The 115,343-nt window shown below is 51.9% G+C and carries 87 protein-coding genes and 1 tRNA gene (2 of these 88 cut by a window edge); 49 read left to right on the top strand and 39 right to left on the bottom strand.

The window, feature by feature from the left end; all coding sequences use genetic code 11:
* On the top strand, nt 1-722 hold the 3' portion of the coding sequence (locus PSCS_RS15345; protein WP_068813221.1) for a sugar-binding protein. Its footprint begins 1,498 nt before the window's first position; the window shows 722 of its 2,220 coding nt (coding positions 1,499-2,220); its start codon lies off the left edge, out of view; it ends in the stop codon at nt 720-722.
* A 48-nt stretch (nt 723-770) separates the two neighbouring features.
* Here PSCS_RS15345 and PSCS_RS15340 read toward each other — a convergent pair whose 3' ends face one another.
* Nucleotides 771-1,352 carry an NnrU family protein gene (locus PSCS_RS15340; protein ID WP_068813219.1) on the bottom strand — a complete coding sequence of 194 codons (582 nt, stop codon included), beginning with the start codon at nt 1,350-1,352 and terminating at the stop codon, nt 771-773.
* 258 nt (nt 1,353-1,610) lie between these two features.
* On the opposite strand from PSCS_RS15340, the gene PSCS_RS15335 reads away from it, so the two are divergent.
* The 4 genes from PSCS_RS15335 (at nt 1,611) to PSCS_RS15320 (ending at nt 6,504) form a co-directional block, all read left to right on the top strand.
* Complete coding sequence (locus tag PSCS_RS15335; RefSeq protein WP_082866780.1) at nt 1,611-1,904, top strand: OadG family protein; 294 nt, start codon at nt 1,611-1,613, stop codon at nt 1,902-1,904.
* 106 nt (nt 1,905-2,010) lie between these two features.
* Nucleotides 2,011-3,849, top strand: a complete 1,839-nt coding sequence (gene oadA / locus PSCS_RS15330) for a sodium-extruding oxaloacetate decarboxylase subunit alpha (RefSeq protein WP_068813215.1) — start codon at nt 2,011-2,013, stop codon at nt 3,847-3,849.
* Between the two features lie 6 nt (nt 3,850-3,855).
* Nucleotides 3,856-4,989 (top strand): sodium ion-translocating decarboxylase subunit beta, encoded by a 1,134-nt coding sequence (locus tag PSCS_RS15325; RefSeq protein ID WP_068813213.1) that lies wholly within the window; start codon nt 3,856-3,858, stop codon nt 4,987-4,989.
* A gap of 138 nt (nt 4,990-5,127) precedes the next feature.
* Nucleotides 5,128-6,504, top strand: a complete 1,377-nt coding sequence (locus PSCS_RS15320; protein WP_068813211.1) for a PhoH family protein — start codon at nt 5,128-5,130, stop codon at nt 6,502-6,504.
* 12 nt (nt 6,505-6,516) lie between these two features.
* On the opposite strand, the gene cysE is transcribed toward PSCS_RS15320, so the two are convergent.
* Nucleotides 6,517-7,296, bottom strand: coding sequence for a serine O-acetyltransferase (gene cysE / locus PSCS_RS15315; RefSeq protein ID WP_068813210.1), 780 nt, complete (start codon nt 7,294-7,296; stop codon nt 6,517-6,519).
* Nucleotides 7,297-7,334: 38 nt separating this feature from the next.
* The gene (locus PSCS_RS15310) at nt 7,335-8,084 is read right to left on the bottom strand and encodes an ExeA family protein (RefSeq protein ID WP_068813208.1); all 750 of its coding nucleotides are present in this window, start codon (nt 8,082-8,084) and stop codon (nt 7,335-7,337) included.
* Between the two features lie 166 nt (nt 8,085-8,250).
* Here PSCS_RS15310 and PSCS_RS15305 point away from each other — a divergent pair, with 166 nt between their 5' ends.
* Nucleotides 8,251-9,990, top strand: a complete 1,740-nt coding sequence (locus tag PSCS_RS15305; RefSeq protein ID WP_068813206.1) for a methyl-accepting chemotaxis protein — start codon at nt 8,251-8,253, stop codon at nt 9,988-9,990.
* 47 nt (nt 9,991-10,037) lie between these two features.
* Here PSCS_RS15305 and PSCS_RS15300 read toward each other — a convergent pair whose 3' ends face one another.
* Nucleotides 10,038-11,945: an ArnT family glycosyltransferase gene (locus tag PSCS_RS15300; protein WP_068813204.1), complete on the bottom strand. Its 1,908-nt coding sequence runs from the start codon at nt 11,943-11,945 to the stop codon at nt 10,038-10,040.
* 132 nt (nt 11,946-12,077) lie between these two features.
* Between PSCS_RS15300 and PSCS_RS15295 the strand changes: the two genes are divergently transcribed.
* Nucleotides 12,078-13,034, top strand: coding sequence for a Ppx/GppA family phosphatase (locus PSCS_RS15295; protein ID WP_068813202.1), 957 nt, complete (start codon nt 12,078-12,080; stop codon nt 13,032-13,034).
* Here PSCS_RS15295 and ppk1 read toward each other — a convergent pair.
* Nucleotides 12,994-15,189, bottom strand: a complete 2,196-nt coding sequence (gene ppk1, locus PSCS_RS15290; RefSeq protein ID WP_229694625.1) for a polyphosphate kinase 1 — start codon at nt 15,187-15,189, stop codon at nt 12,994-12,996. The genes PSCS_RS15295 and ppk1 overlap by 41 nt on opposite strands.
* Nucleotides 15,190-15,360: 171 nt before the next feature.
* Here ppk1 and phoU point away from each other — a divergent pair, with 171 nt between their 5' ends.
* A complete protein-coding gene (gene phoU / locus PSCS_RS15285; RefSeq protein WP_106387134.1) occupies nt 15,361-16,101 on the top strand; it encodes a phosphate signaling complex protein PhoU in 741 nt (246 codons plus the stop codon).
* Nucleotides 16,102-16,128: 27 nt separating this feature from the next.
* Here phoU and phoR read toward each other — a convergent pair whose 3' ends face one another.
* Together phoR and phoB are read right to left on the bottom strand one after the other, a co-directional pair.
* On the bottom strand, nt 16,129-17,454 hold the full coding sequence (gene phoR / locus PSCS_RS15280) for a phosphate regulon sensor histidine kinase PhoR (protein ID WP_068813198.1): 1,326 nt from the start codon (nt 17,452-17,454) through the stop codon (nt 16,129-16,131).
* 81 nt (nt 17,455-17,535) lie between these two features.
* The gene (phoB, locus tag PSCS_RS15275) at nt 17,536-18,249 is read right to left on the bottom strand and encodes a phosphate regulon transcriptional regulator PhoB (protein WP_068813313.1); all 714 of its coding nucleotides are present in this window, start codon (nt 18,247-18,249) and stop codon (nt 17,536-17,538) included.
* A gap of 316 nt (nt 18,250-18,565) precedes the next feature.
* Here phoB and PSCS_RS15270 point away from each other — a divergent pair, with 316 nt between their 5' ends.
* From PSCS_RS15270 to PSCS_RS15255, 3 genes are all read left to right on the top strand, one after another.
* Nucleotides 18,566-19,612 (top strand): OmpA family protein, encoded by a 1,047-nt coding sequence (locus PSCS_RS15270; protein WP_068813196.1) that lies wholly within the window; start codon nt 18,566-18,568, stop codon nt 19,610-19,612.
* Nucleotides 19,613-19,685: 73 nt separating this feature from the next.
* Entirely contained in the window at nt 19,686-20,237 is a 552-nt protein-coding gene (locus tag PSCS_RS15715; RefSeq protein WP_082866779.1) for a chorismate--pyruvate lyase family protein, read from the top strand.
* Nucleotides 20,238-20,271: 34 nt separating this feature from the next.
* Nucleotides 20,272-21,498, top strand: coding sequence for a CaiB/BaiF CoA transferase family protein (locus tag PSCS_RS15255; RefSeq protein ID WP_068813190.1), 1,227 nt, complete (start codon nt 20,272-20,274; stop codon nt 21,496-21,498).
* Between the two features lie 43 nt (nt 21,499-21,541).
* On the opposite strand, the gene PSCS_RS15250 is transcribed toward PSCS_RS15255, so the two are convergent.
* Nucleotides 21,542-23,014: a hypothetical protein gene (locus tag PSCS_RS15250; RefSeq protein ID WP_068813188.1), complete on the bottom strand. Its 1,473-nt coding sequence runs from the start codon at nt 23,012-23,014 to the stop codon at nt 21,542-21,544.
* 440 nt (nt 23,015-23,454) lie between these two features.
* Here PSCS_RS15250 and PSCS_RS15245 point away from each other — a divergent pair, with 440 nt between their 5' ends.
* From PSCS_RS15245 to PSCS_RS15225, 5 genes are all read left to right on the top strand, one after another.
* The gene (locus PSCS_RS15245; RefSeq protein WP_106387133.1) at nt 23,455-24,672 is read left to right on the top strand and encodes an aspartate aminotransferase family protein; all 1,218 of its coding nucleotides are present in this window, start codon (nt 23,455-23,457) and stop codon (nt 24,670-24,672) included.
* Between the two features lie 59 nt (nt 24,673-24,731).
* Nucleotides 24,732-25,784 (top strand): NADP-dependent oxidoreductase, encoded by a 1,053-nt coding sequence (locus PSCS_RS15240; RefSeq protein ID WP_229694624.1) that lies wholly within the window; start codon nt 24,732-24,734, stop codon nt 25,782-25,784.
* Complete coding sequence (locus tag PSCS_RS15235; RefSeq protein WP_068813187.1) at nt 25,777-26,625, top strand: SDR family oxidoreductase; 849 nt, start codon at nt 25,777-25,779, stop codon at nt 26,623-26,625. Before PSCS_RS15240 ends, PSCS_RS15235 begins: the two co-directional genes overlap by 8 nt.
* A 124-nt stretch (nt 26,626-26,749) precedes the next feature.
* The gene (locus PSCS_RS15230; RefSeq protein ID WP_068813185.1) at nt 26,750-27,514 is read left to right on the top strand and encodes an SDR family NAD(P)-dependent oxidoreductase; all 765 of its coding nucleotides are present in this window, start codon (nt 26,750-26,752) and stop codon (nt 27,512-27,514) included.
* 41 nt (nt 27,515-27,555) lie between these two features.
* Nucleotides 27,556-28,770, top strand: coding sequence for an acyl-CoA dehydrogenase family protein (locus PSCS_RS15225; RefSeq protein WP_068813184.1), 1,215 nt, complete (start codon nt 27,556-27,558; stop codon nt 28,768-28,770).
* Nucleotides 28,771-28,788: 18 nt separating this feature from the next.
* Here PSCS_RS15225 and PSCS_RS15220 read toward each other — a convergent pair whose 3' ends face one another.
* Nucleotides 28,789-29,871 (bottom strand): winged helix-turn-helix domain-containing protein, encoded by a 1,083-nt coding sequence (locus tag PSCS_RS15220; RefSeq protein WP_068813182.1) that lies wholly within the window; start codon nt 29,869-29,871, stop codon nt 28,789-28,791.
* Nucleotides 29,872-30,134: 263 nt separating this feature from the next.
* Here PSCS_RS15220 and PSCS_RS15215 point away from each other — a divergent pair, with 263 nt between their 5' ends.
* The 3 genes from PSCS_RS15215 (at nt 30,135) to nfsA (ending at nt 33,669) form a co-directional block, all read left to right on the top strand.
* Nucleotides 30,135-31,511 carry a Do family serine endopeptidase gene (locus PSCS_RS15215; protein WP_068813180.1) on the top strand — a complete coding sequence of 459 codons (1,377 nt, stop codon included), beginning with the start codon at nt 30,135-30,137 and terminating at the stop codon, nt 31,509-31,511.
* 218 nt (nt 31,512-31,729) lie between these two features.
* Entirely contained in the window at nt 31,730-32,929 is a 1,200-nt protein-coding gene (locus PSCS_RS15210) for a serine hydrolase domain-containing protein (protein ID WP_157885737.1), read from the top strand.
* Nucleotides 32,926-33,669, top strand: a complete 744-nt coding sequence (gene nfsA, locus PSCS_RS15205; RefSeq protein WP_068813176.1) for an oxygen-insensitive NADPH nitroreductase — start codon at nt 32,926-32,928, stop codon at nt 33,667-33,669. The genes PSCS_RS15210 and nfsA overlap by 4 nt, the downstream gene beginning before the upstream one ends.
* Here the strand turns inward: nfsA and PSCS_RS15200 are convergent.
* Nucleotides 33,662-34,846: a CaiB/BaiF CoA transferase family protein gene (locus PSCS_RS15200; RefSeq protein ID WP_068813174.1), complete on the bottom strand. Its 1,185-nt coding sequence runs from the start codon at nt 34,844-34,846 to the stop codon at nt 33,662-33,664. The two genes, nfsA and PSCS_RS15200, sit on opposite strands and share 8 nt — an antisense overlap.
* A 128-nt stretch (nt 34,847-34,974) precedes the next feature.
* On the opposite strand from PSCS_RS15200, the gene PSCS_RS15195 reads away from it, so the two are divergent.
* Entirely contained in the window at nt 34,975-35,712 is a 738-nt protein-coding gene (locus tag PSCS_RS15195; protein WP_068813172.1) for a class I SAM-dependent methyltransferase, read from the top strand.
* Between the two features lie 85 nt (nt 35,713-35,797).
* Here PSCS_RS15195 and PSCS_RS15190 read toward each other — a convergent pair whose 3' ends face one another.
* Nucleotides 35,798-37,960 carry a TonB-dependent receptor plug domain-containing protein gene (locus PSCS_RS15190; protein WP_068813171.1) on the bottom strand — a complete coding sequence of 721 codons (2,163 nt, stop codon included), beginning with the start codon at nt 37,958-37,960 and terminating at the stop codon, nt 35,798-35,800.
* Between the two features lie 212 nt (nt 37,961-38,172).
* Here PSCS_RS15190 and PSCS_RS15185 point away from each other — a divergent pair, with 212 nt between their 5' ends.
* From PSCS_RS15185 to PSCS_RS15175, 3 genes are all read left to right on the top strand, one after another.
* Nucleotides 38,173-39,093 (top strand): TIGR01777 family oxidoreductase, encoded by a 921-nt coding sequence (locus PSCS_RS15185; protein WP_068813169.1) that lies wholly within the window; start codon nt 38,173-38,175, stop codon nt 39,091-39,093.
* A gap of 149 nt (nt 39,094-39,242) precedes the next feature.
* Entirely contained in the window at nt 39,243-40,907 is a 1,665-nt protein-coding gene (locus tag PSCS_RS15180; RefSeq protein WP_068813167.1) for an electron transfer flavoprotein-ubiquinone oxidoreductase, read from the top strand.
* Between the two features lie 297 nt (nt 40,908-41,204).
* A complete protein-coding gene (locus PSCS_RS15175; RefSeq protein ID WP_068813166.1) occupies nt 41,205-42,326 on the top strand; it encodes a tetratricopeptide repeat protein in 1,122 nt (373 codons plus the stop codon).
* A 41-nt stretch (nt 42,327-42,367) separates the two neighbouring features.
* Here PSCS_RS15175 and PSCS_RS15170 read toward each other — a convergent pair whose 3' ends face one another.
* Nucleotides 42,368-44,227, bottom strand: a complete 1,860-nt coding sequence (locus tag PSCS_RS15170) for an acyl-CoA synthetase (protein ID WP_068813164.1) — start codon at nt 44,225-44,227, stop codon at nt 42,368-42,370.
* Between the two features lie 134 nt (nt 44,228-44,361).
* Nucleotides 44,362-45,336, bottom strand: coding sequence for a polyprenyl synthetase family protein (locus PSCS_RS15165; protein ID WP_068813162.1), 975 nt, complete (start codon nt 45,334-45,336; stop codon nt 44,362-44,364).
* Between the two features lie 341 nt (nt 45,337-45,677).
* Here PSCS_RS15165 and rplU point away from each other — a divergent pair, with 341 nt between their 5' ends.
* The 4 genes from rplU to proB all read left to right on the top strand — a co-directional run bounded on the left by rplU (nt 45,678) and on the right by proB (nt 48,819).
* A complete protein-coding gene (gene rplU, locus PSCS_RS15160; protein WP_068813160.1) occupies nt 45,678-45,989 on the top strand; it encodes a 50S ribosomal protein L21 in 312 nt (103 codons plus the stop codon).
* 19 nt (nt 45,990-46,008) lie between these two features.
* Nucleotides 46,009-46,266 carry a 50S ribosomal protein L27 gene (gene rpmA / locus PSCS_RS15155; RefSeq protein WP_068813158.1) on the top strand — a complete coding sequence of 86 codons (258 nt, stop codon included), beginning with the start codon at nt 46,009-46,011 and terminating at the stop codon, nt 46,264-46,266.
* Nucleotides 46,267-46,469: 203 nt separating this feature from the next.
* Nucleotides 46,470-47,660, top strand: a complete 1,191-nt coding sequence (cgtA, locus tag PSCS_RS15150; RefSeq protein WP_068813156.1) for an Obg family GTPase CgtA — start codon at nt 46,470-46,472, stop codon at nt 47,658-47,660.
* Between the two features lie 31 nt (nt 47,661-47,691).
* Nucleotides 47,692-48,819, top strand: a complete 1,128-nt coding sequence (gene proB, locus PSCS_RS15145) for a glutamate 5-kinase (RefSeq protein ID WP_106387140.1) — start codon at nt 47,692-47,694, stop codon at nt 48,817-48,819.
* Nucleotides 48,820-49,244: 425 nt separating this feature from the next.
* On the opposite strand, the gene rpsT is transcribed toward proB, so the two are convergent.
* A complete protein-coding gene (rpsT, locus tag PSCS_RS15140) occupies nt 49,245-49,511 on the bottom strand; it encodes a 30S ribosomal protein S20 (RefSeq protein ID WP_068813153.1) in 267 nt (88 codons plus the stop codon).
* Nucleotides 49,512-49,742: 231 nt separating this feature from the next.
* On the opposite strand from rpsT, the gene PSCS_RS15135 reads away from it, so the two are divergent.
* Nucleotides 49,743-50,213 (top strand): Dps family protein, encoded by a 471-nt coding sequence (locus PSCS_RS15135; RefSeq protein ID WP_068813307.1) that lies wholly within the window; start codon nt 49,743-49,745, stop codon nt 50,211-50,213.
* Between the two features lie 27 nt (nt 50,214-50,240).
* Here the strand turns inward: PSCS_RS15135 and PSCS_RS15130 are convergent, their stop codons facing one another.
* Nucleotides 50,241-51,512, bottom strand: coding sequence for an NRAMP family divalent metal transporter (locus PSCS_RS15130; protein ID WP_229694622.1), 1,272 nt, complete (start codon nt 51,510-51,512; stop codon nt 50,241-50,243).
* 188 nt (nt 51,513-51,700) lie between these two features.
* Between PSCS_RS15130 and murJ the strand changes: the two genes are divergently transcribed.
* Complete coding sequence (murJ, locus tag PSCS_RS15125; protein ID WP_068813303.1) at nt 51,701-53,233, top strand: murein biosynthesis integral membrane protein MurJ; 1,533 nt, start codon at nt 51,701-51,703, stop codon at nt 53,231-53,233.
* Nucleotides 53,230-54,321 carry a 3-deoxy-7-phosphoheptulonate synthase gene (locus PSCS_RS15120; protein WP_068813151.1) on the top strand — a complete coding sequence of 364 codons (1,092 nt, stop codon included), beginning with the start codon at nt 53,230-53,232 and terminating at the stop codon, nt 54,319-54,321. Before murJ ends, PSCS_RS15120 begins: the two co-directional genes overlap by 4 nt.
* 184 nt (nt 54,322-54,505) lie before the next feature.
* Here PSCS_RS15120 and PSCS_RS15115 read toward each other — a convergent pair whose 3' ends face one another.
* The 5 genes from PSCS_RS15115 to PSCS_RS15095 form a co-directional block, all read right to left on the bottom strand.
* On the bottom strand, nt 54,506-55,711 hold the full coding sequence (locus PSCS_RS15115; RefSeq protein ID WP_068813149.1) for an amino acid aminotransferase: 1,206 nt from the start codon (nt 55,709-55,711) through the stop codon (nt 54,506-54,508).
* 50 nt (nt 55,712-55,761) lie between these two features.
* Nucleotides 55,762-56,646: a bifunctional methylenetetrahydrofolate dehydrogenase/methenyltetrahydrofolate cyclohydrolase FolD gene (gene folD, locus PSCS_RS15110; RefSeq protein ID WP_068813300.1), complete on the bottom strand. Its 885-nt coding sequence runs from the start codon at nt 56,644-56,646 to the stop codon at nt 55,762-55,764.
* A gap of 113 nt (nt 56,647-56,759) precedes the next feature.
* Complete coding sequence (locus PSCS_RS15105) at nt 56,760-57,179, bottom strand: VOC family protein (RefSeq protein ID WP_068813147.1); 420 nt, start codon at nt 57,177-57,179, stop codon at nt 56,760-56,762.
* On the bottom strand, nt 57,176-57,592 hold the full coding sequence (locus tag PSCS_RS15100) for a hypothetical protein (protein ID WP_068813145.1): 417 nt from the start codon (nt 57,590-57,592) through the stop codon (nt 57,176-57,178). The genes PSCS_RS15105 and PSCS_RS15100 overlap by 4 nt, the downstream gene beginning before the upstream one ends.
* 146 nt (nt 57,593-57,738) lie before the next feature.
* Nucleotides 57,739-58,773 (bottom strand): hypothetical protein, encoded by a 1,035-nt coding sequence (locus tag PSCS_RS15095; RefSeq protein ID WP_068813143.1) that lies wholly within the window; start codon nt 58,771-58,773, stop codon nt 57,739-57,741.
* Between the two features lie 187 nt (nt 58,774-58,960).
* Between PSCS_RS15095 and purU the strand changes: the two genes are divergently transcribed.
* The 5 genes from purU (at nt 58,961) to pstB (ending at nt 66,162) form a co-directional block, all read left to right on the top strand.
* Nucleotides 58,961-59,830 carry a formyltetrahydrofolate deformylase gene (gene purU / locus PSCS_RS15090; RefSeq protein WP_068813141.1) on the top strand — a complete coding sequence of 290 codons (870 nt, stop codon included), beginning with the start codon at nt 58,961-58,963 and terminating at the stop codon, nt 59,828-59,830.
* A gap of 144 nt (nt 59,831-59,974) precedes the next feature.
* The gene (locus PSCS_RS15085; RefSeq protein ID WP_068813139.1) at nt 59,975-60,952 is read left to right on the top strand and encodes a PstS family phosphate ABC transporter substrate-binding protein; all 978 of its coding nucleotides are present in this window, start codon (nt 59,975-59,977) and stop codon (nt 60,950-60,952) included.
* 217 nt (nt 60,953-61,169) lie between these two features.
* Complete coding sequence (locus PSCS_RS15080; RefSeq protein ID WP_068813138.1) at nt 61,170-63,482, top strand: ABC transporter permease subunit; 2,313 nt, start codon at nt 61,170-61,172, stop codon at nt 63,480-63,482.
* A 39-nt stretch (nt 63,483-63,521) separates the two neighbouring features.
* On the top strand, nt 63,522-65,192 hold the full coding sequence (gene pstA / locus PSCS_RS15075; RefSeq protein ID WP_068813136.1) for a phosphate ABC transporter permease PstA: 1,671 nt from the start codon (nt 63,522-63,524) through the stop codon (nt 65,190-65,192).
* A 133-nt stretch (nt 65,193-65,325) separates the two neighbouring features.
* Nucleotides 65,326-66,162, top strand: coding sequence for a phosphate ABC transporter ATP-binding protein PstB (gene pstB / locus PSCS_RS15070; protein WP_068813298.1), 837 nt, complete (start codon nt 65,326-65,328; stop codon nt 66,160-66,162).
* 5 nt (nt 66,163-66,167) lie between these two features.
* Here pstB and PSCS_RS15065 read toward each other — a convergent pair whose 3' ends face one another.
* The 4 genes from PSCS_RS15065 to PSCS_RS15050 all read right to left on the bottom strand — a co-directional run bounded on the left by PSCS_RS15065 (nt 66,168) and on the right by PSCS_RS15050 (nt 75,261).
* On the bottom strand, nt 66,168-66,872 hold the full coding sequence (locus tag PSCS_RS15065; protein WP_068813134.1) for a hypothetical protein: 705 nt from the start codon (nt 66,870-66,872) through the stop codon (nt 66,168-66,170).
* A 135-nt stretch (nt 66,873-67,007) separates the two neighbouring features.
* Complete coding sequence (dacB, locus tag PSCS_RS15060) at nt 67,008-68,540, bottom strand: D-alanyl-D-alanine carboxypeptidase/D-alanyl-D-alanine endopeptidase (RefSeq protein WP_082866775.1); 1,533 nt, start codon at nt 68,538-68,540, stop codon at nt 67,008-67,010.
* 50 nt (nt 68,541-68,590) lie between these two features.
* Nucleotides 68,591-74,155 carry an excinuclease ABC subunit UvrA gene (gene uvrA / locus PSCS_RS15055; protein ID WP_068813132.1) on the bottom strand — a complete coding sequence of 1,855 codons (5,565 nt, stop codon included), beginning with the start codon at nt 74,153-74,155 and terminating at the stop codon, nt 68,591-68,593.
* Between the two features lie 215 nt (nt 74,156-74,370).
* Nucleotides 74,371-75,261, bottom strand: a complete 891-nt coding sequence (locus PSCS_RS15050; RefSeq protein ID WP_068813129.1) for a radical SAM protein — start codon at nt 75,259-75,261, stop codon at nt 74,371-74,373.
* A 74-nt stretch (nt 75,262-75,335) separates the two neighbouring features.
* Between PSCS_RS15050 and PSCS_RS15045 the strand changes: the two genes are divergently transcribed.
* From PSCS_RS15045 to PSCS_RS15035, 3 genes are all read left to right on the top strand, one after another.
* Entirely contained in the window at nt 75,336-76,049 is a 714-nt protein-coding gene (locus PSCS_RS15045; RefSeq protein WP_068813127.1) for a sulfite exporter TauE/SafE family protein, read from the top strand.
* A gap of 114 nt (nt 76,050-76,163) precedes the next feature.
* Complete coding sequence (locus PSCS_RS15040; protein ID WP_068813125.1) at nt 76,164-76,541, top strand: hypothetical protein; 378 nt, start codon at nt 76,164-76,166, stop codon at nt 76,539-76,541.
* 156 nt (nt 76,542-76,697) lie between these two features.
* Complete coding sequence (locus PSCS_RS15035) at nt 76,698-77,453, top strand: TetR/AcrR family transcriptional regulator (RefSeq protein WP_082866774.1); 756 nt, start codon at nt 76,698-76,700, stop codon at nt 77,451-77,453.
* Between the two features lie 18 nt (nt 77,454-77,471).
* Here the strand turns inward: PSCS_RS15035 and PSCS_RS15030 are convergent, their stop codons facing one another.
* The 4 genes from PSCS_RS15030 to PSCS_RS15015 are packed head-to-tail and all read right to left on the bottom strand — an operon-like array spanning nt 77,472 to nt 80,835.
* Entirely contained in the window at nt 77,472-78,083 is a 612-nt protein-coding gene (locus PSCS_RS15030) for a lysophospholipid acyltransferase family protein (protein WP_068813123.1), read from the bottom strand.
* Between the two features lies 1 nt (nt 78,084).
* On the bottom strand, nt 78,085-78,642 hold the full coding sequence (locus PSCS_RS15025) for a nitroreductase family protein (protein WP_229694621.1): 558 nt from the start codon (nt 78,640-78,642) through the stop codon (nt 78,085-78,087).
* A 9-nt stretch (nt 78,643-78,651) separates the two neighbouring features.
* On the bottom strand, nt 78,652-80,022 hold the full coding sequence (locus tag PSCS_RS15020; protein ID WP_068813119.1) for an MATE family efflux transporter: 1,371 nt from the start codon (nt 80,020-80,022) through the stop codon (nt 78,652-78,654).
* Nucleotides 80,023-80,049: 27 nt separating this feature from the next.
* Nucleotides 80,050-80,835 (bottom strand): inositol monophosphatase family protein, encoded by a 786-nt coding sequence (locus PSCS_RS15015; RefSeq protein WP_068813117.1) that lies wholly within the window; start codon nt 80,833-80,835, stop codon nt 80,050-80,052.
* 149 nt (nt 80,836-80,984) lie between these two features.
* On the opposite strand from PSCS_RS15015, the gene PSCS_RS15010 reads away from it, so the two are divergent.
* The gene (locus PSCS_RS15010; protein ID WP_068813115.1) at nt 80,985-81,866 is read left to right on the top strand and encodes an RNA methyltransferase; all 882 of its coding nucleotides are present in this window, start codon (nt 80,985-80,987) and stop codon (nt 81,864-81,866) included.
* Between the two features lie 27 nt (nt 81,867-81,893).
* Nucleotides 81,894-84,224, top strand: coding sequence for a Tex family protein (locus PSCS_RS15005; protein ID WP_229694620.1), 2,331 nt, complete (start codon nt 81,894-81,896; stop codon nt 84,222-84,224).
* A 156-nt stretch (nt 84,225-84,380) separates the two neighbouring features.
* On the opposite strand, the gene PSCS_RS15000 is transcribed toward PSCS_RS15005, so the two are convergent.
* Together PSCS_RS15000 and PSCS_RS14995 are read right to left on the bottom strand one after the other, a co-directional pair.
* Nucleotides 84,381-86,669 carry a YgiQ family radical SAM protein gene (locus PSCS_RS15000; RefSeq protein WP_068813111.1) on the bottom strand — a complete coding sequence of 763 codons (2,289 nt, stop codon included), beginning with the start codon at nt 86,667-86,669 and terminating at the stop codon, nt 84,381-84,383.
* Between the two features lie 92 nt (nt 86,670-86,761).
* Entirely contained in the window at nt 86,762-87,463 is a 702-nt protein-coding gene (locus PSCS_RS14995; protein ID WP_068813110.1) for a hypothetical protein, read from the bottom strand.
* Nucleotides 87,464-87,578: 115 nt separating this feature from the next.
* Between PSCS_RS14995 and PSCS_RS14990 the strand changes: the two genes are divergently transcribed.
* The 3 genes from PSCS_RS14990 (at nt 87,579) to PSCS_RS14975 (ending at nt 96,777) form a co-directional block, all read left to right on the top strand.
* On the top strand, nt 87,579-91,034 hold the full coding sequence (locus tag PSCS_RS14990) for a TonB-dependent receptor domain-containing protein (RefSeq protein ID WP_068813108.1): 3,456 nt from the start codon (nt 87,579-87,581) through the stop codon (nt 91,032-91,034).
* Nucleotides 91,035-91,368: 334 nt separating this feature from the next.
* On the top strand, nt 91,369-94,821 hold the full coding sequence (locus tag PSCS_RS14980; RefSeq protein ID WP_068893819.1) for a TonB-dependent receptor domain-containing protein: 3,453 nt from the start codon (nt 91,369-91,371) through the stop codon (nt 94,819-94,821).
* A gap of 171 nt (nt 94,822-94,992) precedes the next feature.
* Nucleotides 94,993-96,777: a bifunctional diguanylate cyclase/phosphodiesterase gene (locus PSCS_RS14975; protein WP_068813102.1), complete on the top strand. Its 1,785-nt coding sequence runs from the start codon at nt 94,993-94,995 to the stop codon at nt 96,775-96,777.
* Here the strand turns inward: PSCS_RS14975 and PSCS_RS14970 are convergent.
* Together PSCS_RS14970 and PSCS_RS14965 are read right to left on the bottom strand one after the other, a co-directional pair.
* Nucleotides 96,762-97,997, bottom strand: coding sequence for an MFS transporter (locus PSCS_RS14970; protein ID WP_157885736.1), 1,236 nt, complete (start codon nt 97,995-97,997; stop codon nt 96,762-96,764). The two genes, PSCS_RS14975 and PSCS_RS14970, sit on opposite strands and share 16 nt — an antisense overlap.
* 160 nt (nt 97,998-98,157) lie before the next feature.
* Nucleotides 98,158-98,358 carry a hypothetical protein gene (locus tag PSCS_RS14965; RefSeq protein ID WP_068813098.1) on the bottom strand — a complete coding sequence of 67 codons (201 nt, stop codon included), beginning with the start codon at nt 98,356-98,358 and terminating at the stop codon, nt 98,158-98,160.
* A gap of 228 nt (nt 98,359-98,586) precedes the next feature.
* Between PSCS_RS14965 and PSCS_RS14960 the strand changes: the two genes are divergently transcribed.
* The 3 genes from PSCS_RS14960 (at nt 98,587) to PSCS_RS14950 (ending at nt 103,937) form a co-directional block, all read left to right on the top strand.
* On the top strand, nt 98,587-99,507 hold the full coding sequence (locus PSCS_RS14960; RefSeq protein ID WP_068813096.1) for a recombination-associated protein RdgC: 921 nt from the start codon (nt 98,587-98,589) through the stop codon (nt 99,505-99,507).
* A 99-nt stretch (nt 99,508-99,606) separates the two neighbouring features.
* Nucleotides 99,607-100,797, top strand: coding sequence for an efflux RND transporter periplasmic adaptor subunit (locus PSCS_RS14955; RefSeq protein WP_068813094.1), 1,191 nt, complete (start codon nt 99,607-99,609; stop codon nt 100,795-100,797).
* The gene (locus PSCS_RS14950; protein ID WP_082866771.1) at nt 100,794-103,937 is read left to right on the top strand and encodes an efflux RND transporter permease subunit; all 3,144 of its coding nucleotides are present in this window, start codon (nt 100,794-100,796) and stop codon (nt 103,935-103,937) included. The genes PSCS_RS14955 and PSCS_RS14950 overlap by 4 nt, the downstream gene beginning before the upstream one ends.
* A gap of 37 nt (nt 103,938-103,974) precedes the next feature.
* Here the strand turns inward: PSCS_RS14950 and PSCS_RS14945 are convergent, their stop codons facing one another.
* The gene (locus PSCS_RS14945; RefSeq protein WP_068813092.1) at nt 103,975-104,481 is read right to left on the bottom strand and encodes a hypothetical protein; all 507 of its coding nucleotides are present in this window, start codon (nt 104,479-104,481) and stop codon (nt 103,975-103,977) included.
* Between the two features lie 169 nt (nt 104,482-104,650).
* Between PSCS_RS14945 and PSCS_RS14940 the strand changes: the two genes are divergently transcribed.
* Nucleotides 104,651-106,804: a TonB-dependent receptor domain-containing protein gene (locus tag PSCS_RS14940; RefSeq protein ID WP_068813090.1), complete on the top strand. Its 2,154-nt coding sequence runs from the start codon at nt 104,651-104,653 to the stop codon at nt 106,802-106,804.
* 96 nt (nt 106,805-106,900) lie between these two features.
* Here PSCS_RS14940 and PSCS_RS15945 read toward each other — a convergent pair whose 3' ends face one another.
* The gene (locus PSCS_RS15945) at nt 106,901-107,068 is read right to left on the bottom strand and encodes a hypothetical protein (RefSeq protein WP_157885735.1); all 168 of its coding nucleotides are present in this window, start codon (nt 107,066-107,068) and stop codon (nt 106,901-106,903) included.
* A 540-nt stretch (nt 107,069-107,608) separates the two neighbouring features.
* Here PSCS_RS15945 and PSCS_RS14935 point away from each other — a divergent pair.
* Entirely contained in the window at nt 107,609-108,757 is a 1,149-nt protein-coding gene (locus PSCS_RS14935; protein ID WP_317621820.1) for an alpha/beta hydrolase, read from the top strand.
* Nucleotides 108,758-108,905: 148 nt separating this feature from the next.
* Here PSCS_RS14935 and PSCS_RS14930 read toward each other — a convergent pair.
* The 4 genes from PSCS_RS14930 to PSCS_RS14915 form a co-directional block, all read right to left on the bottom strand.
* Nucleotides 108,906-108,982, bottom strand: a tRNA-Arg gene (locus tag PSCS_RS14930).
* Between the two features lie 98 nt (nt 108,983-109,080).
* Entirely contained in the window at nt 109,081-110,103 is a 1,023-nt protein-coding gene (locus PSCS_RS14925) for an HD domain-containing phosphohydrolase (protein ID WP_068813088.1), read from the bottom strand.
* Nucleotides 110,104-110,123: 20 nt separating this feature from the next.
* Nucleotides 110,124-113,069 carry an MHYT domain-containing protein gene (locus PSCS_RS14920; RefSeq protein WP_068813085.1) on the bottom strand — a complete coding sequence of 982 codons (2,946 nt, stop codon included), beginning with the start codon at nt 113,067-113,069 and terminating at the stop codon, nt 110,124-110,126.
* 136 nt (nt 113,070-113,205) lie between these two features.
* Nucleotides 113,206-113,439 (bottom strand): hypothetical protein, encoded by a 234-nt coding sequence (locus PSCS_RS14915; RefSeq protein WP_068813083.1) that lies wholly within the window; start codon nt 113,437-113,439, stop codon nt 113,206-113,208.
* 294 nt (nt 113,440-113,733) lie between these two features.
* On the opposite strand from PSCS_RS14915, the gene PSCS_RS16365 reads away from it, so the two are divergent.
* Nucleotides 113,734-115,074 carry a TIGR04283 family arsenosugar biosynthesis glycosyltransferase gene (locus PSCS_RS16365; RefSeq protein WP_068813081.1) on the top strand — a complete coding sequence of 447 codons (1,341 nt, stop codon included), beginning with the start codon at nt 113,734-113,736 and terminating at the stop codon, nt 115,072-115,074.
* Nucleotides 115,075-115,085: 11 nt separating this feature from the next.
* Here PSCS_RS16365 and PSCS_RS14905 read toward each other — a convergent pair whose 3' ends face one another.
* Nucleotides 115,086-115,343: the end of a flagellar brake protein gene (locus PSCS_RS14905; RefSeq protein WP_068813079.1), read on the bottom strand. It continues 492 nt past the right edge of the window; 258 of the gene's 750 nt are visible here — the last part of the coding sequence; its start codon lies beyond the right edge, outside the window — the gene reads right to left on this strand; its stop codon occupies nt 115,086-115,088.

The following is a 115,343-nucleotide window of genomic DNA, read 5'->3' as shown; positions in this document are numbered from 1 at the left end:
GTAACGTCAGGGATACCACTGCCGATGTAGGTTATACCCACTTTTTCGATGACTCTTTTTTACAAAGTGCGTTTTTCGGTATTGATGGTCAGCGTGTTGATGAGATAGATGGTGGTTTGCAAAGCGAGGTCTTTGCTTTCCGTCTGCTGGAGCTGGAAACAACTACCCGAGATAGCGTTTCGCTGAGCTACAGAAAAAACCGAGAAGTGGTAAGAAGCTCGTTTACCTTATACCGCTCACCCAGCCGTCAAGTCGCTGTGACGCCGGGTGACTACAAGTTCGACGAGCAGGAGGTTGAGCTGCGTACAGGTGGTCAGCGACCGATTTCAGGTAGCTTCAGCTACTTGCGGGGTGATTTTTATGGTGGTGACCGACAAAATGTCGGGGCCTCCATTAGCTGGAACCAGTCGCGTTATTTTGTGATGTCAATTGATTATGACTGGAACGACATTTCTCTGCCGCAAGGCGATTTTATTACCCGTCTGAGCAGTGTTTCCACGCAAGTGGCGTTCTCCTCAACACTCTACTGGGTCAGCCTGGTTCAATATGACAACTTGTCTGAAGAGATTGGCATCAATACCCGTCTGCAGTGGATCCCTAAAGCGGGCCAGGAAGCGTTTATCGTACTTAATCATAATATGCAGGATATCGATAAAGATAACCGCTTTGAATCAGCATCATCCGATATCGCCGTCAAACTGCGCTATACCTTCCGGTTCTAGTCCGGGGCAGGACATTTGTCCACGGTATAGCGCGTGCAGTGACGATGATTACATAGGCATGGGGTTGACGCCAATCAACAGGGCGTGCAGGTAGAAGGCAAAAACGGCCCAGCCTACGATGCCGACTAGTACAGTGGTGATGTTGCCACCCATTGTGCCTTGAGGGTACTGTGTGCCTGCTTTGCGGTCCTGTTTGCGACGAACAGCGAATCCGGCAATCGCCCAGGCCAGGAAAGTGCCAAATAGCAGGATGTCAGCCAGCATGCCATTGGCCAGCAGATGAGCCAGGGCCCAGGTTTTGATCGCCAGGTACATGGGATGTCCCATTTTGGCTTTCATGTGATTGTTGGGCACATAGGCTGCTGCCAGCAGAATAAAGGCAGGCAATGTCAGCAACAGAGCCAGGTGAGACAAACCGCTCGGTGGTACCCAGACCATCACAGGCGATTGTCGGCTGGCACCATAGCCCAAGATGATCAGTACCAGGCCGACCAGGGCAAATAGCGAATAGATAGCCCGCCAGGTCAGCGCTCCGCTGCGTGCAACAACGGCTGATTTTATGGATGGAGCAAAAATCAGTGTGGAGTGAATCCCCAGGAAAAGTACCAGGCCGAAAATGAGCTGCAACATATGTGAAAGTCCCCAGAAAGTGTTGGTGATAAAAAATCAATAGTGATTATTTTTTAGGCATCATACCGATAAACTGAGGTGCAGAGTAGCCAAATTACAGGATTTGTGGCGGGTAATGCCTGTTTTAACGCACCTTTCATGCTGTCTTCATTCTGTCTGGCCGGAGAGTCGCTTTGTAGCGTCACTACACAGAAATTAGCGGAATACCGGCGAATTTAGTATGATTGCTCCTTCGACAATAGCTTAGGCTTATTTTGTATGTCAGATTTACTTTGGGAAGGATTGAATCTCGCCCTGTTCGGAATGGGGTTTGTATTTATCTTTCTCATTGTTCTGGTGTTCCTGACAGGGGCAATGTCGTCGCTGGTTCGCCAATTCTCTCCGCTGACAGTGGGAGTGGATGGCAGCAATCAAACGTCAAACCGGCAATCAGACCGGAAGGCTGCGAATAAGAAACGACAAGGATCAGACAGTCAGTTAGGCACCGATGAAAACAACGAAGTTGTAGCGGCAGTGACCGCTGCAGTCCGGTTGCACCACTCCAAACGCTAGCAGCACTCGAAAAGCTGAGAATTGAGAGAGTCAGTACTTCTCACGAAAGCATCGGGTGGGCTGTGTTGTGCCGGCATCCAGAGGAAATTGAAAAGGGTTAGGTTCCATGAGCAATGCTAAAAAACCATTGGCGATTACAGACGTCATCTTGCGTGATGCGCACCAGTCGTTGCTGGCTACGCGGATGCGGCTTGATGATATGTTGCCAATCGCCGAAAAGCTCGATCAGGTAGGATTCTGGGCAGTTGAGTCCTGGGGCGGGGCGACGTTTGATGCCTGTATCCGTTACCTGGGCGAAGACCCATGGGAGCGAATCAGAAAATTGAAAGAGGCGATGCCCAATACGCCTCAGCAAATGCTGTTTCGTGGTCAGAATATTCTCGGATATCGTCACTATGCTGATGATATCGTTGATCGTTTCGTAGAACGTGCCGCCGTTAACGGTGTAGACGTCTTCCGTGTGTTTGATGCCATGAATGATGTGCGCAACCTGGAAACAGCGATCAGGTCAGTAAAGAAACATGAAAAGCACGCCCAGGGCACGATGTCTTATACCGTCAGTCCTGTACACACGCTCGATAGCTGGCTGAATATGGCCAAGCAGATCGAAGAGATGGGGGCAGATTCGCTGTGTATTAAGGATATGGCCGGATTGCTAGCGCCATATACCGCATACGAATTGATCAGCAACCTGAAGAAAACCATTTCTATTCCTGTTCACATGCAGTGTCATGCCACAACCGGTCTTTCTACGGCGACTTACATCAAAGCAGTGGAAGCAGGCATCGATAACCTTGATACAGCGATTTCTTCCATGAGTCTGACTTATGGCCACACGCCGACAGAAACCATGGTGGCCATGCTTGAGGGAACGGAACGCGATACTGGCCTGAACATTGTCCTGCTTGAGGAAATAGCGTCTTACTTCCGCGAAATTCGCATGAAGTACGCTAAATTTGAAGGCTCGCTGAAAGGCATCGATTCTCGAATCCTGGTAGCTCAGGTTCCTGGCGGTATGTTAACCAACCTCGAGAATCAGCTGCGTGAGCAAAAAGCGACGGATCGTATGGACGAAGTGCTGGAAGAGATTCCGCGTGTTCGTGAAGATCTGGGCTTCATTCCCCTGGTGACCCCGACTTCTCAGATTGTGGGTACGCAATCTGTGTTGAATGTGCTCAGTGGTGAGCGATACAAAACGATTACCAAGGAAACAGAAGGTGTCTTGAAAGGTGAATACGGTGCGACACCGGCTAAGGTCAACCAGGAACTGCAAGAACGCGTGCTTGCTGGTGGTAAACCGATTACTTGTCGCCCCGCTGAATTGCTGGAACCGGAGTTCGATTCCATCAAGGAAGATCTGCTGGCACTGTCTAAAGAGAAAGACTTCGAGATCAAAAATGAAATCGATGATACTTTGTCTTACGCCTTGTTCCCGCACACAGCACTGAAGTTCTTTATGAACCGCGATAATCCGGATGCATTTGAGCCTGTGCCGGAAATCGAAAAAGAAAGTGATAAAGAGACTAAGGCAGCCGAAAGCAACCAGAACAAGCAAGGCGGTGTTTATACGGTAGAAGTCGACAGCCGAACATATCTGGTGCGTGTCAGCGAAGGCGGCGATGTCAGCCAGTTTGAGGCTGTCAAGCAACAAGCAGCCGCATCAGGACAGGGACAGCCTGCTCAGGCAGCCCCCCAGCCAGCTCAGGCCACTGAGCCAGCACCTGCCGCCGGTGGTCAAGCAATTGCCGCTCCTTTGTCTGGTATCGTTCACAAAGTGTTTGTAAAACCCGGTGAGTCGGTGTCAGAAGGTGATGTATTATTAGTCGTAGAAGCCATGAAGATGGAAACCGAAATCAAAAGTGATCGTGAAGGCACTGTGCAGTCTGTACATGTCAGCGATGGCGACGCGGTTGAGTCTGGAGATGCGCTGGTTACCTTGGGTTAACTGGGGATGTCGCAACTGAACGAACTGTGGCAAGCCACAGGTATATATCAGATCCACCTGGATCAGTTCATTATGATACTGGTGGGTCTGGTATTGCTTTACCTGGCCATTGTTAAAAAGTTCGAACCGTTGCTGTTATTACCTATTGGCTTTGGCGGTATTCTTGCCAATATTCCCGGTGTAGACATCGCTGTTGGTGATGGTGTGCTGGCGCAGTTCTACGATATGGGGCTGAGTACCGGTGTTTTCCCACTGCTGATCTTTTTGGGCGTTGGTGCACTTACGGATTTCGGCCCTTTGCTGGCCAACCCCAAAACGCTGTTACTTGGTGCTGCTGCCCAGTTTGGCATTTTTGCCACTGTGCTCGGCGCGGTGGTGCTGAGTGATTTCGGTATTCTGGATTTCAGTCTGCAACAAGCTGCTGCTATCGGGATCATTGGCGGAGCTGATGGGCCGACTGCAATATATGTTGCCGGTATCCTGGCTCCTGAGCTATTAGGGCCTATCGCCGTTTCGGCATACTCCTACATGGCGCTGGTGCCTCTGATCCAGCCCCCGATCATGCGTGCTCTGACCACAGAGCAGGAGCGCAAGATCGAGATGAAGCAGCTGCGCCCTGTTTCACAGCGCGAGAAAATTCTTTTCCCCCTGACACTGTTGCTGCTGGTCGCATTGGTTATACCCAGTGCGGCGCCATTACTTGGCATGTTTTGCCTAGGTAACTTGATGAAAGAGTCCGGTGTGGTCGATCGTCTCACTAAAACGGCCCAGAACACCCTGATTAATATCGTGACTATCCTGCTTGGGCTTTCAGTCGGCTCCAAGCTGGTCGCTGATCAATTTCTGATCCTGAGCACACTGGGTATTCTGGCGCTAGGTATCGTTGCCTTTGCGATTGGCACCGCTTCAGGTGTCCTGATGGCCAAGCTGATGAACCGGCTGAGTGCCAGTAAAATCAATCCACTGATTGGTGCTGCTGGTGTGTCCGCCGTTCCCATGGCTGCCAGGGTTGCCAATAAAGTAGGCACAGAAGCCAACCCACATAACTTCCTGCTGATGCATGCTATGGGGCCCAACGTGGCTGGTGTGATTGGTTCCGCTGTGGCTGCCGGGGTATTGATTCAGCTCGTCGGTAGCTAGCTGTCCTTAGCATTTCATGTGCATCATTTTCCTGTGACATTTTTGTAATTGTCTCAATTCAAGCTTCCTGTCACACTAGCGTCAAGACAACAATTTAGTGTCAGAATTGTTTCAGGGACTTGAGCGAGAGGTTTCAGCGTGGCGATACGATCGATTTTTTATGTACTCGATACTAATGTACTGATACACGATCCCGCCGCAATCTGGAACTTTGACGAACATCATGTTGTTCTCCCCATGACGGTTCTTGAGGAACTGGATAGCCTGAAGAGTGGCAGGGGCTCCGTGGCGGCTGACAGCCGCCAGGCGATTCGCGAAATAGACCGGATTCTCGGTAAGGCTGCACCACTGGATGTTGAAAAAGGCGTTGCCATCGAGCGCATCGCAGATGGTGAAAAAAGCGGTCACTTGTCAGTGTTGATGAGTGATGCCAGCCAAACCCCGGAAATATTGCCCCCGCACCTGAACGACAACAAAATTCTTAACGCCGTTGTCGGACTAAGTCAGAAGCACCCTAAGCGCAAAGTGGTATTGGTCACCAAAGACATCAACATGCGCTTAAAGGCAAGGGCCTGCGGCATTGATGCTCAGGATTATCACACCGACCAGTTGCTGGATGATATTGGCCAGCTTAATAAAGGCTATGTTCACTTTCCCGGCAGTTTTTGGGAGCATCAGGTTGATGTTGAAACTGAGCAGACGCACCAGGGGGAGACTTTCCACCGAATTCCAAGGGAATCACTAAAACAGGAACTGTTTCCGAATCAGTTTTTACATGATGATGCTGATTTTATTGGCCGGGTCACACAGATTGAGCCAGACCATTATGTGATCAAGCATCTGGATCGTAACAAGTTACTCAATCGCGAGGCCTGGGGGCTGGTGCCAAGAGACCTGTATCAGGCCATGGCATTGGACCTGGTTCTTGATCCCGATGTTCACCTGGTCAACCTGACCGGTTCAGCCGGGTCAGGCAAGACTATTCTGGCGCTGGCGGCAGCGATCGAAATGACGTTGTCATCCAAAATATATCGTCGGATTATTGCCACCAGAAGCACACAGGGCCTGGATGAAGATATCGGGTTCCTGCCAGGCACCGAAGCGGAAAAAATGGAACCCTGGCTCGGTGCGATTACTGATAACCTGGAAGCCCTGCACTGGGACGATGAGAACAGTGCCAGCAGCATTGATTATGTGCTGTCTAAAGTACCGCTGCAGTTTAAATCGCTGAATTACATCCGTGGCCGGAGTTTTCAACACAGTCTGATTCTGATTGACGAGTCACAGAACCTGACGCCGCACCAGATCAAAACCATTGTGACCCGGGCAGGCACCGGCTCAAAAGTTATTTGTCTAGGTAATCTGGCGCAAATCGACACCCCTTATCTGACGCCTGTCAGTTCTGGGTTGACCTACCTGACAGAACGTTTTAAACAGTTCGCTTATGGCGGAAACCTGCAGCTCCAGGGCGTGCCGAGATCCGCATTGGCCGCGTACGCCGAGGAGCACCTGTAAGCGCAACGGCAGTTATTCGCTCTCTACTAACTGGTTCATGGTGTGGGAAGGGTTGTCGCTACAAGGTTGTCCCACTTTATGAGCCGGTACACCTACCACCGTCGTGTTGGGTGGAACGTCTTTCAATACCACGCTGTTGGCGCCGATTTTGGCACTTCTGCCGACAACAATATTGCCCAGTACTTTGGCGCCTGCTGCAATCAGTACACCCGAATGAATTTTTGGGTGCCGATCACCTTCTTCGTTGCCGGTTCCGCCCAATGTGACGGACTGCATGATGGAGACATCGTCATCAATGACAGTGGTTTCGCCAATGACAATACCGGTGGCATGATCAAACATGATTCCCTTGCCCATCACGCAGGCCGGATGGATATCCACGCCAAACACCTCTGAGTTGCGGCTTTGCAGATATTGCGCTAAATCCCGGCGTCCCTGTTTCCATAGATAGTGTGCCAGCCGATGAACCTGGATGGATTGAAAACCTTTCAGGTACAGGATGACGGGCAGATACTCACGGGTTGCCGCATCACGGGTCACCACTGCCTGAATGTCATAAGCGGCGAACTGTACTATTTCCGGTTCGCGTTCAAAGGCTTTTTCAAACAGTTCTCGTAATGTCACAGCCGACATCACGTGATTTTCAATCTTATGCGCCAACAGATAGCTTAGAGATGCACATAAACTCTGGTGGCTTAGCACGCATGCAAACACATGACTGGCGAGTAAGGGCTCCCGGGTGATGAGGTCCTGAGCCTCTTTGCGGAGTGTTTCCCATATAAAATCTGGCATAGTTAACTAACCCTGCTGTCCGTTTGAGCGTGGCGTCACTATACCAGTTTTTCTGCCACAAGACGTGCAAACACGGCATGACTGGCCGCATTTTTCAGATGCCGTGAGGTGAGCTGGTGGCTTTGTTCCTGGGCCGCAAGCAGTAATGCTTTGCGCATTAATGAATTGATTTTTCTTGGAACACCCTGACTCAGGTTATGTAAATGTAAGTGACAGCTATCCGGTAAAGCCCGGGGCAAATCGCCGCCCGCCTGGACGATGCGGTGATGGGCATAATGCTGCGTCGCAGACGCATCCAGTGATTTCAGGGTTACAAAGCGATGTTGGATGCTCTGTATCTGTTCACTAATGGGGCCGGACAGCAAATAGCGCAGCTCCGTTTGCCCAAACAGCAGCACAGACAGTTGCGAGTGGCTACTTGCGATGGCAGCAATGATCGCCCGCAATGTCATGATTGGCAGTGCCTGTGCTTCATCAATAATCAATACCTGCTGTCTTTTCTTCGGCTCCCTGGCGGGCAGAATGTCATCCAGAGCCAACTTGGGGTAGGGCATACAGACAACCTGATAGCGGGAGCGGTGGCTACGGAGACTGTTGAGCAGTTTTCTGCACAACATGGTCTTTCCCAGACCCGGCTCCCCAACAATGACCTGAAGTTGAGTGCCGTCTTGCAGATGATGAACAACCTGCTGAAACAGGTTATGACCGCCAGTCTGTGGCCAGAAAAAAGACTGGTCTGGTGTGTCCTGGAAAGGAGGGGATGTAAACCCGAAATGCTCAAGATACATGTGAAATACCTACGAATACAGCCTCCAGACTAATTCCCTACTGTCATAATTTCAAGACAAAGCACTAATGTTTCCGTCCTTTCCGCCGTTACTATGGATACGATAATTACAAGTTGCTTAACAGCAACGTAGCCATCCAGCGATAAGGCATAAGACGGGTAGAAACATGTTTAGTAAATTTTCGATACGCGCACGCATAGGCTTTATAGTTGCCATTAGTGTTCTGTCAATCATTGGGTTGAGTGTTTCGCTACTTTGGCAGGCCAGGGGACAGTTCATCGAGGAGCTTCGACAGAGCAGTGTCAGCCAGGTAGAGATGGTTCATGATGCCCTTTCGGGTTTGTATGAACAGGTACAAAGCGGTGAGATGACTGATAGCGAAGCAAAGCGACTAGGACGTTACCTGATCAACAACACAGTGGTCAGTGAGCGAAACTATTTACTGCTTTATCATCGATTGGGCCAGATTCTGGCGCACCCGTTCCGCGGAGTTGATAGCGCGCTGGATACTGATCAGCAGGTGCGTGCCTCGCTGGCTTCGACTGTGACCATGACGGAAGCGGAGCGCCTGGAGCAAAGCGGTTATCGTGAGCCTGCTCCGACCATGACCGAGATTATTGAGCGATATACCGGAAGCAGCTATACCGGTTTCGCTGAATATGCCTATCACCCGGAGCAGGAGTTTGGCTATCGGTTGCTGACTTATACCGATGACCCGCTGGCACACCCGGAGTCAGAGAATAAAACTATCTACGCCAAGCAGTTTGAGCCTTGGGGCTGGGTAATTATTCATGGATTGTATGAAGAAGATATCAATGCACAGTTCAATAGCTGGGCCGGGCGTTCTGCCGCTATCGTCGCTGTCATTTTGCTGGTGCTGGCTGTTCTTGCCTATTCATTATCCCGCTCCATCACACAACCATTGATGCGGGCTCGGGCTTACATGCATGACATCGCACAGGGTTCTGGAGATTTAAGTCAGCGCCTGCAGGACGACGGTGAAGATGAAATTTCCCAGATGGGGCAGAGCTTCAACACCTTCGTGTCTAAACTGTCAGATATCATCAGGCAGGTCCTGCAGACCAATGCTGATGTCACCGAAAAGTCGACACACTTTTCTTCGATGATTGAAAGAACGGCTGGCCGGTCTTCATCGCAGCTGGAAGAAACAGAGCTGTTGGCGTCGTCGACCACAGAACTGTCTTCTTCGCTGGCGGATGTGGCTCATGGTGCACAAACCAGTGTCGATGCAGCCAGTGAAGCCAACTCAGCCACAGAAAAAGCGACCGATGCGGTTTCCAAAACACGCATCTCGGTTGAACAACTTTCAGGTTCGATGACGGATATTCAGGTGAAAGTGCACGACATGCGCGATCACAATGAAAAAGTGCACTCTGTGCTGGAAGTGATTCAGGGTATCGCGGAACAGACCAACCTGTTGGCACTGAATGCGGCGATTGAAGCGGCGCGAGCCGGTGAACAGGGTCGTGGTTTTGCGGTTGTGGCGGACGAAGTTCGCAGCCTGGCTCAGAAAACACAGGCTTCAACCCATGAGATCAATACCATAATCCAGAACCTGCAGGACAATACCGCCCAGATCGTCACGGCGATGGATGGTGGCGTGTCACTCTCCAAAGAATGTGTTGGTACCGCTAATTCTGCTAATGAGCTGCTCGAATCGGTTCTGGGTTCCGTCGCTCTGATTACAGAGCGTAGCCGCGATATCGCCAGCGCCGTTAGTCAACAGTCCGAAGTGACAGATGGTATTGCCAAGAGCAGTGTGAAAATTGCTGGTGACGGCCGCTTGAACACGGATGACTACCTGGAGTGTCAGCAGTATCAGCGAGAGATCAATGAAATGCTGCGCTCACTTGATGAAATGATGTCCCAATTCAAGCTGGGATAAATACATCGGGGCCATCGAACAGGGGTGGCCCCGATGACTTTCCGCGTTCAGTTCCTAATTGTGATTCGACGAATACTGGTGAGTTCCTGCTCACCAGTTGGACGTTCAACAATAATCGATAACTCGTAAGTACCATTGCTATAAACGCTGGTATCCAGAGGTATGCTAAAACCCAGTAGTGGCGCCTCCGGGTCTGACTGGCCGTTCATGGCCGTAACAACATCCTCCCGCTCAATATTACGAGTGCCTTCAGCAGCCGTGCGGCGATTTAACTGCACCAGTAGGCGTTCCACCCCAAGTTCAGGTGCGACTGCCCAGCCGGAAATCGGGTAGGTTCCTGACAACGTTGCCCCCTCATCGACATTGTCCAGCCAGACCAGCGCCGGCAATGGACAAAGGCTGTCAGTATTATTTCCCCCTATCTGATTTGCACGATAAAACGTGAAACGTTTGTCGCCCTGGTAAAGCCAGAGTGAATCCAGATAATTGATGTCAGCAAATAGCTTGCATGCCTCTTGCATGACGGCAGTTTTTTCGTTGATATCGAGTGTACTGTCTTCGGTGATAAAGACAGCGTTCTGATCTGTCAGTCCGGCCAGGGCGCTCAGATCACGCTCCCAGATTCGGTACTGCGTATCCCGTCCGTCGCGGATGGTTTTATCCTGGTCAGTTGTATATACCGTGCTCTCTGGTTGCCGGAACCCGATCTGGGCTGCGGTGTAGTAATTGTCAGTCACGAGTAATGTGTCATCATCAATAACACCGCGGGTTTTCATTTGCTCAATTTTATCGCTCAGTGGCAGCCATCCGGCCATCTTGTTGGAAAGCACATCGGTGCCAACAATCGATTGCAGACTGGCATTAAAGCCCTGGGAGCCCAGGCCAATTAAAAGTAGTGCAGTGCCGATCAGGCCGGTAAAGGGTATTGATGCAGTGGTCTTGCTGGCAATTGACAGCGAATAACGCTTCGTCAGTTCAGTATAGAGCCATCTCATCGCTGATGGCATATAGACAAGAATTGGCAGGTAACCCGATAGCGGCCAGTGGACAGTTGTTCGTGTGGTATCACTCCAGGGGGCAAGCGTCATAAACAGCAGAATGTGACCTGCTGCGAAGGCGAGCATCAGTCCGGCGCGAGTATCACCTTGTCTGGCCTGTAGATACATCCAGAACATCGTTAGCCAGGCCATGATGAACATCAGTGGTGTTACCACAGCCGCCTGCATCAGTGGTTGTATTAATCCGTCTGTCTGGAATGCCCAGGGGTGTCTTTCATTCAGGTGATAACCAACGCCGCTCAGATCATTGCTGAGGTTGAAAACAATGGTGGGAATAAGACCAGTGACAGCTATCGTTGCGGCCAGCCAGAATACGGGGCGTCGCCAGTAATGCCATTGGCTTTTGGTGAGTGTCATGTAGACAAAGGCCGATGCCGGGTAAACAATAAAACGGTAGTGCGTACACATGCCCAGGGCGACCATAATACCGCTGAGCAGCCAGTATCGATTACTGTTGAGGCGTGTGGCTCTTTCGAGGAAACCAACAAACAGCAGACCGCAAACAATCATTGGCACATCCGGTACAGCGAGTAATCCCATCAGCGCCACCATAGGGACGCAGAAAGAAAGCAGCGCCGATTCGATGGCGCGCGGTCCGGTTAAGGGGCGGGCCAGCCAATATACCAGGAGGGGTAACAGGCTGCCGAGGCATAAAAAGAGACTACGTACTGCCAATGGATGGTTGCCAAACAGGTCATTGCCAATACCTGCCAGCATTGCTGTCATGAAAGGCAGATCGCTATAAGCGATAGCCGGGAAGCGGGAGGCCTGCCAGTAGAATATCTCGTCACTATACAGTTCCAGACGCCAGCCCAGAAAAAGTTTTGTGATCAATACGGCAAATGCGACTAAACACAGTGCCTGAAGCTGGAACTGGCGAGAATATGGGTTTTGCATGCTGATCCTGGCACAAATGGCGACATTATAAGCAGCTTGATCGGGGAGTTAAATGTTGCTGTCAAACAAAGGGGGTGGTGAAGACATGTCATCCATGCTTTAATTCATTGAAATGTACCAGAATAGAATGACATGTTCGCCTGTATTGACTTAGGATCTAACAGTTTTCACCTCTTGATAGCCCGCCAGATAAATGGCAAACATGAAATCGTTGAACGTTTCAGTGAGAAGGTGCAGCTTGGCGCCGGTTTGATGAGCAACGGTTTGATTCAGCCTGATGCGTTTGAGCGAGGCCTGGCCTGTTTAAAAGATTTTGCTGCTGCGATGGAGGCCCACCCAGTAAAGCATATCTGGGCTGTTGGCACTAATGCGTTACGCGTTGCTAAAAATTCTGCTGATTTTTTAGCGGCAGCTGCTGAGCTGGGGATTGATATTGATGTGGTCAGCGGTGAAGAAGAGGCCGCTCTGGTTTATACCGGTGTCAGTAGTGCGCTCCCTGTTTTGTCCGAAAGCCAGTTAGTGGTTGATATCGGTGGTGGCAGTACCGAGGTCGTGATTGGGCGAGGCATGCAGCGTGATGCTGTATTCAGTTTGCCAATCGGTTGTGTCAGTTGGCGGGATAAATGGTTTGCCGATGTTGCTCACGATGCGCACAGTGTAACAGCACAACTTTCTGCTGCCAGCGAAGATGCCAGACAGGTGTTTGGTCAGGCTGCAGAGCAACTGAGTGGCAAGCGCTGGCTAAGTGTCAGAGCTTCATCCGGTACCGCGAAAATGTTAAGCCAGATTTGTACCGCCCGGGAATCTGGTAATTCATCAGCAGAAGGTGTTAGTCTCGATACGCTGCAATCTTTGCAGGGAGACGTGGTACGTACCGCAATAGATCCTGAATATGAATTACCCGGTCTCAAGCCGTCTCGTCGTGAATTGGTTTTGCCCGGGTGGTCAGTACTGCTGGGCTTCATGCAGGCATTTCATGTTGAAACATTGGCATTCAGCCCGGCAGCCCTTCGTGAGGGGATGTTGTACTACATGCGTGAAGGTAGCCTCAGGAACGAGGCACCGTTGCATGTGTTGAAAGCGAGTTAAGCAGGATCATCTGCACACCTTCCTGGTTCGTATCACTGCCATCCAGTGCCTGGGTTTTAAAATACTGCCCGTCAGGCTGAAGCTCCCAGCTTTGCACTGTATCCTGTAAATGTAATTCCATTTCGGCAAGGATTCGCTGGCTCCACTTTTTCTTCAGTATCGGGAACGCCACCTCTATGCGGCTGTCCAGGTTGCGTTCCATCCAATCTGCACTAGAGCAATAAAGCTGGTTTTCAGCATTCTCAAAGTAATAGACACGAGAGTGCTCCAGGAAACGGCCAATGGTTGAAACAACACGAATGTTGTCAGATACGCCGGGCACACCCGGTTTCAGGCAACAGATGCCACGTACAATCAGATCGATTTTCACGCCGGACTGTGAGGCACAGTACAGCTCACGAATCACTGCCTGATGCGTCAGTGAGTTCACCTTGGCCACAATACGGGCTGACTTGCCGGCCAGTGCAGCTTCTTTCTCTTGCTGGATTAACTGGATGATGCCTTTTCGCAAGCGGAAAGGAGCATGCATGATCAGTTCTGGAGAGATTTTTTTACCCATCCCGGTAATTTGCTGAAAAACTTTATGCACGTCTGAGCAAAGCACGTCATCGCAGGTCAATAACCCGTAATCTGTGTAAACCAGTGAGTTTTTGCGGTGATAGTTGCCAGTGCCCAGGTGAGCGTACCGTTTAAGCTGGCCTTGCTCGCGGCGGACAATCAGCAACATTTTAGCGTGGGTTTTGTAACCCATAACACCATAGACAACCACGGCGCCGGCTTCCTGCAGAATGCTGGCAAACTGGATGTTTTCTTCTTCATCAAACCTGGCTCGAAGCTCAATGACAACTGTCACCTCTTTACCTTTTCGAGCAGCTTCGGACAATGCCTCTACAAGTTCTGATGATTCATTGGTCCGGTAGAGTGTTTGCTTGATGGAGATGACTCCCGGATCACGGGCGGCCTGTTTTACCCAGTCAATGACGGGCAGAAACGACTGGTAAGGGTGAAGTAACAGCTGGTCTTCTTTTTTGACAGCCGTGAATATGCAATTGCCTTCTTCAAGTGCCGAAGGCAGACCGGGTGAGAATGGTGGGAACTGCAAGTCAGGCCGATGGATCATCCCTTGCAATGCCATCAGGCGCTGCAGGTTCACCGGTCCGTCAAGACGAAACAATTCGGCCTCCGACAGGTTGAATCGTTGCAGCAGAAAGTTGGTCAACTGTTCAGGACAACCAGCACCGACTTCCAGTTTTACGGCCGCACCATAACGTCGCAAGTGCAGTTCACCCTGAAGTGCGCTGGCAACATCCTCCACTTCTACATTGGTCATTTCCAGATCAGAGTTTCGCGTCACCCGAAACTGGTGGCACTCTTTGACTTGCATGCCCGGGAAAAATTCTTCCACGTGTGCATGAATAACGGAAGAGAGAAAGACGAAGTTGTCGCCGTCAGGCATGATATGCGCAGGCACTTTGATAAGCCGTGGTAGAGCTCTTGGTGCTGGTACGATGGCCAGTCCGCTTTCCCGGCCAAATGCATCCTTGCCTTCGAGAGACAGGATGAAGTTGAGACTTTTGTTAACCAGGCGAGGGAAGGGGTGAGCCGGATCCAGGCCCAGTGGGCTGATCACTGGCAAGACTTCATTATGAAAATAAGTTTGTGCCCAGTTGCGTAGCTTCTCGTTCCACTCATGGCGGTGAAGAAAAGCAATATTCTGTTCTGCCAGCGCAGGCAGTAACTCTTCATTCAGGATGCGATACTGCTCCTGCAATGCAATATGTGTCTGCTCGTGTAGTTCCGCCAGCACTTCGTGAGGGTATTTACCATCAGGCCCAGGGCGCTGTCTGCCGCCTTCAAGCTGTTTCTTCAATCCTGATACGCGAATTTCGTAAAATTCATCCAGATTTGAGCTGAAAATCAGCAAAAATGTCAGCCGCTCCATTATCGGATGCTGGGGGTTTCTGGCCTGGTCGAGCACCCGCAAATTGAACTGGAAGTAGCTCAGCTCACGATTCAGATAATAGTCGCTGCTATCCAAATCGATATTCTCGTCAATGGCCGGGCAACCGTCATATGGTGCTTCCATCTCGGGTTCGACGGTTTGCTCTTTTTCATTCTTGGCGACTTTCAGCTGAGTAACGCGGTTATTGCTCATTAGTGACTTACCTGATGGTTAGTGACACGTTATTCTATCTTAGCTGAATATTGATTACCTACACATTGGTATGACAGTTAGATGACGATTATTGTGCAATTGTGGCAGTTTTGTCATAAAAATGTCATGTGTTAGGAGTATGATGTTATTACCATAGCAAGGAACTCTATTATGAAGACAGATGCCGGCGTACACAGCCATCATATTTCTCAGCAATTCAACATTGAACTTGAGGAAATCAAAGGCAGCATGCTGGAGATGGGCGGTCTGGTTGAGAAGCAGCTAGCCGACGCCCTGTCAGCACTGATTAATGCAGACAGTGAGCTGGGGCGAACAGTTCGCGAGCACGATGATGCCGTCAATGACATGGAACTGACCATTGATGATGCATGTAGCCGGGTTATTGCGCGCCGACAGCCAGCGGCAAGTGATCTGCGTCTGGTAATGGGTATCATCAAGGCCATTAATGACCTGGAACGCATCGGTGATGAAGCCGCCAAGATTGCTAAACTGGCGGTGGCACTGGCAGATGAAGGAGACTCTTCGAAGGGCTATTTTGAAGTTCGCCATATTGGTGAGCGGGTAAGACATATGGTAAATATGGCACTCGACGCTTTTGCGCGTTACGACGCGGAAGCAGCACTGACTGTTGCTAAAGAAGACGTCAACGTTGATATGGAATACAGCAGTGCCATGCGGGAAATGATCACCTACATGATTGAAGATCCACGCAGTATTTCCAGAGTCATGAATATTATCTGGGCGTTGCGATCATTGGAGCGAGCGGGTGATCACGCCAAAAATATCGCTGAACATGTTGTCTATATGGTGATGGGAACAGATGTGCGTCACGCCGGCTTGTCTAGCATGGAAAAGCAGGTCAAATCGGAACTGGGCAGCAACAATTCCTGATAGCGGGATGCCGGGCGAGGTCTGGCTCTAGGACTCTGCCTGCTGTTGTGTTTCGCGTAACTCAACACGTTCTTTGGGGAAGCGGCAGGTAAACTCGCTGCCTTTGCCAATCTGACTTCGGATTTCCAGTTTGCCTTCGTGTCTCGCCAGCACATGCTTGACGATCGCCAGACCCAGTCCGGTGCCGCCGGTGTCAGTCGAACGGCTCTCATCGACCCGGTAAAAACGCTCGGTTAAACGGGGCAAATGCTGGGCACCAATACCTGGGCCATTATCTGAAATACAGACTTGCAGGCTTTGTCCCAGCGTTGCTGTCAGTTTGATTTCACCCTCTGCTTGCGTGTATTTCGCGGCATTCAGTACCAGGTTTGACATTGCGCTATAGAGTTCGCTGATATTGCCGCGAATATAAATTTCCGGATCACAGGTTAAAGTAAAACTCTGCCGCTTTTCATGGAAAACCTGCTCGGCATCCTGCTTGATATCACTTAAAAGTGAATGCAACTGCACAGTGGTCTGTTGTCGCGATGCTGCCCGGGTTTCAAGCTGAGACAGCGTCAACAGGTCGCGAATAATGTTTTCCATTCGCTGTGATTGCTGTGCCATCTGTTCGATAGGGCGGGACCAACGTTGTGGCAGGTTGCCCCGGTCGTCCATCATTGTCTCAAGGTAACCTGTGATCACTGTGATCGGGGTGCGCAGTTCGTGCGAGACGTTGCCCACAAAATCTTTTCGCATCATCTCCAGGCGGTGCAGTTGCGAAATATCGCGTATCAGCATCAGACGCTCGCCTGCGCCGAAGTTGGTTATCTGAAATTCCAGAATCAAATCAGGATCAACGGGAGAAGTCAGCTTCAGAGGCGTCTCATAATGACTGCGATTGAAATACTCAATAAAAACCGGTTCTCTGACCAGGTTGGTAATTGCCTGTTTGCGGTCTTTGGGGTATTGCAGCCCTAGCAGTCGTTCAGCAGCCGGGTTCCACCATTCCAGCCCTGATTTGGCATTGAGCATGACAATGGCAACTTCCAGGGCTGTGGTGGACTCCTGTGCTTTTTCGATGATGCTGCGAAAGTGCAGTTGTGCTTCTCGTTCGCGACGCTGCAGCAAATAGATGCCGTCAAAAACATAGCCCCAGATGCCCCGTCCCTCAGGTGGGGGGACAGGCGTCCCAAGGTCGTTCTCTTTTAACCAGTTATAGAGGCGCCTGAGCTGGCGCAGGTGGTACAACAGGTACGTCAGCGTGCCGCCTAGCATGACTAGTGCCGGATAGCCTATCAGCCAGCCCAGAAACAATAGTCCGGTAAATAAAAGCGCTAACCGCTTTAGCGCGGAGTACCAGTCTGAGAACAAGTGACAAACCTGCGTGAAGTGATTGGATTGCAATGCAGACTATAAACAATTGCGCCTGCATAACAAACCCATGGTCGTGAATTAATCAGATCGAGTCGAGAAGCGGTAACCAGCACCGCGAACAGTCTGGACCAGCCCGGCATAATTGATGCTGTCAGCTGAAGCTGCTGTCAGTGCCTTGCGTAACCGTCCAATGTGAACATCGACCGTTCTTTCTTCGAGATAAACATTCGCACCCCAGACCTGGTCCTGGATATGGTCGCGCGAAAAAACTTTCTCAGGGTGGGTCATGAAAAAGTGCAGCAATCGATATTCAGTCGGACCGATATCAACGGCTTTGCTGTCGACCGATACACGGTGGCTGGCAGGGTCTAGCTCAAGATCAAATACGCGAATCGGTTTATCCCGGTGATTGCCCGTACTTCTGCGCAACACCGCCTTGATTCTCGCGATTAACTCGCGGGGCGAGAACGGTTTTGTGATGTAGTCATCAACCCCTACATCAAGTCCCTGGACTTTGTTGTCTTCGCTGGTTTTGGCAGTTAGCATGATAATCGGGATTTCAGCGGTCAACTCCTCTCTTTTGAGGCGTCGGGCCAGGTCGATACCGCTTCCGCCGGGCAGCATCCAGTCAAGTAATACCAGGTCTGGGCGGTTATCCACGATGTTGACATGCGCATCTAGTGCCGTTTCTGCCATCGTGCTTTTGAAACCGGCGGTATCCAGGGCGATGTTGATCATGTCGCGAATGGCCGCTTCATCATCAACAATTAGGACGGTTGGTTCTTGGCTCATTTCATACATCCCGTTGAAATCTGACCGCTGTATTAAAACAATGTAATATTACACTTTTGTGACTTGGCCGTATTAAAAAGTGTTTAAACTATGGAAAAACCAAGATTAATCTATAAATAATAGGTTTTATCTGACAGAATTTTATGAAAGGGGGAATAGCTGCGTTATACTAGCCGTTATGATTCCATGACCAGCTGAGTTTTTGGTAAATTCAGCTGGTCAGCAAGAAAGTAAAACCCACAAGTTTGGAATTATGTCGATCACTGGCTGATCCCCAGTTATCGAAAACCCCGCTGGTCACAGCAAGGAGAGAGTAATGGATAAGAAGTTTTTAAAAGTCGTCGGTGTTTCTGCTGCTTTATGTGCTTCTAGTATGTTGAGCACATCAGTACTGGCAGACGAAGGACGCCTGTATGTGGCGCCTGGATTTCAATGGATGGATTTCGATAGCGACCGAATGACAGATGATGACCTGGGTTACAACCTGGGCGTGGGTTTCGGTCTGACTGACAAGATTTCCCTTGAAGCGGTCTATACAAGAATTGATTTTGACAACCACCCAGCCATTAGTGTCGACCGTCTGGACTCCGCCCGACTGGATGTCTTGTATGCTCTGGACAACAGTGTTGGTTCATTCTCGCCTTTCCTGGTGTCCGGCCTTGGCCACAGTGACGTGGAAGATGAGCACGACACCACACTGAACGTGGGTGCCGGTCTGAAATACCGTTTCAACGATCGTGTTGAGTGGCGCTCTTCTGCTCGCACTTTCTACGGTTTTGATGACAAAACCTATGATTTCGGCATTGATACAGGCCTGGTATTCCACCTGGGCGAATCACGCGCGCAAACGCGTGTAGAACCAAGCCCAATGCCAGAGCCAGCACCAGAGCCTGCTGATTCGGATCAGGATGGTGTACCAGACAGCCGTGACGCTTGTCCTAACACACCTCGCAATTATGCCGTTGATGCACGTGGCTGCCCGATCATCGAAGAAGAGGTTGCCCGTATCACTTTGGATGTTGAATTCGAATTCGATCGTTCAGAAGTGCGTTCTCAGTACTTCCAGGAAATCCGCCAGGTTGCAGACTTCCTGAGTGAACATGATGACGTGGTTGCCGTACTGGAAGGTCACACTGACAGCACTGGTGATGAAGCCTATAACCAGGAACTGTCAGAGCGTCGTGCTAACGCGGTTCGTCAGGTGCTGATTGAGCGCTTTGACGTGAATGCGGCACGAATCACGGCTCGTGGTTATGGCGAGAGCCGTCCAATCGCCAGCAACGATACTCGTGAAGGTCGTGCTGAGAACCGTCGTGTAGAAAGTGCAATGTCTGTGACAGTTCAGCGCCCACGTATGCGCTAAGCTGACAGGCAGTACAGCAGTATCAAAGCTCTCGTGTGCCATCAGGCGCGCGAGAGCTTTTTTGGATTGATATGTGAATGATATAAACACGTTAACCCGTCTGGCTCGCGCCGATGCACCTACCCTGTGGCGACCTTGCCACCAACTGTCGGTCCGCCCGGACGCATTTTGGCGAGAGTGGTTACTTGACTCTGGCTCGTTAACTGAACGACTCGACCGCCTCTCTGCAGGCACTTTCCGTGTAAATGTGATTGATGAAGGCTGGTGTTTTGCCGGTATGCGCCAGATGCGGGTCTTTTCCCAGGACAAGGTCACGCAACTGATGTGGAGTCGTCGCGTTCAGCTTTGTCTCTATGGTCAACCCTGGGTAGCTGCCCATTCGCTTATTCCATATAGCAGTCTGGTGGGCGCAGGCAGGCAATTAGTGTGTCTCAAGACTAAGCCGCTGGGGCGTTTCCTTTTCCATCAATCCGGTTTGCAGCGTGGTGAAATGGAGGTGACACGACTAAACGACGAAATCTGGGGTCGGCGTTCTTTGTTTTATCTTGCGAAAAAGCCCATACTGGTTGCCGAATTTTTCTGGCCCGCTATGCCGGCTGCGCTGGCGCAACTGACTAGCCAGTGATCGTTTAGGGATACCATTTACCTCAGGAGGCAGTGTGACCAAAAGCCAACCTTTTGATAAGCAGAATAAGCCGGTTGCTTACACCCTGTCAGGGCTGAAAATTGTAGATTTAACACGTGTTTTGGGTGGGCCTTATGGTACCCAGATTCTTGGTGATCACGGCGCAGATATCATCAAAATAGAGCCACCCCAGGGAGATGAGGTCAGAGACTGGGGGCCGCCATTCCATGAAGAAGATGCCGCGTATTTTATTGGCGTAAACCGTAACAAACGCGCGATGGCTCTGGACCTGACGCAATCGCGTGGCCGGGAAATTTTACTGAATTTACTGTCCGATGCCGATGTGCTGATCGAGAACTATAAGCCAGGTACCATGGAAAAATGGGGCATTGGCTATGAGCAGGTACTGGCGCAACGTTTCCCCAAACTGATTCATTGCCGTATTAGTGGTTTTGGCAGTGACGGCCCTTTAGGAGGTTCTCCAGGCTATGATGCTATCGTACAGGCGATGGCTGGCTGGTTTAGCGTCAATGGCGAAGAAGGAGGGGCGCCGACAAGGCTGGGAGTGGCCATGGTGGATATGGGGACCGGGCTTTATGCGGCGCTGGCAGTGATGATGGCGCTGTATGAGCGCGAAAAATCTGGCCAGGGCCAGTATATAGATATGACGCTTTTCGATTGCGCCGTATCGTTGATGCACCCCCATGTTGTTAACTATGGGCTGTCTGGGAAGGTTCCTGTCCCAACAGGCAACGCCCATCCAAACATTTGTCCCTATGAAACATTTAGGACTCGCACCATCGATATTTTTATCGGCGCCGGAAATAACCGGGCATTTGCACGTTTGTGCACAGAAATTGATGCACAATTTTTGCTGGAAGATCCCCGGTTTGTCAGTAATGCTGAACGTGTCAAACATCGTGAGGCGCTCAAGGTAGAGTTGGAGAGTTGCCTGATCAGGCTTGACGGTGCGCAGCTTGCAGAAAAACTGTTGGCGGCTGGTCTGCCCGCGGGGCCAATCTATAATACCGCGGAGGTGACTGCGCACCCGCATACCAAGCACCGTCAGATGTTTGTTGAGAAAGACTGGTACAAAATGACTGGTATTCCCATCAAGTTTTCCCGAACGCCAGGTGAGGTGCGTACCCTGCCTCCGAGGTTCAGTGAGCACAGCCTTGAGCTACTGCAGGAACAGGGAATGGATGAGACGCAAATCAGATCTCTGGTGGAGTCCGGGGTAGTGCCGCTGACTAGGCGGTGATGTTTATTCAGCGCTGTAGCCTGGTTGCTGAAAGGAAGGCTTTCTAGCGATCAATGCTGTAGATAGTGATTTCTACATGATCCAGCCGCAAAGGCTCACCATCCCTTAACGCTGGTCGGAACTGTAAGGATTCCAGTGCTTCATGACCACGAATCCTGGCTGAAACGGTATCGGGCTCACTGCTGATTGCATCCAGGCGGCGGGCCTGGCCATTCAGCCCCAATGTGAATTTTAATCTTGCGCGGGTGCCAGCGGCGGTACCCATCAGTTCTGATGTCGGCAAATCACGAAAACTGAGACTGGGAATGCCATCATGTTTTAATGCCATGGTTGGTAATTCGACCACACCGTTTTCTTCGATGGTGCAGTCTTCCTGGTTCTCTGGCAATGCAAACAGGAATGCTGGCAATGGCAGTCGGGAAGGGCAGGCAAAATAGCTATTCAGATAATCATCTTCAAAACCGGCCTGTCTAAAGAGATTCCAGGCTTCCCGATAATACCTGCCAGCACTACCGATGTTGCTGGAGCCACGATCCGGGCCCGCGCGAGTACCAAGCCGTAATTCATATTGATCTCTCAGCAATAAGGAATCGCCCTGATATAACTTGATCATGGCTGCTGTTTCGATCGTTTCCGGGGAGGCGTCTTCGGGTAAATTGTCCGGATCGATACGTAATTCTTTGCCAATACTCTCAATCAGTTCAAAGTGCTTGCTCATGGTGCTGCGATGAACCCGGTCGATGGCGGTAGTGCTGCGTGCACCGTAAACTCTTTCAATATCATATGCCGTGGTCATCGACTGGATACGGGATGAGCGAATCGTAGCAGTGAGCCCACCTTCCTGGTGTTCAATCAAAGCCCGGCTGGTATCACCCGTGGCTGCGATTCCCAGTGCGATATATAGTTCAGCAAGTGCTTCATCATAGATCAGTGGCGTGATCTGCTCTGCCGTCGCACCACCTTGCTGGGCCAGTAACAGGGCCTCTTCTTCCAGTGCCTGGAGTTCAAGCAGGTATTGGGGTTCCAGGCTGCTAGGGCCGCGAATCAACAATAGACGCAACCAGTCACGGGTGGTTTTGATTTGGGCTATGCGGGTGTCGATTCCCGCAAAGTCGGTGCGTTGAAATAACCAGTTCAGGTGCTTCAGCCGATCAAACAATGCCTCCCAGTCGCTTTGCGCAGCGGCCAGCTCCAGTTGCTGGAGCAGGGCTGGTATCAGGTCGTCAGTATAAAGCCCGTCATTAACTTTGGTGATATGTATTTGTTCATCAATAACGGCAGCGGCTTCAGCATAAGTGCCGGTTGCCAGCAGTGCTTCAGCCAGTGCAGAGAGTTCGTTGACCAGTGTTTCGCTGTAGGCGCCTTCTTCAGCGCGCGTTGCAGACACAGCGTCGCGCAGCACGTCCAGCTCTGCTGCCGGATTTGAGGCAGTTTGCTCTGCACAATAAACGGTGCTGCTGCACAAAAACAGTGCGACAGATGCGCTGTAAATACTTATTTTTCTTAATGAAGCCATAGGTTGTCCCCCCAAGGAGAACCGTTACCAATGAATCAATAAACTTTATTTTCAGTATACCTTTTTTAGATGCTTTCGCCAGAGTCTGTCGGTACTAATCGGCAAGCAACTTAGCCCATGATCAGAGTAGGTTAGTGCCGACGGGCTTTTGTGCTCATTGAAAATGCTGGTTGACAGGCTGTCCGTATTCACATAAATTCGCGCATCTTCTTTAATTAATTGTGTTCCAGTTTTAATGCCTGATTCGTTGAGTGTATATCGTACTTTGATTGCTTACCGTGCCGCAGCCAGTTTGTCTGCACGCGCGGCGGCAGCGCGTGCGCGTATTACCAGGCAGCGGTATGCAATTGGTGACAGGTACCTGAACTAGCAAATGTAGCTGATTCATAATCCTTAATCACTTCTAAAACCTCCGCGGCCCCGGCTTCGGAGGTTTTTTTATGTCTGAAAAAACCGGAGATACAAAAATGCATGTCATGGAAACAGAAAATAACCTTGGTCTGATGTTATGCCAAAAATTGCCTTTGGTCATAGAGCGAGGCGAGGGTGCCTGGGTGTGGGACGATCAGGGGAATACCTATCTCGATTTTACATCCGGGTGGGGAGTCACCTGTCTTGGACACTCACATCCGGCGATGATTCAGGCACTGCATGAGCAGGCGGGGAAAATCATGCAAAACCCTAATTCAGGGTTTACTTATTCGCCCGCCCGGGCCGCTCTGCTGCAATCTTTGCAACAGGTCTTGCCGGCAGGCCTGGATCGAACATTCTTTGCCAGCAGTGGTGCTGAAGCTAACGATGCGGCAGTGAAGCTGGCAAGAAAAGTGACCGGGCGGGTTAATGTTGTGGCTATCAAAGACAGTTTTCATGGTCGTACCCTGGCCGCACTGTCTATGTCCGGTGATACCAACAGTGCGTCGCGGTTTCTGCCATACCTGTCAGGACACTCATTTGTGGAAAGAGAGGATTTCAGTGGCTTGCAAAACGCTATTACCAGCGACGTGGCAGCAGTCATCGTTGAGCCTGTCCAGGGGGAAGGTGGCGTGCGTGCGCTATCACCGGAATTTTTCCAGGAGATTCGTCGCCTCTGTGACCAGAATGGTGCACTGCTTGTTGTGGACGAGGTGCAAACAGGGTTCTGTCGTACCGGTCATTTTTTTGCCATTGACGATTATAAAGTTAGACCTGACATATTGACGATGGGGAAAGGGATTGCCGGCGGACTGCCATTTGCTGCATTCTCTGTGACCCAGGCTATTGCTCAACAGGTGGGGGTGGGAGATCACGGTGGGACGTATTGTGGAAATCCCTTAAGTTGTGCTGTGGCAAAAGCTGTGCTGGATACTCTGCTCGAACAGAAGCTGAGCGAACATGCCGCAATGATGGGTGAGCAGGCGCTGAATGATCTTGAACAGTTGGCTGAAAAGTACCCGCAAAGCATTGCCTGTGCAAGAGGTAAAGGGTTGATGCTGGCGCTGCAGTTACGAACTGATGATCAAGATTTGGTATGGGCGCTGACAGCAGCCTGTCAGAGGAACGGGTTGCTGGTGATCCCGACACGAGGTGGTGTGTTACGCCTGCTGCCGCCGCTGACGATTTCGTTGGTTCAATGGCGTGATGGGATGTCCAGGCTGGAGGCTGCATTGTCTGGCTTGTGAGCCCGGTAGTGCTGGGCTAGTATGTCAGCGTTAATGATGATAAATGAAATGAACCATTTATGGATTCAGGGGGAATGATGTCAGGTACTCAGCAGACGATGAACCAGAAGGTTGTGATGGTGAAGCGCCCTCAGGGTGAGCCGGATGATAGCTGCTTTCAGTTTGTGGAAGAAATGCTACCGGTATTGGAAGAGGGCCAGATCATGGTAAAAGTGATCTGGTTGTCTCTGGATCCGTATATGCGAGGGCGAATGAATGACGTGAAGTCCTATACTGCACCCATGCAGATAGGTGACGTCATGGTCGGTGAAACAGCTGGTGTTGTGGTTGAATCCCGGTCTCAGCATTATCAAAAAGGTGACTGTGTCACGGTGCATAAAGGTTGGCAGCGTTACATTATCGTTGATGATGACGAGCCTCGAGTCATGAAGGTCGACTTGGCAAATGGCACCCTTTCTGCCCATCTTGGGGTTGTTGGTATGCCTGGCCGGACAGCTTACTTCGGGCTGACAGAAGTCGGTAAACCAAAGCCCGGTGAAACTTTAGTGGTTGCCGCGGCATCGGGTGCAGTGGGCTCAGTGGTGGGTCAATTGGCACAAGTCATGGGCTTGAAAGCTATCGGTATTGCCGGCGGTGCAGAAAAGTGCCGTTATGTGAAAGAGACTCTCGGGTTTGATGATTGCCTGGATTACAAAGAGGGCGATCTGGCAGAAAAATTACGGGTAGCGTGTCCAGATGGTATTGATATCTATTTTGAGAATGTGGGTGGTGATGTTACGCGTGCGGTTGCGCCGTTGCTAAACCCCGGTGCACGAGTACCAATCTGTGGATACATCTCCAATTACAATGCCACAGATATCTCTCAGGTGCAGACTCCTTTCGATATCCTGAAAACCGCTAAGCATGTACCGGAACATCGTTTTTTTGTGGTAACGGAGTGGCAGAATCAATGGCAGGAAGCCACTGAGAAGCTAGGTCAGTGGGTTAATAGTGGCAAAATAAAATATCGTGAATCCATTGGTGAGGGCCTGGAGAATGCGCCCGAGCTGTTCCGGGGGCTGTTAAAAGGGAAAAATTTCGGCAAGCAACTGGTGAAAGTGGCTGATGAGTAAGGCGCACCAGGACACAGACCTGTCTGCTTCTGAGCTATTTCGTGTGCAGGGTAAATATGCCCTGGTAACCGGTGGCAGTAGTGGGCTGGGGCTGCAAATGGCCAAGACATTATTGCAGGCCGGAGTGACAGTCATTATTGCCTCGCGCAAACAGGTGCGTTGCGATGAGTCCCTGCAGTATTTAAAGCAATACGGCAACTGTCAGGCGTTTGCAGCCGATGTGACCAGTGCAGAAGACCGGGGTCGGTTGGTTGAGTTCGTTAACCAGGTCACAGGGGCAGCTGGTCTTGGGGTGCTGGTCAATAATGCCGGTGCTAATTGGGGCGCCGACATAGCCTCATACCCGGATGATGCTTTCGAAAAAGTCATGTCGACTAATGTCAATGCCGTCTTTGCGCTGTCTCGTGACCTGCTTCCCGCACTGGAGCGAGCTGCCTCGGCGGAGGCGCCTGCGCGCATTGTCAATATTGGTTCCATGGATGGATTACAGGTTCCCATCGTCCAGCGGGTACCGACCTTTGCGTACTCTGCCAGCAAAGCTGCCATTCACCACCTGACCCGCGCCCTGGCGGTCGATCTGGGCGCGCGGCATATAACGGTCAATGCTGTTGCCCCGGGTTTTTTCCCTTCGCGCATGACAGATTATGTGATCGGTGAATATGGTGATGATATCGCTGCCGAGAGTTTGCTGGGCAGAGTGGGAGAGCCCCAGGAGATCGCTGGTGTTCTTCTGTATCTGGTTTCCCGCGCGGGTGCCTATACCACGGGTGCTGTTATACCAGTTGATGGGGGTACCCATGTCAGCAAAGGGCCTCGCAACTGGTCAGTGGCGAAAGATTAAAGACTAAAGGATAACTTTCCGGTAACCTTTGTCATTGTTATAATAGATGGTGCAAATATTCATCAAAATTATATCAATAATAATGCCATGGGCAGGAAGTGGCAAAATCTGACGAGAGGTGTACATGGGCTTATTCGATTTAACGGGGAAAGTTGCCCTGATAACGGGGTCAACCAAAGGGATTGGCAAGGCAATTGCCAAGCAGATGGCGGCATCAGGCGCCAGTGTTGTGGTCTCCAGTCGTAACCAGGATGCCTGTGATGAAGTGGCTGCCGAGATTCAGGCGGCTGGTGGCAATGCTTTCGCCAAAGCCTGCAATATCAATTACAAAGAACAGCTTCAGGCACTAGTGGATAACACTATCTCGCATTTCGGCCGTATTGATATTCTCGTGGTGAATGCGGCGCTGAACCCTTTTTACGGAAAATCGCAGGACATTCCTGATGAGGCATTCGATAAAATCATGTCCTCCAACATTGGCAGTGCTCATCGCTTATGTCAGATGGTACTGCCGGGAATGGCAGAAAATGGTGGCGGCGCAGCCATTATTGTCTCTTCTATCGCGGGTCTGAAAGGTAGTGATGTGTTGGGGGCTTACGGCATTTCCAAGGCCGCAGACATGCAAATTGCCAGAAACCTGGCCGTTGAATGGGGCCCCAGCAATATCCGGGTAAATTGCATCGCGCCAGGGTTGATTCGCACAGACTTTGCCAGGGCACTTTGGGAGAACCCGGAAACTTATAAACAAACCGTCTCCAAATATCCCTTACGCCGTATTGGTGAGCCTGATGAGATTGCTGGTGCAGCTATCTATCTGGCCTCTGACGCAGGGAGCTTTACAACCGGGCAGACCATCGTTGTTGACGGTGGTGGCACCATTACTGGTTAAGCTGCATTTTGTGGCTGAATAATAGATTAAGAGGGATTGCTATGAATCTGGGACTTTCTGAAGAAATGCAGCAGGTTCGCGAGAAAATTCGCGAATTCGTTGATGTTGAAGTAGCTGCAGTTGAGGCTGAATATCAAGCTGAAGTCAGTGTCGGTGACCGCTGGTCACACACACCACGTCAGGCTGAAATTTTGGAAGGCTTGAAAAACAAGGCCCGCTCCATGGGTATGTGGAATTATTTTCTGCCCAAAAGTCAGGGTGGTGCGGGTATCAGTAACCTCGAATATGCGCACCTGGCAGAAATTATGGGACGAAGCCGACTGGCTTCGGAGTCTTTTAACTGTAGCGCGCCAGACACCGGTAATATGGAAGTACTGGAACGATACGGTTCCGAGGAGCAAAAGAAGCAATGGCTGGAACCGTTGCTTGCCGGTGAGATTCGTTCTGCTTTTGCCATGACAGAGCCGGCAGTGGCCTCATCGGATGCGACCAATATTTGCACTTCTGCCGTGCTGGATGGTGACGAGTGGGTCATTAACGGTGAAAAGTTCTACATTTCCGGTGCAGGTGATTCACGCTGCAAGATCATGATCGTGATGGTTATTACTGACCCTGATGCGCCGAAGCACAACCGCCAGTCGCAAATCCTGGTACCGATGGATACAGACGGTGTGGAAGTACTTCGCCCCATGTGTGTGTTTGGACACGATGATGCACCGCATGGTCACATGCACATCAAGTTTACGAATGTGCGTGTCCCTAAGGAGAATATGATTTTGGGGCGTGGGCGAGGTTTTGAGATTTCTCAGGGCCGACTCGGCCCGGGTCGTATCCACCACTGCATGCGTTCAATTGGAGCTGCAGAGCGGGCACTGGAACTGATGTGCCAGCGAGCCGTTTCCCGAGAAGCTTTCGGTAAGCGCATGGCAGAACTGGGTGGTAACTACGATGTGATTGCTGACAGTCGTATTGAAATAGAAATGTGCCGCCTGCTGGTGTTCCGCGCTGCTTATCTGATGGATACCATCGGCAATAAGGCAGCGAGGGATGCAATTTCCCAGATCAAGGTAGCGGTGCCAAATATGGCTTTGAGGGTGATCGACCGTGCGATCCAGATGCATGGTGCGGCAGGTGTCTCTCAGGACTTCCCCCTGGCTGCGCTGTGGACGTCTCAGCGAACATTACGCCTTGCAGATGGCCCGGATGAAGTTCATCGCCGTGTTGTCGCCAGAAAGGAACTGGCCAAGTACGACTAATCCCGTGCCTGAAACAGCTCAGGTAAGGTTGCCTGAGCTGTTTCGGTTCGCTGCCGGGCTGTCTTCTTTACGGTACAGCTCATGCAGAGCCAGTGACTGAATATCCAGCAACATCAGGCGACGATAGGCGTGGCCTGGTCTGTTGCTGCCTGCTGTAGCGGTTCCTTCCAGCGTGAACAAAACGCCATCACCTAAGGGGGACCACTGCAACTGCATGATTCTTTCGTCCGTCGTGAAGGCCGTCCATGGCTTGGCATCGGTATAGGTCGGGCGCAACATCAGGCGACTGGCATTGTTGCTGTGTTCAACATAGGCCAGCAAATTTCCTTCAGGCGCCAGTACGGCGGCATTGGCTGGCGCTTCTTCCGAGACTAGCGCGCTGTCAAAATCTTCGGCTACATCGCCATGCCAATGAAAAGTATTGGTTGCTGTCAGAGCAGTCTGTTCCGCCAAGGCATTTCTGGCTGGCATCACGGGTTGTCCAACAATCATATCCTGGGCCGGTATCGACTGCTGAAAGTCGCTCTCCTGACTTAGGGTTTGCGGCTGGGTCTCCAGCATGCGTCCTGGCAGTTGCATGACAGCTGCAATTACCACTAGCAGGGATGCAGCCATGGCAGGCAGCCAGCGCTGCCAGTTTGCCACCTGAGTCATACTGGTGGTATCTGCTACGTTTGCTGGCTGTGCCTGGGCTTGAGTCCGGGCGCTGGTGTCAACACTGGCTGGGGATTCTGTGTCTGGTTGATCTGTCACCACCGCTACCTCAGCCATCAGCCGATAGCCGCGTTTGGGTACGGTTTGAATCAATTTCTTACCGGTGACGTCATCTGTGTGCAGTGCCTTTCGAAGATCAGAAATGGCACGTGTCAATGAGTTCTCATTAACGATCACGCGAGGCCAGACTGATTCGATCAGTGTATTTCTGTCGATCACCCGGCGCGGTGAGCTCGCCAAAGCGCAAAGCAGTCGCATTAACCGTGGCTCCAGTGGGCGGATGGCACCATTGATAATATGCTGTGCCTGGTTGTCACTGGGATCCACCAGCCAGTTATCCACTTTAAATGGCGTTGTCATTGTTGTGGTTCCGTTGTCTTCGCTCATGTATTCACTATCAGGTAAGACCTGTTTTGATAGAAAAATATTCACATATTGCTGTTTTAGACGTTCCTGATATGAATATTGTTCCTCATATTTATGAATTCAAGGCTTATATATAGCGGATTCGCTCCGATAAATCAGTGAAATTGCTTGAGATTGTAGCAATTTCACATTTTCTGGATATTTTTTTCATACCTCTTTCAGGTTTAACGGCCATGAGGGGCGTAAATTTGCCTCCAACGTTTGATGATCAGGAGGTTAAACCTATGTTAATGACTCGTTTACGGAAATTCGCGGGCATTGCTGCTGTAGGTGCATTATGTCTTGCCTCTGCAGGCAGTTATCTGGTTCATGCCGAAGAGCGTGATACGTCTGGACGCTTTTCAGGCAATGGTCATGCTCAATCTCTGGCACCCATGCTTGAAACCGTCACCCCGGCTGTCGTCAATATTGGTGTCGTGCGTTCTCAACGAATGCCAGAGGTGTTCCAGTTTTTTGGTGAATCCGGGGAGCCTCCGGTGCGCCGTTCCCGAGGAGCGGGTTCTGGCGTGGTCGTCGATGCCGAGCAGGGATACATCATCAGCAATCATCACGTAGTCGCGGATGCAGATACGATTACTGTTGGCCTCCAGGATGGTCGTGTTTTCGAAGCCGAACTGATAGGCAGCGATGAGCGAACCGATATTGCCTTGTTGCAAATCGAGGCGGATCGATTGCGCGATCTGCCTTTTGCGGATGCTGGTAATTTGCGTGTAGGCGATTATGTCGTTGCTATTGGCAACCCGTTTGGTATTGGTCAAACGGTAACCCAGGGCATCATCAGTGCACTGGGGCGTGCCGGTATCAATAATGAGAACTACGAAGATTTTATCCAGACCGATGCGGCGATCAACGTGGGTAATTCCGGGGGAGCCCTGGTCGATTTCAACGGGCGCCTGGTTGGTATCAACACAGCTATCATTTCCGGTTCTGGTACCAATTCAGGCGTCGGGTTTGCGGTGCCGGTTGATATGGTCGCAGCCGTGATGGAGCACCTGGAGCGCGACGGTGAGGTCCGCCGTGGACAGCTTGGGGTCATTATCCGGGATCATACCCCGATTCTGGAGGAAGGTCTTGGGCTGGGCTCTGGCGAAGGCGCTCTGATTACCCAGGTAGCTCCAGGTTCTGCCGCTGACCGTGCCGGATTGCAGGTTTCCGATCTCGTCATCGGTATTGAGGGAGAAACTGTCACCAGCAGCCGGGATCTGCGCAATGCGATTGGTCTGGCCGGTGTGGGGCGTGACCTGACGCTGACCATCTTGCGCGACGGTCGTGAAATGGAAGTAGAGGCGACAATTCTGGGGGATGAACCTTCTCGCAGTGTTGCTGACGGCGATGACAACCAGAATGACCGTAACCTCCAGGATCCACGTTTCTTCGGTGCTGTTCTTGAGGAAACATCGAACGGCATCATGGTAGGCAACCTGGACAACCGGAGCCGGGCAGCGGCGGCAGGTTTGCGTCCCGGTGACCGTATCCTGGCTATCAACCGTCAGTCGGTGGAATCGCTGAGTGATGTCAATGAAATACTGAATCAGGACCCTGGTGTCATTGCCTTGAATGTGCAACGCGATGATCAGCAGATGCTACTGATTCTTCCCTGACAGTTTCCCGCAGATGGCGGGGGTAGTTGGGCAGCTACCTCCGCCAGATTCAGGCTCTCTGCCCTTTCTTTTTGCCGGCCTTGTCCTCCTGGGTCGGCTTTTTTTTGCTTTACGGTTAAGGACTTCACGGTGTAAAGCACTTGCAATCTGATCCTGGAATGGTATTTTCGCCAGCTATTGTTGTTGAGTGTTCATTACGTTGTCGGGTTTCTCCTGTCTTGAGTAGAATTTGTTCATACTGTTATTTTGTTGCGGCTTTTTTGCTTGCCTTCCCCAGTGTTGCACAGGAAGGTGCCGTGAATACGCCTCCGGAAGTCTGGCCTTCACCTGACGTCCGTGGGACTCCCTCCAAAGTGGATTATCAGGCGTTAGAGTCTTTTGTTGACTGGCTGGCTGATGAGGCATCAGAGGCCGACTTGCCCGGCGTAGCAATGTCAATTGTTTCCTCTCAATCGGTCGAGCATCTGGAAACCTGGGGGCGACGACGGGAAGGGGAAAGCGGTGACATTGATGTGGATACTGTTTTTCGCATTGCTTCGGTGTCTAAAACGTTTGCCGGCACTGTTGCGGCACTGATGGTTCAACATGGCATTGTTGAGTGGGATGAACCTTTATTGCCATTATTGCCAGGTTTACGCCTGGGCACGGAGGCGGTCAGTGAAGGTGTCACCCTGCGTCATGTTGCCAGCCACTCAACCGGATTAATGCCCCATGCCTATTCCAATTTGCTGGATGCTGGCATTCTGTATCCGGATATCAGAAACCGCCTGCATGAGGTGCCAACGGTTTGTGCGCCAGGTGATTGCTATGGATACCAGAATGTTGTTTTTTCATTGATCGCAGATGTGGTCGAAACCCATTTGCAAACGCGCTACAGTGATTTCGTCCGGGAAAACATCTTTCTGCCATTGGGTATGAGAACAGCTTCTATGAGCATTGAAGCGTACGAGGCTCAAGAGAATGCCAGTTCACCGCACCGTTATGCGCGTGGTAGCTGGCATCCTAGTACGATCAATGAAGCCTATTTTTCAGTGGGGCCAGCATCAGGCGTTAACGCCAGTATTCGTGACATGAGCCGCTGGGCGCAGGCCAATCTGGGCGCTTTTCCTGATGTGCTTCAACCAGCATTACTGGCGTCTGTTCATAAACCTGTTGTTGCTACTCCTTATGGTGGATACTTTAATCGCTGGCCCGGGGTTGAGCGTGCCTGGTATGCCGCGGGCTGGCGCGTCTACGACTACAACGGCATTCGAGTTGTGCATCATGGCGGTGGTGTACGAGGGTTTCGAACCGAAATGGTACTGGTGCCGGCACTGGATATAGCCATGGTGGTTTTGTTCAACGCACAGACACCGCTGGCTAATGATGTCGTTCCGAAATTTCTAGATACAGTTTTGAATCAACTGGAGTTACCATGATTAGCACGGAAACACTGGCATTGCTTCGTTCACATCGCAGTATTCGCAAGTTTAAGGACAAAGCCCTGCCTGCAGGCCTGCTGGAAGAAATTCTGGTAGCTGGTCAATGTGCGGCGACGTCCAGTTTTCTCCAGGGTGCGACCATCATTCGTGTTACGGATAAGGCCAAACGCCAGCAACTGGCAGAAGCCGCTGGTAATCAGCCTTACGTGTCCTCTGCAGCGGAGTTTATGGTGTTCTGCGCTGACCTGAATCGAGCTGGACAATGTTGTGAACAGTATGAAAAGCCATTTTCCGGCGAGTTCACCGAGCAGTTTATTATTGCCACTGTTGATACGGCTTTGCTGGCACAGAATGTGGTGGTTGCAGCGGAAGCTTCCGGGTTGGGGATTTGTTACATCGGCGGTATTCGCAATAACCCCAGGCAGGTGGCTGATTTGCTGGATTTGCCTAAAGGCGTTTACCCGGTATTTGGTTTGTGTCTTGGGTTCCCTGACCAGGATCCGGAATGTAAACCACGCTTGCCATTGCCCGTGATTGTCAAAGAAAACAGCTACAACACGGATGGCGATCGTGAAGCCATTGCAGCCTACGATAATGAAATTCAGGAGTATTACCGAACCCGCACGGGTGGCGGGCACGGTATTAGCTGGAGCGAACAGGTATCGACCCTGCTCAGTGAGAAATCACGACCTCATATGCGTGACTTCCTGAAAGAACAGGGCTTCACCTTTAAATAACCCGCTTGTTGCGCAACTCCTTAATACTGGCATCATCATAGCCCAGTTCCTGCATTATGATGTCAGTGTGTTCACCCAGGGTAGGTGCACGGTGGCGGACTGAGGGTGGCGTCTTGGACAGGGAGAAGGGTGTGTCCATCACCGGAGCTGCTTTCGTAGCACCGGGATATTCCAGTTGTTTGAACATACCTCGTGCCGCGACATGTGGGTCGTCTACGACTTCCTGGGGCGATAGTACCGGGCCGGCCGGGATGCGTGCCTCTTCCATTGCAGCCAGCACTTCGGCTGAGGTTCTTTCAGCACACCATGTGGCCAGTCGGGCGCTGATGACTTCACCATTATTGCCGCGGCTGATGTCATCTTTAAAGCGTGGATCTTCAAGCCACTCCGGCTCATTCATCAGGTTGGCCCAGCGTTCAAACAGCGGCCCGCCGACTGACTGAATCAGGACCCAGCCATCTTTGGTGCGGAAGGTGTCTGCCGGACCAGAGGTCTGGGAACGGTTCAGTGTGGCTTGCCGGTTGGCGGCGATCATCGCCTGTTCAATCAGGGTGCCATTCATCATGGTGACACCGGTGTTAAATAAAGAAGCCTCTACCACTTGTCCCTGGCCGCTGCTCTGACGTTCAAACAAGGCCGCCATGGTGCCAACAGCAGACAGGCTGGCGGTGCCAAAGTCGATGAACGGCGCATAAGATTTGACGGGCTGCTCAGCCGTGCCCGACATATACATCGCGCCAGACATCGCCTGGCCCAGACCGTCAAAACCGACGCGGTTACTGTAAGGGCCTCCCGTGCCAAAAGCGGAGATCATAGTCAGGATGATATCCGGTTTGACCGCCTTGAGACTGTCGTAATCCAGGCCCATGGCTTTCAGGGTGTCAGGTGGCAGGTTGGCGACAACGACATCCGCGCCCGCGACCAGCTTTTTGACAATTTCCCGGCCTTCCGGCTTCATGGGGTTCAGGGTCATGCCGCGTTTATTGCGACCAACCTGCATGAACAGAGCACCGTCGCCCTGTTCCGAGACTGGTGAGAGGAAACGGTCCTCGCTGCCACTGACTTTTTCGATGCGAATCACTTCGGCGCCCAGGTCAGCCAGCAGGCTGGCGCAAAAAGGGCCAGCGATATAGCGTCCAAAATCCAGGACACGGATGCCTTCCAGTACTTGTTTCATTGCTCAGGATTCTCCTCTCCAGGTTCTTTGCTCCCCAAGCGCTGGATTCTAGCACAGTCAATCTGGCTGTCATGGCGGTACACGATGCATTACAATCCAGAGCACATAACACGAAAAGAGGATGCTTTATGAAGACCTTTGGGAAATTACAGCAGTCCGGACTCTGGGCATTGGGACTGGCCGCCTGGTTATTCAGTTCTGCAGGTTTGGCGGCTGAGCATCCGGGGTATATACATGATGCGGATGCCAGCCGGGATGGTATTGGCAAATTCTATATGGGACGGGAGATCTCGCAGGTCATGGGGCATCAGGGCGCAGGCTGGCTGGAGCGACCGCAACGACAAAGCGAGGAACGCCCGGACCTGGTAGTCATGAATATGGATCTGCAACCCGGAGACGTGGTGGCCGACATTGGTGCCGGCACCGGATATTTTAGTTTTCCGATTGCGCAACTGATTGGTGATGGGCGTGTGCTGGCGGTTGATATCCAGCAGGAAATGCTGGATCTGATGGAGACCCGCAAGGCGCAAACGGATGTGAATAATGTTGAGCCGATACTGGGTCAGATAGATGATCCGAATTTGCCTGCCAATACTGTGGATAAGGCGTTAATCGTTGATGCCTACCACGAATTTTCTCACCCGTATGAGATGGCGAAAGGTATTTTTGATGGCCTGAAACCGGGCGGAAAGCTTTATCTGCTGGAATATCGTGGCGAGGATGACTCAGTACCCATTAAACCACTGCACAAAATGACCCAGGAGCAGGCGATTAAAGAAATGCGTGCAGTCGGCTTTGAGTGGGATAAAACGCTTGATACACTGCCCTGGCAGCATATGTTTGTGTTCACCAAGCCGTTGGAGTAATTGCTGAAGCTGACACAGAACCGGACATAAAAAAGCCCCGAAAGCGTTGGGGCTTTTTTATGTCCGAAGGTAAAATCCTGGTGACTTAGAATGTTGTTCTGACTTTAAGCGCCAGCTTTTGACCACCACCCCAGCAGAAATTTTCGATCTCGGAAATATCACCTGAAGAGACATGGCCGTTATAACGCTGACGATAGCGGCAGCTGTCGTCGTCCAGGGTGTTGTTCGACTCCAGACGGAAGGTCACATCATCAAACAGCACCGTTGACACAAACATGGTCAGGCTGGTCGGGTTGCGATCCCAGTCGATGTAGGAAACTTCGATTTCTTTCTCTCCGCCATTGAATGGTTTCTGATAATCGAAGCCATAGTTGAGGTTCCAGTCAGTAATGTCATGACGGAAACCCAACGAGAAACGACCTCGGCCGTTAATACGCTCGGTGCTGCCGAGGAAGGGGTTGGTCACCGCCGAGTCAAACAGGTACAGGCTTGAGGAAATCAAGGCGTCTGGAGCACCAATGGCGCCCAGGCGTGTGCTGCCATCCAGGTACACACCCCAGCGTTCCGCATCACCGATATTACCGGATGCTGACAAGGGGGACTCGGGTTCAACTGTGGCATCAATCAAACCGATCTGGTCAGTCAGGTCACGGAAGAAGAAGCGCGAGCTGACCACACCGGCATCTTCCGGCAGTCTGTATTCCAGCGTCAACTCGTAACGTGTTTCTTTGGTCGGTACCAGCTCCGGATTACCGGCATCGGTATCACGGTCAGGGTCTGAAGTGTTGGCTGATGCGGAAAAGTTATCGAAGCTCAACTGCTGAATCTGACGCTGAATAGTTGCGCGCAGTTGCAGATCACTGGTGATGTTGAAGCGGTAATCGATAGACGGTTTCCAGAAACTGAATTCCCGGGCCATGGTAACTTCACCGGATTGTGTAATCTCTGATGTCTCGTACTCCAGGCTGCTTTCCAGCGTCATGCGGTCGTTGAGCGTCCAGTTGTGGACGGCAAAACCCTCATAACGCATTTCCTCAACGGTAGTGCCCTGGTTGGAAGCCGAGAATGCTGGTCGCAATCCACCGTATTCGGCAGAGGGCGCTTCATCACCCGTATTTTTACCAAGCAACAGCTTGGTATCGAGAATCGTTTGTGCCCGTTCAAGGCCTAGCTGCATGTCCTGGTAATCGCTGAGTGACCAGTTGTAGTTGCCCTGGACAATGCGCTCGCGCGTGCGTTCATCTGAGTCGATGAACATCACTTTTTCTTCAGACGCCATGTTTGCAGGCGAATCGTTATTGAAGCGATCAAAAATCCGGTCGTCTGTCTGATCGTTCACAACGAACAGCATCAGGGCACGAGAGCCATTTGCAAAACTGTATTCGTAGTCACCGCCAACTTCCCAGTTGTTTTGCTCGTACTCGTTGGTCTCGCGCTCCTGGCGATCCATGGTGGCTGGCATATCAGGCTGATAAAAGTGGCGCTCAAGGTCGACTGGATGATCAGACATGCCGTACAGAGCATTGACCTGCATACGGTGCTGGTCATATCGATAACCGACTGTCGTACTGGCCTGATAATTCATGCGATCACGAGTGTAAAACTGCTCCATGGTCTGGGTCGGATTCAATGCACCGTCCGTGCTGTATTCTGTACCTTCCTGGTAAGAATACTTTGGATCAGCCAGCAGATTGAACATCATGCTCAGGCCGCCACTTTGACGACTGTGTGAGATGGAAGCGCCTGGTTGCAGGGTGCCATCCTGGCGATGCAGGTCACTGCTGACTTCCACCGATGTGCTGGCGCGAGTGCCGGTGTTCTGCAGCACAATATTAACGACCTGTCCTGAACCGCGTACAGCAAGCTCACCAGATGTGCCTCGAATGATCTCAATGCGCTCGACTTCGCGGGCAGCAATTCTGCTAAGCTGATCCCTGGGGGAGTTGTCCTTTCCCGCGAGGCGCTGACCATTAATGAGCAGGTCGCCGCCACTGCCGAGGCCACGACCGCCGGAATTGCCGCTGATGCTGACACCAGGTATGCGGTCAATCATGTCATTGACGGAGACGGGGTTGTAATCAGTAAAGTAAGAGGCTTCGTATACAATAGTGGAGTCTTCACCTTCCGCGTCTTCTGGCTGGGCAGAGACGAGCGTGCTGGCGGATGTGCTTGCAAACAGGGCCAGGCACAGGGCACTGATGCGAAATCCGCCTTGTAGGGAGGGCGAGATAAACTCTTTACTGGACATGGTTTCTCCGGTTAACCCCAGGCAAAAGTCGAGCGGAAGCTCTTTTGTGAAGAACCTTGCTACTGATGGCTGGGTGGGGTTGGTCTAAGATTTTTACTAAGTATATCAAAAATCTGCATCCGACTATTGTTACAATTTGTGAGAATCTAGAGACAGCGTGCCATTTTTAACGTAGAAATCTGACAATAGCATGTCATTAGAGGGCCAAAAAATTGCATATTCTGATTACAGGTGGCACAGGGTTTATCGGTAGTGCTTTGGTTCGTCTGTTTTTGAACCAGGGACACCGGCTAACCTTGTATGTACGTGATTATGCGGCAGCCAGGCTCAAGCTGGGACCAGAGCCGGATCTGGTCAGACACCTGGATGAAATATCCAACACCGCTCGTATTGACGCGATTATCAACCTGGCTGGAGAGGGGATCGCTAATGAGCGCTGGACGCGTCAACGCAAACAGGTTCTGCTGGAGAGCCGGATTCAGCCGACACGTGACCTGGTGCAACTGGTTGCGCGCCTGGAACACCGGCCCGCCGTATGGCTCAACAGCTCTGCTATTGGCTACTATGGCACTCAGTTACCTGGTGCAGAGTCCCCACTGACGGAGGCTGACAGCGGGCAGCCAGAGTATACTCATGACCTCTGTCGCCGCTGGGAAGCTGAAGCCAGAAAAGCGGAGGTTCACGGTATCCGCGTATGCCTGGTCCGCACCGGTATTGTGCTGGGTAATGGCGGGATGCTGGCGCAATTATTACCGATGTACAGGATGTGGCTGGGAGGTCGGATTGGTAGTGGTCGACAAATGATGTCCTGGATCCAGCTTCAGGATCTGCTGGCCGTGTTTCAACATCTGCTGAATTCACCGTCAAGTCAGGGTGTCTATAATGCCGTTGCACCTGAGCCGGTTACTCAGGCAACCTTCTCAGCGACACTGGCATCGCTGCTGCGTCGCCCCGCGCTGATGAATCTCAGAGCCTCCTGGGTGAGAGCCATGTTTGGCGAAATGGGTGACCGCCTGCTGCTGCAGGGTCAGCATGTCAAACCAGCACGACTACAGGCAGAGTCTTTTGTTTATAATTATCCGGACGTTCGTTCGGCATTGCAGGTATCGCTTTGCGATTTCGGGCTGAATTGAGGATAATAGCCAGCTTAGGAAGGCCTGTTTTACAGAGTTTGCACAAGGAATGGATAACAGCACACGATTAGACGACTCGTGCTGAAATTCAGGCAAAGTAAGCCGGGAATGCATTCCTGGCCTGATACCGTTTGGGGGAACACTGCTTTATGCAAAGAGAATCAATGGAAGTCGATGTCGTTATCGTGGGCGCCGGTCCTGCGGGGTTGTCGACAGCATGTCGCCTGCTGCAACTGGCCCGGGAGGCTGAGAAAGAGCTTTCTGTTTGTGTCCTGGAAAAAGGTGCTGAGGTCGGTGCGCACATTTTGTCAGGTGCTGTTTTGGAGACAACGGCTCTGGATGAACTGTTTCCTGACTGGAAAGAGAAAGGTGCGCCGGTAAAAACCGCTGTTGAAAGCGATGATGTTTACTACCTTCCTGGCCCGGAAAAGGCGATTCGTTTCCCTGACTTGCTGGTGCCGAAACCGATGCGCAATCATGGCAACTACATTATCTCCCTTGGTAATCTGTGTGGCTGGCTGGCAGAACAGGCTACTGAACTGGGAGCAGAAATATTCCCTGGTTTTGCAGCGGCAGAGGTGCTTTACCATGAGAATGGCAGCGTTAAGGGCGTCGCCACAGGTGACATGGGGGTTAACGCCAAAGGTGAGAAAAAAGACGCCTTCGAACCCGGTTTTGAATTCCATGCCAAGTACACCATTCTGGCCGAGGGGTGCCGTGGACACCTGGGCAAAGAGATCATTGAACGCTTTGAACTGGACAAAGACAGCGATCCGCAGCATTACGGGATTGGCCTGAAAGAAGTCTGGGAAGTTCCTGATGAGCTGCATAAAGAAGGGCTGGTCGTACACACGGCAGGTTATCCGACCACAGGTGACAGTTATGCTGGCTCCAGTGGTGGTTTTCTTTATCACGCTGAAAACAACCAGATTTCCCTGGGACTGATTGTTGATCTGGGTTATACCAACCCTTACCTCAGCCCTTATGATGAGTTCCAGAAGTTTAAACAGCACCCTGTTATCAAACAGTATATCAAGGGCGGTAAACGCATCAGTTATGGCGCCAGAGCGCTCAACAAGGGCGGGCTGAACTCCTTGCCAAAAATGAGCTTCCCGGGCGGCTTGCTGATTGGATGTGATGCGGGCACGTTGAATGCGGCCAAGATAAAAGGTAACCACACGGCGATGAGGTCGGGCATGCTGGCTGCCGAAGCCATGATGACCAAACTGACTCAGGACGACGTGGAAAGTGGTCAGGATCTGACAGTTTATGGTGAGATGATTCGCAAATCAGGTCTGTATACTGAATTACACAAAACACGTAATTTCAGTGCCGGTTTCCATAAGTTCGGATTCTGGGGAGGCAGTAGCCTGACTTTTATTGAACATAATATTTTCGGCGGTCACTTCCCGTTGACCTTCCATGATAAAACGCCGGATCACGCACAACTGAAGCCGGCCAGTCAGGCGCGCAAAATTGACTATCCGAAACCGGATGGTGAAATTACATTTGATAAGTTGTCTTCCGTGTTTCTGTCTAACACCAATCATGAAGAAGACCAGCCTTGTCACCTGCAATTGAAGGACGCCAGCATACCGATTGAGCATAATCTGCCAATCTATGATGAGCCGGCACAGCGTTATTGCCCGGCTGGTGTATACGAAGTGCTGGATGAAGGGGAAGACGGTAAACGCTTCCAGATCAATGCGCAAAACTGTGTGCATTGTAAAACCTGCGACATTAAAGACCCGGCTCAAAATATCCGCTGGGTTGTTCCTGAAGGTGCTGGTGGTCCGAATTACCCCGGTATGTGATGTTACTACTCCAGGCTGCAGTCCATAACGGGGCTGCAGCCATATCTCTTTCCTGGTCTGTTCCCGGATCAATACCTGCCTGCGTGTCATTAATCGCTTTTCACTTTAACGTTCAAAATTTCTGTTAAACCTGCAATGTTTTTTGGAACGCTACGGTCTGAGTTATAGTACAGTAGTGGGAAAAGAGGGCTTTCTGGGGGCAGTGCCTGCTTCAGGGGGAGAGCGATATTGCTAGTGCGTCACCGGCTACAATTTCTAATAATCATATTGCTGACAGGAGCGCTGAGTGCCTGTCGTTTGATCTCTATTAATACCGGGTTTCGCCCTGATCCGGAGATCGAAAATCAGTTGCTGCCAAGAAGTAGATCCGAAGTGCTGGCAGCTGAATTGCTAGAAATGACACCAGAGATGGTCGCTTACCTGGAAAAGCACGTTCCCTCCGATCTGGATGGATGGGAGCTGGTTGTGCAATTGCAGTCACTGCTTTTTTCCGAGGAATATCTTGGTATCGTTTATGATGATGCTGCGAATTTTTCAGCTGCTGAAGTTTTTGCCGGACGACGGGCCAACTGCCTTTCCCTGGTTAATCTTTATATTGCACTGGCCCGACACCTGGGGTTGGAAGTTAATTACCAGACAGCCAAAGTTCGCCCTACCTGGAATCGGCGCGGTGAGTTGTTAGTCGTCAGTGAGCATATCAACGCCCTGGGCAGGTTAAGTCCGAATAGCCAATATGTGGTCGATTTTACACCGGAGGTGCAACTTCAGCAGGCCTCTGCCAAAACGATTAGTGACCAGGAAGCAGAGGCACTTTATTTCAATAACCTGGCTGTCGAGCACCTGATTGAAGGTGATGTGGTTAAGGCGCGGGACACTGTTCAGCATGCACTGTATCTGGATCCTGAGCTGGATATTGCCTGGAACAATCTTGGTAGCATCCTGGGGCGGTTAGACCAGGTTGACCTGGCTGAATACAGCTACCAGAAAGCTTTTTGGCTAAACCGTAACAATGCCAGTGCAATCAGCAATCTTGCCCGGCTGTATGATGGTAAAGGTGAGGAACAGTTGGCATTAAGGTATGCCGGGGCTGTCGAGGCCTATAAGCGTCGCAATCCGTATTACCATTATATGCTGGGTAACTCAGCGTTTGAGGATGGTGAGTTTGCTGATGCGCAACGACATTTTGAACGAGCCATTCGTCGTAATGACCTGGAGCCTGACTTTTATCTGGCGCTAGGATTGACGCACCAGGAAATGGGGGATGAAGAACGCGGTGAGGAGCTGCTATTGATGGGACAGGCTTTGCGTACGCTCGGAGATCAGCGTTACCGTTCCAGCCAGAGTCGCCTTAGGCGGATCGATAACCGTTCCATCCTGCGTTCGACGAGTGCTGGTATCCGGGTCGAATTTAATGACTGAGCGAGAGTCTGATAACCGGTCGTGGGAAAAGCCGGCCTGTACTATCTAAAATCAATCTGGCCAGGGTAACCTTCCAGGGCTGATTCTGCCAGACCCTGTTGCTCAGGATCATTGAGCGTAACGCTGATTGTCATGCCTTTCTTGCTGTCCAGCTTGGCTATAACGCCTGCCACTATATCTTTTGTCAGTAACGCTTCCTGAACCACTTGCTGTGTGATCTGCTGGCGCAGGGCAGGTCGGAAAATTTTGCCGACCGCTGTAGTGGGGATTTCGTCTACAAAGATGATGCGTTTGGGGACGGCGGCGCGTTCCTGGATTTCCTGCTGCGCATACTGCAGGAGTTCGTCGGCAGTGGCTTCGGTGCCGGGAGTTAACTTGACAAAAGCCATGGGTAATTCGCCAGCGTATGGGTCTGGCATTCCGATGGCGACACAGCTCATCACCGACGGGTGCCGATTCAGGGGCTCTTCGATGGTTTCCGGGTCAATATTGTGGCCGCCACGTATAATCAGGTCCTTGGCTCTGCCCGTCAGGTAAAGGTAACCATCTTCCTCAAGGTAGCCCAGATCACCCGTGTTAAACCAGTCGCCTTCAATCCAAGCGCCATTGTTATCTGATGCTTCACGATACCCGGCAAAAACCTGTGGTCCTTTGACCAGTACGACGCCAGTTTGCTCGGGTGCGCACTCATGTGTCACCCGGTCACCATCAAGATGAGCAATCCTTATTTGAGAATACGGAAGTCTCAGGCCGGAGCTGCCAGGGGGCTGGTTATCCGGTGCACGGCTGATCAGTGATGTTGTCTCTGTCATCCCGTAGCCATTAGTTACGGCGACACCCAGTTCGTCAGAGACGCGTTTGGCCAGGCTTTGCGAAAGTGGTGCAGCGCCAGAACTCAGTCGCTGCAATGGGCTGATATCTTCATCACCCACAGGGATCTGTGTTAATGCGCTCAATACCGTCGGCACCAGCGAAACAGTGTTTACCTTAAAGCGAGCGACATGGTGCCAGAAGTTTTTAATGGCCTCGGGGTTGCGAAATCCGCTGGGTGTCAACAGCACTACGCGATTGCCGGCAGAAAACGCACCGATGCCAAGAATGATAACGCCAAATATGTGGAATAGTGGTAATCCACAAAGCACAGTTTGACGACCAAGGTGCTGATTGATTGATGCAGCCAGTTGGCCGAGAAATGCCATGTTGCCATGGGTCAGCTGCGCAATCTTAGGACGACCGGTTGTACCGCCGGTATGGAAAAACGCAGCCAGGGTGTCAGGCTTGATCTGTCTGTTTCTTATCAGTTGCTTTGAAGGTTGGCGGGAGACAGCGAGATTATAATCCAGTACCTTGACGGTATCAGGCAATTGAGTGATTGCGTCAGGATCAGTTAAACCTGGCACATGCACCATAAGTACCGTGTGAATTCTGGGCAGCATTGGCAGTACCGCCAGCATTTTTTGCCATAGGTTACTGTGTTTGGACGGTGCCAGGCAGGCAATGATACGTGCGTTGGCGGCAGTCATGATTTCGGCCAGGTGTTCACTTTCCAGTAAGGGGTTGACCGGATTGGCAATCGCGGCACACTGTGCTCCTAAGATGAGCGGGTGCGACTGAGGCAGTGTCGGCAGAATGATAGAGACGGCTTCGTTTTCTGCAAGCTCCAGAGACGCCAGCAGATTGGCTGTTTGTCGGGTTTTGTTGGCGAGTTCATTGAAGCTGATTGTTACCGGGGTTTCATTGCGCTGACCGGTTAACAGAAATTCAAGTGCAGGATCGTCGCCAAAGCGTGTGGCGTTGTTCTCGACGACTTCCAGTGTGTTTTGCAGCGGAAATCGTTCAGCCTGCGGAAGTTGTTCAAAGTTCTTGATATCGTCCAGTGTATCAAGCAGTGCTTGTTTCATCCCTTGCCTCATTGGTCTGTTATTGTTATCGCAGGGCTTGGATTTGCCTGTGATTGAGGTTGCTAGACTGTGTTTAACACAGCCAGGGTATAAAAACTATAGCTTGTCGACGAGTGCTGGGTTGATAACGTTGCTTAGCTGATTCTCGCCACAGCCAGTTCACACATATCATACAGGGCCTGGCGATAGGTTGAGTCAGCCAGGGTGCTGAGTTGCCGTCGGGCAGCTTCCGCTTCAGCATGTGCGCGCTGCCGTGTGTAAGCGAGTGCACCGCTGTCTTTGATGATCCTGATCACTTCTTGCAGATGTTCAGAACCGCCTTTGCTGACACATTGCCGAATCAGTTCTGCTTCTTCCTCGTTGCAGTTTGCCATGGCATGAATGAGGGGGAGGGTGGGCTTGCCTTCAGCCAGGTCATCACCCACATTCTTGCCGAGTGCTTCGGCATCGCCGTCATAATCCAGTGCGTCGTCCACCAGTTGAAATGCCATGCCCAGATGAAGACCGGCCAGGCGCAACGCCTCTCGCTGTTCCTGGGGGCAACCGGCAACAATGGCGCCGCATTCAGAGGCCGCGGCAAACAGTACGGCCGTTTTATCTTCAATGACGCGCTGGTATTCGGCTTCAGTGATATCAGTGCGGTGTTTGTTCAGCAACTGCAGGACTTCACCTTCTGCGATGGTGTTGGTGGTATCGGCAATTACTTTCATGATTTCCATGCTATTCAGCCCTACCAGCACCTGAAAGGCTCGTGAATACATGAAATCGCCCACCAGGACGCTTGAGGGGTTGTTCCACTGTTCGTTTGCTGTAGGGCGGCCACGGCGCATGGCTGACATGTCCACGACATCATCGTGAAGCAGGGTTGCTGTATGAATAAATTCGATCACAGCCGCCAGTTTGATGGCGTTTGTCGGCGTGGATGAATCAGGGAAACAGGCGCGGGCGCTCAGTAGCACCAGCAACGGGCGCATGCGTTTGCCGCCGGCATTGATGATGTAGTGCCCAATGTTCTCAACCAACTCGACATTGGAATGTAACTGTTCGACGATGAAGTCATTGACAGATGAAAACTCTTCGGCGACAACGTCTCTTATATTACTGGGCATTCCCTGATTATTCCGGTGCTGAAGTGACAGTGACTTAAGTAGATGGTAACTTGCTTTGCTTAAGCGCTGGCAATGCTATGAAGCCAGCCCATGGCTGTCAAGATGTTTTCCCCGAAGACAGCCCCAAAAAAGCCCCCGGCGACCTTTCTCGTCATGATTGGGCAAAATGCAGTGGAGAGTTCATATTTCAGTGTATAATGAAGGGCTTTGCAGCAATAAAAAATAAATGTAGTTAAATACTTGCTTGCGCGGGCTGGTTTTCGTAGAATACGCCCCCTCGAAAGCATCCGGCAGCGGGCATCGCCCGGCCATGCATTCCCAAGATTCTGGAGTTTCACATTATGTACGCGGTTATTGAAAGTGGTGGCAAACAGCACCGAGTCGTTGAAGGTGAAGTGCTCAAGTTGGAAAAAATCGAAGTTCCGACTGGCGAGCAGATCAACTTTGATAAAGTGCTGATGGTCGGAGAAGGCGAATCAGTTAAGATCGGCGCACCTTATGTTGAAGGCGGTTCAGTTACAGCTGAAGTTGTCTCACAAGGTCGTGCTCCGAAGGTCACTATCATCAAGTTCAACCGTCGTAAGCACTTTCGCAAGCGTCAAGGCCACCGTCAGTGGTTCACTGAAGTACGCATCACAGGTATCAAGGGCTAAGTCGCCTCAGGAGTAAATCATGGCACATAAAAAGGCAGGTGGTAGCACCAGTAACGGCCGCGATTCGATATCCAAACGTCTGGGTGTCAAGAAATATGGCGGCGAACAGGTTCTGGCTGGCAACATTATCGTTCGTCAGCGCGGCACGCGATTCCATGCTGGCAAAAATGTCGGTATTGGCAAGGATCACACTTTGTTTGCAACAGCGGAAGGCAAAGTGCAGTTCGAGATCAAAGGCCCGAAAAATCGCAAGTTTGTCAGCATTGTAACAGCCTGACATACGGGGCGGTGCTGTTACCGCCTACAGATTGAAGTGACAATGCGTCACCCCAAAAAGCCCTGTCACTAGACGGGGCTTTTTACATTGTGAACACCAAAATTTAGCGGGCAAGATGCAATAGGTGCACGAGCAGGGCGAAGGTGACCTTTTACACCATCTAAACGCATTCACATACCAACAGCAAAAGCGCGGAGAACCCAGTGAAATTTGTCGACGAAGCCGAAATTACCGTTGAAGCCGGAAAAGGTGGTAATGGCTGCATGAGTTTCCGGCGCGAGAAATATATCCCCAAAGGCGGGCCCGACGGGGGCGATGGTGGAGATGGCGGTAGCATCTACCTCCTGGGTGATGATGCGCTCAACACATTGATCGATTTTCGCTACCAGAGACATTACAAGGCGCAGTCTGGTCAGGGAGGCATGGGCAAGAACCGAACCGGTCGTGCCGGAGAGGACCTCGTAATCCGGGTTCCTGTCGGCACTAGTGTGATTGACCGGGATACCGAGGAAGTGCTCGCCGATATCTCGGCCATCGGGCAACAGGTGCTGATTGCCAAGGGCGGTTTTCACGGGCTGGGCAATACCCGTTTCAAGTCCAGCACTAACCGGGCGCCCACCAAGACGACCAAAGGCACTGAGGGTGATCTCAGGCGTTTGCAGTTACAGTTGAAACTGTTGGCGGATGTGGGGCTGCTGGGCATGCCTAATGCTGGCAAATCGACTCTGCTGCGTGCCGTTTCCGCAGCCCGTCCGAAAGTGGCTAACTATCCGTTTACGACACTGGTGCCCAGTCTTGGCGTGGTAAGCCTCGGCTTGGAGCGCAGTTTTGTCATGGCTGATATACCCGGGGTGATCGAGGGAGCGTCAGTTGGCGCCGGACTGGGTTTCCAGTTCCTCAAGCATTTGTCCAGAACGCGATTGTTGCTGCACCTGGTGGATGCGGCTCCTTTGGACGATAGTGATCCGGCTGAGCAAATCCAGGCGATTGCCGATGAGCTGGCCGGATTCAGTCAGACGTTATACAGCAAGCCGCGGTGGCTGGTTCTCAATAAAGCTGATATGACTACGGAAACCGACCTGGCTGATTTGATGGCGAAATTGCGCCAGACCTTTGGTGAGGATGTGCCGATATACTGTATATCAGCTATCAGTGGTGAGGGTTGTGATCAGCTTTGTCAGGATATTATGGTCTCTGTTGAGCAGCATTGGCAGCGTCTCAAAGATGATGAAGCATATCGTGAAGCGGAAGCGGAGCGAGACCGATTAATGACCCAGGAGATTCGTGCCAGCATTGCAGCGGCCAAAGCACAGCGTAAGGCGGCTCGCCAGGAGGCAGAAGAGAGTGACTGGGATGACGATGAAGATGAGGCAGAGTGGGAATACGCGGAATAAGTCGTAAACCGCTGGCTTATTGAGACAGGAACTGAGTGAGGCAACTGTGGCAGGTATAAAAGGGCGCTGGCTGATCAAAATAGGCAGTTCATTGATTACCAATGACGGTAGCGGGCTGGATCGGCCGGCAATCGAACAGTGGGTTGCCCAACTGGTCGCGCTTCGCAAGATGGGGATTGAGGTAATCCTGGTGTCCTCCGGCGCTGTCGCTGAAGGTGTTGCCAGGCTTGGCATGAAATCACGACCCCGGGAAGTCCACCTCCAGCAGGCAGCCGCTGCTGTCGGGCAGATGGGGCTGGTGCAAACCTATGAAACCGCATTTCAGGTTTATGGCGTTCATACGGCTCAAGTTCTGTTGACGCATGATGATCTGGCTAATCGCCGTCGTTACCTCAATGCACGCAGTACCTTGTCCGGCCTGGTTGAGATGGGTGTGGTACCCGTTATCAATGAAAATGACACTGTGGCTACAGCAGAACTCTGCTTTGGCGACAACGACACCCTGGGTGCTATGGTGGCCAACCTGCTGGGGGCAGATACCCTGGTGATTCTTACTGACCAGAAAGGCCTGCACGAAAGTGATCCCCGACAGAACCCGGATGCGCCGCTGATTAAGGAAGCCAGGGCCAATGACCGGGCTTTGCTGAAAATGGCGGGTGGCAGTGGCAAGCTGGGTCGCGGTGGTATGGCGACCAAGATTACTGCCGCCCGGCTGGCTGCCCGCTCGGGTGCCAGAACCATCATCGCCAGCGGACGCGAAGCAGATGTGCTGGTGCGATTAGCGAAAGGCGAAATGGTTGGTACCCGCCTGGTACCGGAGCGACAGCCTGTGGCTGCGCGCAAGCAGTGGTTGGCGGGCCAGTTGAAAGTCAAAGGGACGCTAACCCTTGATGCAGGCGCTGAAAAGGTGCTCAGAGAGTCGGGGCGGAGCCTGCTGCCCGTTGGTGTGACAGCTGTTTCGGGTAACTTTGATCGTGGTGAAGTGGTTTCCTGTATCAACGCTGAGGGCACTGAAATTGCTCGTGGACTGGTGAACTACAACGCCAAGGAAGCACAAAAACTGTTGCGGCAGCCCAGTCGCCAGATTGAGTCCTTGCTAGGATATGCCGGTGACGTGGAAATGATCCACCGGGATAACCTGGTTATACTTGAGCATTAACCTTAACCTGGGGGCTTCGGACACTCCGCCCGCTTTCTCGGGTTGCGGGCAGGTCATCATTCCACATTCCACAACCGACCACAGCCTTGCGTCCCTCACCCGGCAGCCGAAAACTCGGATGAAGATCGGGCAGGGTCTCATAGCTCAGATAGCAGGCGACCACAGCACATCGGGCGGCGCTCGGCGGGCGGAAACTCAGCCTGGCTGGCTTCAGACAGTCCGCCCGCTTTATCGAGCGACGCCCGATGCGCTAAGCGTGGTCTTATTGCCTGCTATCTGAGCTATGAGACCCTGCCCTTGTGCGGTGTTTTGGTAGGTTTGGGTACAATGCGCCATGCAAACAAAAAAGGCCGTCAGTGACGGCCTTTTTTATTGTGATTTGCGCTTAGAGCAAACAAAATCCGGCAACTTCGCCGGTGTTCTATTTATGCTTTCAGAGCAAGAACAGCGGCGTTCAGACGGCTCTTGTGACGAGCAGCCTTGTTCTTGTGAATAATACCTTTGTCCGCCATGCGGTCGATAACAGGTACTGCGCGCTGGTAAGCTGCGCTTGCGTTATCATAGTTACCTTCTTCAATTGCAGATACAACTTTTTTGATGTATGTGCGAACCATAGAACGGAAACTGGCGTTGTGACGGCGGGCGGTTTCATTTTGCCGCGCGCGTTTACGGGCTTGTGCAGTGTTAGCCAACTGATGCTCCTCTTGATACTGTCAACGTGTGGCAAAATTTGAGACGCAGTACTATGCCGCTTAGTAGAAGGGATGTCAAGTAAATTACCTCTATCATGACGATTGATAGATCAAGGTTGGTCATTTCTCTGCCTGTGTTAAGCTTTGGGTGTGGGTATCAACACAAGTCGGGGTTCAATGGCTTTGTGGATACTCCGATTTCTGTTAATACACTGAAGGAGCAGAATGATTATGAGCAAGATTGATATCGGTATCGAGCAAGCGGATCGCAATAGTATCGCTGATGGGCTGAAACGATTGTTGGCCGATTCATACACATTGTACTTGCAGACTCATAATTTCCACTGGAACGTGGAAGGGCCACAGTTTCGGGAATTGCATTTAATGTTTGAAGAGCATTACACCGAGCTGGCGACGGCCGTGGACGAAATTGCAGAGCGGATTCGAACACTTGATGTGCCTGCACCTGGTACGTACAAGGAATTTGCCAAACTGAGCTCCATTGAAGAAGTTGATGGTGTCCCTGATGCAAAAACGATGGTTGATTTACTGACCAAAGGCCATGAGCAGGTTGTGAAAACCTGTCGTGACGTGCTTAAAGTGGCAGAAGCTGGCGATGATGAGTCATCGGCTGCATTGGCTTCAGATCGTATGCGCATCCATGAGAAGACTGCCTGGATGCTACGCGCTATCAACAAATAAATCGCTTTATGCCAATCGATCTGGGGGCTAGGCTTGCCCCCAGACGATCCAAAGCAGATATAGCAGACTAAAGCCGCTCAGGTAAACAATACCTGTCCATGCCAGCGCATTCATTCCCTTCGAAATACCTCTTCCTCTGACCAGGCTGAAATTCAGCCAGGCGAAAAAAGGTGTGGTCAGAAAAGCCATGGTCATCGCAAAGCTCAGCATTGGGCTTAACGCCGACTGGAAAAACAGCACAACTGCCATCCCCATCGCCGCTTGAGCAACAATCCAGGCAGGCAGGGTCTTGCTGCGGGGTGCATCGTCAGCCGGGTTTTCAGCGGTTCCTCTCTTTAATAACTGAATTGACTGGTCGATTGTGCGAGCGTAACCGTCCAGCACAGCCAGTGTGGTGCCAAACATACACATGAAGGCGATGAATGCGATAAACAGTTGCGACCAGCTGCCAATAGTGTCCGCGTACATAGACACCAGTTGCTGAGCGAAAGCCGCACCAGCCAGTTCTATTTCCTGGTTAACGCCATGTTGCAGTAAAGCGCCCAATGAGAGGAAGACAACGGCCAGCACCACCGCTACGATATAGCCAAGGTTGAAATCGAACAGGCCGTCAGCTTCACTGACCTGAGCCAGTTTCTGTTTAGAGCGTAACCACACAGAATTGATTGCTGACAATTCAATGGGTACTGGCATCCAGCCCAGTGTCGCCACGATAAAGGCCAGCGCAGACAGCTGCCAGGGAGAAGGGCTGACGAAATCCGCCGGAGCGGAGCTGCCATTGCGCCAGGCGATAAATAACGCAATAAATGAGCAGACAGTCAGGGTAAGCATCAGCGCCCGTGACAAGCCGTCCAGGACCCGATAATGACCGGCCAGCAGTATCAGCAGGCAGCCTGCCAGTAACAGCCAGCAAAGTAACGTCAACGAAACCTGTCCGGGAATGAAATATTGCAACAGACTGGCCGTCAACAAAAGCACCCCGGCTGTGTTCACGACCGCTGCAAACAGGTTCAGCGCAGTGAAGGCTTGCAGCCAGCCACGCCCCTGCCGCAGGTATCCTTCAAGCAGGCTTTCATTGTTTTTCAGTGTGTATTGCACACCGAAACGGAAGAAGGGATATTTGAGCAGGTTGACCAGCAGGATCAGCCACAGCAGTTGCCAGCCAAACAAGGCGCCGGACTGGGTTGATGCCACCAGGTGGGAGGCACCGACCGCAGCAGAGGCCATAATCAGACCGGGGCCGATGGCACGCAGGCGCCGGGTTACGTTCACACGTTGATTTGCTGAATGATTCATCATTGTTGTTGTTTTACCGTTCGTTTTGTCAGGGCATGATGCGATAATGTGGGTGACCCGTTTGGCCATGCCGCCAGCGCTAAAGATTACAGGACAGAGCTTTGAGTTTGAAGCAAAATGAGAAGGATACCCCGGCATCAACGGATAGCGGGGAGAAACAGGGCAAGCCGCGTAAGCCTCGTAAGGGTGGCCTGCTTCGCTCTGGTTTGATAACCAGCAGTATGACGGGTGTATCACGGATTCTCGGCCTGGTCCGGGATATCGTGCTGGCGCGGGTATTCGGGCCCGGAGACGGTGCTGATGCGTTTTTTCTGGCTTTTAAAATCCCCAATTTTTTACGCCGCCTGTTTGCCGAAGGCGCCTTTAACCAGGCCTTTGTCCCGGTCCTTTCTGAATATCGCAGTAATCGTTCGCACACAGATGTCCGTCTTCTGATCGATGCGGTAGCCTCGTCACTTGGAACCACGTTGCTGCTGTTGACGGCACTGGTGGTAGTGGCAGCCCCCTGGATTGCCTTGCCTATCGCTTGGGGGTTCACTGATGATCCAGAAAAATTTGACCTGTTTGTGCGCATGCTGCGCATCAATTTTCCCTATCTTTTCTTGATCTCAATGACAGCATTCGCTGGCGCAATCCTGAACAGCTATGACCGGTTTGCCATACCGGCAGTGACACCGGCGCTGTTGAATATGTCGTTGATTGCCTCAGCGCTGTTGCTGAGCTCCTATTTTCAGCAGCCTGAAATTGCCCTGGCCTGGGGGGTGATGATTGCCGGTATCAGCCAGTTGCTGTTTCAGCTGCCATTCCTGCTACGTATGCAGTTGATGCCAAGGCCTCGCTGGGTCAAAGGGCATGAAGGGGTAACGCGTATTATCTCCTTGATGATCCCGGCGATGTTTGGTGTTTCTGTCAGCCAGATTAATTTGCTGTTCGATACCTTTATCGCATCTTTGCTGGTCAGTGGCAGTGTTTCCTGGCTGTATTTTTCAGAGCGCCTGATGGACTTGCCGCTGGGTATTTTTGCGGTAGCCATTGCTACAGTGGTGCTGCCCAGCCTTTCCCGGCGGCATGCAGAAAAGTCGGCTGACGAATTTGCCGCATTGCTGGACTGGGGGCTGCGTCTGGTGATTTTGATTGCCGTGCCCGCCGCCCTGGCGTTGATGTTGATTGCTCAACCGGTGATTATCACCCTGTTTTCCAGTGACAGCTTTTTGGCTTCGGATGTCGTGCAGGTCACAAGTAGTCTCCGGGCCTACTCCCTGGGGTTGATTGCGTTTATGGCCATTAAAGTCCTGGTTCCTGGTTTCCATGCCCGACAGGACACCAAAACGCCAGTTCGCATAGGCGTTATTGCCATGGTCAGCAATATGGTACTGAATGTGTTGCTGGTGTTTGTGCTGGATATGGCCCACACCGGGCTGGCGCTGGCGACTTCGATTGCCGCCTTTCTTAATGCTGGCCTGCTATTCTGGGGGCTTCGGCAGCGGCAGGTTTTTCGTGGACAACCGGGCTGGGCGCGTTTTGGTAGCCAGTTACTGGCGGCGAACCTTGCCCTGGCCGTGTTTCTGCTCTATTTCCGAGGCGACTGGCAGGAGTGGCTACTCTGGCCAGTCGGGCAACAAGTTTTATCCCTGGCCGGGTTATGTCTGGGAGGGTTGCTGGTTTATGCTATGGCATTGGGCATTTGTGGTATGCGCCCAGCACAATTCAGGAAAACGATATGACTGATACACATACAGAAGTTGATAATCTCCACATCATCAGTAGCGAGTTACTCCCTACGCCGACTGAGCTGAAGCAGGCGATGCCGCTGCAGGGCAAGGCAATGCAGACCGTATTGGAAGGACATCGTGCGGTGAAAGGGATACTGGATGGTGAAGACCATCGCCTGATAGTTGTGGTAGGCCCTTGCTCCATTCATGATCCTGCACTGGCCATGGATTATGCCAGAAAGTTGCAGCCACTGGCCGAAGAGCTTGGTGACTCACTGAAGATCGTCATGCGTGTCTATTTTGAGAAACCTCGGACAACTGTCGGCTGGGAGGGATTGATCTATGACCCTTACCTGGATGGCAGTCACCGGATTGCCGATGGTCTGAAGATGGGGCGTCAACTCATGCTGGATATCAATGCGCTGGGTCTGCCTATCGGTATTGAAGCGCTGGACCTGATTTCACCGCAATATTTGCAGGATCTGGTGAGCTGGACAGCAATCGGCGCCCGTACCACCGAATCGCCGACTCATCGGAAACTGTCGTCTGGCATATCCTCCGCGGTCGGTTTTAAGAACAGCACTGATGGCTCGCTGACAGTTGCCGTTAACGCCATTCGTGCTGCGTCAGCGATCAACACTTTTATCAGCGTGACAGAAGAGGGCAAGGTTGCTGCTTTTCGCACCTCAGGTAACCCGCATTGTCATGTCATTCTGCGCGGTGGTTCAGAGCCGAACTATGAAAAGCCTCATGTAGAAGCCTGCGAGGCTGCGCTGGAAAAAGCGGCAATACGTCCAAATATCATGATTGACTGTAGCCACGGTAACTCGCGCAAACAGCATGAACTGCAGCTTGAGGTACTGGATAATGTGGCAGAACAAATTGAACAGGGGAATCGTTCAATCATTGGTGTCATGGTGGAGAGCCATATTAATGCAGGCAACCAGCCGATTCCGGACGACCTGGACTCCATAAAGTATGGTGTGTCAATTACCGATGCCTGTATTGATTGGGAGACCACAGAGGTGGCGTTGCGCAAGCTGTCAGAGCGGGTGGGGCCTGCCCTGAAAAAGCGTCATTCAACTGCTGAGCAGGGTTGATACGACCAGCAATAACATGGCGCCAGCGACAATACTGCTGATGGCAATTGCCAGGTTTAGCGTGGTGGTGCGGTCTTTCTGATCCATAACTGCGCCTCGGCTACTTCACAATGACTTCTCGGCTACATTTGCAAGGTTGTCTTGCAACACCTTTCCAGGGCCTGCGGCAGGCCCTGATTAACCTTCAGGCTGACGGTGATGCCACAACATTGGCGATAGCATCAGCCAGGTAGTCAATGTTGCTGTTATTGATACCTGCAACATTGATACGACTTGAGTCTACCAGATAGACTGAATAATCCGTAACCAGTGTTTGCACCTGGGCAACACTCAAGCCCAGAAATGAGAACATGCCTTTCTCTCGCTCGATGAAACTGAAGTCTTCTGCCACCTGGCGTGCTTTCAGAGCGGTGACCAGTTGCGAGCGCAAGGCATTGATTCGCTGCCTGACTTCGCGAAGCTCGTTGTCCCACTGTTGTCTCAAAGTGTCATCCTGCAGGATTTCAGCCACGACTGAGGCGCCATGATCCGGTGGCATTGAGTAAATGCCGCGGGCGATAGCGGCCACCTGGCTGGCGGCTGCACGGCTGCTTTGCTCGCTGGTCGTGATGATGCTCAGGCCGCCGGTGCGCTCACGGTAGAGGCCGAAGTTCTTGGAACAGGAATTGACGACAATCATTTCCGGTACCGTTTCTGCCAGTAGCCGCAGCCCGTATGCGTCCTCATCCAGCCCGTCACCCAGACCGTGGTAGGCCAGGTCGATAAACGGAATAAAGCCGTTCTTGTCAGCGAGGGTTGCTACGGCTTGCCATTGTTCAGTTGTCAGGTCAGCGCCACAGGGGTTATGGCAGCAGCCGTGAAGCAGGACCAGATCATTCGGCCCGGCATTGGCCAGTACAGCCATCATTTCATCAAAGCGGATGCTGTGGCAGCCGCGATCATAATAAGGGTAAGTCTCAATCTCCAGCCCGGCATCGCCTAGCAGAGGCACATGGTTGGCCCAGGTCGGGTCACTGACCAGAATGCGCGAGCCGGGTTTAATGCGCTGAATAAATTCGGCCGCCAGCCGTAACCCGCCACAACCGCCCGGGGTCTGGAAAGTCACTCGTCGGGCACCGAGTTTGCGTGTCAGTTCTTTGCCAAAGACCAGTTCAGCGACTGAGTCATTGAACGTATCCAGGCCCACAGGTCCGACATACGCTTTACTGTTCTGGGTAGACAACAGCCGGCTTTCAGCTGCCTTGACCGCTTTCATGACCGGTGTCGTGCCGGTTTCATCCTTATAGACGCCAACACCCAGATCAATCTTGTTGGGGTTGCTGTCGGCACGATAGGCGGCCATCAGGCCGAGTATGGGATCGGGCGGTAGCGAGCTGAGCTGATCAAACATGATGACTTCCCTTCAGGGTCGGTGGAGCAGGGCCAAAAAAGATACCGGCATTAAGCCTCTTGCTGACGCATTTGCCAGGCTTTCAGGGTATTTTGCAGCAACGAGGCGCGAGTCATCGGGCCAACACCGCCAGGAACTGGGGTAATATAGCTGCACTTCTCGCTGACAGAAGCAAAATCAACATCCCCCGCCAGCCGGAAGCCTTTCGGACGGCTGGCATCGTCGACACGGGTAATACCCACATCGATGACCACGGCACCTGGCTTGACCAGATCTGCAGTGACGAACTCAGCCTTGCCAATAGCAACAATCAGGATGTCTGCGCTGCGGCAAATCTCTTCCATATTCTGTGTGCGGCTGTGTACCAGCGTCACAGTGGCATTTCCCGGATTGGTGTTGCGGGACATCAGGATGGACATTGGCGTGCCAACAATATGGCTGCGACCGACAACCACACAGTGTTTGCCACTGGTATCCACGTTATAGCGTTTCAACAGCTCCATCACACCATTAGGTGTAGCAGAGATAAACGTAGGCAGACCCAGACACATACGGCCGACGCTGGCTGGTGAAAAACCGTCAACATCTTTCGCCGGGTCAATACTCAGCGTCACGCGAGTTTCATCGATGTGCTTTGGCAGAGGTACCTGAACGATGAAACCGTCGATGTTGTCATCGTTGTTCAGTTTATCAATCTCGCCCATCAGTTCATCTTCAGAGACGGAGTCGGGCAGACGAATCAGGGTAGACTCAAAACCGACCTGCTTGCAGTCCAGTACCTTGTTGTTCACATAGGTTTCACTGGCCCCGTCATCGCCAACCAGAATAGCGGCCAGGTGGGGGGCACGCTTGCCGGCTGCCTTGATATCGGCAACCTGTTCGGCGATTTCCTGTTTGATTTGTTCGGAGGTGAGTTTTCCGTCGAGTAATTGCATGCCTGACCCTCTTTCGCGCTGCATCTGATGAAGGACGCAATCATAAACGAGCACAGAGTCTGTCTCAAGCGCGAAACAGGCTCAGGCAAGAAGCTGCATGATCACAGCTGCTGTTACCACGTTCCGGTATTTTCCATGCTGGCCCAGGGTTCCTGCTGGGGTAATGGGTCACCGGCCTGCAGTAATTCGATGGAGATGTTGTCTGGCGAACGGATAAACGCCATGCGGCCGTCGCGCGGTGGACGATTAATAGTCACACCTTGCTGCTGAAGCTGTTCGCAAAGCTGATAAATATTCTCTACACGATATGCCAGGTGCCCGAAATTACGGCCTTCTCCGTACTCTTCCGGATCCCAGTTATAGGTCAGTTCGATCTGCGCATCTTCGTCACCCGGGGCGGCCAGAAATACCAGGGTAAATCGTCCCTTGTCATTGTCCCGGCGGGTCACTTCCTTCATACCCAGTTTGTTGCGGTAAAAGTCCAGTGAGGCGTCCAGGTCGCTGACCCGGACCATGGTGTGCAGATACTTCATTGCGCCGTCTCCTCGGTTGTTTGTCGGGTTAATTCCAGTGGAACATGTTCACCGGCCTGGCTCCAGTCTCCCTGCATGGACAAGACGTGCTGACCGCTCTCATCCAGGGTGAGTTCACCGTAAAACTCGGCCTGTACTGAAGTGAGCATAATGCTGACGTTGCTGCCATTGATGCGGATAGCGCCGATTGGCAATCCGGTGCGATACTGGCTGGGAAAATCCAGCGACCCTGTTAACTCGCCAGTCTGTTCGGTTGAGGGGTGAATATGCAACACGACAGGTATCGGTTCATATCGCGCGGCGTCCAGTTCGCCTTGCCAGTCTCCGGTAATATCATACTGTTCACTCTGAGCCAGGGCGATGAAGGACAACATTAAAGTGCCCATGGCGGTAATAACGATTTGTTTGATCATGTTATGGTCTACTGCGCTGTCACTGATAAGGTGCAGCTAGAATAACGTGGCCATGGCAATAAAAAAAGGCCGGTACTGACTGGTACCGGCCCTGGGTCAAAGGTGCACCGACAAATCCCTCTGTCGATGGCTGACTTTTTCAGTGCTTAGTTACGGATATACTCGTATGTGATGTTGTAGCTGGAGGTGACAGTAAAGCCACTTTGCGTTGTTTGTGCTGAGAACTGGGCACGGAAGAAGACACGGTCATTACTGACACTGACCTCACTAACCTGGAAATCAGCCATCGTGGAGGTATCCAGTTGTTCTTCAAAGGCATCCCGAATGTAGTCTTCGAGATTGTCGATATCATCTTCACCTGGTGCCGGAATGTTTTCGATAGTGGTTGTGGGGAACTCCGCAGAAATGCCCATAGTGGATACAGTGCCTGCTAGTGTCAGATCAAAGTCACCTTCAGGGACTTCAACCACAGGCTCTTCCACGTCCGGTATGCCGCCAGTCAGTTGGGCGATGGTGTTGGCAATGGTGCCAATGCTGACCGGGCTGCTGCCGAATTCGCCACCCACAACATAGACAGTGCCGTCCTTGATGCCAATATGGATGCCGGTGCTGGCATAGCCTCGGGCCACATAGCCGTCAATAATCTGGAAAGCACCCGTGGTGGTCATGGCCGGGAACAGGGAGGCGTACTGTTCTTCTGCCAGTTCAATCAGCTCGGCAATTTTGCTCATGTCTGGTGGTGTGCTGCCCAGCGCGCCGCAGGTGGTATCCGTGCTTGTTTTAGAGCCGGTGAACTGACCCAGGAACTCGGCATCAGCGTCTGTGCCGTCGACTTCGGTCAACACATTAATTTCGTTGAAATCGCCATTGATGTTGGAGACCATCAGTTGCAGGTCCAGGGCGGGTACGCGATAGTTGGCTTCGGCGGTGCTGCTGCTTTCAACGACCGGGTTGGTCAGCAGGTGGTCAGCGATACAGAGGGTGCCATCAGCGGTAAATACGGCAGAGACCTGTGTGCCAGTGGGTAAAAGTACAACAGAGGCATCCGCATTGGCCGAGAAGGTCAGGTTGTAGGTGCCTTCCCAGTCGGAAGGCAGGGTGGCAACTGTCTGCTGTGCCTGTGCAGCGCCGCCCATGGTTACCAGCGCAACCGCCAGCAGTGATTTGGTAAAACGTTTCATTTTGCAAACTCCCTTGAACTTGAGCGTCACTTTGCTTGTGTAGGCTCAAATGATAGGAATTTACGCTTCTTTACGGCATCCCCTGTTCGGGTTGAAATAAGCTGGTGCCATAGTTTCACAGTGAAATGATGAAAAATGCTAAGATGCGCGCCGACAAGAGCAAAGCCAGGATCATAGGAACGATCAGATGGATACCAGAGCCCCTCATCAATATGTACTAACCGTAGCCTGCCCGGAAGCCAATGGGATTGTTCGCGCTGTCAGTGATTTTCTGTACCAGCGCGGTGCAACCATTAGCGAAGCCGCCCAGCACCGAGACCCGGTGATTGACCGCTTTTTCATGCGGGTGGAGTTTGAAGAGCAGGAAGTGGATTTACCCTCGGTGGAAAAACTTGATGAGGATTTTGCCTCTCTGGCGCAGCAGTTTGAGATGCAGTGGGAGTTCTTTGACCTGCGGTATAAACCCCGCGTGTTGCTGGCAGTGTCACGTCATGGTCACTGCCTGGTGGATATCCTGCATCGCTGGAGCAGTGGTGTTCTCCCGGCCGAGGTGGTGGGCGTTGTTTCCAATCATAATGATATGCGTGATATCACAGAATGGTATGGCTTGCCTTATTACCACCTGCCGGTGACAACGCAGACCAAAGACGAGCAGGAAGGACAGATACTGGAGGTCATTGAAGCACAGCAAGTCGATGTTCTGGCGCTGGCGCGGTATATGCAGATCCTCTCACCCCGGCTTTGTGAGGCGATGGCCGGTCGGGCCATCAACATCCATCACTCTTTCCTGCCCGGTTTTAAAGGAGCCAACCCTTATCGCCAGGCGTATATGCGAGGGGTGAAGATCATCGGAGCGACGGCTCATTACGTAACCACTGATCTTGATGAAGGTCCCATTATCGAGCAGTCAGTAGAACGAATCGATCACAATTTCGATATAGAGGAACTGGTTCAGATTGGTCGTGATGCAGAGTGTGCAGCTTTTGCGCGAGCCCTTAAATGGCACTGTGAGCACCGGATCATTATCAATGGCAATAAGACAGTTGTGTTCAAATAGGATATAGCCCAGCATGGGCGCCATCACCTTTGGTGACAGCAATTGCCTGTCATAAAACTGTTTTATAACAGTGTTGTCATATAAGTGTCATATAGTTTTTGTATAGTGCACGCGACTTAAATAGCACATGCGATGGAGAACCGGATGAAGACACTGAAAAACTTCGTAGTTGCCGTTTCAATGGCAGGTATGGCGTCATTGAGCGGCCCACTAATGGGCGATGTCGATCCCAATTTGCCGGATTATGAACGAGCTTCAGGTGTCTCCGGCAACCTCTCCAGTATCGGTTCAGATACATTGAATAACCTGATGACTCTCTGGGCTGAAGCGTTCAGCCAGTTCTACCCCAACGTCAATGTGCAAATACAGGGGGCGGGGTCTTCAACGGCACCGCCAGCATTGACAGAAGGGACAGCCACACTGGCGCCAATGAGCCGTGGTATGCGTCAGTCGGAGATCCAGGAGTTTGAAGCGCGTTTTGGCTACCCGCCCACTGAATTGCCAGTAGCGGTGGATATGCTTGCTGTCTTCGTTAATAAGGACAACCCGATTGAAGCGCTGAGCCTGCCGCAGATAGATGCGATTTTCTCAGCTACCCGCCGTTGCGGCTATGCAGAAGGCATCAACCGCTGGGGGCAGCTTGGGCTTACTGGGTCCTGGGACAATCGGGATTTTGCGCTGTACAGCCGAAATGCGGTGTCAGGCACCTACGGTTTTTTCAAAGACAATGCACTGTGTGGCGGTGATTTTCGCGCGAGCATCAATGAGCAGCCAGGCTCTTCCTCCGTGGTTCAGGGGGTTTCTGAGTCAATTAACGGGATAGGCTACTCTGGCATCGGGTATAGCACATCAGGCGTTCGGGCAGTGCCGTTAGCTTTCGATGACAGTTCTGAGGCTGTTGAGCCGACACCTGAGAATGCCAGCAGTGGCGCATACCCTCTGTCCCGCTACCTCTTTATCTATATCAATAAACATCCTAACCGTGACCTCGACCCGGTAACCCGTGAATTTATCAAAATGGTGTATAGCAAACAGGGCCAGGAAATCGTGGAGCGCGATGGTTTTGTTACCTTGCCAGCTGCTGTGAGCGAGCGTGTGCTGCAGTCGCTGGGTATTAATTAAGGCGCTGTCATCATTCTGAAATAAAGAAGGTGTAGGCTACGGCCTCCCCCGATGGGAAGAATATGACAGGGATGTTGTATGCTTTCCGCTACCTGTCAGGCAGGCTGTTTGTATAAATACGACAGTTTTGTCACAAAACGGTCATAATATTTCAATAAGCTTGGCGCTGTTAATTTTTTGATGGCGGCCAACGGCCAGAGCAGGACATGTAAACACAATGACCGACTTCAGATTACCCGATTTGCCATCCGAATCCGCAAGCCAGCGCAGCTTGCTGCCAAATGCGGAACAACGGAAAGCGTTAAGGCAAAAGCGAGCCCGTCGTGACCAGTACTCCCGCTGGGGAATAACGGCGTCCGGATTTGGTGTGGTGATCGCACTGTTAACCATTTTTGTTTATCTCTTTTACGAGGTTGCTCCGATATTGAAAGGAGCGACCATTGAAGAGGATGTGCAGTACAGTCTGTCGCAAACGGGGCTGGAGGATGTCGAGCACCTTGTGCTTGAGCGTTATGAGACCCTCGCTATTGCCTATTCACCGGATGGTCAGGTCGTTGTTTTCGATGTCGCCAATGGGGCCCCGGAAGCTCGCTTTGATGTGCCCAAGCCTGAGGGTAGCCAGTTTCACAGCTTTTTTTCTGCAGAGGCTATTTCTGCAACCCAGGTCTATGGTCTGGATAATGGTCAGGCGGTTGTTGTCCGGCACGGCTTCGATATCAGTTTTCCCAACGACCAGCGTCAATTGACCCCGAAACTGGAATTTCCGCTCGGCGAATCAGCAATAACCATTGATGATCAGGGTCAGCCTTTAAAGTTGATCAGTATGGAAACGCAAACGCGGGGTCGAAATGCTTCAGCCATTGCGGCATTAACTGAAGATAACCGCTTGTTGCTGGCCAGCCTGACGGGCCGGGAAAATCTGTTGACCGGACAGGTACAGATTACTCGTCAGGTTACTGAGTTGCCTGCCCCTCCAGGTGGAACAGGCGATATCAGTAAGTTGATGGTAGATAAAGCATTGCGCAGTTTATTTGCCCTGGATGAAGACGGTCGGGTTCATTACTACGATATTTCCAATCCGGCTGAAGCCAGGTTAGTGGAGTCAGTCGATGTAGGAGGGGGTAATGAAGTCTCTGCTTCTGCATTTCTGGTCGGTGGTGTGTCGCTGATATTTGGCAATGATGCCGGTGAACTGAGCCAGTGGTTTCTGGTGCGCGATGATCAGAATCAGTACCGACTAGAAGAGATTCGCAGTTTCCGTTCTCACAAAGCCGCGATACGTGAGATCACCCCGGAGTATACGCGCAAGGGCTTTATTGCTGTTGATGCAGATGGGCAAATCGGCGTCCATTATGGCACCTCATCACGCACTCTCTATCTCGACTCCCACGCAGATGTACCGATAGAAGAAATGGCCATCTCCCAGATCAATACGCGCCTGTTATGGCTTGACCAGGATAATCAACTGGTATCAGCAGAGCTGTGGAATGAGCACCCGCAGCTGTCCTGGGCGGCAATGTGGAACAAGGTCTGGTACGAAGGCCGGGAAGACCCGGAATATATCTGGCAATCTTCCTCAGCAACGGATGAGTTTGAATCAAAGTTCAGTCTGGTGCCGTTGAGTGTAGGTACGCTAAAAGCTGCATTTTATGCCATGCTGTTTGCCATGCCGTTAGCGATTGCCGGTGCTATCTATACGGCCTATTTCATGACTCCCAAATTGCGAGGGGTAGTAAAACCCAGTATCGAAATCATGGAGGCATTGCCGACGGTCATCCTGGGTTTTCTGGCAGGTCTGTGGCTGGCGCCTTTTGTGGAAAATGAATTGCCTGCGGTATTCAGCTTCCTGATTCTGATGCCGGTGGTCATGATCCTGTTTGCTTTTGCCTGGTCAAAACTGCCGACCCGCTGGCGGCTGCTGGTACCGGAAGGCTGGGAAGCTGCTGCTCTGGTTCCCGTTATCCTGATTTTCGGCACGCTCTGTCTGCAGGCCAGCCCCTGGATGGAGGTGTGGTTCTTTGGCGGCAGCATGCGGCAATGGTTCACTGATATTGGCATTAATTACGATCAGCGCAATGCTTTGATTGTTGGTATCGCGATGGGCTTTGCTGTCATTCCCACGATTTTCTCCATTGCTGAAGATGCTGTTTTCACTGTTCCCCGCCACTTGACCCAAGGCTCGCTGGCGCTGGGTGCGACACGTTGGCAAACCATGATTGGCGTGGTGTTACCAACGGCCAGCCCGGGTATTTTTTCAGCAGTGATGATGGGTTTTGGTCGGGCGGTCGGTGAAACCATGATTGTGTTGATGGCCACAGGTAACAGCCCTGTCGTCAACTTCAATATCTTTGAAGGCATGCGAACGTTGTCGGCCAATATTGCGGTGGAGCTACCAGAGACTGCGGTGGGATCGTCTCACTTCCGGGTGTTGTTCCTGGCCGCACTGGTATTGCTGGCTTTGACATTCATCGTCAACACGCTGGCAGAGATCATTCGCCAGCGGTTGCGACAACGATATAGCAGTCTGTAAGACAGACCATTTGTACGAGTTTAGGATAGAGAGTCTGGCATGAAACAATGGTTCAAAAGTGGTGCTCCCTGGATCTGGCTGAATGGCGGCGCGGTGGCCCTGTCGATGATCATGGTGTTTGGCCTGATCGGGCTGATTGCAGTGCGTGGCTTTGGTCATTTCTGGCCTTCTGATGTTGCTTATATCGAAATCAATGAGCCACAGGCAGATGCACCACAAGTACTTATTGGTGAACTGGTCCGCAGTCAGGTGATACCTGCTGCTGTTGCGCGGGACTCAGGGGAACAGGTTCCTGAGTCGGTAGATCTGGTCACTCGCCATTTGCTGAAGCTGGGTAACCGGGATCAGACCGGTCAGGACTTCTCCTGGTTTCTCCAGCTTTATATGGAGCCCTGGGAGTACCCGGAAAATATCTATGTGATTGAACGGCGGGAGTGGGGCAACTTTTATGGACAGCCTGTTGCTCTGCTGGAAAACGGAGATGTGGTAGCGACGGCTGAGCAGGCGGATTTCTTCGATCAGGTTCAGACACGCATTGAACGAAGTCTCTCCATTTATGACGATATTGAAGACCTGGAAGGCGGTGAAATCAGTGATATCAACCGGACGCTGGAGCGGCTCCGTCTTGATGAGCGTGGTCTGGCAATACGTGAGGTGCCAGAAGAAGTGGCAAGTGCTGAACGTGACCGAATTGCTGCTGAGCGGGAAAGCCTGAACAACAGTTACGGTGTGATTCGTCAGGAGCTTGATGCGCTTTATGACAGCACTCGTCGTGATACTCTTCGTATGCGTATCAGCGATGGCCGTGAAGTGGATATCACGCTCGGTACCATTGTGCGGGTGACGGCACCGAATGCCATGTCAGGATTCGACAAACCGTTACAGTACGTGGAGCGACTGTGGGAATTCATGACCGACGAGCCTCGTGAAGCCAATACTGAGGGTGGTATTTTTCCAGCTATTTTCGGTACGGTTACAATGGTCTTTGTGATGTCGATTATTGTTACGCCTTTCGGCATACTGGCGGCGATTTATCTGCGTGAGTACGCCAAGCAGGGGTTAATGACACGCATTATCCGGATTTCGGTCTATAACCTGGCTGGTGTTCCTTCCATTGTTTACGGCGTTTTTGGCCTTGGGTTCTTTGTATACTTTCTGGGTGGCAGTATTGATGAGATGTTTTATGAAACGTCGTTGCCTACACCTACCTTTGGTACACCTGGGCTGTTCTGGGCATCTTTGACCCTGGCCTTGCTGACCTTGCCTATTGTCATTGTCTCCACCGAAGAGGGGCTGTCCCGTATACCCAGTACTATACGTCAGGGCAGTCTGGCATTAGGGGCGACCAAATCAGAAACACTCTGGAAGGTGATTGTGCCTCTGGCAACGCCGGCAATGATGACCGGGTTGATCCTGGCAATCGCCCGTGCGGCAGGTGAAGTGGCACCGCTGATGCTGGTTGGTGTGGTTAAGCTGGCACCTTCGTTGCCTGTGGATGGGGAATTCCCCTTTATTCACCTGGACCGGAAAATCATGCACCTTGGTTTTCATATCTATGACGTTGGTTTTCAGAGCCCAAATGTTGAGGCAGCCAGACCGCTGGTTTACGCAACGGCCATGGTGCTGGTGATGCTGATTGTCATTTTGAATCTGACCGCGATCAGTATCAGGAACAGGCTGCGCGAGAAGTATCGCAGTGCGAGTGACTAACATAACAGTGTAACGGCAGAACGATTTGCCGGGTAATGACTTTAGTTAAACAGGATCTATAGTTGATATGACAGATTCCAATGAGAACAGTAACGCGGCATCAGTGGACGATACCGGCGTATTTGGTGATGCAATGGCTGAGCGGGAACGAAAGCCAGTGACACCGGTGATTTCGCGCAAAATATCCGAGCGCGACACCCTGTCTCTTGACGACGAAGTGTCGAAAATTACTGTGAATAACCTTAATTTGTTTTATGGGGAAGACCAGGCGCTCCATGATGTTAACCTGGTAATACCAGAGAAAAAAGTCACTGCGTTTATCGGCCCTTCAGGTTGTGGCAAATCGACATTATTGCGATGTTTTAATCGCATGAATGACCTGGTTGATATTTGTCGCATCAAAGGCGATATCAACATGGACGGCCAGAACATCTATGATCCCAAAGTGGATGTTGCGGAATTACGCCGCAATGTAGGCATGGTGTTTCAAAAACCCAACCCTTTCCCCAAATCGATTTATGAAAATGTCGCTTATGGCCTGCGGCTTCAGGGCGTCAAATCCAAGCGGGTGCTGGACGAGGTGGTGGAAAAGTCGCTTCGCGCTGCTGCGTTGTGGGACGAAGTGAAGGATCGTCTGCAAGACAATGCCTTTGGTATGTCTGGTGGTCAGCAACAGCGTCTGGTTATTGCCAGGGCTATTGCGATTGAGCCTGAAGTTATCCTGCTGGATGAGCCGGCCTCAGCGCTTGATCCGATTTCAACACTTAAAATTGAAGAGCTGATCAATGAGCTGAAACGCGATTACACCATTATTATCGTCACCCATAATATGCAACAGGCCGCACGTGTATCAGATTATACGGCGTTCATGTACATGGGTAAGCTGATTGAGTTTGGTGATACCGATACCCTGTTTACCAATCCCAGCAAGAAGCAGACTGAAGACTATATTACCGGACGTTACGGCTGATCACATTATCGCTGGTTCATAATCGCTTTGCGCAACTGATTGCCCTGCAACTGGTCGCCAACCATATTCCGGTTGGCGTCAATACGGTTGCCGGTGTCGCTGGCATCAACTTCCCGGGCTGGTGAGACAAGGGCGGTGCCACTCAGCAGGTCGGCCAGTTGCTGCTGTGTTTTCGCAGCCAGACTCATCGTGTCACTTTCTCTGGCAGCCGGTGCATAACGTTCCTGCTGACAATCCACTGCCATACCCTGCATTCGCCTGTATTGCTGACACTTTGCTGACAGGCTGTTAGTGCTTTCGATAACGGGCGCATGTTGTTGAATCTGCTGTCGTATGGAAAACAGGTCAGGTGCTGTCCTTTGGATGGTATCTTGCCTGGTAGCCGGGGTGGTATCGATTATGTTTTCTGTTATGTTTTCTGTCGTGATATTGGGTGATGCCGCTTCGGGTCCGGCTACATCTCGTGGTGTCTGGTTGTCAGGGCGCTGTGCTTGGCTCTGAATGATCGGTTGAGTGTCAGTGTCAGATGCCACTGACTGCTGTGGGGATGGCTGCAGTGTAAACTGAATCGGCTCAGACAGTTCTGCAGTGTGTTGGGTGAGGCGGTCAGCTTCCTGCTGCGAACCTGTTTGATGGTTGAAGTGCCAATACAGTAAGAACAGGGCGTGCAGCCCAACACTGCAGGCGATGCTGATGGTGAGTTTTTGCATACGGCAAATATTCTGAATTTACCGACTTTGACAGAAAGCTGCCTGCTCAGTTCCCTATTGGGCCGTCTGGATCATGCGCTGCGGAATGTCTTCATCGTGGGCGGAACAGATTGTTCAGCGTATGATGACCAGCAGTTATTGCCGGACCGTCCAGGCCAGGACAGCATCAGCCAGTTCCTGGCCCAGCCCCCGGTCAGCATCAGCATGGTTAAGCAAAACAACCACAGCATAGCTGTCGCCGCTTTCACTGTACACATAGCCTGCCACCCCGGCGACATCATCAAGCGAACCGGTCTTTACATGCATGCGACCCCTTGCGGTGGCATCATTGAGTCGTGATGACATGGTACCGTCCATGCCTGACAGTGGCAGGGAAGCCAGGAATTCAGGCATATAAGGTGAGTGCCAGGCAAAATGCAGTGCTGCAGCCAGGTCACTGGCTGATATTCGGGTTTGCCGCGACAGTCCGGAACCGTTATCGAGAATCAGAGAGCTATGGGGAATCCCGCGTTCGGCAAGAAATTCATAGATGGCCTGTTGACCCGCACCCAATGTCACGCCCGAATCACCCTCATTGCGCCCCATGGTTAGCAACAACTGACGGGTCATCACGTTATTACTGTATTTGTTGATGGAACGAATAATCTCACTCAATGGTGGAGACCAATGCACGCTGGCAGGAGTCAGATCAGGCTGCGAGGCAAGGTGAGTGCCGTTGGTATCTTCGATCACTTCACCGCTTAGGGTACCGCCCAGTTGCTGCCACAGCAGCTTGATCAGCCCGTAGGCATAGTCATTTGCGGTCATGGTAGCGCGTGTCATGCGATATTGCTGGCAGCGATCAGGGAAAGCGCCAGAGAAACGGATACGGTTTTGCTCAGGAAACACATCAGCCCGGATGCCGCGCTGAAAACCATTGCAGGCTGACTGGCGCAAAGTCAGCTTGTTTTCGATGATCAGGTTACTTAACGGTGGGTCAGTCAGAATCTCTACCGCATTTTCCCCGGTGCTGGGACGAAACAGAAAATTGTTAACCTGAAAGTTCATCAACAGTGGGTGAGGCAGGACATTATAGGCTCGGCCCGTCTGGCCATCCATCGCCTCTCCTTGCCAGAGTGATGAATCAAATGCGGACGTGTCGAGGATCAGGTTGCCATTGATGTGACGGATGCCTTGTTGCATCAGAGATTTAAGCAGGTTGCGAAGCTGTTCTTCGACTAAAAAGGGGTCACCCTGGCCGCGTATCAGTAAATCGCCATTGAGGATCCCCTGGTCATCCACAGTTCCCAGTGCATATGTTTCAGTAGGCCAGTGATAATCGGGGCCCAGATGATTCAGGGCAGCCAGGGTAGTCAGGGTTTTGATAGTTGAGGCAGGCTGCATTGCGGTATCGGCATTAATCCGCACAGCCGTAGCGGGGCGGGTCAGATTTTCCACCACAATACTGTAACTGCCTTCCGGAATGTCGTAACCCTCCAGTACGAAGCTGACTCTACCTGGCAGTGCAGAGCGTTCATCAATTGTGATTTCATTCGCAACACTGCGCTCTTCGTTTTCCGGCAACGTGTTCTGCGCCTGAGAAAATGACGCGGCGGTCATTGTCAGTACGGTCGTTATCAGCAGCCCAGATAATCGGGTTGGGCCGTGAGTATCGCCTCTGTCTGTCATTGGATCCCTCTTATGTCTCTTCAGTCTGCCCTGTTCATGGTGATAGCCACTTACGTCAGCATGGGTCGGAGAAATTGTGCGGTCAGAGATTTTTTACTGCGTAATACCTGTAATGGATTGCCCTGACAGACCAGTTTGCCACCGGCCTGTCCGCCTTCCGGTCCCAGGTCCATCACCCAGTCTGCTTCGGCGATAAGGTCCAGGTTATGTTCAATGACCAGCACGGAGTTGCCGGCATCCACTAAACGGTGCAGTACCCGGATCAGCTTTTCGACATCTGCCATGTGCAACCCGACTGTCGGCTCATCCAGTACATACAGCTTGTGGGGTGGTTTATTGCTCTTCAAGGCAACATGAGGTTTGGCTTTTGCCAACTCGCTGACAAGTTTGATGCGTTGTGCCTCGCCACCACTGAGGGTCGGACTTTGCTGGCCAAGGGTCAGGTAGCCCAGGCCAATATCCTGTAACAGACTAAGTGGATGGTGGATGTTGGGAATGGCGGCAAAGAATGTGACTGCCGTATCGACATCCATGGCCAGTACTTCACCAATGTGCTTCTCTTTGTAGCGAACGGTCAGCGTTTCGGCATTGAATCGCCAGCCCTGGCAGGTTTCGCAGGGTATCCTGACATCGGGCAGAAAGTTCATTTCAATACGTTGCATGCCATTACCGCTGCAGTCTTCACAACGCCCGCCGGCAACATTGAAAGAAAAACGGCCCGGCTTGTAGCCACGAAGCCGGGCGTCAACGGTATCAGCAAACAGCTTGCGGATATTGTCCCAGATGCCGACGTAGCTGGCAGGGCAGGAGCGTGGCGTTTTGCCGATAGGGGTCTGATCAACCTGAAGAATACTTTGGATGTCATCCCAGCCGGTGATGCTTTTGCATCCGACCCAGGGCAGGGATGAACGGCGCTTTCGACCGTTGGCATCGGCAATCGCTGCTTTGAGACCGGGATAGACAATCCCGCGTATCAGTGAGCTTTTACCTGAGCCGCTGACACCCGTTACGGCAACCAGTTTCCGTAGCGGGATTTTCACTTCCTTAATCTTCAGGTTATGCAGTTGGGCCTGATGTACTATCAGTGCTTCATTCTCGAACTGCTTTCGGGAAGTGATGTCGCGCAAATCTGCCAAAGGGTGCCTGACCGGATTAGCCAGATATTGTCCGGTTAATGACGCTTTGCTACGCATGACCTGTTTGACGGTACCGCTCACCAGAATTTCGCCGCCATTTTTACCAGCTCCCGGCCCTACATCAATGACGTGATCCGCCTCAGTGATGGTGGCATCATCATGTTCGACCACGATGACGGTATTACCTTGTTGCTGAAGTTCACGCAGTGTTTTAACCAGCCTTTCATTGTCGCGGGCATGCAAGCCAATGGTGGGCTCATCCAGAATGTAGCAGACCCCTTGTAATTGCGAGCCAAGTTGTGAGGCCAGGCGAATACGCTGGGCTTCACCGCCACTCAAGGTCGGCGCTGAACGATCCAGTGTCAGGTAACCCAATCCCACTTTTTGCAGAAACTGCAGCCGGGATTGAAGCTCTGGAATGACATCTCTGGCGATACGGGTACCATGATCATCCAGTGGCAGCGAGAGTATCGCGTGTTCAGCATCCGCAACTGACAACGCTGTCATGTCGGTTATGTTGCTTTTACCTAATCTGACGGCCAACGCTGTCGGGTTAAGGCGTTTACCCTGGCACTTCTTGCATTGCTCTTCGTGTCCAGTTTCTTCATTAAGAAAATGACTCTCCTCTCCGCTAAGTGTTTCATCAAACTCTTCGTTTTTGATACCTGTGCCGAAACAGCTGTGACACCAGCCATGACGTGAATTGAAGGAGAACAGCCGCGGGTCCAGTTCATCAAAGCTGCTGCCACACCCGGGGCAGGCCCGTTGCGTGGAGAACAGCTCGGTTTTACCATCAACTTGCATGACCATGAGCATTCCGTTGCCGACCGCCAGGGTTTTATCGATCAAGCGCGAGAGGGCTTGCTCGTTAGATTTTGACAGGGTCAGTTGATCGATGACCACTTCAATATCATGTTCTTTGTATCGGTCCAGAACCGGCCAGTCAGCCGATTCAACCACCCTGCCATCGGCACGCATGTGCGGGTACCCCTGTTGGCTTGCCCAGGCGGCCAGTTCTTTGTAGATACCTTTTCGTCCCACGACGACAGGTGCGAGGAACGTCAGTGACTGTCCAGGGTACTCCTGTGTCAGACGTTGCAGGATTCGCTCCGGTGACTGGGGTTGTATGGCTTCATCACAGTCGGGACAGTACTGGGTTCCCAGTTTCACAAACAGCAGTCGCAGAAAGTGATAAATTTCGGTGAGCGTGGCGACGGTACTTTTTCGCCCGCCACGACTGGTCCGTTGCTCAATGGCAACGGTTGGCGGTATGCCATGGATCGCGTCGACATTGGGGCGGGCGGCCGGTTGGACAAACTGCCGCGCATAGGCGTTCAGCGATTCAAGGTAGCGTCGCTGGCCTTCCGCAAACACAATATCAAAAGCCAGTGTGCTTTTACCACTGCCACTGACGCCGCTGATGACGGTAAACTTGTTGCGTGGAATAGTGACATCAATTTGCTTCAGGTTATGTTCGCGCGCTTTATGGATACTGATGACTTGCCGAGAGCGTAATGATTTGACAGGCTTGCGCTGGTTGTCTGCCCCTTCTGCCAGCTTTTTCTGCTCCACCAGCGCTTGTTCATAATCGCGCAATGCTTTTGCGGTATGTCCGTCGCCTTTTTGTATTTGCGAGGGAGAGCCAAATGCCACAATATTTCCACCCTCACTGCCACCTTCCGGTCCAAGGTCAATCAGGTGATCAGCGGCACGTAATACATCCAGGTTATGCTCAATAATTAACAGGGAGTGGCCCGCATCCAGCAATTTTCTCAAGGCGTTGACCAGCACATGAATGTCCTGAAAATGCAGCCCGGTGGTTGGCTCGTCAAACAGAAACAGCAAGTGTTTGCTGGCGTCTGCTTTGCGTGAAGACTTGTTCTGGGTCCTTGCCACTTCAGCCAAATGGGCTGCCAGTTTCAGGCGTTGCGATTCACCGCCGCTCAGGGTTGGCACTGCCTGACCCAGTTGCAGATATCCCAGTCCGACGTCACTCAATGGCCGCAGGCAACGCTGTACTTCTTTATCATCTGCAAAGAATGCTTGCGCTTCTGTAACGGTTAATTCGAGAACGTCAGCGATGGAAAGTGCATGTCCGGGAGCTGCCGGATCCACTAAGGTGATTTCCAGAATCTCTCTGCGATAACGCCTGCCTTTACACTCTCCGCACTCCAGGTACACATCACTGAGGAACTGCATTTCCACGTGCTCAAAGCCATTGCCACTGCACACCGGACAACGCCCGTTACCGGAGTTAAAACTGAAGATACCGGGTTTGTAGCCTCGTTCTTTCGCCAGCGGGTGATTGACAAAACGTTTGCGGATCGCATCAAAGGCACCCACATAAGTCGCCGGGATGGAGCGCGTGGTTTTGCCTATCGGGTTCTGGTCGACATAAACAACACCGTCGAGCTGCTCCATGCCCGTCATGGACTGATATGTGCCAGGAGATTCGGTGGGTTCGCCAAAGTGACGACACAGGCCGCGATAAATAATGTCGCGCATCAGGGTGGATTTGCCAGAACCGCTGACACCACTGAAGCACACGAGTTGATTGAGTGGAATATCGGCATCGACTGCGGTCAGGTTATGAGCCGATGCACCGCGCACAGAGAGAAAGTTCGGTTTTTCAGCAGACGCTACCTGACCCGGTGCAGCAACCTGGCGTTCATTTCGCAGGTAAGCGGCGGTCAGGGACTGGCGACTGCGCAGCAGCTGTTTGGGTGTGCCCATAAACTGGATACTGCCACCCTCTTTTCCGGGACCCGAGCCAATATCGATGACCAGATCAGCAGCCATAATGATATCGGGGTCATGCTCCACCACGATCAGGGAATTACCGGCATCACGCAAGCGATGGAGGATGCTGATCATGCGATTGAGGTCACGTGAATGCAGTCCTATGCTGGGTTCGTCCAGCACAAATAAGGTATTAACCAGGGAGGTGCCTAGCGCTGTTGTCAGGTTGATGCGTTGCACTTCACCACCGCTTAATGTGCGGGACTGGCGATCAAGTGTGAGGTACCCCAAACCGACATCAAGCAGATAACTCAGCCTGCTGCTGATTTCATTCACTAATAGTTCGGTGGCGGCGTCCAGTTCAGGATGCGACTTTATGGATTCAATGAAACGGGAGCTGTCACTGATGGGCAGAGTCATTAATTCCCTGATATTCAGGGCATCGCGCTCAGTGGCAGCCTGGCTCTTATCTGCAATGCTGGCAGCAGGGGTATAGTGTCTGTGCAGGTACCAGCAAAGTGATTCGTCCTTCAGTCTTGCTCCGTGACAGGTGTCACAAACCCGATAAGCACGGTAGCGGGAAAGCAGCACCCGGATATGCATTTTATAGGCCCGGCTCTCCAGCCACTGGAAGAATCGCTTCAGTCCGTACCATACGTTATCGCGCCACCCGCCCTCACCGTCAATAACCCAGGCTTTTTGTGAGTCGCTTAATGCGGACCAGGGTTTGTTTAATGGTATCTTTTTACGTCTGGCATATTTCTCCAGATCCATCTGACATTCCAGGTAGCTTTTACTCTGGAAAACCTTGATGGCGCCTTCGGCAAGGCTTTTGTTCTGGTCGGGGATAACCAGGTCGTAATCGACATCAATGATACGGCCAAAACCCCGACAGCTTTCACAAGCCCCGACCGGAGAATTAAAAGAAAACATGCCTGGAGTTGGTGATCGAAAATGCTGGTCACAGCTGGCGCAGTGCAGCTGTCGGGAAAACAGGTGTGTGTCGGCCTGTGCACCATCAGGATCGCTATAAACGATAACGCGGCCACCGCCGTGATCCATGGCATGTTCAAGCGCTTCACGTAACCGGGAGAAATTGCTCTGCCGCAGTTTCAGTCTGTCTTGCACGACATGCAAGGTCGCTCCTTCCTGGTGCTGGATACGGGTGTATCCTTGTTGCTCCAGCCACTGCCTGACTTCTTTCTCGTCGAAATTCTCAGGGATGACAATGGGCATGCAGATATGCAGCCGACTCTCTTCAGGTAGCCGGGCAGCAAGGTCATCAATAATGGACTCAGCCGTGTCCTGTTTTACCCGGGTATGGCAGTCAGGGCAGTACAAATGTGACAGACGGGCGAATAACAACTTAAAATAGTCATTCAACTCTGTCATTGTACCGACAGTGGAACGTGAGGTTCTGACCGGGTTGCTCTGGTCGATGGCAATGGCAGGCGGGATGCCCGTAATATTATCTACCGCGGGTTTGTCCATGCGGTCGAGGAACTGCCGTGCATAGGCTGAGAAGGTTTCGATATATCGGCGTTGCCCCTCAGCGTAAATCGTGTCGAAAGCCAGGGTTGATTTGCCAGAACCGCTGACACCGGTGATGACAACAAGGCGGTTAACCGGAATATCCAGCGACAGATTTTTTAGATTGTTTTGTCTGGCACCGCGCAAGACGATAGCTTCTATTTCGGTGGTGACAGCCGTACTGGGCGGGGTTTGTTTCTGGCGACTCATATCAGTTAATAATCCGGATGCTGTTTTAAGGGTCAGAGACCATTAACAGGTTCTGACTGTTCAGGCATGGTCAGCCACTACGTACCGACACTGCACCGTTTGGCAATAACATAACATGAATCATCAGGTGTCATGAGCGGCAGTGGTAAGCAGATTAAGCAGATAATGATATGAAGCGATTGCGCCGGGGCGTGATGGCTAATTGTGGTTTTGTACTAAAGGCCGCGCTGCCACTCTTCTCTCAGCGGAATTCGCCCAGGCTGGGTCATGGCGGTGCGAACAGTGTTCAGCAAGGCTTCCTTGTCTTTACCGAGCACACCTTTGAGGACCAGATAGTTGGACGCGTGATCACTGCGAAAGATGGTATTACGCAGTGACAGGTTGGCCAGTAACAGCTCCATTTCCGTAAACAACTCCTGGCGGTTCAGCTTTCGCCAGCGACCGTTAAACGGGGCTGCAAAGCGCGCCTCGCCGTTAGGAAATTCGACGACCAGGCTGGACAGGTACTCCGGTTGGGCGGCATTCATCAATTGCGCCGTGTTTAGCGCATGTTGCTGGCTTAAATGTGGCCCACCGAGACCGTTCAACACCATTACCGAACGTTTGATGCCAGCCTCAGCCATTTTTTCCAGAGCAGCAAGGGAGCTGTCATATGTTTCGCCCTTGTTGATCAGCGACAGTAATTCGTCATCGCCGCTTTCACAACCAACATAGAGCAGGCTGAGCCCTTTTTTGCGCAAAATGCTGAGTTCTTCAGCCGTTTTGTTGTTCAGATTTCTGGGCAGGCAATAGGCGCTCACCCTGGGGCGGTGGGGCAGGTAGTGGTTCAGCATATCCATGATGTCATTGAGACGCCGGAATGACAGCGTCATGGCATCGCCGTCGGCGAGAAAGACGCGGTATACCGGCAGCCCCTGTGCCAGAATGGATTGCACCTCAGCCTCAAGCTCTGCCAGTGGTCGTGGCCGGAAACGTTTCTGTTCGGCGGTATACATGTCGCAGAACGTGCATTTGTTCCAGGAACAGCCATTGGTCACTTGCAGGATAAGTGACTTCCACTCGCTGGGTGGACGAAAGACAGGTTCAATATATTGCATTGGATACATAGTGCCATTATAGCAGCTTGCCGGAATGCAGCGTAGAATGACGGGTTAAAGTCAGGACAGGGGGCAAAACAGACATGGAGTGGGTTATCGCAGTCACGCTGGTGTTTGTCGGCGCGTATGTGCAAACTGCCGTCGGTTTTGGTCTTGCTGTCATTGCTGCTCCGGTATTGTTTTTTGTTAACCCGGCTTTTGTGCCGGCCCCTGTCACGGTTTGCGCACTGGTGCTGTCATTAGCCAACGCCTGGTATTTTCGGAATGGTGTGTCACTGCGTGGACTGGGGGCCGCGGTCGTTGGCCGGATACCCGGCTCTCTGGCTGGGGCCGCATTATTACTGTTCATCGATCAGAATCTGCTTAGCCTGTGGATAGGGATTTCCGTATTGTTTGCAGTTGTCGTCAGCATGAGCCGGCTACGCTGGCATCCGACCCAGTTTCGCATGGGTGTGGCGGGTTTTTTGTCCGGCTTCATGGGTACCAGTACGTCAATTGGCGGGCCTCCCATGGCACTGCTTTGGCAGCATCAGAACGTTGCCCTGATACGTGCCAATCTGGCGGCGTTTTTTGTTGTCAGCTGTTTAATTTCATTGATAATTCTGGCCCCGATCGGACGCTTCGGCATGCAGGAAATCCGGCTGTCACTGCCCCTGATTCCAGTCACTCTGGCGGGTTTCTGGCTGGCCAGAAAGACCATGGATGCCATTTCACCATCACGTATTCGTCTGGCCTCGTTGCTGCTCTGTGCAGGGTCCGGCCTTTACGCTGTCTATGCGGCGCTCAATGCGATGTGAATGGCAGCTTGTGAACTGGTTCTTGTTAGCGTGCGTATTTATCAACTGTTGTAAGCGTGTGTGTTACGCTACACTGTGAATGGATTGTTCCAATTTTTGAACTGGAGGCAGTATATGTTGAATCGCAAGCAAATTTTTTCCCTGGTTGCCGGTCTATCTTTCGCCTGTGTCTCGTCATTGAGCCTGGCACAAAGCGCAGCAGGCACCATTGCTGACATCGTTGCGGATATGAATCACTTCCCCAATGATGAGCAAAAAATGACGCTGCAGGGAATCGCCAGCGATGGTAGTCAAAGTGAAGCGATTCAGACAGTCGCTCAGGCAGTACACGACATCCAGCACTCAGTCTCTGAAGGTACGCGGGCTGAACTGCAGGCAATTGCCGGCGATGACAGCGTCGATGCTGATACACGTGCATTGGCAGAAGTGGTAGCAGGCTTTAACCACATGGCCAGCGAGTCTGATGAAATGATGCTGGCGGAAATCGATTAACAAGTAGAGTTCGACTGTCGCCGGAGGCGGCAGCCTGTCTCTGAACGAGTCATCATTGTCTGCAAGCGGCATTGTCTGCATCTGGCTTAGGTGAAAATTCAGATGATCCATTGCAGATAATGATGATACGTCAGGTTTCGAGGGAAGGAGAGAGAAATGGAATCGGCAGGCGCCAAAACCTTATCGCCGGGCCAGGGCTGGCCACTGGATACCAGCCTGGAGGCTTTTCGTGAAGCCTGGGAGCTGGAGGGCGAGCCACTATGGCAGCGTGTGTTTGATGTGCATCATGAACGGATGCAGATCAAAAACGGCAAGACAGCAGTAAAAAACCTACAGAAAATTTTTGATTGTACTTTTCGGCTGGCTAATAGCCAGGGCTTCCATTCCATGAGTCTTCGCGATCTGAGTCGTGAAACCGGCATCAGCATGGGTGGTCTTTACGCTTATATTGGCAGTAAGTCCGATCTGGCTTCCGCCATTGAGTCTGTTGTGCGCAGCACCATTGATGATGTGCTTAGCGCCATTCATGCATATCAGCTGTCCCCTTACCAGCATTTAAAAGCCGTGATTCATGCCGACCTTTACATGAATCACATTATGCACCCGTGGTACTACTTTTGTTTTATTGAGGCTAAAGGGCTTGATAAAGAGCAGCGTGAGGCCGCCATGAATATGGAGCTGCAATTTGATCAGGGGCTTCAGAATATCTTTAGCAAAGGCATTGAGGCAGGTGTTTTTCGCTATGAAGGGAACCTGGCGTTACTGGCATCTTCTACCACGGCCATGTTGCAGCAATGGTACCTGAAACGCTGGAAGTTCTTGCAGCGAGGTGTTTCTGTTAGCGATTATGCTGAGTTTACGCTCAACCTGTTGCTCAACAATCTCTCTTATCAGTCTGGTGCCAGCCGGTAGTCCTTGCCAGAGTTGGCATCAATCGGCGTTCTGCGGATTGATGCCCTTCTTGTCGGCGTAAAAAGCCCGTATATCCTGCATGTCTTTTTCCAGGTCGCCGCTGGGGTGAAAGAAATCAGCAAGCCCGGCTTCCTTGCGGGAAGCATCAATATAGCCCATCAGTATCGGAACCCTGGCATTGTTGGCCATATGGTAGAAACCTGTTTTCCATTGGGCAACTTTGGCCCGGGTTCCTTCAGGCGGAACCAGTACCACCAGATCTTCCCGTTGGTGATATTGTTCAACTATCTGATCCACGACACCGTGTGTAGCCGTGCGATTGATCGGAATGCCTCCCAGCCACTTCATCAGGCCTGATACCGGGAAGGGGAACAACGTATGTTTACCCATCCAGTGCAGGTTCAGGCGCAGTTTCAATACCACCATCAGCATGATGGGAAAATCCCAGTTACTGGTGTGCGGTGCACCAATCAGGACAAAGCGCTGATGTTCCAGTGGTTTACCGATGGGTTTCCAGCCAATCAGTTTCAGAACAAGTGTTGAAATCAGGCGCAGGACAGGTGTCACCACCGGAGTATTGAAAACTGTCCTGCGTGCTATTTTAAACGGCTTTACTGGTTTTTCTTCCATATCACCATTCCTGAAAATATTGTGCCGGGTCCTCAGGCCTGAGTGGGCGTAACGGCCCGTCAATTTCCCCCAGGTAGATAAAGCCGGTAATTTCCTCCCCGGGTGCCAGGCCAAGACCCGTTCGAACCACCGGGTGTGTTGCCATGCTGCCAGTACGCCAGATAGCGCCAACGTTCAGGGCATAGGCTGCATTTATGATGTTCTGCATGGCAGCAGCGGTAGACTGCTGCTGCTCTAATACGGGGACTTTGGGGTGATCTTTGGGTGAAGTAATACCCACGATAATCAACGGTGCCCGCAACGCCTTGTTACCGGTCGATTCCTGCTCTGCTGCAGTCAGGTCGGGAGAGTCCTGTAAACTGGCTTGAATAAACAACTCACCCAGACGATGGCGGGACTGGCCCCGTATCAGCAGAAAGCGCCATGGGCGAAGCAAACCATGATCGGCGGCGCGCAAGGCGCAACGGCAAATTGCGTCGAGCGTGGCCTCATCAGGCGCCTTGTCAGTGAGTCGTGGGGCAGATACGCGATTCTGTAATGCAGTAATGGCGTCCATCATGGGGCTCCTTCAATCAATCTGAATGGCCGGGTCAGCTTCATGGTGAATAGCTCGTTTTACCGTTGACCATGAGATCCAGGCCATAAGCAGGTTGCCAAGTGCTGCGCCGGCAAAAACCCCGGGCAATCCCAGCCAGTTGCCCAGTAACCAGGCCAGCGGCACATAAAATATAAAGAAACGGGCAGCGCTGAGGTAAAGGGCGGACATTGGGTGATGCATGGCATTGAGTGCCGAGTTACACAGGATGATCACGCCTTGCATGCCATAACTGAGTGGCATTATCCAGATGAACGTCTGAATGATATTGGCCACTGATTCCTCGCGGGTAAACAGCCATGAGATTATCGGGGCAGTTATTGCCAAAACCGCATATATCAGTAGCTGCCAGAGCAGAACGAAGCGGATCGAGAGCCGGCAAGCCTCGGCAATACGTTCCGGTTTCTCAGCCCCCAGGTTTTGACTGATGAAAGGCGGCAGTGTGCTTGAGAGGGCAAGAATGACGATACAGGCAATGGACTCCAGGCGTGAACCCACGCCGAAAGCTGCGACAGCCTCTTCACCGTAACTGGCAACGATTGCGGTCATTACGGCGGCTGCCAGAGGAGTCATCATATTCGCCCCGGATGCCGGGATGCCGATGCGTAGCATTTCCCGTGAGGATGTGAGTAAAACAGCACGGGAAGGCAGAGTTGGCGACACCAGTTGGTGGCGAATCAAAAGAAAGTAAAACAGAAATACAACGCCGGCAACCCAGGACAGAGTGGTTGCCAGTGCGGCCCCCTGTACACCCATTGCCGGTATTGGTCCCAATCCAAAGATCAGTATCGGATCCAGAGCGGCATTAATAAGTCCTGCTGCTGCCATTAGCAGGCTGGGGGTTCTGGTGTCCCCATTGGCACGCAGTACTGAGTTAGCACAAATAATGGCGACCAGCAGGGGACTGGTGGGCAGCCAGATGTCCATGTATTCACGGATGGTGGGCAATAATTCAACGGAGGCACCCATGGCCAGGAAAATCTGGTCCATGGTGAAATAGCCAATGACCGCAATGACTATTGCCAGCAGTATCGCCACATAATTGGTGATCGTTGAGGCTTCTTTGGCACGCTCCTCATCTCCCCGGCCAATATATTTGGCAACCACAGCCGAGGTGCCGATACTCAGTCCGATGGCCAGACTCATTACGGTAAATGTGAGGGGGAAAGTAAAACTGATAGCTGAGAGTGCTTCGGTACCCAGCAGGCTGATGAAAAATGTGTCCACCAGGTTGAAACTGAACATCATGATCATGCCCAGAATCATTGGCAGTGTCATTTGAGTCAGTATCGTACCGATGGGACCGCTGGTCAGGCTCTGCCGGGACTTTACCGCTATACTCATTTCACACTGCCTTATACTGCCATTTTATTATTGTTTTTGAATTTGCTGCCGTAACTGGATCAGCTCTTTGAAGCATTTTGGGCTGCCGTAAAGCAATTCCTTGCTGCCAGTCGTGATCGGATTACCTGCGGGGTCACTGAGTAATGCGCCTGATTCCTGCAGAATCAGTTTTGCTGCTGCCAGCGTTGCTTCATGTTGAGCCACACACCAGCCTGCATCAATACGGCCCGCCGCACTGTAGACCATATCCAGCGCGGGGCAGCCACTGACCCGAATGTCACTGCCTGCCTGTAGCAGGGCAGATTGCAGTGCTATTGCGGTTTCTGCGCCGTTTTGTGAGTCAACGTCGATAGCAGACAACCCTTTATCAATACTGCGTCGCTGGCCGACACGAATGCGGCTGCCATTTAACTGTGCGCCGTTGCCCCGACTGGCAGTAAATTCCTGGCCACTTGAGGGGTTGATGACAATTGCATGGGAAATGACATTGCGAGTTTTCAAAGCCAGAGACACGCAAAATCCCGGGTTGCCGCGGATATAGTTGCGATTGCCGGCTAATGGATCTATCAGCCAGGTGTTATCCGTATCGCTACCGGCAGTAAGGCCAGTGGCGCGGGAAAACACGCTGTAATCGGGGTATGCTTTCTGCAAATGATACAGGATGCTGCGTTCGGCATCGAGATCCATGCTGGTCAACAGTCCGTTAGCATTGTCTTCTACGACATTGACCCGATCCAGGCGGTCGACCTGGTGTGAAATTTGTTCAGCGGCGCTACGCGCGGCTCTTAAAGCAATATTGATGACTGGATGCATGGTGTCTCTGAAAAATCAAACATGAACAGCCCGCAATCATAACAAAATGCTAGTGTCCTGTCCGTTTAATTCATGGTATTTCAGCGCGCCAGGCGCTAACAAGTTGTTATAATCCCGGGCCCAATTTACATTCTGTCAGGGAGGCGGCTTTGAAACAGCCCGATTTTTCAAACATTAACGTGATTCTGGTGAACACTTCTCACCCCGGGAATATTGGGGCTGCAGCCAGAGCGTTGAAAAATATGGGGATTCCAAATCTCAGATTGGTAGACCCGGAAGAGTTTCCCAGTGATGTGGCGCGTTGGCGCTCAGCATCCGCCACTGACATACTGGACCGTGTTAAGGTTTTTCCTGACCTGGAGTCAGCTGTAGCAGACTGTGGCCTGGTTATTGGTGCCAGTGCGCGTTCCCGGCGAATGCCCTGGCCAATGCTGAACCCGCGTCAGTGTGGACAACAGGTCGCGCTGGATGCCGTTGATAATAAAGTGGCGCTGGTTTTCGGTCGGGAGGATAAAGGCCTGACCAATGAAGAATTGCAGCTGTGTCACTATCACGTCCAGATTCCTGCTGATCCAGTCTATAGTTCACTGAATCTGGCAGCTGCTGTCATGGTGGTCTGTTATGAAGCCAGAGTGGCCATGCTGGAAGCACGAGGAGAAGGGGAGTCTGTGTCAGCTGCGGCCGCAAGCGCAGATTATTCTGCGGCGGCGCCGGTTCCCGTTGACACTGTCTATGATCCGGCTTCAGAAGACGAGTACTGGGATGTTCCCAAGGCTGACGGGCGGCAACTGGAACTTTTCTATGAGCACCTGGAGCAGGTGCTGGTTGATATGGATTTTCATGATCCCGACAATCCCCGGTTGTTAATGCCGCGAATGCGTCGCCTGTTTGGCCGTATTCGTCCTGACTCCATGGAAATCAATATTCTGCGCGGAGTACTGACTTACGTGGATGATCACGTCAAGCGAGCCAATGCAAATAAGCCGGATACAGCGACGAGTGACAGCACTGATAAACACGCTGACGAGTAAATTTATTTTTGAAGGATACGAAATTTAGTGAGTAGTGTAATTAACGAAACAATAGCCGGCGAAATTGGCGCCCGGTCAGAACAGGTAGCAGCTACGGTTGCTTTACTGGACGAAGGTGCAACGGTGCCATTCATTGCCCGTTACCGGAAAGAAGTCACGGGTGCGCTTGATGATTCCCAGCTAAGACGCCTGCAGGAACGGTTAATGTATTTGCGGGAACTGGAAGACCGCCGTCAGGTTATTCTCAAAAGCATCGATGAGCAGGGCAAACTGACGGATGCGCTGGCTGGACAGATTCACTCTGCAGACAGCAAGACCACGCTGGAAGATTTATACCTGCCCTACAAACCCAAGCGCCGGACTCGTGCCCAGATTGCTCGTGAAGCCGGGCTTGAACCTTTGGCTGACATGCTGTTCGATGACCCGGGCAGGAAGCCGGAAACTGAAGCAGAAGCATTTATTGATGCTGACAAGGGTGTGGATGACGTCAAGGCTGCGCTGGATGGGGCTCGGCATATCCTGATTGAGCGTTTCAGCGAAAGTGCTGAACTGCTCGGTAAACTGCGCGAGTATTTTGCTGATCAGGCCAGTATCCAGTCTGAAGTGGTGCCTGGCAAGGAAAATGAAGGGGCCAAGTATCGCGATTATTTTGAATTCTCCGAAGCAGTATCAAAAGTGCCTTCGCATCGGGTCATGGCGCTGTTTCGGGCCCGAACAGAAGGAATTCTGTCCGTAAAAGTGGATATTCTTCTCGATGAAGATGGGCCTGCTGTCCGTCATCCATGTGAAGTGATGATTGCCAAACACTGGCAGATCAGTGATCAGGGCCGTGCGGCCGACAAATGGTTGCAGGATGTGGTGCGCTGGGCCTGGAAAGTCAAACTGCATACCCATTTGCAGACCGATGTAATGACCCAGTTGCGAGAGCAGGCTGAGGAAGATGCCATTGATGTCTTTGCCCGCAATGTCAAAGACTTGTTGCTGGCGCCACCCGCGGGTAAACAGGTGACCATTGGTCTTGATCCCGGCCTGCGAACCGGCGTAAAAATGTGCGTGGTCAGCGAGACGGGCAAAGTGCTGGATCATGGTGCTATTTTTCCGACAGCGCCACAGCATAAAACCCAGGAAGCCATGGCAGTGTTAAAAGTCATGTGCGAAAAGTATCAGGTCAAACTGATCAGTATCGGTAACGGTACAGCCTCGCGCGAAACCGATCAGTTTGTGGCTGACTTCAGTAAGGCATTCCCCCAGTTTAAACTGCAACGGGTGATGGTCAATGAAGCGGGTGCTTCCATTTATTCGGCGTCAGAGTTTGCTTCCCAGGAGCTGCCCGATCTGGATGTGACTATCCGGGGAGCCGTCTCTATTGCCCGTCGCTTGCAGGACCCGCTGGCCGAACTGGTTAAAATTGAGCCGAAATCGATCGGTGTGGGCCAGTACCAGCACGATGTCAGTCAGGTGAAACTGTCGCGTTCCCTGGATGCGGTAGTCGAAGATTGTGTGAATGCCGTGGGTGTTGATCTCAATTCGGCGTCGGCGCCATTACTGAAACAGGTATCCGGCCTGAGTACTACTCAGGTCAGCAATATTCTGGATTTCCGTGATGCGCAAGGGCGATTCAGCAGCCGTGCTGAGCTGAAAAAGGTACCACGGTTTGGTGACAAGACCTTTGAGCAGGCCGCAGGCTTCCTGCGTATCCAGGATGGAGATAATCCGCTGGATGCTTCAGCTGTTCACCCTGAATCCTACTCCGTGGTTGAAACCATCGCCAAGCAACATGGCAGGGAATTAAGGTCTCTGATAGGCGATGCTGACTTCCTGCGAGGGCTGCGTGCTGAAGATTACGTTACCGAACAGTTCGGCTTGTTGACGGTTAAGGACATCCTTAAAGAACTCGAAAAACCCGGGCGTGACCCACGTGGTGAATTCCGGACGGCAGCTTTGAAAGAAGGTGTTGAAGAAATCAAACACCTGACCCCTGGTATGGTGCTGGAAGGCACGGTGACCAATGTGACAAATTTCGGTGCCTTTGTTGACGTGGGCGTTCACCAGGATGGTCTGGTGCATATTTCTGCGATGTCAGACAAGTTCGTCAAGGACCCGCACAGTGTGGTCAGCGCTGGCCAGATCGTAAAAGTTAAAGTGCTGGAAGTGGACCTTGAGCGCAAGCGTATCGGCATGAGCATGCGTCTGGATGATCCCATTCCGGATGCCAGCGAGAAGGGGCATAAGCCGACTCGACGACCAGCAGCTTCGACCCGGGGTAAGAAGGACTTTGGCGCAGCGGCTCAAAATAAAAGGCAGACAGGTACAATGGCTGCGTTGTTTGAGCAGGCGCTTAAAAACAAGGGCAAGTGATCACTACTTTCTGTATTGACTGACTGCCTTCAGTACGCTGAGGCAGTCAGTGACAGATGTTTGCTCTGATAGCAATAACAGGAATGACAGTAATAGCCGTAATTATAAAAAGGCAAGCCTGACAGTAGCAGGCTTGCTTTTTTCACTGCTATCATATCAGTGATGTATTGGTCGTTTTCCTTTGCCGGGCTTCTTGCCAGGCTTCTTCTTCCCGGCAAATTTTCCACCCGCCGCTGGGCGACGGCCACGCAAGACAGCGGGGTTTGTCACCGGTTTTCTGCGCGGGTGTGCCTGGCCCGGGCGGCCGCGCGTTTCCGGTGGCACCAGACAATGGCCGTCATGGCCGATCAGATCGCTGCGCCCTATGTCTTTCAGCGCTTTGCGCAGCATCGGCCAGTTCTTCTCATCGTGATAGCGAAGAAATGCTTTTTGAATGCGACGCTGTTCAATCTCCTTGCAGGCAGACACTGACTCACTTTTATACGTCACTTTTTTCAGCGGATTTTTGCCCGAGTAATACATCGCTGTTGCCAGCGCCATCGGCGACGGGTAGAACGTCTGCACCTGATCTGGTTTGAAACCGTGTGTCTTCAGCCAGACCGCCAGATTCATCATGTCTTCATTATCAGAACCGGGGTGCGCCGCAATGAAGTAGGGAATCAGGTACTGTTTCTTGCCCGCTTTGGCCGAGAATTTGTCAAACATGGCCTTGAATTCATCATAGGCACTGATGCTCGGCTTCATCATCTTGGAAAGCGTTTTTGATTCACTGTGCTCCGGAGCGATCTTCAAATAACCACCGACGTGATGGGTAACCAGTTCCTCCACGTACTCGGGGTCTTTCAGCGCCAGGTCATAGCGCAGCCCGGAAGCAATCGCGACACGTTTTACGCCGGGAATGGCGCGCGCCTTGCGATAGAGCTGAGTGGTCGGGCTATGGTCAGTCTCCAGGTGCTTACAGATCGTCGGGTAGACACAGGACAAACGTTTACAGTTTTTCTGAATTTCGTCAGATTTGCAGTTCAGTTTGTACATGTTGGCAGTGGGGCCGCCCAGGTCAGAAATCGTACCGGTAAAGCCGGGTACCTGGTCGCGGATTTTCTCAATCTCACGCAGGATGGACTCTTCGGAGCGACTCTGGATAATGCGCCCTTCGTGCTCAGTAATCGAACAGAAAGTACAGCCGCCAAAACAGCCGCGCATGATATTAACAGAGGTTTTAATCATGTCATACGCAGGAATGCGCGCATCCCCGTAACTGGGGTGAGGGCGACGCTGGTAGGGCAGGTCGAAGACCGCATCCATCTCTTCCGTGGTCAACGGAATCGGCGGTGTATTGACCCAAACTTCCAGGGATCCGTGTTTCTGAACCAGGACCTTGGCATTATGCGGATTGGATTCCTGGTGCAGCACGCGTGATGCGTGTGCGTACAGGGCAGGGTCATTCTTTACCTTGTGGAATGGCGGCAAACGGATATAGGTGGTTTCCGGGTTGCTCTGGTATTTGCGATGCAATGGCAAAGGAATGATGCGCACTGCACTGACATCAGGGTCTTCGCTGGCCACTGCACTTGTCCCACCACTGGTTTCAGCTACGGCAGTCGTGTTTTCACTGCAGGTTGTTGCAGCAGCTACGGTTTGCCTGGCAGCGTTTTCTTCTCTGACATCCATGCTGCCAACCTGGTCGTGCGGGACATCATAAGGATTGGGGATTTGCTCAATACGGCCAGGCCAGTCAATTCGGGTGGAATCAATTTCTGTCCAGCCAGCCGGGATGTCGCGGCGCACCAGGGCGGTGCCCCGTATATCCGTGATATCTCGGACCGTGCTGCCATTGGCAACGCGGTGTGCTACCTCCACCAGTGCTCGCTCGGCATTGCCATAGAGCAGGATGTCAGCATTGGAGTCAATCAGCACTGACTGCCTTACCTGGTCGCTCCAGTAATCATATTGGGCAATCCGGCGTAAACTGGCTTCGATACCGCCAATGACGATGGGGACATCATAATAAGCTTCGCGGCAACGCTGGCTGTAAACGATGACTGAACGGTCAGGGCGTTTACCCGGCTCGGCATTTGGGGTGTAGGCATCATCATTACGGATGCGCAAGTCTGCGGTGTAACGGTTGATCAGCGAGTCCATGTTGCCGCCGGTCACACCGAAAAACAGATTGGGGCGGCCAAGGATTTTGAACGGGTCGGCACTGTTCCAGGCTGGCTGAGCAATGATGCCGACGCGAAAGCCCTGTGCCTCCAGTAAACGCCCTACCACCGCCATACCAAAACTGGGGTGATCCACGTAGGCGTCAGCTGTGACAATGATTATGTCGCAACTGTCCCAGCCCAGGGCATCCATCTCTGAGCGGGACATGGGAAGGTACGGTGCGGTGCCAAAGCACTCTGCCCAATAACGCGGGTAGGCAAACAGATTGTTGGCGGTTGACATATTGGCTTCCGGAAAGGTTGGTCGGGCAGCAGGAAATGCTGCGCTCGCTGAGTGTTGCGCCTATTGTACCTGATAACGGGCAGTGGAAAAACTCACCGCACATTAACGGCTGTGCCGTTCACAGAAAGGACACCTTGCTGGATGTCCAGGCGACTGCGCAAGGTGGTACCTGTTGGTATCAGCCAGCCTCGATATACCCCCATACCGATTGCATCCTGGATAAAGCCAGGTTGGGAGGGGGGGAGCAGTTGCAGGTTGATTCTGCCTGCGGTTTCACCGGGCAGCACCATGCCGATAATTGGCAGTGGGGCCGGGCGGGTGTCAGTGGGTATTAATGGCCACTGTAGCTGCCATTCGGCCAGGAAAGAGTCATGCTGTGATGATAGCCCCATCACCCCGTCTACCTGCCACTGGCTGCCAACTGTGATTAACGCTGAGCCTGAAAGGTAGGGAGGTGTTTCGGGCGCAGTCGTGCTGATCTGAACTTCAGCAATAGCAACAGATGTATCCGGCAGGTGCCACAGTAAAGGACCGTGCCGGAAGGATAAAACCACCGGGGCATCCAGCAGGTTCGGGGTTACTACCTGATAGTCCGTTTGCAACCAGCCCGCTTTGGTGACTTGATAGTCAAAGCCGAGTTCCTGCAATTGGCTGAGCACAGGACGCAATTGCACCCTGATTTGCCAGCCAATAACCGCTGGCGAAAGCAAACAGACAACCAGAACGATAAAAAACAGGGAAAAAAAGGTGCGTCGCAACAGAATATACACCGGAGAGTGATAAAATAGCTTCATTGTGCGCGCAGTTTACCATGAGTCCTGGTAAAGCCAATGGAACTTCCTGTTTAGTTTCCATTACCCGGAAGCGATTGCTGTCTAGCGCTTAGTTATGGAATCAGGAGAAGTATGTATGTCCCGATTACTCACCGGTAATGTATTGGCCCGCTCTATTGCAGGTCTGCTTTGTTCATCCGCTTATTTTCCCGTCATTGCCCAGGCGCAAACTTCGCCTCAGGCGCCGGCACAAGTTGAAGAGGTGCTGGTCACCGGCTCTTATCTTCGTGGCAGTCCGCTCGATGCTCCCTCACCGGTTCAGGTGGTTGATCGGGAAGAGATGGTCTCGCAGGGAGCTGTGCAGATCTGGGATGTCATCAGCAATATGGCAATCAACTCAGGTTCCATCAGCAATGAAGGGGCTGAGGGTGGTAATGCAGAAGTTGGCTCATTGTCCGGGACAGCCAATATCAATCTGCGTAATCTGGGCGAGAACTCAACGCTGACACTGATCAATGGCAAGCGTCAGGTAGCTGCAGCAACCACCACTGCTTCCGGTGGTGAATTTGTGGATATCAATACCATTCCACTGGTGATGCTGGAGCGAGTTGAAGTCCTGGCTGATGGTGGTTCTGCATTGTATGGCTCTGATGCCGTTGCGGGTGTAGTGAATTTGATCATGCGTAACGACTTTGAAGGGTTTGAAGTCTATGGTGATCTGCAAAATGTAGAGAATGCGGGAAGTCGTTTTGATAAAACCGGCAGTGCCATCTGGGGTTGGCAGGACAGTGACGGCGACAGCTCCTTTGTCATAGCAGCGGAAGCATTCCGCCGGGACCCGGTATCTGTTCAGTCGGCACGTTTTTATGATGAGCGCTCCGATTTCAGCGCGGCGGTTGGAGGCATGGGAACACTGGTGGCCCAGCCATCGTTTGGGGCTCAGTTGAATCCTGCCTATATCAATGCAGCCGCCATGGCGCAGGTCATTGCGGAAGGCGGTGGAAGTGAGTTACGCACTCTCGATCCTTTATGCACGCAATTGAATTCTGCCGACGGCACGCCTTATTTCTGGGGAACGCCTTATGCTGAACGTGGTAATCCGGACAGCACCTGTCGAGAAGACGAATCGCAATGGCGCCTGCTGAATGTGGGGATGGAACGTGACAGCATTTCGGCCTCCTTCCGTCAGGCATTGACAGACTCTGCGGAGTTTTACGGTTTTGCGTTGTGGTCCAGCTCTGAAATTGAACGCAGCGATTCAGGCTATGTGACTTCCCGCGGCCCGGGTTTGTATCTGGCAGCGCCGGGAGCTCATCAGGGGAACCCGGCCTGGGGTGGGTATGCCATTGGGCAAACCGCGGAACTGGGCTATTTTGCTCCGGCGATTGGTCTGGCGCGCCCGCAGCCTGGTGATATCACCAATGCTCCGGTCGATATTGCCAATGGGGGTCCCAATGTCCCGATGTCTGCTTACATACAGGCGGGTAACAAACCACGTACCGGTGGCAATACCAATATCAGCCACAGTGAAACGCTGACTTTTCAGGGTGGAGTTAAAGGCGAGTTTTTTGCCTTGAATGACCGGCGTTTTAATTATGATGTCAGTTATGCCTGGAGTGGTACCAGTTTTGAAGTGGATTACCAGACCTTTCAGCGCGATCGTGCCGAGTTGGCAGTGAATGGTCTGGGTGGGCCGGATTGTACACCCAATGGTGTTGCAGATTTTGATTTTCAGTCAGCCAGAGGCGATGCTTCCCCGGCGCTACCAACGTTCTGGGATTTTCTTGGTGATTCATTCACACAAACTTTTCTGCCCGGCTATGTTCATAATACCCGCGAAAGTCTCTCGCTGGCATTGACCAGCAATAATCATGGTCAGGGTGGTTGTCAGTTTTTTAATCCATTCCTGACCGCTCAGGTAGACCCGGACATGGCCAACTCTCAGGAGTTGCTCGACTGGATGATGCCAACCGTCAAACGCTCGGACAAACGTAACAAACTGGCCGTATTTGATGCGGTTTTATCCGGTGAGCTGTTTTCACTACCCGGTGGTGAAGCCCAGTTCGCGCTGGGGCTGCAATACCGTCAGCAAAACAACAGTTCAATTGCGCCAGGCATAAACTACCCCGGCATCCCGCAGGCCATTCTCTCCTACGACGAAAATGGTGAGCCGGATGCCTATCATTATGTGAGCAACAATTATGAATGCTCGCAGTGCATATTTAATTATGATCATGATCGTGATGTTAAGTCGGTATTTACAGAACTGTCTTTGCCGTTACTGGACAGCATCGAAACACAGTTGGCTTTGCGCTGGGAAAGCTATGGTGATCGAATTGGGAGTCAGGTAACACCCAAAGTGGCAATGAGCTGGCGTCCCAGTGATGACTGGTTGCTTCGCTCCTCTTATTCCCGGTCTTTCCGTGCGCCCAATATCGCCATTCAACGGGAAGGGCTAGAGGCCAGCCGGGCGACATTCCGCGACCCATTGCGCAACCAGGCCGTTCGTGCAGGGCTACTGCCAGTGAGCAATGAGAATGCCTTGCCCAACACAACGTATACAGTTGGCTCTCCGGCCCTGGATATCGGGAACGAAACTGCTGATACCTACGGGGCTGGGCTGCAATGGACGCCAGGTGGCAAACTGGAGGGGCTAAGGCTAGCTGCAGATTACTGGCGGTTTGAGGTCCAGGATCGGGTCATGCCACAACCGGCCATTTCGTCTATCGACCATGAGTTAACTGCCTTTGAGCAGGCGGCGCAGCAGCAGGATCAGTATGTGCTCAATTCGTCCCTGGCGAATGATGCCTCACAACTTTATCAATCCTGTGACCCGGAGGCATTGTCTGCGCAGTGGGGTGATGATCCTGCGGATTCGATGACAGAGGCGGGACAGGTGATTCCCGGCTCCCGACTCGACTGTGTGGTGGATCCCCGAAGCTATGTGGTCGAAGGGGTCGTCCGTGCACAAGGCAGCACTATCGCCGAGTTGGTGACGATTGTCAGTTCAGCGATAAATGCCGGTGAAGTGGTGACTGATGGGGTAGACCTCAGTGCGGGGTATCGCTGGTCGTCATCTGTGGGTGAATTTGGTGTCAATGGCCAAATGACCTACGTTAATCAATATACCCTGCGTAATGTACCTGGCCTGGACCTCGGTTTGCTGGAAAGTGGTGAGTTTGATGCTGCCGGTACCACGGGTGATGGTTTGCTGGTGCGATCATTGCCCGATATAAAAGGCAATCTGTCATTGAGCTGGACCAGCAACAATCTGTCTCATCAGGCAACCTGGATAAATCATTTTATTGGCAGCTACGACAACTTGTCTTACCAGAATGACTATCTCAATGGTAACGATTATGTGCGCTCCATCATCAGCCCGGAGGTAGACAGCTATCATCGGGTGGACCTGCAATACAGCTACACTCAGCAGTGGGCTGCGGGTATGTCGGAAGCGACTTTCACGCTAGGCGTTCTGGATGCTTTTAATGCCAGTTTACCATTCCTTTATTCCGGCCCGTTAAATTATGATGCGGCAGTGTTTGATGGCCGTGGGCGACGGTTTTACGGGCGCATCCTGATGCGTTTTTAAATACGACTGTTTAATTACGATGGAGGCTGTTCCCCCGATAGCCTTCATCGGTGAAGCGAAAGGTTAGTGCGACGATAAGTGTTTGAAATCAACACTATAAATGGCCTCTATCATTGAGGGTTATACTGTTTGAGTATTGTATTGATAATATTCATGAATTCATTCAAATTTCGTTGCAAAGCCTGATTTGATTCGCTAAAGTCGAATGAAAACTCCCTGTAGTACCGGATTTGGTCAAGGTTGTCATTTCCGGATGGAAACGGAATTACAAGTGCCGGGTGCACTTTGCAGTTGCCATACCAACCAACAATAATAATCACGGGGGAAACACACCATGTCCACATGGCCTGGTTATCGTCGCAAGTCCTTACTGCTTGGCGTTCTGTCGAGCTTGAGCTGCCTGCCTGCTATGGCGCAGGATGCAGATTCCGATATCGAAGAAGTGGTTGTCACGGGTTCCTATATTGCGGGTAGTCCTCTGGATGCACCGTCGCCTGTTCAAGTGGTCGACAGGGCATCTATCGAGTCACAAGGTGCAGCGCAGATCTGGGATGTGGTGAAAAACCTCGAAGTCAACTCCGGTTCTGTCAGTAACGAAGGAGCCGATGGCGGTAATGCTGACATGGGCAACCTGTCCGGTATGGCCAATATCAACCTGCGCAACCTGGGTGAAAATTCCACGCTGACACTGATTAACGGCAAACGCATGGCGCCTGCCGCGACATCTACGCCGACTGGCGGTGAGTTTGTTGATATCAATACCATTCCCTTAGTGATGGTCGAACGTCTGGAAGTGCTGACTGATGGTGGTTCGGCTTTGTATGGTTCTGATGCAGTGGCCGGTGTGGTCAACGTTATCATGCGGAATAACTTTGAAGGGTTTGAGCTGTATGGTGATGTCCAGGCACTGGAAAAGGATCTGGGTAACCAGGATCGCACTGCCAGTGCGATTTGGGGTTGGGCCAGTGACACTGGTTCTACTCACTTTGTCTTGTCAGGTGAGGTGTTTCGGCGAGATCCAGTATCTGTGACACAGGCGCGTTTTTATGATGAGCGGTCCGAGTTTAACTCTCAGGTTGGTGGCTTGGGCGTTCCAATTGTCAACCCGGCTTTTGGCTCCAACGTCAATACGGCTTATGTGAATCAGGAAGCGATCAATCAGGCTGTTGCTGAAGGCGGTAACAGCAACCTTCTGTATACTGATCCGCTTTGTGAAAGCTTGACGTCAGCAGATGGTACGCCTTATTTTTGGGGTACATTAAGTGCAGATCGCGGAGAACCAAACTCCACATGCCGTGAAGAAGATGCTCAGTGGCGATTGTTAAATGTAGGCATGGAGCGAGACAGCATTGCTGGTGCCTTTGATCACGCATTTAACGCCAGTACAGAGTTTTATTCATTTGCACAATATTCCAGCTCAGAGATTCAGCGTTCGGATTCTGGTGCCTATACCAGTCGTGGGCCTACCATGTTTCTGGCTCAGCCTGGTGCGCACCAGGGTAATCCCGCCTGGGGTGGCTACTCGATTGGTCAGCCACTTGAGCTAGGTTACTTTGCACCGGCTATCGGGTTGAGCAGGCCCACGGCGGGCGATATTCCCAATGCCCCCGTCGCTGCGGTCAATGGTGGTCCTAATGTACCCAGTTATGCCAATATGAACATTGGCAGCTCACCGCGCCTGGGTGAGAGTAACCAAATAAACCGGACAGAATCCATTGGTGTCCAGGCAGGTATCCGTGGTGACTTTACAGCCTTTAATGATCGCCGGTTTAACTACGATGTCAGCTACTCCTGGAGTGGGACCAGCTTCGAGTTGGAATACAAAACATTCCAGCGCGACAGAGCTCATCTGGCGGCCAATGGCTTAGGCGGCCCAAACTGTACCCCAAACGGTGTTTCTGATTTTGATTTCTTGAGCGCCAGGGGTCACATATCGCCTGCTATCCCAACTGCCTGGGATTATGTCGGGCAAAGTATGACCCAGTTGTTCTTCCCGGGTTTTGTATTTAACACCTATGAATCATTGTCTCAGGCGCTGACCAGTAACAATCATGGTCAGGACGGTTGTGAGTTTTATAACCCTTACCTGACTCGACAGGCAGATGGCAGTATGGCCAATTCGCCAGAGCTGATTGACTGGATGATGCCGACAGTGCGTCGTGCCGATAAACGCAACAAGCTGGCCGTGTTTGATGCGGTTTTATCGGGTGAACTGTTTGAGATGCAAGGTGGGACGGCTCAGTTTGCAGCAGGCCTTCAATATAGGGAGCGGAATGCAAAATCAATTGCACCTACATTGAATGACCCTGGCCTGACTGGTATTTCAGGATTTAACAGCAATGGTGAGCCAGAGTATCGGTATATCTCCAACAATTTTGAATGTTCCGAGTGTATCTTTAACTATGATCATGACCGAACCACCAAGTCTGCCTTTATGGAGTTGTCATTGCCGTTCTGGGACCAGATTGAATCCCAGGTGGCGCTGCGTTACGAGGACTATGGTGGCAATATCGGTGGCGAGCTAACACCAAAGGTTGCGATGAGCTGGCGTCCTACTGATTCATTGTTACTTAGAGGTTCATTCTCGCAATCTTTCCGTGCACCAAACATTGGTATTCAGCTGGAAGGCTTGGAGTCCAGTAATATTACATTCCGTGATCCGATCAGCGCACAGGCCGTGCGAGCAGGCATGGTACCTCCAACCAACGAGAATGCTGAGCCGGAGACTACATATACGGTGGGATCACCAGCGCCGGATGTGGCGAATGAGACAGCAAACACATACAGCGCAGGCTTTATCTGGACGCCATCAGGTGCACTGGAAGGCTTGAATGTGACCACTGACTTCTGGCGCTTTGAAGTCAAGGATCGTGTGATGCCACAGCCAGGTATTTCTGCTATTAGCCATGAAATTGAGGCATTTCAAATAGCGGCGCAGGATCCCGATAACTATGTCGTCAATGGTACGATTTCCAGCAGTCCGGCACCCGCCTACGCTGGATCTGATCCATACGAGTCTTGTGATCCTGTCGCTTTGTCTCAGCAGTGGGGTGATGATCCCGAGAATTCTAAAACGGAGGCGGGGCAAACCATCCCATATTCACGTCTTGATTGTGTAGTGGATCCTCGTACATATATCGTTGATGGTGTCGTTCGTAGTGCCGGTACACTGACTGGTGCACTGACTACGGTGAGTTCCAGTGCTATCAATGCCGGTGAAGTGACTGCGGATGGTTTTGACCTGAAAATTGGCTACAACTGGACCACGGATATGGGACGGTTTACTGTCCAGTCTGATTTTACATACGTTAATCAGTATACGTTGAACGATGTCCCTGGTCTTGAGCTGGGGTTGCGTGAAACGGGTATCTATGATGCTGCAGGCACAACGGGTGATGGCTTGCTGGTGCGTTCGCTACCTGACAAAAAAGGCAGTGTCACACTTGGCTGGTCAAGCAATGATGCCACGCATGCCGTGAATGTGGTCAACCGCTTTATCGGTGCTTACGATAATCTCCAGTATCAAGATACTTATGATAATGGTAACGATTATGTTCGATCTGTGGTGAATCGCAAGATTGACACCTACCACAGTGTCGATATTCAGTACTCCTACACTCATCAGTGGGCAAACGAAGCAATGGGCACCACGATGTTCACCGTCGGTGCGCTGGATGCTTTCAATGCGGAGTTGCCTTTCCACTACAATGGCGCACTGAACTATGATGCTTACCAGTTTGATGGTCGCGGTCGTCGCCTGTATGCACGGGTGTTGATGCAGTTCTAGGTTCATCGATACGCTTTTGATTAGAAAACCGTGATGTCGGTTGTGGTAACAGCCCATATCACGGTTTTTTTATGTACTGCGCAAACCACCGTGGGTATCGCTTTGTCATTAATCTGTCATTAGATTGTGGCAAATTGCCGGGTCAATGTTGTGCCTGCAGTATGGATAGCTATGACCCTTTCCCAGCAACTGGATGAGCTCCTTCGTATCATTGAAAATGGAGCCATTTCCACGCTTTTCCAACCGATTGTATCGGGTGTTGAGAAAAATATTATTGGTTATGAGGCACTGACGCGTGGTCCGTCAAACAGTCCTTTGCACTCCCCGTTAACACTTTTCGCCGCAGCCGCTCATTTTGGCAAACTCACAGAGCTGGAATTCTTGTGCCGACGTAGCGCGTTGACGCGGTTTGCTGAGCTCAAACTGGGTGGTTTGCTGTTCATTAATGTGACGCCAGGCAGTTTACTTGAAAAAAATCACTACGCTGGCGAGACGCTTAGCATCATTCATGAAGTCGGGCTTGAGCCACACGATGTGGTGATTGAGTTAACGGAACATCTGCCTATAAATGACGTCGAACTGCTGCAGGCGGCATTGCAACATTATCGGAGCATGGGGTTCTCGATTGCCATTGATGACCTTGGGGCCGGCTATTCCAGCTTGCGTCTCTGGACCGAACTTCAGCCAGATTACGTTAAAATTGATCGGCATTTTATCGACTCAATTGATAAAGATGCCGTTAAACGCGAGTTCGTAGGTTCCATCTTATCGATGGCAAAAGCAGCGCGAGCCTATGTGATTGCTGAAGGTATTGAAAGGGCAGAAGAGTTTAATACGCTGTCCGATATGGGGGTTGACTGGGTTCAGGGCTACTGGCTGGAAAGGCCGTCTGCACAACCTGTGCTCGATAAAGTGTTGTTGTCATCCAAGATTGATGATGTCGCCCGAAAAGGGATTCTGGAGGCGGGGTTGCATAGCCTGGTGATTCCTGTCGATGCGGTTCACCAGTCTCAGACAGTGAATGATGTACTGCAGCGGTTTCAGCAGCAACCCAGCCTGAATAGCCTGGCTGTAGTAGATGACAATGGTACACCGGTAGGCACTGTCCACTGCCATGCCTTAAGTCAAACCATGCTCAAACCTTATGCGAAAGAACTCCATGGACGAAAGTCGATTGCGCAAATGATGGATCGTGAAGCGCTGATTGTTGATGTGCAGCAAAGCTTGCAGCGAGTCAGTCGGCTGTTAACCAGCCGTGCCAGGCAGAGGTTGGAAGAAGATTTTATTATTGCTCGTGATGATACCTACCTGGGTCTGGGCCGGGTGATTGATGTGTTGCGGCAGATTACCGAATTGCAGATACGCCAGGCGCAGTCAGCCAACCCGCTGACACTATTACCTGGCAATGTTTCCATTCAGGAATGTCTGGAGCGTATTTTAACCAGTGGTCTGGGAGCGCGATTGTGTTATATCGACCTGGATTCATTCAAACCTTTCAACGATATATACGGCTATGGCAAAGGTGATGAAGTGTTGCTGGGGCTGGCACAGATACTTCGGGATCTCTGCGACTCTGATTGTGATTTTGTCGGCCATATTGGCGGGGATGACTTTATGCTGGTCTTGCGCAGTGCTGACTGGCTACATCGTCTGGAGTCACTCAACCAGCAGTTTCAGCAACTGTGTCGCAAGCTGTATAAACAGGATGATCTTGCCAGTGGCGGGTTTGAAGCGCCAGACAGGGATGGGAACTGGCGTCGATACCCGCTGTTAAATCTCTCCATCGGGGTTCTGACTGTGCCCGCATCAAGAGAGTCGGGTGTCACGGCTAAAGAGCTTGCTGAACTGGCTTCGCATCATAAACACAAAGCAAAACGCCAGAGTGGATTCAGTATTGTTGAATCCACTCTGGCCGATGCTATTGATGAAAACCCATCTCTCTATGCTGCGTCATGATTTGCAACCCGTTGGCTTCTTTCGTCTGCCTGCCGCCTGGCGGTGCTGACTGCTGATATCAATGGCAGCATGACCAGAATCAGCACCAACAGTGAATATCCCCCCAGTATAGCCATGGCTGCCTGAATGCCGTAAGTCTGAGCGACAAAACCAATCACCGGACCGGCGACCATAAAGCCCAGGCGGAACAGTAAACTGTTCAATGAGTTAATAGTGGCTCTGATTCGGCTGGGTACCCGACGATTCAGAGCATTTACCAGAATGACCTGGTATAAGCCTCGGTTGAAAAACAGAATAAAGCTGACAACGGCCGCCCCCATTCCGTCAATTAAAGCAGCACCCAATGCACCCAGTATGGGTAGTATGCCAATTAACAATAATGCCAGGGTTGGTCCGTGGCGAGATTCAATCTGGTAGCCGAAACGACTGCCCATGGCTACCAACAGGCTTTGACCGCACCAGAGAATCCCAAACCAGCCATACGACAGTGACAATGACTGCCAAAGGGGCTGTATTAACCAGGCAGCCAGAACTGTTCCCAGGGTATACAGCGGAAGTGCCAGGAATACCAGTTTCAGTATGCGGTCGCCTTTTAGTACATGGTCAGAGAGTTCCCGCCAACTGGGTCGAGCTTCACTGGTGCTGTTGAGAACTGCCACTGGTGGTTCTTTCAGACGCAACGCAAACACCAGTGAAAACCATGCTGCCACGGATTGTATGGCGATCAGCCAGTCGAATGAAGACATGGCAACCCATCCACCCAACAAGGCGCCACCACCTTCAGCAATGGATTTGCTGACACCCAGGTTGGCTATGGCGCGCGGGTTGCCGTCGTCATTCTGGTTAAGTGCCTGATCCGTGTCGTACAACATGGCAAGATCGGCACCTGACAACAGGCTGGATGCCATGCCCAGCGTCACTTCAAAAATCAGTAATGACCAGAAACCATCTGCAATATTCAACCACAGGCAGCCCAGTCCGTTCAGTACAGAGCCGGCAATAAGCACGGCACGACGCCCCAGTACATCAGCCAGGTAACCCGAGGGTGCTTCCAGTACCACGATGGTTCCGGCATAGACTGCCTGGATATAGAATATCTCAGTCAGGTTCAAACCGAATGACTGGAACATAGGCATCAGCACAGGCACGATGAGCATGAACATGTGGAAAAATGACATGCCGTAAATAGCAAATATGTTTCTTCTGTATATTGTTTCCATCGTTTTTTCTCCAGGCATTCCTGTCGCCTGTTGTTTCGTCATCTGAAATTTTTCTGTGATGGTTTGGTAGAAAACGCAAGCCAAAAAAAAGGCCTCTGGGTGAACAATCCCGGAGGCCTTTTTGCTGACATGTTATGTGCCCTTAATGCAGGGCTGACATTTAATGTCGCATTTGCGGATCCTCCGGTCGTCTGTTTTCGACCACGTGGCGCTGACGCTGTTTCGACGGCATGATTGCGCCGTTGATCATTTGACAGTTTTGCGCCATAACACGATAGACGCGCGCAGCCAGCAGACTGGAAACTGTCCAGGCTGTCTGTGTCAGCAGTACTGAGGCTGTGAGTTGCGTCTTGGTGAACATGGGAAAATCGCTTCCGTTAGAATCTAAAAGTTCGCACATTTTATGCCGTCTGGTTATAAAGTCAATCCCGGTAAGGCGATAAATATGATATCTGCTTTATCGTGTGACCGGAGTCACTTTGTCGATATGAAACATTTACCAGCAGATTCGTATGGGTAACGCAGATAGTTTTTCAGCACCCTGCTAGAATACACTCGTTTGCTTCCGAATAAGATAAGAGAACAGGATATGTGGTTTAAGGCTGTACGACTTTACCAACTGGGTGGTGATGCTCAGTTTGATTTCGCCAATATTGAAAATGCACTGGAAAGTGCCCGGTTTCAAAAAGCCGGTGTGACACAGAAGCTCACCACTGGCTGGGTCAGTCCCTTGCCTGCTGGAGGGCGTTCTGCAGAAGAGCTGCCTATCGTTTATCAGCAGGGCGACCGCATGATGGTATGTTTGCGCCGGGATGAAAAAATGTTACCCAGCTCTGTCGTCAATGAAGAAGTACAAACACGTATTGAAGAAATTGAGCAGAAGCAGGATCGCAAAGTCTATCGAAAAGAAAAGCTGCAACTAAAAGATGAGGTCACCATTGATTTGCTGCCCCGGGCGTTTGTGAAATCACGTCGTGTATACGCTTATATGTGCCGCCAGCGTAACCTGCTGGTAGTTAATGCAACTTCGGCTGCGCTGGCTGAAGAGTTGATTTCAGCGATCCGTGATGCATTGGGCAGTTTCCCGGTAAAACTGTTACAAACCAAAGAATCTCCGATGGTGGTGATGACTTCCTGGCTCCAGGGTGATAAGCCATATGGGGCATTTACTCTGGACGACGAATGTGAGTTAGTTAACCCCATGGAGGACAGCAATGTGGTGAGGTGCAAGTCTCAGGATTTGCTGGCTGAAGAAATGGCAGTGCACCTTCAGGCAGGCAAGCAGGCTCGCAAGCTGGCTCTGATATGGAATGATGCTGTCAGAATGGTTGTCTCTGCTGACCTGACGCTATCCCGGCTCAGATTCGAAGATGAAGTGCTCGAACGCGCGGCTGATGGCAGTCCTGATGATGAAGTGGCTGTGTTTGATCAGGATTTCTCGGTGATGTCGCTGGAGCTTGATGCACTGATACTGCAGCTGATGGCAGCTTTTGGTGGGCAAGAGGAGTGACCTGAAGCCTGTTTTTTCGAGAAACTGACTTTTGGCACTGTTTGTGATCATGCGCAGTCCCTGAAAATCTGCGCCATTGTTACCCCTATGGTGATCTGAATGAACGATGTTGATAGTGGCCAAGCTGCCAAACCGCCTCTTTGGCGGAAATTTGTACCCGTCCTGATTCTGTTTCTGGCGATAGGTATGGCAGCCATGATGATATCGCTGCGCCCGGAACCCTCCAGTGAACCTCCCAGTGAACGGATCACTTATGTTGATGTTGTGCCTCTGCATCGAGCGGATGTTCAGGTTGTTGTTAACTCGCAAGGGCTGGTTGAGGCAGGCGTCAGTACCAATGTTGTGGCAGAGGTCTCAGGCGTCCTGGTAGAGGTCTCGGATGAACTGGTAGCCGGTGCCTTTGTTCAACAGGGTGATGTGCTGGCAGTAATTGATCGTGCCGATTATGAAGTACAGGTCGAGCAGGCCAGAGCGAATCTGACATCTGCAGAAGCACAGCTAATGCAGGAGCAGGCGCAGGCAGACCAGGCAGGACGGGAATGGGATTTATCAGGAAGGCCTCGCTCGGAAGCCCCTTTACTGGCTTTGCGAGCACCCTGGTTGCGAGAGGCAGAGGCACGTGTTGCTCTGGCCCAGGCTGAGCTGGAGCGCGCCCAGCGTCAACTGGAACGTACCCGTATTCGGGCCCCTTATGATGCCATCATACGGGAAAGGCTGGCAGACCTGGGTCAGTTTGTGTCTACAGGTTCGCAAATAGCCGGATTATTCAGTACGGAGTTTGCAGAAGTTCGCCTCCCGTTAAGCGATCAGGATATTGCCTGGCTGGACTTACCCGCCCCGGGTAGTACAGAAGGTGCACTGACTGTGTCGCTGAAGGGTAATGTCTCTGGGAAAATGCAGCATTGGCAGGGGCAGATGGTACGAACTGAAGGCACTATCGATCAGAACAGCCGCATGCAGTATGGCGTTGTCCGTATAGAGGACCCGTATGCTCGCCAGCGGTCCAATGGCAACCCGTTGTTGGTTGGCAGCTTTCTTCAAGCAGGTATAGAGGGCGCTCGACTGGAACAAGTATTTGAAGTGCCACTGGCTTCAGTGTATCGCGGCAACGAAGTGCTGGTGATGGACGCAGAGCACCGTTTGCGTCGCCGGGAGGTCAATATTTTACGCAGTGACGATCAGTACGCTTACATAGATACTGGCTTGCAAACCTCAGATAGGCTTATCGTTTCCCCCATACAGGTACCGGTAGATGGTATGCGTGTTGAACCCGTGCAGGTGTCATTGTGAGTACTGAAAAGTCCGGCGACATCGCCGAGAGCCGCGAAAGGGGTCTGATTGCCTGGTTCACCCACAACAGTGTCGCTGCCAACCTGCTCATGTTGTTTATTCTGGCGGCAGGCATAGCGTCTGCGCTGGTCATTAAAATCCAGGTCTTTCCCGATTTTGAAACCCGCATGATTCAGGCCTCAATGGCATACCCTGGCGCAGCCCCGGAAGAAGTGGAACTGGCCATTGTCATTCCCATTGAAGAGGCGATCCAGGATCTCAGTGGGATCGAAAGATTGCGCTCTACCGCCCGGGAGGGTGCGGGTAATGTCATGATTGAAGTGTCGAGTGGCTTTGATGTCAGCGAACTGCTCAATGAAATCAAAAGTCGGATCGATCGCATTGTTACCTTCCCTGATGGGGTCGAGCGGCCGGTTGTCAGCGAAGTTGAGATGGTGCAGGGCATTATGCAGGTTGCCGTATATGGCAATCTCGATGATCGGGCCTTAAAACTGTTTACCCAACAGATTCGCGATGAAATCCTGTTATTGCCGGAAGTCAGCCAGGCACAGATATTTGGTGACCGTGCCTTTGAGATCGCTGTCGAAGTCTCGGAAAACACCTTGCGTGAATATGGCCTGACGCTGGGGGAAGTGGCATCTGCCATTCGTTCCGGGTCGATTGATATTCCGGGTGGTTCTATCCGCACAGAGTCTGGCCGCATTCAGTTACGTACCCAGGAGCAGGCCTATACCGGGGAACAGTTTGGCAATATTGTGCTTCGTACCAACCCGGATGGCTCCAAGCTGCTGGTTCGCGATATTGCCGAAGTTAACGATAGTTTTGTTGAAACCGAAGAGTTTTCGCGCTTTGACGGTCGTCGCGCCTTGAATATACAGGTCATGGCCACCCCGGAACAGAACGTACTCGATGTCGATCGCGCCGTGATGGCTTATATCGATGAGAATCAGGGAACCTATGCCGAAGGCGTCAATGTCGACACCTGGGGCAGTAACGCTTTTTACCTCAAAGGTCAGCTAAATATGATGCTGGGCAATCTGGTCATGGGCGCAGTGCTGGTGTTTTTTGTCCTGACTACTTTCCTCAGATTTAATATGGCGCTTTGGGTCATGATCGGGATCCCGGTGGCTTTCTTTGGCGCCATCTTTCTGATGCCCTTTGGACCTTATCCCGTCACCATCAATATGATCAGTCTGTTTGGCCTGATTCTGGTGCTGGGTATTGTGGTGGATGACGCGATTATTACAGCCGAAAGCGTACATACCGAGGTCAGTAAACACGGTCAGTCACTGGATAATGTCATTCGCGGCGTGAAGCGTGTGTCGGTGCCGGCAACATTTGGTGTCCTGACGACGATTGCTGCCTTTGCGCCGATGGTCTTGGTTGGCGGACAGGCGGCGCCTTTCTTTGAGTCGATTTGCGTGATTGTGACCCTGTGTCTGCTCTTTTCACTGATTGAGTCAAAGCTGATTCTGCCTTCACACCTTGCTCACACACGATTACGTTTGCCCAAAAACCAGCGCCGCAGTTTGCTGCGACGCTATCAGGATGTTGTCGCCAGGCATTTACAGTCGCTGATACATAATCGTTACCGTCCGCTGTTGAGGAAAGCGATCCACAGTCGCTATACCACTGTTGCGATATTCGTCTCCGGCCTCATTCTCAGTATTGGTGTCATCGGTGGCGGCTTGGTGCGTTTTGAATTTTTCCCTAACGTGCCAAGTGACTTCATAGAAGCCAATCTGGAAATGAATGACGGTGTCTCCTATGAATCAAGGAACCTGGCTTTAACCCGGATGGAAGAAGCCATTCTCACTTTGAATGAAGACTATCCGGATGAGTCACCAGTAGACCATGTTGTTGTTTTCACCAATGGTGACGCAGGCGGTCAGATGCTGGTTGAACTGACCAAATCGGAAGACAGAACAGTCACTGCAACCGAAATTGAGCAGCGCTGGCGCGAAAGAGTTGGCACTATTGCCGGTGCGCGCGAGATTCGTTTTTTCTCGAGCACAAATATCGGTGGTGGTTCAGCAATTAACCTGCAGCTGGAAGGCTCGAACTATCAACAGCTGGAGGCAGCCGGACTGGAATTGCAGGCCCAGCTGGAATCTTACGAGGGGGTCTTCGATGTCACGAACTCCTACAGCAGTGGCAGCGAAGAAATCAAACTTGAATTGAAGCCACAGGCTGAGCAGTTAGGTCTGACTGCCAGCGCGCTGGGCACGCAAATCCGCCAAGGTTTTTTTGGTGAAGAAGCGCAACGGCTATTGCGTGGACGGGATGAATTGAGGGTAATGGTTCGTTACCCACGCGAAGAACGCAGTGCCATTACGGATCTTGAGAGCATCCGTATCCGCACACCAGATGGCACTGAAGTGCCATTTGGTGAGGTGGCTGATGCCAATGTTACGGAAGGCTTTGCCACCATTCGCCGTATTGACCGGCAGCGAACGGTATCCGTGTCCGGAGATATTGATCCATTGGTTGCACAATCTCAGACCATTATCAGAGACATCGTCGATAACTTTATACCGGAGCTGCTGGAGCGTTATCCCCAGGTGAGTTTCGCCCTCGGTGGTGCCAGTGAGGAGCAGGTAGAGTTGATGCAACGGGTGGCCATTTTCTTCACTGCTGCCATGTTCCTGATCTACACGTTACTGGCGATACCACTGAAATCCTATCTGCAGCCACTGATAGTCATGTCGGTGATACCCTTCGGTATGGTTGGCGCTTTGATTGGCCATATCGTGTTTAATGTCACGGTCAGTATGATGTCACTGTTTGGTCTGGTGGCCCTGGCGGGCGTGATTGTTAATGACAGTCTCATCATGGTGGATTTCGTCAACCGGGGTCGAGAGGAGGGGGAGTCGATGGAGAATGCGGTACTGGATGCCGGCGTCAGCCGTTTTCGGGCCATTCTGCTAACTACCCTGACAACGTTCTTTGGTTTGCTGCCCATTATGTTTGAGACCAGTCTGCAGGCACAGATGGTGATCCCTATGACGCTGTCGCTGGGTTTCGGTATTGTGTTCGGAACGGCGCTGACTCTCTTCCTGATTCCATGTTTCTATCTGATCCTGGAAGACATGAAGGCAGTCTGGAAAGGACGGCAGCGACCGGTGGTTGCTGCCTCTTGATTCGCATGAGTGACGTGACGGGAAATGTCAGGCAGCATTAACTGTCTGACATGTTCCACTTGAGCCATTCCTGGCTAAAATAGTCGGCGCACTGTTCTGCGACCGTAGCAGGCTGGAAGGCAGGCTTCGCCAGAAAGTTCATGCCGTCGCTTTTCCATTGCAGCACATGCACATCCGTTGAGTGCTTTTCCCAGTATTCCAGTGCGAGAGCGTAAGCCACCTGATTATCATCACTGATCGCCTGAATGCTGCAAACCAGATAATCAACACTTGATGGTTGGCGTCGAACGCCAATGGTTTCCAGGGCTGATTCAAACGCGCGCTGTGCGTTGAGTCTGAAATCACCTTGGGCCACTTCCATATCCTGCCAGTCGCGGATCTCGACATATTGATCGAAGCGACTCTTTCCTGATAGAGAAATGCCGTTCCCGGGTGGGAAAACCTGAGCATGAACGGGCGAAGTGATCATGAAAGTAGCCAACGCAAAAAGCATGGCTTTATATTGGGGAAACGTTGAACTGGCAGAATGTGAATGGCTGAGCATGCTGGCTCCTCACGTGAACGATTTTTTTCAGCGGCAGGATGATAGCCTAGTTTCAGACAATTGTGACCTCTCAACGGCTAAACAGTGTTTTCTGTGCGACTGAAAAGGGGTTGCTCTATAAAAATGATATGGTATATCATATCAGGCTATCGCAGACTGGAGAGATAGCATGAAGTCATACCCCCATTGCCCGTTTCGTCGTAACAGACTTGCCCTGAGTGTTGCAGGCCTTACATTACCGTTATCATTGTTTTCACTGAATACCCAGGCACAGTCGGTTGAAGAGGCTGATGAGCGTATACCCGTTGTGCTGGTGACGCTGGGCCTTGACGAAAATGCGCGTCAGGTCAGCTCACCTTATGAACTGGTCGATGCAGATGACCTGTTAAGCCGGAGTGGAACACTGGGGGATATTCTGGAAAATTTACCGGGTGTCCGCTCAGACACCTTTGGTGGCGGTGCCAGCCGTCCGGTTATCAGAGGGCAGGGGGCGCCACGAGTTGAGGTTCTGTCTGATGGTAGTGGTGTCATTGATGCCTCATCGGTATCGCCAGACCACGCAGTATCACTGGATACCATGTTGAGCCGTCGGATTGAGGTACTCAGGGGGCCAGCCAGTTTGCAGTATGGTGGTGGCGCGATCGGTGGTGTGGTCAATATTCTGGATAACAAGATCCCTAATTACCGCCCTGAAGATGGTGCCGATGCTACGTTTATATTGCGTGGTGATACGGTAGCTGGCGAGAGAGCCGGTGCCATGAGTCTGACCGCACCGCTGGGTGAAAACTTTGCCTGGCACGCAGAAGCCACCTACCGAGATGCCGATGCCTATCAAAGTCCTGCGAGCCAGGAAAAGCGTGTGCAGGGCACTGCTGCAAAAAGCGAAAACGCTGCAATGGGTTTCAGCTGGGTAGAAGGCGATAGCTATTTGGGTATTTCCTACAGTGTCAGAAATGATGAATATGGTATTCCTGGGCATAGTGAAGCGCACCTGGACTGCCATCCGCATGGTATTGACTTGCATTGTGGTGGTCATGACGACCATGAAGAGGAGCACGATGAGGATCATGAGGACGAACACGACGAAGACCATGATGAAGGTCATGAGGGCGACCACGACCATGGTACCCCCTGGGTCGATCTTGAGAGTGAACGCATTGATCTCAGGGGTGAGTTCGATGCGCCGATGGATGGTATCCACCGTATCCGCATCCGTGCCAGCCACACTGATTATGGGCATGTAGAAATAGAGGGCGATGAAATCATTACCCGTTATCGTAATGACGGTTATGAAGGGCGTGTAGAGATCGATCATGAAGCCCTGGGTGGCTGGCACGGCATTGTTGGTTTTCAAGTGTCAGATAACACACTTTCTTCACAAGGCAATGAGGCTTTCATTCCTGAAATTGATGCATCATCTTATGCTGTTTTCGCGATTGAACATCGGGAACTGACTGATAACTGGCATCTTGAAGCGGGGATCAGACTGGAAAACCAGTCTTATGATCCGACTGATTCTCAGTATGCGTCATTTGATGAAGACCTGTTCTCATATTCTGCGGCATCTGTCTGGTCTCTTGGAGAGTCTCACTCGTTCACAGTCGGCTATGCTCATGCCGAACGTGCACCTGCCGAACAGGAACTGTATGCATCCGGTATCCACCTGGCAACGGCGACTTATGAATGTGGCCTGCTGACTGATCCGGCACATTGCGGTAACGGTATCGCTGCTTCACCGGAAGCAGAAACGTCGGGTAACATCGAACTGTCAATTGCCAGGTTTGGCGGGCCGCTGACGTACTCTCTGCACCTCTACCAAAACAGCATCGATGACTACATCTATGCTCAGACGTTGGCGCAAGAGGGTGATTTCCGCTTAATCCGATATGTGCAGCGGGATGCAGAGTTTACCGGTTTTGAAGCAGAAGTCGGTTATCAGTTCTCACAAAATTTTGGTGTCGAACTCTTTCATGATGAAGTTCGTGGTCGACTCGATGATGGCGGTAATCTGCCAAGAATCTCCCCGGCCAGAACCGGCGCGACGCTGAGTGCGAATGGATTGATCAGTAATCTGGACGCTGAACTGACGTACTTCCATGTAGCAGAGCAGGATGATATTGCCGGTTATGAATCAGTGACATCCGGCTACGACATGCTGAATCTGCAACTGGACTGGCAGTATGGCATGGAAGACGAGTACCACTATTTCATTAAAGCCAGTAACCTGCTGGACGAAGATGTCTGGAATCACACTTCATTCCTGGCTGACACAGTCCCTTTGCCGGGCCGTAATATCAGTGCGGGCTTGCGGTTTGATTTCTGAGTAAATGGTGTTCTCAGGCAAAGCGTAAGCGTGAATACCTCGACTGGGCCTGAGTGGCTAGTGTCACTCAGGCCCAGTTCAAGCTTAACTGAGTAATCAGAGATCAATGGGCAACAATTGCTCGCGCTGTTTTACGGTCAATGAACCAATTGTGGCGATAGTCAGGCTGCGCTCTGTAGCTGATGCTGTTTCCGGGTTCAAGGAAATATCCACTCGGTTTGGAAGGTTATACATGGCGCCAGTTGCTGGGTCAACGATTAGCATGCCGACCAAGCCACCGAGAAGTATGTTCCCCCAATACCAACCGTCAATTCTGCTCGAAATACTGTAAATCTGATCTGAATAGCCATCGAGTCTTAGGGTAACTGTGTAGGTTTCGCCGCGGAAATAACCGGCAGACGACTTAAGAGTTACCGTGGCAGGCGTGACAGGTTGTGCCGTATCAATTACAGAGGTGACTTCCCTCGCGGGGCGGGCATGATAAATGGGTGGGTAAAGTGATGCAAGGACAGCAGCTATTCAGCAGATGGCAGATGTTAAGGTGCCAGTCTCAAGTTGGACGGATCGGGAAGAATTGTTTATTCTCATCGTACTTTCGCCTGCAAGACTCTGGCGTTTATCTTGACCAAGCTTACTTGGAGGCCCATGTTGCCCATGTCCATGAGTCGTCGTGAACTTCTTCAAAGCTTGTGCCGAGTCGGGCCCGCTTTCCTGCTGGCCAGTCACCCGTTTCATTTGTGTGCTCAGGACACTCCTGTCGGAGATCGAAGGAGGCTTGACGACCTGGAGCCTCTAGCGTCCGATTTGCTTCCCACCGGGGTTCGATCCCGTTTTGTTGACGGGATCAACGGACTTCGAATGCACGTGCTCGAAGCTGGGTTTGAATCCCCCGGCAGGCCAGCGCTCCTTCTTCTTCATGGATTTCCGGATTTGGCGTACGGCTGGCGCCACTTGATGCCGATACTGGCAGAGGCGGGATACCATGTCATTGCACCCGATCAACGCGGTTATGGAAAGACGACGGGATGGGATCCGGATTATGATGGTGATCTGGCCTCATTCAGGCGACTTAACCTGGTGCGGGATGCACTCGGGCTGGTTTACGCCTTTGGGTATGAGTCACTGGCAGGCGTCATCGGACATGATTTCGGTGCACCGATCGCCGCCTGGTGCGCTATCGCCCGACCTGACGTGTTTCGCACTGTCGCATTGATGAGTGCCCCGTACGGGGGCACACCTTCGATTCCCTTTGATACGGTCAACCATCCAGCAAAAGCAGATAGCACCGATAGCCCTGGTCTGGCTGCCCAGCTTGCTGCACTTCCGCGCCCCCGTAAACATTATCAAAGCTACTATAGCAGCCGACAGGCGAACGAAAACCTCTGGCACCCGCCGCAGGGGCTGCACGATTTCCTGCGAGCCTACTATCATGTCAAAAGTGGTGACTGGGACGGAAACCATCCTTTTCCGCTTTCCTCCAGAAAGGCAGAACAGATGGCCCGGATGCCGACTTATTACATCATGGAACTTGATAAAGGAATGGCAGAGACCGTGGCAGAGCACATGCCGACTTCCGAGGAAGTCGCCTCGAACACCTGGCTTCCTGACCATGAATTGTCGGTTTATGTAGCCGAATTTACGCGCACCGGTTTTCAGGGCGGTCTGAACTGGTATCGGGCAGGCAGTTTCGGCAGGGCTGAGCAACAGATCTTTGCCGGGCGGACCATCGATCAGCCCGCTGTCTATATTGCAGGATCGCAGGACTGGGGAAGCTACCAGAGCCCCGGTGCGCTCCAGCGAATGCAAAACGAAGCCTGTGCGGATTTCCGGGGCGTACACATGATCGATGGCGCTGGACATTGGGTACAGCAGGAAAAACCGGATGAAACCGCTCGGCACCTGTTGGATTTTCTCAGCGGTACTGAATGGTTGCTAACTCCAGGGCAGGATTGACTCGGCCCGTCCTGGGCCTCGCCCTTCGGGTGACCTTCGGTCATCCAAAACGGCTATCCTGCCGTTTTGTCGAACCTGGCAGGTTCTCACCAGCTATCCGGAATGCAAACAAAAAAAGGTCTCCCTTATCGGGAAACCTTTTTGTGTATGGCGCCCCGGGCAGGATTCGAACCTGCGACCTGCCCCTTAGGAGGGGGCCGCGCTATCCAGCTGTGCCACCGGGGCGTAATCTGTGTCTGGTCTGGCGGGCGAAGTATAGCATGGCATGCTGAGCTTTGCCCGAGTGGGTCGATCAAGAGATGGGTCGATTAAGAGTGGGCCGGTCATGAAGTAGGGGGCAGGGCACCTTCGGGCTCAGACCATCTCTCATTGACTGCGATCAGTTCAGGTAAAACCTGGTTGAAGCACTCCACCAGTGCCGGGTCGAAATGCGAGCCGGCATCAGCATTAATCTGCGCAACGGCCTTGTCGACTGGCCAGGCGGGTTTGTAGGGGCGTTCGTTGATCAGGGCATCGAAGACATCAGCAATGGCGATAATGCGGGCTTCAATAGGGATCTCTTCGCCTTTTAATCCATGTGGGTAGCCGGTGCCATCCCAGCGTTCGTGGTGGTAAAGGGCGATACGTCGGGCGACGGCGAGCAATCCTGTGCTGTTCTCACCAATGATGCGGCCACCGATCGCGGGGTGTTGTTTCATGTGGTCCCACTCTTCAGCTGTCAGTTTGCCGGGCTTTGATAATATAGCGTCAGGTATGCCGATTTTGCCAATATCATGCATCGGGGCGGCATGCAGGATCTCATCCTGGGCCTGCTCGGAAAAACCGGCGGCGCCGGCAATCAGTCGTGATACATGACTCATTCGGATAACGTGTAATCCGGTTTCATTATCCTTGTATTCTGCTGCCAGGCCGAGTCGCTGTACTACCTGCAAGCGACTGTGTTTCAACTCATCCATGTGGACCAGTTGCAAATGCGTTTTTACACGGGCGCGAACGATGGAAGGGTTGATTGGCTTGCTGATGTAATCGACACAGCCCAGTTCAAAACCCTGGGTTTCGTCTGCTTCATCAGCCAGTGCGGTAACAAAAATAACCGGAATATGCTTTGTTGTCTCGTCCTGTTTCAGCGTTTTGCAGACATCGAACCCGGTCATGTCCGGCATCATCACATCCAGTAAGATGAGATCCGGCATTTCCTGTCGGGCCAGCTCCAGGGCACGGCTGCCATTTTTGGCGAAGAGTAACTGGTAAGAGTCTTGCAGCAGAGTCCGCAAAATATGCAAATTGGTGGCTTCGTCATCCACCAGCAGGACACGTTGTTGGTCTGAAAGTCCCGTGGTAGCCATAGAACTCTGCCTCTCGTTATTTATGACAAGGTATTGATGATAGCGATAATTTTGTCGAACTCAAACTCATCCATCGCATTATGGATGTCTTTTGCAGTTTGTGCATCTACCGAATGAATTAACTCTGAGAGCTTGTCCTCTGGTATTTCTCCGCGCTCCAGGCATTGAACAATATACTGCTGGTCGCTTTTTGGTAGCGTCATGTTTGTTTGTTTGGTGTTACCACGGCCAGATGTTGTGGCATCTGTCACAGTTTCTGTTGATTGGTCGTGGCTATGCGGTATAGCGCTGGTATCCAGGTTGGCTTCTTTTAGCAGGTCACGCACTTTATCGTTAAGCTCGTTAATCTGGTCACTGTAATCTGATACCTGAATGCCGGAATTTCTGCTGAAGTGCTCCAGGGACTCTAGTTGCGTATACAGGCGCTCCAGGCCCAGATTTCCTGTGATGCCTTTTAAGCGATGGACATGCTGGTTCAATGTATCTCTGTCTTGTGTGTGAATGGCCTTAACCACATGGTCAATTTCTTCCGGTAATTGCTGGAGGAAATTTTGCAAAACCTGGTTATAAACCGCTGCGTTCCCCCACCTTTCAATCGCATCGGAATGGTTGATGGTTTGTGGCATCGAGCTGTTTGCTACGGCGTCCGGAAGCGAATCATCCGGTGACTGGTAAAGTACGTTGGTGATTTCGGCATAGACTTTTTTCCAGTCGAGTGGTTTGGCAATAAATCCGTCCATGCCTGACAATTTGGCCGCTTTGTGGTCTCTCTCCAGCACACTGGCTGTGAGCGCGATAATAGGGGTGCGCTGGAGCGTTTCCTGTATTTCATAGGCACGAATCTGACGACTGGCGCTCAGACCATCCAGGTTAGGCATCTGTACATCCATAAGCACCAGGTCATAGTGGCCGGTTTTGTACGCCTGGATGGCTTCCAGTCCGTCGGTGGCAGTGTCGACGGTGTGTCCGGCGCGTGCCAGGTTCACAGACAGCAACTCAAGGTTTTCCGGTACATCATCAACCGCCAGGATGGACAAACCACTATCCTGTTCCGCTTTGGGTGTGAGGCGACGCTCCTGCAGGGCATCACAGGCTTTCAGTGGCAGGGCAATGGAAAAGGTAGATCCGCTGCCTTCTTCACTGTCCACGCCGATAGTACCCGACATCAGCTCAACCAGCTTCTGGGCAATCGTGGTGCCCAGACCTGTGCCGCCGAAGCGCCGGCTCATGCTGACATCTGATTGAGAAAAGGGCTGAAATATGGTTTCCAGCCGATCCTTGGGTATGCCAATACCGGTATCCTTGATCACAATGCTGACGCCTGGCTTGTTCTCAGTGACAGAAACAATAACGCCACCTTCCTCGGTGAATTTGACGGCGTTGCTCAACAGGTTAGTGATCACCTGTTTGATTCGGAAGGCATCGCCAAGGAACCATTGCTGAGGGCATTCATAAGCGACAGTCAGGTAAATCGATTTACGGTCTGCGAGCAGGCGAATCTCTTCACTGGTTTCTTGAACCAGCTGCTTGAGGGAAAAAGGACGCTGCTCCAGTTCAATGGCATTGCGATCCAGTTTTGCCGTGTCGAGAATATCATTTAACAAGCGCAGCAAACTTCGGGCAGAGCGGTGGATAATGCGGGTGTGGCGGTACTGGTTGCTGTCCAGTTCGGTGTCCAGCAATAACTCGGAAAAACCGATAATGGAGTTCATCGGTGTGCGAATTTCATGGCTCATATTGGCCAGAAATGTACTTCTGGCCGTGGCAGCCTGTTCTGCTCTGGCTTTGGCTGCTTTCAGATTTTTTTCCATTTCCACGCGGGTGGTGATGTCAGTCAAAATACCAACGTAAACAGTATTGCCATCGACGTGTGCTTTACTGACCCCCGCCCTGACCGGGAAAATGCTGCCATCGCGTCGCATGGCAGTAACTTCCCGTCTGTTATCCATCAGGTTGCCCTGCAGTGTCTGCTGATAGCGCAGCAGGTAATTATCATGGTTCTGGCTGAATTCTTTTGGCATCAACAGTTTGACGTTTTGGCCCCGAATTTCCTCTTCAGCCCAACCAAAAAGTATTTCTGCAGCCCGATTAAATGTCAGCACCTTGCCTGATTCATCAATCGTAATAATCGCATCAACAGCGGTATCGACGATGGCGCGTAAGCGGTTCTCGCTGCTTTTGGCCTGGTTGACCAGTTCCCGGTAACGCATGATGCCATTGGTGGTGATAACCACAATGCTGATGACGATCACCGCCATTCCGATACTGATAGCCAGCCAGGTTGGGCTGCTGACATGATCCCCTTGTACGGAAGCATCGAGCACAAAGTGCACACCAGCCATGCCAGTGTAATGCATGCCCGAGATAGCCAGCCCCATGCAAATACCGCTCAGGCCAAGTGAAACGGGTGTGCTTAGGTTCAGGTGACGGCGCATCCCGTAATGCACCCCCAGTGCGATCATGGCCAGCAGAACCGCGACCACAATAGAGGCGAGAAACCAGCCCAGGTGAAATCGCATGTCACCATCCAGTTCCATGGCAAACATGCCTGTATAGTGCATGGCACCGATACCCGCGCCAACAAATAACCCCCCAACTGCAATAACCAGCGGAGTGGGTTGTAAGGTGCTGAGAATGTGCAGAGCCAGCGCAGAGGCCATGAATGCGGGTAATAGAGATATGGCCGTCAGAGTCGGGTCATAATTAACCGCCACCGGCAAGACAAATGACAGCATGCCGATAAAATGCATGGCCCAGATACCGGTGCCAAGTGTGAACGCACCGGAAAATAAAGCGAGTTGCCGGGTCGAATTACGTCGGGCCAGACGAACCAGGGTGGCTAATTGCAGGGCAAGTGTTGAAGCGATGATCGCGATCAGAACGGAGAGAAGAACCAGCCAGGTATTATGATGACCATGTACTAAAATTGAACCGGCAGGGGAGGTCAGATCGAAAATGTTGGTCATCTTTGCGTTGCTCTTTTCGCGATCCCGGCATGACAGCCGATTGAAATGGCATCAATGATATATCCACACATAACAAAGCCGTAGCCAAGTTAGAGTTTATACCTCAAAACAGTGCAAATGGATTAGTAAAGGCTGACTAACGAATGGCGTGGCAGGCCATGTGCTGAATAACACCAGGCTTCTGACAGGCCAGTTTGCAAATACGATATTGGTATACCCTTGCGCTGGGATCCAGTTCCGCGGCCTCATCTATGGCCGCTTCCAAATCCGCCTGAGCTGCCTGCTGTGTCAAGTAGGGTCCGGATATATTCACCTGAAGTGTGGGTTCCTCAGGATCCGTCGCCACGATATAGAAGTTTTCCAGATTCATCGTTACTTATGCTACTACGCGTCGTCTTTCGTAAAGAGAACGGCTGTAAGGCCAGTTAATTCCAGCGTAGCTGACTTGTGGTCGCTACCGGATAATGGCGCGGTATTATCCGCCTTTCTTTTTCATTCGCATAGGGGTTAGCGGCAGATTTTCTGTATTTTTACCTGTTTTTTTATCGTATTTTTATATTAACGCCATCGTATTGCTCTATCGTATCGGTTAAGCCTTCCATTTACCATGAAAACCGGCAGTATTGTCAGGTAAGTATTCATCAATCAGGCTGAGAGATTTTCTGTGACACCTATCAGTATCATCATTCCCGTTTTGGATGAGGCAAAAGCGCTTGCGCAACACTTGCCAGCATTACAGCAGTGGCAGTCTGAAGGCCATGAAGTCATTGTTGTCGATGGCGGCAGTCAGGATGACAGTGTTGCTGTGGCTGCCGAATTTGCTGATCGGATTGTTCACGCACCGGCCGGTCGCGCCAGTCAAATGAATGCCGGCGCACGACTGGCGTATGGCGATTTACTGCTGTTTTTACATATTGATACACAGCTGCCTGAAGAGGGCATGAGGCAGCTTCAGCAGGTCAGTGCGACAGAGGGAGTAGGCTGGGGGCGCTTCGATATTCGTCTCAGCGGCCGTGCACCAGCCTTCCGGATAATTGAGCGGGCCATTAACTGGCGTTCCTGGGCCAGTGGCGTCGCCACCGGGGATCAGGCCATCTTCGTTGATCGGCGGTTATTCATGGCGCTTGGAGGCTACCAATCGATACCTTTAATGGAGGATGTTGAACTGAGCAAACGGTTACGCAAAGTGTGCCGTCCGCTTTGTATCCGTCACCAGGCCGTTACCTCCAGTCGCCGCTGGGAGCAGGGTGGCATTCTGAAAACAACAGCTTTGATGTGGTGGTTGCGATGGCGTTACTTTGTGGGCGCTTCCCCGGCAATTTTGCACAGGCGTTATTACCCGGACCGATACCGGCCGGAAAATGAATCCCGCGTATCCACCCGGTTGTTGCTATTTGCCAAAGTACCGGAACGAGGCAACGTGAAGACACGCATACAGCCGATGTTGGGCGTCGATGGCGCAATGGACCTGCATCAGCGTCTGATCCGTTATACCTGGCGGCGCCTGGCTGGCTCTCAGGGGGCGCTGGGTATTCGGTCTGAATTATGGGCCTCCGGTATCGGTGGGGATACATTTTTCGCGGCGCTGAAACCAACACCCTATCTGGCCATTCAGACCGGGCAGGATCTGGGAGAGCGCATGTGGTCGGCTGCCAGTCATGCACTTGAGACTGCACAATATGTTGTCATTGTGGGGGCCGATTGTCCTTCAGTGGATCTCGATTATGTCCAGGAAGCGGTGACAGCGTTAAAACGTGGTGTGCCCGTGGTACTAGGGCCTGCCGATGATGGCGGGTATGTCTTGCTTGGTGTGCGCAGACCACTGATACCAGAGATGTTTTCTGATATTCCCTGGGGTAGTGATCAGGTGCTCAAACGCACAAGGTCGCGCCTTCGTGAACAAGGGGTCGGCTGGCAGGAGTTGTCGCCGCGCTGGGATGTGGACCGCCCTGAAGACCTTAAACGGCTGGCGGAATTACCGCAATGGGCGGATTCGGCTAACTAAAATAGTGTGGTTCAGTTGGTCTTTTTACTGATGCCTTCGCGCTGTAACTGTGTCACGAACCGGGTGATGATCACTTGCTGGTTGCGGGGCAGGTCGCTGAACTTCATACCGCAAATGGTTTTGTCTGTTTCCGGCTGATAGCGGGTATAAACCAGGTGAGTATTTACCTGCAGGTGTTGCTCTACCATAGGCAGGTCTGCATCAAGCGAAAGCAGTTCCATCATGCGGGGCTCTGTTTTGAATTTGCCATCAATTTCCAGTGCCAGGCC

The sequence above is a fragment of the Pseudohongiella nitratireducens genome (assembly GCF_001642735.1).
Lineage (GTDB): Bacteria > Pseudomonadota > Gammaproteobacteria > Pseudomonadales > Pseudohongiellaceae > Pseudohongiella > Pseudohongiella nitratireducens.
The sequence above is the reverse complement of the archived record's forward strand: the minus strand, read 5'-3'. Positions and strand labels throughout refer to the sequence as shown.

Excerpts from the sequence above, each read along its gene's own strand:
- PSCS_RS15195 (WP_068813172.1), top strand. The coding sequence starts at position 34,975 with ATGAAGACCTTTGGGAAATTACAGCAGTCCGGACTCTGGGCATTGGGA.
- PSCS_RS15135 (WP_068813307.1), top strand. The coding sequence starts at position 49,743 with ATGAGCAAGATTGATATCGGTATCGAGCAAGCGGATCGCAATAGTATC.
- pstA (WP_068813136.1), top strand. The coding sequence starts at position 63,522 with ATGAAACAATGGTTCAAAAGTGGTGCTCCCTGGATCTGGCTGAATGGC.
- PSCS_RS15035 (WP_082866774.1), top strand. The coding sequence starts at position 76,698 with ATGGAATCGGCAGGCGCCAAAACCTTATCGCCGGGCCAGGGCTGGCCA.
- PSCS_RS15270 (WP_068813196.1), top strand. The coding sequence starts at position 18,566 with ATGGATAAGAAGTTTTTAAAAGTCGTCGGTGTTTCTGCTGCTTTATGT.
- PSCS_RS15220 (WP_068813182.1), bottom strand. The coding sequence starts at position 29,871 with ATGAGCGAAGACAACGGAACCACAACAATGACAACGCCATTTAAAGTG.
- PSCS_RS14980 (WP_068893819.1), top strand. The coding sequence starts at position 91,369 with ATGTCCACATGGCCTGGTTATCGTCGCAAGTCCTTACTGCTTGGCGTT.
- PSCS_RS15015 (WP_068813117.1), bottom strand. The coding sequence starts at position 80,835 with ATGCATCCAGTCATCAATATTGCTTTAAGAGCCGCGCGTAGCGCCGCT.
- PSCS_RS14965 (WP_068813098.1), bottom strand. The coding sequence starts at position 98,358 with ATGTTCACCAAGACGCAACTCACAGCCTCAGTACTGCTGACACAGACA.
- PSCS_RS15235 (WP_068813187.1), top strand. The coding sequence starts at position 25,777 with ATGAGTAAGGCGCACCAGGACACAGACCTGTCTGCTTCTGAGCTATTT.
- oadA (WP_068813215.1), top strand. The coding sequence starts at position 2,011 with ATGAGCAATGCTAAAAAACCATTGGCGATTACAGACGTCATCTTGCGT.
- PSCS_RS15945 (WP_157885735.1), bottom strand. The coding sequence starts at position 107,068 with ATGCTAATCGTTGACCCAGCAACTGGCGCCATGTATAACCTTCCAAAC.
- PSCS_RS14990 (WP_068813108.1), top strand. The coding sequence starts at position 87,579 with ATGTCCCGATTACTCACCGGTAATGTATTGGCCCGCTCTATTGCAGGT.
- cysE (WP_068813210.1), bottom strand. The coding sequence starts at position 7,296 with ATGCCAGATTTTATATGGGAAACACTCCGCAAAGAGGCTCAGGACCTC.
- PSCS_RS14915 (WP_068813083.1), bottom strand. The coding sequence starts at position 113,439 with ATGAATCTGGAAAACTTCTATATCGTGGCGACGGATCCTGAGGAACCC.
- uvrA (WP_068813132.1), bottom strand. The coding sequence starts at position 74,155 with ATGAGTCGCCAGAAACAAACCCCGCCCAGTACGGCTGTCACCACCGAA.
- PSCS_RS15200 (WP_068813174.1), bottom strand. The coding sequence starts at position 34,846 with ATGAAACAAGTACTGGAAGGCATCCGTGTCCTGGATTTTGGACGCTAT.
- PSCS_RS14960 (WP_068813096.1), top strand. The coding sequence starts at position 98,587 with ATGTGGTTTAAGGCTGTACGACTTTACCAACTGGGTGGTGATGCTCAG.
- PSCS_RS15340 (WP_068813219.1), bottom strand. The coding sequence starts at position 1,352 with ATGTTGCAGCTCATTTTCGGCCTGGTACTTTTCCTGGGGATTCACTCC.
- folD (WP_068813300.1), bottom strand. The coding sequence starts at position 56,646 with ATGCAATTACTCGACGGAAAACTCACCTCCGAACAAATCAAACAGGAA.
- PSCS_RS14955 (WP_068813094.1), top strand. The coding sequence starts at position 99,607 with ATGAACGATGTTGATAGTGGCCAAGCTGCCAAACCGCCTCTTTGGCGG.
- PSCS_RS14945 (WP_068813092.1), bottom strand. The coding sequence starts at position 104,481 with ATGCTCAGCCATTCACATTCTGCCAGTTCAACGTTTCCCCAATATAAA.
- PSCS_RS14925 (WP_068813088.1), bottom strand. The coding sequence starts at position 110,103 with ATGGCTACCACGGGACTTTCAGACCAACAACGTGTCCTGCTGGTGGAT.
- ppk1 (WP_229694625.1), bottom strand. The coding sequence starts at position 15,189 with ATGAGCAATAACCGCGTTACTCAGCTGAAAGTCGCCAAGAATGAAAAA.
- PSCS_RS15325 (WP_068813213.1), top strand. The coding sequence starts at position 3,856 with ATGTCGCAACTGAACGAACTGTGGCAAGCCACAGGTATATATCAGATC.
- PSCS_RS14995 (WP_068813110.1), bottom strand. The coding sequence starts at position 87,463 with ATGAAGCTATTTTATCACTCTCCGGTGTATATTCTGTTGCGACGCACC.
- PSCS_RS15050 (WP_068813129.1), bottom strand. The coding sequence starts at position 75,261 with ATGTATCCAATGCAATATATTGAACCTGTCTTTCGTCCACCCAGCGAG.
- PSCS_RS15250 (WP_068813188.1), bottom strand. The coding sequence starts at position 23,014 with ATGGCTTCATTAAGAAAAATAAGTATTTACAGCGCATCTGTCGCACTG.
- PSCS_RS15165 (WP_068813162.1), bottom strand. The coding sequence starts at position 45,336 with ATGCCCAGTAATATAAGAGACGTTGTCGCCGAAGAGTTTTCATCTGTC.
- PSCS_RS15170 (WP_068813164.1), bottom strand. The coding sequence starts at position 44,227 with ATGAAACAAGCACTGCTTGATACACTGGACGATATCAAGAACTTTGAA.
- PSCS_RS15130 (WP_229694622.1), bottom strand. The coding sequence starts at position 51,512 with ATGATGAATCATTCAGCAAATCAACGTGTGAACGTAACCCGGCGCCTG.
- rpmA (WP_068813158.1), top strand. The coding sequence starts at position 46,009 with ATGGCACATAAAAAGGCAGGTGGTAGCACCAGTAACGGCCGCGATTCG.
- PSCS_RS15095 (WP_068813143.1), bottom strand. The coding sequence starts at position 58,773 with ATGAAACGTTTTACCAAATCACTGCTGGCGGTTGCGCTGGTAACCATG.
- PSCS_RS15080 (WP_068813138.1), top strand. The coding sequence starts at position 61,170 with ATGACCGACTTCAGATTACCCGATTTGCCATCCGAATCCGCAAGCCAG.
- PSCS_RS15225 (WP_068813184.1), top strand. The coding sequence starts at position 27,556 with ATGAATCTGGGACTTTCTGAAGAAATGCAGCAGGTTCGCGAGAAAATT.
- dacB (WP_082866775.1), bottom strand. The coding sequence starts at position 68,540 with ATGACAGACAGAGGCGATACTCACGGCCCAACCCGATTATCTGGGCTG.
- PSCS_RS15190 (WP_068813171.1), bottom strand. The coding sequence starts at position 37,960 with ATGTCCAGTAAAGAGTTTATCTCGCCCTCCCTACAAGGCGGATTTCGC.
- PSCS_RS15115 (WP_068813149.1), bottom strand. The coding sequence starts at position 55,711 with ATGTTTGATCAGCTCAGCTCGCTACCGCCCGATCCCATACTCGGCCTG.
- PSCS_RS15030 (WP_068813123.1), bottom strand. The coding sequence starts at position 78,083 with ATGGAAGAAAAACCAGTAAAGCCGTTTAAAATAGCACGCAGGACAGTT.
- PSCS_RS15105 (WP_068813147.1), bottom strand. The coding sequence starts at position 57,179 with ATGAAGTATCTGCACACCATGGTCCGGGTCAGCGACCTGGACGCCTCA.
- PSCS_RS15040 (WP_068813125.1), top strand. The coding sequence starts at position 76,164 with ATGTTGAATCGCAAGCAAATTTTTTCCCTGGTTGCCGGTCTATCTTTC.
- PSCS_RS14940 (WP_068813090.1), top strand. The coding sequence starts at position 104,651 with ATGAAGTCATACCCCCATTGCCCGTTTCGTCGTAACAGACTTGCCCTG.
- phoB (WP_068813313.1), bottom strand. The coding sequence starts at position 18,249 with ATGAGCCAAGAACCAACCGTCCTAATTGTTGATGATGAAGCGGCCATT.
- PSCS_RS14920 (WP_068813085.1), bottom strand. The coding sequence starts at position 113,069 with ATGACCAACATTTTCGATCTGACCTCCCCTGCCGGTTCAATTTTAGTA.
- PSCS_RS15300 (WP_068813204.1), bottom strand. The coding sequence starts at position 11,945 with ATGCAAAACCCATATTCTCGCCAGTTCCAGCTTCAGGCACTGTGTTTA.
- pstB (WP_068813298.1), top strand. The coding sequence starts at position 65,326 with ATGGCTGAGCGGGAACGAAAGCCAGTGACACCGGTGATTTCGCGCAAA.
- purU (WP_068813141.1), top strand. The coding sequence starts at position 58,961 with ATGGATACCAGAGCCCCTCATCAATATGTACTAACCGTAGCCTGCCCG.
- PSCS_RS15085 (WP_068813139.1), top strand. The coding sequence starts at position 59,975 with ATGAAGACACTGAAAAACTTCGTAGTTGCCGTTTCAATGGCAGGTATG.
- PSCS_RS14970 (WP_157885736.1), bottom strand. The coding sequence starts at position 97,997 with ATGGAAACAATATACAGAAGAAACATATTTGCTATTTACGGCATGTCA.
- PSCS_RS15305 (WP_068813206.1), top strand. The coding sequence starts at position 8,251 with ATGTTTAGTAAATTTTCGATACGCGCACGCATAGGCTTTATAGTTGCC.
- PSCS_RS15120 (WP_068813151.1), top strand. The coding sequence starts at position 53,230 with ATGACTGATACACATACAGAAGTTGATAATCTCCACATCATCAGTAGC.
- PSCS_RS15335 (WP_082866780.1), top strand. The coding sequence starts at position 1,611 with ATGTCAGATTTACTTTGGGAAGGATTGAATCTCGCCCTGTTCGGAATG.
- PSCS_RS15020 (WP_068813119.1), bottom strand. The coding sequence starts at position 80,022 with ATGAGTATAGCGGTAAAGTCCCGGCAGAGCCTGACCAGCGGTCCCATC.
- PSCS_RS15240 (WP_229694624.1), top strand. The coding sequence starts at position 24,732 with ATGGATTCAGGGGGAATGATGTCAGGTACTCAGCAGACGATGAACCAG.
- phoU (WP_106387134.1), top strand. The coding sequence starts at position 15,361 with ATGAAGACAGATGCCGGCGTACACAGCCATCATATTTCTCAGCAATTC.
- PSCS_RS15045 (WP_068813127.1), top strand. The coding sequence starts at position 75,336 with ATGGAGTGGGTTATCGCAGTCACGCTGGTGTTTGTCGGCGCGTATGTG.
- nfsA (WP_068813176.1), top strand. The coding sequence starts at position 32,926 with ATGATTAGCACGGAAACACTGGCATTGCTTCGTTCACATCGCAGTATT.
- PSCS_RS15000 (WP_068813111.1), bottom strand. The coding sequence starts at position 86,669 with ATGTCAACCGCCAACAATCTGTTTGCCTACCCGCGTTATTGGGCAGAG.
- PSCS_RS14975 (WP_068813102.1), top strand. The coding sequence starts at position 94,993 with ATGACCCTTTCCCAGCAACTGGATGAGCTCCTTCGTATCATTGAAAAT.
- PSCS_RS15180 (WP_068813167.1), top strand. The coding sequence starts at position 39,243 with ATGCAAAGAGAATCAATGGAAGTCGATGTCGTTATCGTGGGCGCCGGT.
- rplU (WP_068813160.1), top strand. The coding sequence starts at position 45,678 with ATGTACGCGGTTATTGAAAGTGGTGGCAAACAGCACCGAGTCGTTGAA.
- PSCS_RS15245 (WP_106387133.1), top strand. The coding sequence starts at position 23,455 with ATGTCTGAAAAAACCGGAGATACAAAAATGCATGTCATGGAAACAGAA.
- PSCS_RS15100 (WP_068813145.1), bottom strand. The coding sequence starts at position 57,592 with ATGATCAAACAAATCGTTATTACCGCCATGGGCACTTTAATGTTGTCC.
- PSCS_RS15215 (WP_068813180.1), top strand. The coding sequence starts at position 30,135 with ATGTTAATGACTCGTTTACGGAAATTCGCGGGCATTGCTGCTGTAGGT.
- PSCS_RS15025 (WP_229694621.1), bottom strand. The coding sequence starts at position 78,642 with ATGATGGACGCCATTACTGCATTACAGAATCGCGTATCTGCCCCACGA.
- PSCS_RS15065 (WP_068813134.1), bottom strand. The coding sequence starts at position 66,872 with ATGCAAAAACTCACCATCAGCATCGCCTGCAGTGTTGGGCTGCACGCC.
- PSCS_RS15310 (WP_068813208.1), bottom strand. The coding sequence starts at position 8,084 with ATGTATCTTGAGCATTTCGGGTTTACATCCCCTCCTTTCCAGGACACA.
- PSCS_RS15230 (WP_068813185.1), top strand. The coding sequence starts at position 26,750 with ATGGGCTTATTCGATTTAACGGGGAAAGTTGCCCTGATAACGGGGTCA.
- PSCS_RS15295 (WP_068813202.1), top strand. The coding sequence starts at position 12,078 with ATGTTCGCCTGTATTGACTTAGGATCTAACAGTTTTCACCTCTTGATA.